112 protein-coding genes, 1 tRNA gene and 3 pseudogenes (2 of these 116 cut by a window edge) are annotated in these 111,096 nt (G+C 66.5%); 52 read left to right on the forward strand and 64 right to left on the reverse strand.

Going from position 1 to position 111,096, the window contains the following annotated elements; all coding sequences use genetic code 11:
• The 3 genes from atpA to CRO07_RS00765 form a co-directional block, all read right to left on the reverse strand.
• Positions 1-1,403 carry the 5' portion of a F0F1 ATP synthase subunit alpha gene (atpA, locus tag CRO07_RS00755; protein WP_097028777.1) on the reverse strand. It extends 136 nt beyond the left edge of the window, so the window shows 1,403 of its 1,539 coding nt (coding positions 1-1,403); it begins with the start codon at positions 1,401-1,403; the stop codon falls past the left edge of the window.
• Positions 1,404-1,964, reverse strand: coding sequence for a F0F1 ATP synthase subunit delta (locus CRO07_RS00760; protein ID WP_097029030.1), 561 nt, complete (start codon positions 1,962-1,964; stop codon positions 1,404-1,406). It abuts the gene before it with no gap.
• A gap of 327 nt (positions 1,965-2,291) precedes the next feature.
• On the reverse strand, positions 2,292-3,053 hold the full coding sequence (locus tag CRO07_RS00765) for a class I SAM-dependent methyltransferase (protein WP_097028778.1): 762 nt from the start codon (positions 3,051-3,053) through the stop codon (positions 2,292-2,294).
• A gap of 63 nt (positions 3,054-3,116) precedes the next feature.
• On the opposite strand from CRO07_RS00765, the gene gloB reads away from it, so the two are divergent.
• The 10 genes and pseudogenes from gloB (at position 3,117) to CRO07_RS18860 (ending at position 10,915) form a co-directional block, all read left to right on the forward strand.
• Complete coding sequence (gloB, locus tag CRO07_RS00770; protein WP_097028779.1) at positions 3,117-3,884, forward strand: hydroxyacylglutathione hydrolase; 768 nt, start codon at positions 3,117-3,119, stop codon at positions 3,882-3,884.
• Positions 3,885-4,051: 167 nt separating this feature from the next.
• Positions 4,052-6,367 (forward strand): ATP-dependent Clp protease ATP-binding subunit ClpA, encoded by a 2,316-nt coding sequence (gene clpA, locus CRO07_RS00775; protein WP_097028780.1) that lies wholly within the window; start codon positions 4,052-4,054, stop codon positions 6,365-6,367.
• Positions 6,368-7,142: 775 nt separating this feature from the next.
• Positions 7,143-7,277: an IS66 family transposase zinc-finger binding domain-containing protein gene (locus CRO07_RS19450; protein ID WP_407919612.1), complete on the forward strand. Its 135-nt coding sequence runs from the start codon at positions 7,143-7,145 to the stop codon at positions 7,275-7,277.
• Between the two features lie 27 nt (positions 7,278-7,304).
• Positions 7,305-7,490 carry a hypothetical protein gene (locus tag CRO07_RS19455; RefSeq protein ID WP_407919613.1) on the forward strand — a complete coding sequence of 62 codons (186 nt, stop codon included), beginning with the start codon at positions 7,305-7,307 and terminating at the stop codon, positions 7,488-7,490.
• Positions 7,491-7,525: 35 nt separating this feature from the next.
• Positions 7,526-7,579: pseudogene (locus CRO07_RS19460) on the forward strand (hypothetical protein); the annotation flags it as partial.
• A gap of 86 nt (positions 7,580-7,665) precedes the next feature.
• Positions 7,666-7,839 (forward strand): IS66 family transposase, encoded by a 174-nt coding sequence (locus CRO07_RS19465; protein ID WP_407919614.1) that lies wholly within the window; start codon positions 7,666-7,668, stop codon positions 7,837-7,839.
• 456 nt (positions 7,840-8,295) lie between these two features.
• Positions 8,296-9,313, forward strand: a pseudogene (locus CRO07_RS00785) (IS110 family RNA-guided transposase).
• Between the two features lie 198 nt (positions 9,314-9,511).
• Positions 9,512-9,769, forward strand: a complete 258-nt coding sequence (locus CRO07_RS19470) for a hypothetical protein (protein WP_141400033.1) — start codon at positions 9,512-9,514, stop codon at positions 9,767-9,769.
• 264 nt (positions 9,770-10,033) lie between these two features.
• A pseudogene (locus CRO07_RS19010) lies at positions 10,034-10,497 on the forward strand (transposase); the annotation flags it as partial.
• A 274-nt stretch (positions 10,498-10,771) separates the two neighbouring features.
• Positions 10,772-10,915 carry a hypothetical protein gene (locus CRO07_RS18860; protein WP_204839975.1) on the forward strand — a complete coding sequence of 48 codons (144 nt, stop codon included), beginning with the start codon at positions 10,772-10,774 and terminating at the stop codon, positions 10,913-10,915.
• Positions 10,916-11,134: 219 nt separating this feature from the next.
• Here the strand turns inward: CRO07_RS18860 and CRO07_RS00805 are convergent, their stop codons facing one another.
• From CRO07_RS00805 to CRO07_RS00835, 7 genes are all read right to left on the reverse strand, one after another.
• Complete coding sequence (locus CRO07_RS00805; RefSeq protein WP_097028784.1) at positions 11,135-12,313, reverse strand: peptidoglycan DD-metalloendopeptidase family protein; 1,179 nt, start codon at positions 12,311-12,313, stop codon at positions 11,135-11,137.
• A 43-nt stretch (positions 12,314-12,356) separates the two neighbouring features.
• Positions 12,357-13,016, reverse strand: coding sequence for a protein-L-isoaspartate(D-aspartate) O-methyltransferase (locus tag CRO07_RS00810; protein ID WP_097028785.1), 660 nt, complete (start codon positions 13,014-13,016; stop codon positions 12,357-12,359).
• The gene (gene surE, locus CRO07_RS00815) at positions 13,013-13,798 is read right to left on the reverse strand and encodes a 5'/3'-nucleotidase SurE (RefSeq protein WP_097028786.1); all 786 of its coding nucleotides are present in this window, start codon (positions 13,796-13,798) and stop codon (positions 13,013-13,015) included. Before surE ends, CRO07_RS00810 begins: the two co-directional genes overlap by 4 nt.
• 214 nt (positions 13,799-14,012) lie before the next feature.
• Positions 14,013-16,259, reverse strand: a complete 2,247-nt coding sequence (locus CRO07_RS19415) for a nucleotide-binding protein (RefSeq protein WP_097028787.1) — start codon at positions 16,257-16,259, stop codon at positions 14,013-14,015.
• A gap of 184 nt (positions 16,260-16,443) precedes the next feature.
• Complete coding sequence (locus CRO07_RS00825; protein ID WP_097028788.1) at positions 16,444-17,262, reverse strand: NAD-dependent epimerase/dehydratase family protein; 819 nt, start codon at positions 17,260-17,262, stop codon at positions 16,444-16,446.
• Complete coding sequence (locus tag CRO07_RS00830; RefSeq protein WP_097028789.1) at positions 17,247-18,083, reverse strand: glycosyltransferase; 837 nt, start codon at positions 18,081-18,083, stop codon at positions 17,247-17,249. The genes CRO07_RS00825 and CRO07_RS00830 overlap by 16 nt, the downstream gene beginning before the upstream one ends.
• A complete protein-coding gene (locus CRO07_RS00835; protein ID WP_097028790.1) occupies positions 18,084-19,298 on the reverse strand; it encodes an NAD-dependent epimerase/dehydratase family protein in 1,215 nt (404 codons plus the stop codon).
• A gap of 271 nt (positions 19,299-19,569) precedes the next feature.
• On the opposite strand from CRO07_RS00835, the gene CRO07_RS00840 reads away from it, so the two are divergent.
• The 3 genes from CRO07_RS00840 (at position 19,570) to CRO07_RS00850 (ending at position 22,464) form a co-directional block, all read left to right on the forward strand.
• Complete coding sequence (locus tag CRO07_RS00840; RefSeq protein WP_097028791.1) at positions 19,570-20,595, forward strand: LLM class flavin-dependent oxidoreductase; 1,026 nt, start codon at positions 19,570-19,572, stop codon at positions 20,593-20,595.
• Between the two features lie 177 nt (positions 20,596-20,772).
• Positions 20,773-21,534, forward strand: coding sequence for a Crp/Fnr family transcriptional regulator (locus tag CRO07_RS00845; RefSeq protein WP_235840897.1), 762 nt, complete (start codon positions 20,773-20,775; stop codon positions 21,532-21,534).
• A gap of 228 nt (positions 21,535-21,762) precedes the next feature.
• The gene (locus CRO07_RS00850) at positions 21,763-22,464 is read left to right on the forward strand and encodes a cyclic nucleotide-binding domain-containing protein (RefSeq protein ID WP_235840898.1); all 702 of its coding nucleotides are present in this window, start codon (positions 21,763-21,765) and stop codon (positions 22,462-22,464) included.
• 75 nt (positions 22,465-22,539) lie between these two features.
• Here the strand turns inward: CRO07_RS00850 and CRO07_RS00855 are convergent, their stop codons facing one another.
• The gene (locus CRO07_RS00855) at positions 22,540-23,031 is read right to left on the reverse strand and encodes a DUF3280 domain-containing protein (protein WP_097028794.1); all 492 of its coding nucleotides are present in this window, start codon (positions 23,029-23,031) and stop codon (positions 22,540-22,542) included.
• Positions 23,032-23,157: 126 nt separating this feature from the next.
• Here CRO07_RS00855 and gfa point away from each other — a divergent pair, with 126 nt between their 5' ends.
• From gfa to CRO07_RS00925, 14 genes are all read left to right on the forward strand, one after another.
• Entirely contained in the window at positions 23,158-23,751 is a 594-nt protein-coding gene (gfa, locus tag CRO07_RS00860; RefSeq protein WP_097028795.1) for an S-(hydroxymethyl)glutathione synthase, read from the forward strand.
• Positions 23,752-23,932: 181 nt separating this feature from the next.
• Positions 23,933-25,063: an S-(hydroxymethyl)glutathione dehydrogenase/class III alcohol dehydrogenase gene (locus CRO07_RS00865; protein ID WP_097028796.1), complete on the forward strand. Its 1,131-nt coding sequence runs from the start codon at positions 23,933-23,935 to the stop codon at positions 25,061-25,063.
• Between the two features lie 159 nt (positions 25,064-25,222).
• Positions 25,223-25,771 (forward strand): c-type cytochrome, encoded by a 549-nt coding sequence (locus CRO07_RS00870; protein WP_097028797.1) that lies wholly within the window; start codon positions 25,223-25,225, stop codon positions 25,769-25,771.
• Positions 25,772-25,871: 100 nt separating this feature from the next.
• Positions 25,872-27,674 carry a methanol/ethanol family PQQ-dependent dehydrogenase gene (locus CRO07_RS00875; protein ID WP_097028798.1) on the forward strand — a complete coding sequence of 601 codons (1,803 nt, stop codon included), beginning with the start codon at positions 25,872-25,874 and terminating at the stop codon, positions 27,672-27,674.
• 99 nt (positions 27,675-27,773) lie between these two features.
• The gene (locus CRO07_RS00880; RefSeq protein WP_097028799.1) at positions 27,774-28,304 is read left to right on the forward strand and encodes a c-type cytochrome, methanol metabolism-related; all 531 of its coding nucleotides are present in this window, start codon (positions 27,774-27,776) and stop codon (positions 28,302-28,304) included.
• Entirely contained in the window at positions 28,301-29,116 is an 816-nt protein-coding gene (locus tag CRO07_RS00885; RefSeq protein WP_176504455.1) for a substrate-binding domain-containing protein, read from the forward strand. Before CRO07_RS00880 ends, CRO07_RS00885 begins: the two co-directional genes overlap by 4 nt.
• A complete protein-coding gene (locus tag CRO07_RS00890) occupies positions 29,113-29,643 on the forward strand; it encodes a PQQ-dependent catabolism-associated CXXCW motif protein (RefSeq protein WP_097028801.1) in 531 nt (176 codons plus the stop codon). Before CRO07_RS00885 ends, CRO07_RS00890 begins: the two co-directional genes overlap by 4 nt.
• A 51-nt stretch (positions 29,644-29,694) precedes the next feature.
• Complete coding sequence (locus CRO07_RS00895) at positions 29,695-30,879, forward strand: ABC transporter substrate-binding protein (protein WP_097028802.1); 1,185 nt, start codon at positions 29,695-29,697, stop codon at positions 30,877-30,879.
• 5 nt (positions 30,880-30,884) lie between these two features.
• A complete protein-coding gene (locus CRO07_RS00900; RefSeq protein ID WP_097029031.1) occupies positions 30,885-31,847 on the forward strand; it encodes a YVTN family beta-propeller repeat protein in 963 nt (320 codons plus the stop codon).
• Between the two features lie 16 nt (positions 31,848-31,863).
• Positions 31,864-32,295: a cupredoxin domain-containing protein gene (locus CRO07_RS00905; protein ID WP_097028803.1), complete on the forward strand. Its 432-nt coding sequence runs from the start codon at positions 31,864-31,866 to the stop codon at positions 32,293-32,295.
• Positions 32,296-32,336: 41 nt separating this feature from the next.
• Entirely contained in the window at positions 32,337-32,552 is a 216-nt protein-coding gene (locus tag CRO07_RS00910) for a PepSY domain-containing protein (protein ID WP_407919615.1), read from the forward strand.
• On the forward strand, positions 32,549-33,277 hold the full coding sequence (locus tag CRO07_RS00915) for an ATP-binding cassette domain-containing protein (RefSeq protein ID WP_097028804.1): 729 nt from the start codon (positions 32,549-32,551) through the stop codon (positions 33,275-33,277). Before CRO07_RS00910 ends, CRO07_RS00915 begins: the two co-directional genes overlap by 4 nt.
• Positions 33,274-34,128, forward strand: coding sequence for an ABC transporter permease (locus CRO07_RS00920; RefSeq protein WP_097028805.1), 855 nt, complete (start codon positions 33,274-33,276; stop codon positions 34,126-34,128). Before CRO07_RS00915 ends, CRO07_RS00920 begins: the two co-directional genes overlap by 4 nt.
• A gap of 12 nt (positions 34,129-34,140) precedes the next feature.
• Positions 34,141-34,743 carry a hypothetical protein gene (locus tag CRO07_RS00925; protein WP_176504456.1) on the forward strand — a complete coding sequence of 201 codons (603 nt, stop codon included), beginning with the start codon at positions 34,141-34,143 and terminating at the stop codon, positions 34,741-34,743.
• A gap of 173 nt (positions 34,744-34,916) precedes the next feature.
• Here the strand turns inward: CRO07_RS00925 and CRO07_RS00930 are convergent, their stop codons facing one another.
• On the reverse strand, positions 34,917-35,954 hold the full coding sequence (locus tag CRO07_RS00930; protein WP_097028806.1) for a quinoprotein relay system zinc metallohydrolase 2: 1,038 nt from the start codon (positions 35,952-35,954) through the stop codon (positions 34,917-34,919).
• A 107-nt stretch (positions 35,955-36,061) separates the two neighbouring features.
• On the opposite strand from CRO07_RS00930, the gene CRO07_RS00935 reads away from it, so the two are divergent.
• From CRO07_RS00935 to CRO07_RS00960, 6 genes are all read left to right on the forward strand, one after another.
• Entirely contained in the window at positions 36,062-36,871 is an 810-nt protein-coding gene (locus CRO07_RS00935) for a quinoprotein dehydrogenase-associated SoxYZ-like carrier (RefSeq protein WP_097028807.1), read from the forward strand.
• A 168-nt stretch (positions 36,872-37,039) separates the two neighbouring features.
• Positions 37,040-37,747 (forward strand): response regulator, encoded by a 708-nt coding sequence (locus CRO07_RS00940; RefSeq protein ID WP_097028808.1) that lies wholly within the window; start codon positions 37,040-37,042, stop codon positions 37,745-37,747.
• A 24-nt stretch (positions 37,748-37,771) separates the two neighbouring features.
• Positions 37,772-38,920, forward strand: a complete 1,149-nt coding sequence (locus tag CRO07_RS00945; RefSeq protein WP_235840899.1) for an FIST N-terminal domain-containing protein — start codon at positions 37,772-37,774, stop codon at positions 38,918-38,920.
• Positions 38,910-40,340 (forward strand): ATP-binding response regulator, encoded by a 1,431-nt coding sequence (locus CRO07_RS00950; protein WP_097028810.1) that lies wholly within the window; start codon positions 38,910-38,912, stop codon positions 40,338-40,340. The genes CRO07_RS00945 and CRO07_RS00950 overlap by 11 nt, the downstream gene beginning before the upstream one ends.
• A gap of 11 nt (positions 40,341-40,351) precedes the next feature.
• Entirely contained in the window at positions 40,352-40,963 is a 612-nt protein-coding gene (locus CRO07_RS00955; protein ID WP_097028811.1) for a hypothetical protein, read from the forward strand.
• A gap of 107 nt (positions 40,964-41,070) precedes the next feature.
• A complete protein-coding gene (locus tag CRO07_RS00960) occupies positions 41,071-41,439 on the forward strand; it encodes a hypothetical protein (RefSeq protein ID WP_097029034.1) in 369 nt (122 codons plus the stop codon).
• A 131-nt stretch (positions 41,440-41,570) separates the two neighbouring features.
• On the opposite strand, the gene CRO07_RS00965 is transcribed toward CRO07_RS00960, so the two are convergent.
• The 19 genes from CRO07_RS00965 to CRO07_RS01055 all read right to left on the reverse strand — a co-directional run bounded on the left by CRO07_RS00965 (position 41,571) and on the right by CRO07_RS01055 (position 57,645).
• A complete protein-coding gene (locus CRO07_RS00965; RefSeq protein ID WP_235840900.1) occupies positions 41,571-42,365 on the reverse strand; it encodes an ABC transporter ATP-binding protein in 795 nt (264 codons plus the stop codon).
• Complete coding sequence (locus CRO07_RS00970) at positions 42,362-43,345, reverse strand: ABC transporter substrate-binding protein (RefSeq protein ID WP_097028813.1); 984 nt, start codon at positions 43,343-43,345, stop codon at positions 42,362-42,364. The genes CRO07_RS00965 and CRO07_RS00970 overlap by 4 nt, the downstream gene beginning before the upstream one ends.
• 35 nt (positions 43,346-43,380) lie before the next feature.
• Complete coding sequence (locus CRO07_RS00975; protein ID WP_097028814.1) at positions 43,381-44,184, reverse strand: ABC transporter permease; 804 nt, start codon at positions 44,182-44,184, stop codon at positions 43,381-43,383.
• A 271-nt stretch (positions 44,185-44,455) separates the two neighbouring features.
• Positions 44,456-45,148 (reverse strand): phosphate regulon transcriptional regulator PhoB, encoded by a 693-nt coding sequence (gene phoB, locus CRO07_RS00980; protein WP_097028815.1) that lies wholly within the window; start codon positions 45,146-45,148, stop codon positions 44,456-44,458.
• Positions 45,148-45,870, reverse strand: coding sequence for a phosphate signaling complex protein PhoU (gene phoU / locus CRO07_RS00985; RefSeq protein ID WP_097028816.1), 723 nt, complete (start codon positions 45,868-45,870; stop codon positions 45,148-45,150). The genes phoB and phoU overlap by 1 nt, the downstream gene beginning before the upstream one ends.
• A gap of 10 nt (positions 45,871-45,880) precedes the next feature.
• Positions 45,881-46,678 (reverse strand): phosphate ABC transporter ATP-binding protein PstB, encoded by a 798-nt coding sequence (gene pstB, locus CRO07_RS00990; RefSeq protein WP_097028817.1) that lies wholly within the window; start codon positions 46,676-46,678, stop codon positions 45,881-45,883.
• A gap of 13 nt (positions 46,679-46,691) precedes the next feature.
• Entirely contained in the window at positions 46,692-48,041 is a 1,350-nt protein-coding gene (gene pstA, locus CRO07_RS00995; RefSeq protein WP_097028818.1) for a phosphate ABC transporter permease PstA, read from the reverse strand.
• Positions 48,038-49,480, reverse strand: coding sequence for a phosphate ABC transporter permease subunit PstC (pstC, locus tag CRO07_RS01000; protein WP_097028819.1), 1,443 nt, complete (start codon positions 49,478-49,480; stop codon positions 48,038-48,040). The genes pstA and pstC overlap by 4 nt, the downstream gene beginning before the upstream one ends.
• A gap of 55 nt (positions 49,481-49,535) precedes the next feature.
• Positions 49,536-50,579 (reverse strand): substrate-binding domain-containing protein, encoded by a 1,044-nt coding sequence (locus tag CRO07_RS01005; protein WP_097028820.1) that lies wholly within the window; start codon positions 50,577-50,579, stop codon positions 49,536-49,538.
• Between the two features lie 361 nt (positions 50,580-50,940).
• Positions 50,941-51,288, reverse strand: a complete 348-nt coding sequence (locus CRO07_RS01010) for an ArsR/SmtB family transcription factor (RefSeq protein ID WP_097028821.1) — start codon at positions 51,286-51,288, stop codon at positions 50,941-50,943.
• Between the two features lie 75 nt (positions 51,289-51,363).
• Complete coding sequence (locus tag CRO07_RS01015; RefSeq protein WP_097028822.1) at positions 51,364-51,864, reverse strand: flavin reductase family protein; 501 nt, start codon at positions 51,862-51,864, stop codon at positions 51,364-51,366.
• Between the two features lie 92 nt (positions 51,865-51,956).
• Positions 51,957-53,036, reverse strand: coding sequence for a 2'-deoxycytidine 5'-triphosphate deaminase (locus CRO07_RS01020; protein WP_097028823.1), 1,080 nt, complete (start codon positions 53,034-53,036; stop codon positions 51,957-51,959).
• Positions 53,037-53,112: 76 nt separating this feature from the next.
• A tRNA-Pro gene (locus CRO07_RS01025) sits at positions 53,113-53,190 on the reverse strand.
• Positions 53,191-53,251: 61 nt separating this feature from the next.
• Positions 53,252-54,163, reverse strand: a complete 912-nt coding sequence (locus CRO07_RS01030) for a MerR family transcriptional regulator (RefSeq protein ID WP_097029035.1) — start codon at positions 54,161-54,163, stop codon at positions 53,252-53,254.
• 13 nt (positions 54,164-54,176) lie between these two features.
• Positions 54,177-54,479, reverse strand: a complete 303-nt coding sequence (gene ihfA / locus CRO07_RS01035) for an integration host factor subunit alpha (protein ID WP_097028824.1) — start codon at positions 54,477-54,479, stop codon at positions 54,177-54,179.
• 89 nt (positions 54,480-54,568) lie between these two features.
• The gene (locus CRO07_RS01040) at positions 54,569-55,540 is read right to left on the reverse strand and encodes a beta-ketoacyl-ACP synthase III (RefSeq protein ID WP_097028825.1); all 972 of its coding nucleotides are present in this window, start codon (positions 55,538-55,540) and stop codon (positions 54,569-54,571) included.
• A 6-nt stretch (positions 55,541-55,546) separates the two neighbouring features.
• Positions 55,547-56,662, reverse strand: a complete 1,116-nt coding sequence (gene plsX / locus CRO07_RS01045; RefSeq protein ID WP_097028826.1) for a phosphate acyltransferase PlsX — start codon at positions 56,660-56,662, stop codon at positions 55,547-55,549.
• Positions 56,663-56,686: 24 nt separating this feature from the next.
• A complete protein-coding gene (rpmF, locus tag CRO07_RS01050; RefSeq protein ID WP_097028827.1) occupies positions 56,687-56,893 on the reverse strand; it encodes a 50S ribosomal protein L32 in 207 nt (68 codons plus the stop codon).
• 167 nt (positions 56,894-57,060) lie between these two features.
• Positions 57,061-57,645 carry a YceD family protein gene (locus tag CRO07_RS01055; RefSeq protein ID WP_097028828.1) on the reverse strand — a complete coding sequence of 195 codons (585 nt, stop codon included), beginning with the start codon at positions 57,643-57,645 and terminating at the stop codon, positions 57,061-57,063.
• 219 nt (positions 57,646-57,864) lie between these two features.
• Between CRO07_RS01055 and CRO07_RS01060 the strand changes: the two genes are divergently transcribed.
• Complete coding sequence (locus CRO07_RS01060; RefSeq protein ID WP_097028829.1) at positions 57,865-58,347, forward strand: outer membrane protein assembly factor BamE; 483 nt, start codon at positions 57,865-57,867, stop codon at positions 58,345-58,347.
• Positions 58,348-58,464: 117 nt separating this feature from the next.
• On the opposite strand, the gene msrB is transcribed toward CRO07_RS01060, so the two are convergent.
• Positions 58,465-58,869: a peptide-methionine (R)-S-oxide reductase MsrB gene (gene msrB / locus CRO07_RS01065; protein WP_097028830.1), complete on the reverse strand. Its 405-nt coding sequence runs from the start codon at positions 58,867-58,869 to the stop codon at positions 58,465-58,467.
• 106 nt (positions 58,870-58,975) lie between these two features.
• On the opposite strand from msrB, the gene CRO07_RS01070 reads away from it, so the two are divergent.
• A complete protein-coding gene (locus tag CRO07_RS01070) occupies positions 58,976-59,722 on the forward strand; it encodes a GNAT family N-acetyltransferase (protein WP_097028831.1) in 747 nt (248 codons plus the stop codon).
• 98 nt (positions 59,723-59,820) lie between these two features.
• Here CRO07_RS01070 and mnmA read toward each other — a convergent pair whose 3' ends face one another.
• On the reverse strand, positions 59,821-60,957 hold the full coding sequence (gene mnmA, locus CRO07_RS01075; protein WP_097028832.1) for a tRNA 2-thiouridine(34) synthase MnmA: 1,137 nt from the start codon (positions 60,955-60,957) through the stop codon (positions 59,821-59,823).
• Between the two features lie 119 nt (positions 60,958-61,076).
• Between mnmA and sciP the strand changes: the two genes are divergently transcribed.
• The 5 genes from sciP to CRO07_RS19295 all read left to right on the forward strand — a co-directional run bounded on the left by sciP (position 61,077) and on the right by CRO07_RS19295 (position 66,663).
• Positions 61,077-61,355, forward strand: coding sequence for a CtrA inhibitor SciP (gene sciP, locus CRO07_RS01080; RefSeq protein WP_097028833.1), 279 nt, complete (start codon positions 61,077-61,079; stop codon positions 61,353-61,355).
• Between the two features lie 95 nt (positions 61,356-61,450).
• On the forward strand, positions 61,451-62,164 hold the full coding sequence (gene ctrA / locus CRO07_RS01085) for a response regulator transcription factor CtrA (RefSeq protein ID WP_097028834.1): 714 nt from the start codon (positions 61,451-61,453) through the stop codon (positions 62,162-62,164).
• Positions 62,165-62,236: 72 nt separating this feature from the next.
• Positions 62,237-64,351 carry an NAD-dependent DNA ligase LigA gene (gene ligA / locus CRO07_RS01090; RefSeq protein WP_097028835.1) on the forward strand — a complete coding sequence of 705 codons (2,115 nt, stop codon included), beginning with the start codon at positions 62,237-62,239 and terminating at the stop codon, positions 64,349-64,351.
• On the forward strand, positions 64,348-66,435 hold the full coding sequence (recG, locus tag CRO07_RS01095) for an ATP-dependent DNA helicase RecG (protein ID WP_097028836.1): 2,088 nt from the start codon (positions 64,348-64,350) through the stop codon (positions 66,433-66,435). The genes ligA and recG overlap by 4 nt, the downstream gene beginning before the upstream one ends.
• 105 nt (positions 66,436-66,540) lie before the next feature.
• Positions 66,541-66,663, forward strand: coding sequence for a hypothetical protein (locus CRO07_RS19295; RefSeq protein WP_097028837.1), 123 nt, complete (start codon positions 66,541-66,543; stop codon positions 66,661-66,663).
• Between the two features lie 82 nt (positions 66,664-66,745).
• On the opposite strand, the gene CRO07_RS01105 is transcribed toward CRO07_RS19295, so the two are convergent.
• Positions 66,746-67,189 (reverse strand): iron-sulfur cluster assembly scaffold protein, encoded by a 444-nt coding sequence (locus CRO07_RS01105; protein ID WP_097028838.1) that lies wholly within the window; start codon positions 67,187-67,189, stop codon positions 66,746-66,748.
• A 64-nt stretch (positions 67,190-67,253) separates the two neighbouring features.
• Here CRO07_RS01105 and hisI point away from each other — a divergent pair, with 64 nt between their 5' ends.
• The gene (gene hisI / locus CRO07_RS01110) at positions 67,254-67,613 is read left to right on the forward strand and encodes a phosphoribosyl-AMP cyclohydrolase (RefSeq protein WP_097028839.1); all 360 of its coding nucleotides are present in this window, start codon (positions 67,254-67,256) and stop codon (positions 67,611-67,613) included.
• Here hisI and gluQRS read toward each other — a convergent pair.
• From gluQRS to gyrA, 3 genes are read right to left on the reverse strand one after another with little or no spacing between them, the layout of a single operon-like run.
• Positions 67,594-68,439, reverse strand: coding sequence for a tRNA glutamyl-Q(34) synthetase GluQRS (gene gluQRS / locus CRO07_RS01115; RefSeq protein WP_097028840.1), 846 nt, complete (start codon positions 68,437-68,439; stop codon positions 67,594-67,596). The genes hisI and gluQRS overlap by 20 nt on opposite strands.
• Positions 68,424-69,758 carry a methylenetetrahydrofolate--tRNA-(uracil(54)-C(5))-methyltransferase (FADH(2)-oxidizing) TrmFO gene (trmFO, locus tag CRO07_RS01120; protein WP_097028841.1) on the reverse strand — a complete coding sequence of 445 codons (1,335 nt, stop codon included), beginning with the start codon at positions 69,756-69,758 and terminating at the stop codon, positions 68,424-68,426. The genes gluQRS and trmFO overlap by 16 nt, the downstream gene beginning before the upstream one ends.
• A 5-nt stretch (positions 69,759-69,763) precedes the next feature.
• Entirely contained in the window at positions 69,764-72,496 is a 2,733-nt protein-coding gene (gene gyrA / locus CRO07_RS01125; protein ID WP_176504458.1) for a DNA gyrase subunit A, read from the reverse strand.
• A gap of 203 nt (positions 72,497-72,699) precedes the next feature.
• Between gyrA and CRO07_RS01130 the strand changes: the two genes are divergently transcribed.
• Positions 72,700-72,963, forward strand: coding sequence for an usg protein (locus CRO07_RS01130; RefSeq protein ID WP_097028842.1), 264 nt, complete (start codon positions 72,700-72,702; stop codon positions 72,961-72,963).
• Between the two features lie 113 nt (positions 72,964-73,076).
• Here the strand turns inward: CRO07_RS01130 and rocF are convergent, their stop codons facing one another.
• Entirely contained in the window at positions 73,077-74,003 is a 927-nt protein-coding gene (gene rocF, locus CRO07_RS01135) for an arginase (RefSeq protein ID WP_097028843.1), read from the reverse strand.
• A 161-nt stretch (positions 74,004-74,164) separates the two neighbouring features.
• Between rocF and CRO07_RS01140 the strand changes: the two genes are divergently transcribed.
• The 3 genes from CRO07_RS01140 (at position 74,165) to CRO07_RS01150 (ending at position 77,429) form a co-directional block, all read left to right on the forward strand.
• On the forward strand, positions 74,165-76,138 hold the full coding sequence (locus CRO07_RS01140; protein WP_097028844.1) for a heme lyase CcmF/NrfE family subunit: 1,974 nt from the start codon (positions 74,165-74,167) through the stop codon (positions 76,136-76,138).
• Positions 76,135-76,590 carry a cytochrome c-type biogenesis protein gene (locus CRO07_RS01145; protein WP_097028845.1) on the forward strand — a complete coding sequence of 152 codons (456 nt, stop codon included), beginning with the start codon at positions 76,135-76,137 and terminating at the stop codon, positions 76,588-76,590. Before CRO07_RS01140 ends, CRO07_RS01145 begins: the two co-directional genes overlap by 4 nt.
• Before the next feature lie 62 nt (positions 76,591-76,652).
• Positions 76,653-77,429 (forward strand): enoyl-CoA hydratase-related protein, encoded by a 777-nt coding sequence (locus tag CRO07_RS01150; protein WP_097028846.1) that lies wholly within the window; start codon positions 76,653-76,655, stop codon positions 77,427-77,429.
• Here the strand turns inward: CRO07_RS01150 and ilvN are convergent, their stop codons facing one another.
• The 6 genes from ilvN to CRO07_RS01180 all read right to left on the reverse strand — a co-directional run bounded on the left by ilvN (position 77,430) and on the right by CRO07_RS01180 (position 83,248).
• The gene (gene ilvN, locus CRO07_RS01155; RefSeq protein WP_097028847.1) at positions 77,430-77,990 is read right to left on the reverse strand and encodes an acetolactate synthase small subunit; all 561 of its coding nucleotides are present in this window, start codon (positions 77,988-77,990) and stop codon (positions 77,430-77,432) included.
• 83 nt (positions 77,991-78,073) lie between these two features.
• Complete coding sequence (locus CRO07_RS01160; RefSeq protein WP_176504459.1) at positions 78,074-79,828, reverse strand: acetolactate synthase 3 large subunit; 1,755 nt, start codon at positions 79,826-79,828, stop codon at positions 78,074-78,076.
• A 302-nt stretch (positions 79,829-80,130) separates the two neighbouring features.
• The gene (locus CRO07_RS01165) at positions 80,131-81,048 is read right to left on the reverse strand and encodes a calcium/sodium antiporter (protein WP_097029037.1); all 918 of its coding nucleotides are present in this window, start codon (positions 81,046-81,048) and stop codon (positions 80,131-80,133) included.
• A gap of 344 nt (positions 81,049-81,392) precedes the next feature.
• Positions 81,393-82,229, reverse strand: a complete 837-nt coding sequence (locus CRO07_RS01170; protein ID WP_097028849.1) for an arginyltransferase — start codon at positions 82,227-82,229, stop codon at positions 81,393-81,395.
• A gap of 102 nt (positions 82,230-82,331) precedes the next feature.
• Positions 82,332-82,784: an RDD family protein gene (locus CRO07_RS01175; RefSeq protein ID WP_097028850.1), complete on the reverse strand. Its 453-nt coding sequence runs from the start codon at positions 82,782-82,784 to the stop codon at positions 82,332-82,334.
• A gap of 56 nt (positions 82,785-82,840) precedes the next feature.
• Positions 82,841-83,248: a DUF2852 domain-containing protein gene (locus CRO07_RS01180; protein ID WP_097028851.1), complete on the reverse strand. Its 408-nt coding sequence runs from the start codon at positions 83,246-83,248 to the stop codon at positions 82,841-82,843.
• Between the two features lie 411 nt (positions 83,249-83,659).
• On the opposite strand from CRO07_RS01180, the gene CRO07_RS01185 reads away from it, so the two are divergent.
• The gene (locus tag CRO07_RS01185; protein WP_097029038.1) at positions 83,660-86,473 is read left to right on the forward strand and encodes a [protein-PII] uridylyltransferase family protein; all 2,814 of its coding nucleotides are present in this window, start codon (positions 83,660-83,662) and stop codon (positions 86,471-86,473) included.
• Entirely contained in the window at positions 86,460-86,729 is a 270-nt protein-coding gene (locus tag CRO07_RS01190) for a hypothetical protein (protein ID WP_097029039.1), read from the forward strand. The genes CRO07_RS01185 and CRO07_RS01190 overlap by 14 nt, the downstream gene beginning before the upstream one ends.
• 165 nt (positions 86,730-86,894) lie before the next feature.
• Here the strand turns inward: CRO07_RS01190 and CRO07_RS01195 are convergent, their stop codons facing one another.
• On the reverse strand, positions 86,895-87,533 hold the full coding sequence (locus tag CRO07_RS01195; protein ID WP_097028852.1) for a bifunctional 4-hydroxy-2-oxoglutarate aldolase/2-dehydro-3-deoxy-phosphogluconate aldolase: 639 nt from the start codon (positions 87,531-87,533) through the stop codon (positions 86,895-86,897).
• Between the two features lie 283 nt (positions 87,534-87,816).
• Positions 87,817-89,625 (reverse strand): phosphogluconate dehydratase, encoded by a 1,809-nt coding sequence (edd, locus tag CRO07_RS01200; protein WP_097028853.1) that lies wholly within the window; start codon positions 89,623-89,625, stop codon positions 87,817-87,819.
• A gap of 565 nt (positions 89,626-90,190) precedes the next feature.
• Between edd and CRO07_RS01210 the strand changes: the two genes are divergently transcribed.
• Both CRO07_RS01210 and CRO07_RS01215 read left to right on the forward strand, forming a co-directional pair.
• Positions 90,191-91,381 (forward strand): RSP_2647 family RNA methyltransferase, encoded by a 1,191-nt coding sequence (locus tag CRO07_RS01210; RefSeq protein WP_097029040.1) that lies wholly within the window; start codon positions 90,191-90,193, stop codon positions 91,379-91,381.
• A complete protein-coding gene (locus tag CRO07_RS01215) occupies positions 91,381-91,923 on the forward strand; it encodes an RSP_2648 family PIN domain-containing protein (protein WP_097028855.1) in 543 nt (180 codons plus the stop codon). The genes CRO07_RS01210 and CRO07_RS01215 overlap by 1 nt, the downstream gene beginning before the upstream one ends.
• Here CRO07_RS01215 and CRO07_RS01220 read toward each other — a convergent pair.
• From CRO07_RS01220 to CRO07_RS01250, 7 genes are all read right to left on the reverse strand, one after another.
• Complete coding sequence (locus CRO07_RS01220; RefSeq protein ID WP_097029041.1) at positions 91,914-92,600, reverse strand: M48 family metallopeptidase; 687 nt, start codon at positions 92,598-92,600, stop codon at positions 91,914-91,916. The genes CRO07_RS01215 and CRO07_RS01220 overlap by 10 nt on opposite strands.
• Before the next feature lie 94 nt (positions 92,601-92,694).
• Positions 92,695-93,096, reverse strand: a complete 402-nt coding sequence (locus CRO07_RS01225; RefSeq protein WP_097028856.1) for a c-type cytochrome — start codon at positions 93,094-93,096, stop codon at positions 92,695-92,697.
• Positions 93,097-93,274: 178 nt separating this feature from the next.
• Positions 93,275-94,459, reverse strand: coding sequence for a vWA domain-containing protein (locus CRO07_RS01230; protein ID WP_097028857.1), 1,185 nt, complete (start codon positions 94,457-94,459; stop codon positions 93,275-93,277).
• Position 94,460: 1 nt separating this feature from the next.
• The gene (locus CRO07_RS01235) at positions 94,461-94,625 is read right to left on the reverse strand and encodes a hypothetical protein (protein ID WP_097028858.1); all 165 of its coding nucleotides are present in this window, start codon (positions 94,623-94,625) and stop codon (positions 94,461-94,463) included.
• On the reverse strand, positions 94,622-96,022 hold the full coding sequence (locus tag CRO07_RS01240) for a DUF2927 domain-containing protein (protein WP_097028859.1): 1,401 nt from the start codon (positions 96,020-96,022) through the stop codon (positions 94,622-94,624). The genes CRO07_RS01235 and CRO07_RS01240 overlap by 4 nt, the downstream gene beginning before the upstream one ends.
• On the reverse strand, positions 96,022-96,474 hold the full coding sequence (locus CRO07_RS01245; RefSeq protein ID WP_097029042.1) for a GNAT family N-acetyltransferase: 453 nt from the start codon (positions 96,472-96,474) through the stop codon (positions 96,022-96,024). The genes CRO07_RS01240 and CRO07_RS01245 overlap by 1 nt, the downstream gene beginning before the upstream one ends.
• A 68-nt stretch (positions 96,475-96,542) precedes the next feature.
• The gene (locus tag CRO07_RS01250; protein ID WP_097028860.1) at positions 96,543-97,382 is read right to left on the reverse strand and encodes an AAA family ATPase; all 840 of its coding nucleotides are present in this window, start codon (positions 97,380-97,382) and stop codon (positions 96,543-96,545) included.
• A 186-nt stretch (positions 97,383-97,568) separates the two neighbouring features.
• Here CRO07_RS01250 and dksA point away from each other — a divergent pair, with 186 nt between their 5' ends.
• Together dksA and CRO07_RS01260 are read left to right on the forward strand one after the other, a co-directional pair.
• Positions 97,569-97,991, forward strand: a complete 423-nt coding sequence (gene dksA / locus CRO07_RS01255; protein ID WP_097028861.1) for an RNA polymerase-binding protein DksA — start codon at positions 97,569-97,571, stop codon at positions 97,989-97,991.
• 210 nt (positions 97,992-98,201) lie between these two features.
• Positions 98,202-99,374: an FAD-dependent monooxygenase gene (locus CRO07_RS01260; protein ID WP_097028862.1), complete on the forward strand. Its 1,173-nt coding sequence runs from the start codon at positions 98,202-98,204 to the stop codon at positions 99,372-99,374.
• Between the two features lie 97 nt (positions 99,375-99,471).
• Here the strand turns inward: CRO07_RS01260 and CRO07_RS01265 are convergent, their stop codons facing one another.
• The 3 genes from CRO07_RS01265 to erpA all read right to left on the reverse strand — a co-directional run bounded on the left by CRO07_RS01265 (position 99,472) and on the right by erpA (position 101,218).
• Positions 99,472-99,849, reverse strand: a complete 378-nt coding sequence (locus CRO07_RS01265) for a PaaI family thioesterase (protein ID WP_097029043.1) — start codon at positions 99,847-99,849, stop codon at positions 99,472-99,474.
• 216 nt (positions 99,850-100,065) lie between these two features.
• Positions 100,066-100,845, reverse strand: coding sequence for an exodeoxyribonuclease III (gene xth / locus CRO07_RS01270; protein ID WP_097028863.1), 780 nt, complete (start codon positions 100,843-100,845; stop codon positions 100,066-100,068).
• Positions 100,846-100,891: 46 nt separating this feature from the next.
• Positions 100,892-101,218, reverse strand: a complete 327-nt coding sequence (gene erpA, locus CRO07_RS01275) for an iron-sulfur cluster insertion protein ErpA (RefSeq protein WP_097028864.1) — start codon at positions 101,216-101,218, stop codon at positions 100,892-100,894.
• 75 nt (positions 101,219-101,293) lie between these two features.
• On the opposite strand from erpA, the gene CRO07_RS01280 reads away from it, so the two are divergent.
• Positions 101,294-102,430 carry a deoxyguanosinetriphosphate triphosphohydrolase gene (locus CRO07_RS01280; RefSeq protein ID WP_097028865.1) on the forward strand — a complete coding sequence of 379 codons (1,137 nt, stop codon included), beginning with the start codon at positions 101,294-101,296 and terminating at the stop codon, positions 102,428-102,430.
• A 152-nt stretch (positions 102,431-102,582) separates the two neighbouring features.
• Here the strand turns inward: CRO07_RS01280 and CRO07_RS01285 are convergent, their stop codons facing one another.
• The 8 genes from CRO07_RS01285 to CRO07_RS01320 form a co-directional block, all read right to left on the reverse strand.
• Positions 102,583-103,725, reverse strand: a complete 1,143-nt coding sequence (locus CRO07_RS01285) for an iron-containing alcohol dehydrogenase (RefSeq protein ID WP_097028866.1) — start codon at positions 103,723-103,725, stop codon at positions 102,583-102,585.
• Positions 103,722-105,206, reverse strand: coding sequence for a glycerol kinase GlpK (glpK, locus tag CRO07_RS01290; protein WP_097028867.1), 1,485 nt, complete (start codon positions 105,204-105,206; stop codon positions 103,722-103,724). The genes CRO07_RS01285 and glpK overlap by 4 nt, the downstream gene beginning before the upstream one ends.
• A 98-nt stretch (positions 105,207-105,304) precedes the next feature.
• Positions 105,305-107,029: an ABC transporter substrate-binding protein gene (locus CRO07_RS01295; RefSeq protein ID WP_097028868.1), complete on the reverse strand. Its 1,725-nt coding sequence runs from the start codon at positions 107,027-107,029 to the stop codon at positions 105,305-105,307.
• A gap of 48 nt (positions 107,030-107,077) precedes the next feature.
• On the reverse strand, positions 107,078-107,350 hold the full coding sequence (locus CRO07_RS01300) for a DUF2160 domain-containing protein (protein ID WP_097028869.1): 273 nt from the start codon (positions 107,348-107,350) through the stop codon (positions 107,078-107,080).
• A gap of 3 nt (positions 107,351-107,353) precedes the next feature.
• Positions 107,354-108,157, reverse strand: coding sequence for a carbohydrate ABC transporter permease (locus tag CRO07_RS01305; RefSeq protein WP_097028870.1), 804 nt, complete (start codon positions 108,155-108,157; stop codon positions 107,354-107,356).
• A 28-nt stretch (positions 108,158-108,185) separates the two neighbouring features.
• Positions 108,186-109,055: a carbohydrate ABC transporter permease gene (locus CRO07_RS01310; protein ID WP_097028871.1), complete on the reverse strand. Its 870-nt coding sequence runs from the start codon at positions 109,053-109,055 to the stop codon at positions 108,186-108,188.
• A complete protein-coding gene (locus CRO07_RS01315; RefSeq protein ID WP_097028872.1) occupies positions 109,055-110,140 on the reverse strand; it encodes an ABC transporter ATP-binding protein in 1,086 nt (361 codons plus the stop codon). The genes CRO07_RS01310 and CRO07_RS01315 overlap by 1 nt, the downstream gene beginning before the upstream one ends.
• Before the next feature lie 10 nt (positions 110,141-110,150).
• Positions 110,151-111,096, reverse strand: the 3' portion of a protein-coding gene (locus tag CRO07_RS01320) for an ABC transporter ATP-binding protein (protein ID WP_097028873.1). 143 nt of this gene lie beyond the right edge of the window; only the last 946 of its 1,089 coding nucleotides appear in the window; its start codon lies off the right edge, out of view; its stop codon occupies positions 110,151-110,153.

Raw genomic sequence — 111,096 nt, forward strand, 5'->3', positions numbered from 1 at the left:
TGCTCCCACCGGCCCACGTCCTTCACCGGAACCTTGTCCAGATAGCCCTTGGTGCCGGCGAAGATCACGCAGACGATCTCGGCGTTGGTCAGGGGCGCGTATTGCGGCTGCTTCATCAGTTCCGTCAGACGGGCGCCGCGGTTCAGAAGCTGCTGGGTCGAGGCGTCGAGGTCCGAGCCAAACTGCGCGAAGGCCGCCATTTCGCGATACTGCGCCAGTTCCAGTTTCACCGGGCCGGCCACCGACTTCATGGCGTCGGTTTGCGCCGACGAACCCACGCGCGACACCGACAGACCGGTGTTCACGGCCGGGCGGATGCCCTGATAGAACAGTTCGGTTTCCAGGAAGATCTGGCCGTCGGTGATCGAGATCACGTTGGTCGGGATGAAGGCCGACACGTCGCCGCCCTGGGTTTCGATGATCGGCAGCGCGGTCAGCGAGCCCGAGCCGTGTTCCTTGTTCAGCTTGGCCGAACGTTCCAGAAGGCGCGAGTGCAGGTAGAACACGTCGCCCGGATAGGCTTCACGCCCCGGCGGACGGCGCAGCAGCAGCGACATCTGACGATAGGCCACGGCCTGTTTCGACAGGTCATCATAGATGATCAGCGCATGGCGGCCGTTGTCGCGGAAATATTCCGCCATGGCGGTCGCCGAATAGGGGGCAAGGAACTGCATCGGCGCAGGGTCCGATGCGGTGGCGGCCACGACGATCGTGTAGTCGATGGCGCCGGTTTCTTCCAGTTTCTTCACCAGCTGCGCTACGGTCGAACGCTTTTGCCCGATGGCGACATAGATGCAGTAAAGCTTCTTCGACTCGTCCGAACCGGCGGCTTCGTTATAGCTTTTCTGGTTCAGGATCGCGTCGAGCGCGATGGCGGTCTTGCCGGTCTGACGGTCACCGATGATCAGTTCGCGCTGGCCGCGGCCGATCGGGATCATGGCGTCGACCGACTTGAGGCCGGTGGCCATCGGTTCGTGAACCGACTGGCGCGGGATGATGCCGGGGGCCTTCACGTCGGCCACACGACGCTCGGTCGCGGCGATCGGGCCCTTGCCGTCGATCGGGTTGCCAAGGCCGTCGACCACGCGGCCGAGCAGCGCATTACCCGCCGGCACGTCCACGATGGACTTGGTGCGCTTGACGGTATCGCCTTCCTTGATCGAGCGGTCGTCGCCGAAGATCACGACGCCGACGTTGTCGACTTCAAGGTTCAGCGCCATGCCGCGGATGCCGCCGGGGAATTCCACCATCTCGCCGGCCTGAACGTTGTCAAGGCCGTGAACGCGGGCAATCCCGTCGCCCACCGAGAGAACGCGCCCCACTTCGGCGACTTCGGCAGCGGCGCCGAAGTTCTTGATCTGCTCCTTGAGGATCGCAGAGATCTCAGCAGCTTGGATACCCATTTATCCGACCTCTTTCATTGCATTCTGGAGTGCTGCGAGCCGTGCCTTGACCGACGTGTCGATCATGGAGGAGCCCAGCTTGACGACAAGACCACCGATGAGGCTTTCATCGACGGTGGTTTTCAGTTTCACGTCCTTGCCCGCGCGGGCCTTCAGCGTGGCGGCCAGACGGGCCGTCTGCTCGGCCGACAGCGGCGCGGCGGCGGTGACTTCGGCCGTGATCTCGCCCTTTTCGGCGGCGATGCGGGCGCGGATGTCGGCGACCAGTTGCGGCAGCGTGAACAGGCGGCGGTTCGCCGCCATCAGCGCCAGCAGGTTCACCGTCAGCGGCGAAAGACCCATCTTCGGGCCAAGCGACAGAATGGCCTTTTGCTGATCGTCGCGGCTGTAGACCGGCGAGGTCGCAAGCTCGCGCAGGTCGGCGCTGTCGGCATAGGCGGCGGCCAGCGCCTCAACGTCGTTTTCCAGCGCGGGAAGGGCACCTTCGTCCTTCGCCAGTTCGAAGATGGCGGCGGCGTAGCGCGCGGCAATGCCAGAGGAAATCGAAGCCGGTTCGGACACGTCAACCCTTTCGATATCATGGCCTCCGACACTGGCACGGGATTTGCAGGCCAGAGGCATTTCGTGGCGCACGGTGGTTCCGGGCGTCTTGACTTTCGGGGGCGGTGTAGCAGAGGAACGCCAGCCCCGCAACCACGAAGGTCTGCGTTTGCCAAAGCGGCGAAGCCTTTGTTTCTTTGATGATCCGGCGTGATCTGCCGCGTATCTGGGCAGTGATGAAACGGCCCGGCAAGAGCCTTTGGCGTCCTGCGGCGACATGACCGGGGATGCGGGCGGGGGGTGGCGGAATCGTGTTGCCGCTAACAGTGCGGGCAGGCGCCCGCCGGGTCAGTCGCAGGTGCGGTTGCTGGGCGCGGGCAGCGGCTGGGGCAGGCCCTCAAGTGCCCGCAGCGGGTTCGTCACCGCCGCCTTCAACCCCGAGCGTGTCGGCGCATAGACCTGTTTCGACGCCTCGACGATCAGCACGCCGCCGACCAGCCAGGGTGCAAAACGCCGACCGCCGGTTTCCCAGAACTCGGCGGTCTTCAGCCAGAACCGCTGGTGCAGCGGGGGCGCGAACAGCGCGGCCAGCGTCCGTTCGGGCGTGAAGTTGTGCCGTTTCAACTGGCTCTCAAGCTGGTTCAGCGAATAGGGCCGGCCAAAGCCGAACGGCGTCGCATCGCGCCGTGCCCACAGCCCCGACCGCGAGGGCACGACGAACACCGCCCGGCCGCCCGGGCCAAGCACGCGCCAGGCCTCGGCCAGCACTTCTGACGGATGCTCGGACGTCTCAAGTCCGTGCATCATCACCAGCTTGTCCACCATCCCGGTCGAAAGCGGCCAGGCGCCCTCGTCGCACAGAACCGAGACATTCTCCATTCCCGCAGGCCAGGGCATCACCCCCTGCGGTCCCGGCATCAGCGCGATCACCCGGCGCGCCTGATCCAGATAGGGCCGCAGCAACGGCACCGAAAAGCCAAAGCCCGCCACCGTCTGGCCCTTGGCATCGGGCCACAGCTTCTGCATCTGGTCGCGCACCGCGCGCTGCGCCACCCGGCCCAGTTGGGTCCGGTAATAGAAGTTCCGCAGGTCGAGCACGTCGAGATGCATTGCAGTCAGGCCTTGTCCGGGCAGTATTGCGCCCCACACTACAAAGGAAAGCCAGGAGAGACCATGCCGCTCGAACTGATAACCATCCCCTGTCTGAGCGACAATTATGCCTTCCTTGTGCATGATCGCGAAAGCGGCGCGACGGCGGCGGTGGATGTGCCTGAGGCCGGGCCGATCATGGCAGAGCTGTCACAGCGGGGCTGGCGGCTTTCCGACATCATCCTTACCCACCACCATTCCGACCATGTCGCCGGGGTCGAGGCGTTGCGCGACCAGACCGGCGCGCGGGTGCTGGGGGCTGCGGCCGACGCGCATCGTCTGCCCCGTCTGGACCTTGCCTTGTCCGAAGGCGCCAGCGTCCCCCTTGGCCCCGAGACCGCCCGCGTGATCGAGGTTCCGGGCCATACCATCGGCCATATCGCGATTCACTTTCCCGAAAGCGGCTATGTCTTTACCGGCGACAGCCTGATGGCGATGGGCTGCGGGCGGCTTTTCGAGGGCACGCCCGCGATGATGTGGGCCAGCCTGCGCAAACTTGCAGCGATGCCGCCCGCGACGCTGGTCTGTTCGGGCCATGAATATACCGCCGCGAACATGCGCTTCGCACAGGCCCTTGAACCGGAAAATCCTGCACTTATGTTGCGCGCCGATGCCATCCTTGCGGCCCGCTCGGCGGGCCTTCCCACCGTTCCTTCCCGACTTTCGGACGAAATCGCCACCAATCCGTTCCTTCGGGCCTCTGATCCGGTGCTGAAGGCGGTGGTTGGCATGGCGGATGCAGGCGATGCCGAGGTTTTCGCCGCAATCCGCGCCCGAAAGGACAAATTCTGACGTCTCGACGAACGGACGATCACTTTTTGCAAACGGGCTGCCGGAAAGCGAAGGAAACGGGAAATAACACTTGAAGGCCGGCAAAGAAAACCGAACTTTAATCCTTATGAGGCCATGGTTGGAGGAGCCATCCGCCCCTCCGGCCCGCAGGACAGGAGCACCAGATCGTGCCATCTTTTTCGACCACCCTCGAGCAAGCCATCCATGGCGCTCTGGCGCTTGCGAACGCCCGCCGTCATGAACTCGCCACGCTGGAACATCTGCTTCTTGCGCTGATCGACGAGCCCGACGCCTCGCGCGTGATGAAGGCCTGTTCGGTCGATCTGGACGAGTTGCGCAAGACGCTCGTCGATTTCATCGACGACGACCTGTCGACCCTTGTCACCACCGTCGAAGGGTCCGAAGCGGTGCCTACGGCCGCGTTCCAGCGCGTGATCCAGCGCGCGGCGATCCATGTCCAGTCCTCGGGCCGGACCGAGGTCACCGGCGCCAATGTGTTGGTGGCGATCTTTGCCGAACGCGAATCCAACGCGGCCTATTTCCTTCAGGAACAGGACATGACCCGCTATGATGCGGTCAATTTCATCGCGCATGGCGTGGCGAAAGACCCCTCCTATGGCGAGCCGCGTTCTGTCAGCGGTGCGGAAGAACATCACGAGACCCCGAAAGCCGAAGCCGGTGAAGCGAAGGAGTCCGCGTTGTCCAAGTATTGCGTCGATCTGAACGTGAAAGCCCGCAAGGGCGACGTGGACCCGCTGATCGGCCGCGAACAGGAAGTCGAACGCTGCATTCAGGTGCTGTGCCGTCGCCGCAAGAACAACCCGCTTCTGGTGGGCGATCCCGGCGTGGGCAAGACCGCCATCGCCGAAGGGCTGGCGCGCAAGATCGTGAACGGTGAGACGCCCGAGATTCTGGCCCACGCCACGATCTTCTCGCTCGACATGGGGGCGCTTCTGGCCGGCACGCGCTACCGCGGCGATTTCGAGGAACGCCTGAAGGCCGTGGTGAAAGAGATGGAGGATCATCCCGACGCGATCCTGTTCATCGACGAGATCCATACCGTGATCGGCGCTGGTGCCACCTCGGGCGGGGCGATGGATGCCTCGAACCTGCTGAAGCCTGCTTTGCAGGGTGGCAAGCTGCGCTGCATGGGCAGCACGACCTACAAGGAATACCGCCAGCACTTCGAGAAGGACCGCGCGCTGTCGCGCCGGTTCCAGAAGATCGATGTGAACGAGCCTTCGGTCGAAGACAGCGTGAAGATCCTGATGGGCCTGAAACCCTATTTCGAGGAACATCACGACCTGCGCTACACCCACGATGCAATCCGCTCGGCGGTGGAACTGTCGGCGCGCTACATCCATGACCGCAAGCTGCCCGACAAGGCGATCGACGTGATCGACGAGGCCGGGGCCGCCCAGCATCTGCTGGCCGACAGCAAGCGCCGCAAGACCATCGGCCCGAAAGAGATCGAGGCCGTGGTGGCCAAGATCGCCCGCATCCCCCCGAAAAGCGTCTCGAAAGACGATGCCGAGGTGTTGCGCGATCTGGAAAAGACGCTCAAGCGGGTGGTGTTCGGTCAGGACAAGGCGATCGAGGCGCTGTCCTCGGCGATCAAGCTGGCACGGGCGGGTCTGCGCGAGCCCGAAAAGCCGATCGGCAACTATCTCTTTGCCGGCCCCACCGGTGTCGGCAAGACCGAGGTGGCCAAGCAGCTGGCGTCCATCCTTGGCGTGGAACTGCTGCGTTTCGACATGTCGGAATACATGGAGAAACATGCCGTTTCGCGTCTGATCGGGGCGCCTCCGGGCTATGTCGGTTTCGATCAGGGCGGGATGCTGACCGATGGCGTCGACCAGCATCCGCATTGCGTGCTGCTGCTGGACGAAATGGAAAAGGCCCATCCGGATGTCTACAACATCCTGCTTCAAGTGATGGACCACGGCAAGCTGACCGATCACAACGGCCGAACGGTCGATTTCCGCAACGTGATCCTGATCATGACCTCGAACGCGGGGGCTGCGGAACTGGCTAAGTCGGCGATTGGCTTCGGCCGCGACCGCCGCACGGGTGAGGATACGGCTGCGATCGAGCGGACCTTCACCCCCGAATTCCGCAACCGTCTGGACGCAGTGATTTCCTTCGCGCCGCTGGGCAAAGAGATCATCCTTCAGGTGGTCGAAAAGTTCGTGCTGCAACTCGAAGCGCAGTTGATGGACCGCGGCGTGCATATCGAACTCTCGCCGGAAGCGGCGGCCTGGCTGGGCGACAAGGGCTATGACGACAAGATGGGTGCGCGTCCGCTGGGCCGCGTGATCCAGGAACACATCAAGAAGCCGCTGGCCGAGGAACTTCTGTTCGGCCGTCTGGTGAAGGGTGGGTTGGTGCAGGTCGGAGTGAAAGACGATGCGATCGATCTGCGCATCGAAGAGCCGAAGCCGAGACTGACCGGATCGAAGCCTCCGCTTCTGACAGCGGAATGACCTCCGCGCGGGGAACCCCTCCGGGCGTGCGCCGGAAACCCGCTTCTGAAGTCGTAAGGCATGTCGAGTGACAGGCTACGAACCAAACAAATCTGCCGGCCTTCGCGCCGGCAGATTTTTGATTCTGCACCGTGTCGCCGACGGAAGCTTCCGGCCCAAGGACAGCCACCGTGGTTCCGACTGAATTTTCCGGCTCATGCACAGGATCGGCGGGAAGGTCCGCTCTCGGGCGAAGGGTTCGTGTTTCTTATGAATGTTCCATTTGACCCAAGCATCCAGTGTCGGTAGCGGGTTCTGCTTTTGACCCAGCGAACGAAGGCGCAGAGCGCGTCGGCGCGCCTCTCCATCATGTGGCTTGCGACTGCGTATCCCGACTCGACCGCAAAAACCGAGATGAACGGCTGCGGCGACCGGGATGGTGGCAACGATGGTGTCGCTCTCAATGGTGCCCGGCACAAAGCGCAGGTCGCAAAGCCCCCCCGCGACGACTGGCAACTGCGGGCAGCCCCCCGCAAGTTTTGGCCGGGAGGGCGCTACAGGATGCTGCCGTTCAACCGTAAGGAACTGCATCCAAAACAGTATTCGCCGTCTCCGCCGCATTGAATTGAAGCGTTTCTGATGGGCGCGGTGCCTGCGACAAGGTTTGCAGCATCGGATCATCTGTCCACTCAACCTTTTTGTCTGACGAATGACATGACGGTTTCGACGGGTCGGCGCCCCATGTTGCGGTAGCCGAGATGCGGCCGTTCCCGAAAGCCTGCCGCGCGTCGAGCGCGTGCTTACGCCCGACAGCATCGCCTGCCCCTGCGGTTGTGGAGACATGATGCGGACCGGCGAAAACCGCACTGAACGGCTGGACTACATCCCGGCATCCCGGCGCGTTATCCGGTCATTGTCACGATACGCCTGAAATACGCCTTGCCCAAGGGGCGCGCTGATGGTGCAGGCCAAGGCACCCGCACGTCTGCTGGAAGGCAGTTGGCCGACCGCGGCGCTGCGGGTGCGGATCGCCGTCTCCGAGCATTCCGCGCACATGCCGCTGAACCGGCAGGCCGTTGCGATGGCGCGGCATGGGGGGCGATCAATGGGTCCGGCCTCTGGATGGTGCGCACCGGCGCGCTGATCGCCCCGGTGGTCGAGCACATGGCAATGCGGCTGATGGCGGACAGCTCTCGCCTTTCTGTGGATGAGACCACCGCCCCGCTGCCGGCCCCGGGGAAGATCAAGTCCAAGACCGGCTATCTCTGGGCCGTCTTGCGGGATGATCGGGCAGGGGCGGCGGCGCCCCGCCGGGCGTGGTGTTCCATTACCGGCCCGGGTGCAAAGGCGAATTTGCCGCTGAAATCCTCGACGGCGTTAATGGCACGATCCAGGTTGATGCCACTGGTGTCTATTCCCATCTGGCCACCCCCGAGCGGGTCGGAGGTGATCCGCTACAGTGCGCCTTCTGCTGGGCGGACCGCGCAAACTGATCACGGCCAAGCCCCAGAAGGGATGGCCCATCGTGAACGAGGCCCTTTTGCACATCGCGCCCGGCCCCCCTGTCAGGGAAGTTGTCGCCCGCTCTGATACCGAAAGTGTCTTGGTGAGGCGGGCGGGACAGGACAACGAGTTGGCGTATTCACCGGAACGAAAGGCGGCGGTTCTCGCAAAGATGCTGCCGCCGCACAGCATGCCCTTGGGCCAGTTGGCCAAGGAGGAAGGGATCAGTGTCGCGACGCTCGCCAAGTGGCGGGGGAGGCGCGAGCAAAGGGCCGGCTCCTTCCCGATGCGAATACCGGGCTCGAGGGCTGGACCTCCGAGGACAAGCTGGCGGCGGTGATCGGAGAGCCATGGTGCCGCCATTGATGGAGTGGATGGCTCCCGCTCCCGGCATCGCAATGTGCCAAATTGGGTGCTGTCAACCGAACCCATGAAGGGAGCCATCCATGCAGGAGATTACCACGGTCGGGCTCGATCTGGCCAAGAACGTGTTCCAGGTTCACGCCATTGATGCGGAGGGCGCGGTTGTGATCCGGCGCCAGATCCGACGGGCGCAACTGCTGCTGTTCTTCTCGCGCCTGGCCCCGTGTCTGATCGGCATCGAGGCCTGCGCCGGGGCGCATTATTGGGCGCGAGAGCTGACGAAGCTCGGCCATGAGGTGCGGCTGATCCCGCCCTCTTACGTCAAGCCCTTCGTCAAGCGGGGCAAGACCGACGCTGCCGACGCCGAGGCGATCTGCACGGTCGTGACCCAACCCACGATGAGGTTCGTGCCGATGAAAAGCGAGCTGCAGCAGGCGGTTTTGATGAGCCATCGAGCACGCGATTTCCTCGTCCGCCAGCTGACTCAGCTTGCCAACGCGATCCGCGCTCATCTGGGGGAATTCGGTTTGGTCGTGCCGAAAGGCGTCCACAACATGGGCCGTCTCCTTGCCGAGGCGGAGGCGGCGGATCTGCCGCCAGAGGCCCGAATGCCGCTTGATCTGCTGGTCGGGCCATTCAGCGACACGAAGACACGTATCGACGCGATCACCTCGACGCGATCACCGCCGATCTGCGCCGAGCCGCGGAGGAGGACGAGACGGCACGGCGGCTGCAAACGATGCCGGGCATTGGCCCGATCACCGCCAGCATTTTGGCCGCCACGCTGCCAGACGTGTCGGCTTTCCGCTCGGCCCGCGATCTGTCGGCTTGGCTGGGCCTGACGCCCAAACCACATTCGAGCGGAGGAAAAGAGCGGCTGGGGGCAATCTCCAAAATGGGCAACCGCTATATCCGGCGGTTGCTCTACCTTGGCGCCATGGGGTGATTGCCACCCGCAAACGCGCAGACCCAGGCGAGGACTGGCTGGGACGCATGCTGGGGAAGAAGCCGCTGAAGCTTGTGGCCATCGCGCTGGCCAACCGCATGGCGCGACAGATCTGGGCAATGCTGCGAACGGGCGAGTCTTGGCGAGCGGTGTAAGGACACAAATTCCGGGCTGCGCGCGGTCTGATCGAAATGGCGAGGGCAAAGTGAGATGATGGCAAACTGACGGACAAGAGACAGGGACACCCCGTTCGGACCAGAGCGCAATCAAGCGCGTGCCATTGATAGGGACCCGAGCCTCATGCGGACGGTCATCAGGGCGCGCGGGCACACCGCAGACGAGACGCCGAATACATGACCGCACCCGACCAGTTGCCGAAAATCACAGCCCCCCTTGTCACGCGGGAGCCATCCATACATGGGCCGAGGACAATGGCGAGCGGCGCGCTCAACGAGGCCGAACTGGGTGAATACTGCCGGCGCCGCGGCATCTACCGCGAGCAACTCGTCGTGTGGCGCGAGGTCTGCGCGCGGGCCAACGACTGGGAACGGGCGGCCAGCACCCGGATCGCACGCGAGACGCGCGACGACAAGAAGCCCATCCAGCAATGAGGCGGATCAGGCGGCCTTCCAGTGGAAGGACGCCCTGCCGAATGAGTGCGAACTGGCACGCAAGGAGTAGGCGCTTGCCGAAGCGGCCGCGCTGATGATCCTGCGAAAAAAGGCCGAAGCGATCCTGGGATGACGCGCGGTCCGGCACAGCCGGATCGGGCCGTCCGGTGGGCGGACCGAAGCACGTCATGCCCCGAGCCCCTGCGAGGGGCGGGGAGAGGGAGGCGTGCAGGAATGACGCCCGCCTCGGATCGCCGGCACATCGCCGCCCTCAAGCGTGCGGTCTGGTCCGAGAGGTGCCTGACCAGCCCGCTCGTGCTCCATGCGGACAACGGCAGCCCGATGAAGGGCGCCACCATGAAAGTGACGATGGAGCGGCTGGGCGTGATTGCCTCCTTCAGCCGACCGCGGGTGTCGAACGACAATCCGTTCTCCGAGGCGCTGTTCCGGACCTGCAAGTACACGCCGAATGGCCTTGTCACGGCTTCGCGATGATCGACGGGGCGCGGGCCTGGGTCCAGAGCTTCGTGCGCTGGTACAACACCGAGCATCGTCACAGCGCGATCCGCTTCGTGACGCCCGATCAGCGCCACCGCGGCGAGGACAAGGCGCTGCTCGCCGAGCGCGACCGTGTCTACCAGCAGGCCCGCGCCGCGCATCCGGAACGGTGGTCAGGAAAAACCCGCAACTGGCAACCCATCGGCGCGGTCTGGCTGAACCCCGAGCGGCCCGATGTCGGGCGCGGAGGCCATGGGTCCGCCGCCGCCAGCTTCATGGGGGAGCGCGTCGGCGGACCCATGGCCGGGTCGGCTGAACGAGCGGCATGAAAATAAGAGCAGGCGACAACTCCTTTGACAAACACCGCAGGCTACAAGGTCGCGCCTGCCATCAAAGGGGCCGACCCGGTATCACCACGAAAATCCTCGGGCTGATTGCAGCCCTTCCGCAACGCGTCCAGCAGTTCGTTGGAAATCGTCATCGTTCTGGCTCCTCTCTGGAAGCATGGATCAGATCACCGAGACACAGAAGGTCGGACGCGCGCGTGGCCACTTGCAGATCTGTCAGCACGTTCCGGGCCATGCCGACGGCTGGATCTGCTTCACCTCGCTGTCAAATAGCCCTCAATGGGTGAACGCGCGCGCCTGATGGCGATGGACGAAGTTCCGGAGGCGCCCGTAGTGCGGGGGCTGTGGAATGCGCCAACCGGCCCGCCCACGACGACGTCAGTGCCAGAGTCCCCTGCGAACCCCTTGGCGATCATCGCATCACGCAGCTCAATGGCCCGGTCAGCCCCCTTGCCAGCGGGTTCCGCGCAAAGCTTCATCCACTTTAGGAGCGAGTGCGAACTCACCCCGGGGGATGGCGCTATTGCAGGTAGGGCATCGGGTCGACGCTTTCGAACCCCTTGCGAACCTCGAAATGCACGAAGGCGGGGCTGGCTGCCCGCACCACCGCAATCTGCTGGCCGCGCTTGACCGAGGCGCCCTTGGCCACCTTGATGCCGTCGATATTGGCATAGACCGTCAACAGGTTGTCGGGGTGACGGATCACCAGAATCGGCACCTGATCGGTGTCCTGCGTGATCGCCGCCACCGTCCCGTCTGCCGCCGCACTGACCGGCGCACCCGCCGAGGCGGCGATGTCGATGCCGTCGTTCTTCTTCTTCACATAACCGCGGATGATCGAGCCCTGCACCGGGAACCCCAGCCGCGAGGCCGAGGCCGCCGTTCGCTGTGCGCCCAGATCGGGCGAAGCCGGTTGGCCCGCCGCGGGCGCCGAGGCGCGGGCGGTCTGTTCGGCGGGAAGCGGCTTGGCGGCCGAAGGCGGCGTGGGGGTGGGCGAGCCGGCCCCCGGCACCGTCACTGCCGTCCGGGTCTGGGGCGGCGCTTCGGCCGCGGTCGGGATGATCAGATACTGCCCCTCGCGCACCGCAAGATCGGTGCCCAGCCCGTTCCAGTCCGCCAGCGCCTTGGGCGAGACATTGTAGCTGCGCGCAATGGAATAGGCGGTCTCTCCGCGCACGACGCGGTGGCGCACAGGCTCGTCCGCGGTCCGGGCGGCTGCGGGCGCGGGCGCCGCGGGAACCGGCGCCGCGGCCGGTTCGGCGCGGTCCAGCGCCGTCGTTGCGATGGCCGTCACATCCAGCCCGCGCGCAGGCGCGGCCACCGTCGCGGCTGCCAGTGCCGGTTCGGCCGTCACCCGTTGCGGCAGCGCCACGATCTCGCCCTGACGCAGCGGTGCCTGTGGATTCAAGGCGTTATAACGCGCGACCGCCACCGGATCGAGTCCCACCCGCGACGACAGCGAGGCCACCGTGTCGCCCCGCTGGGCCACGGCCACCTGATAGTTGGGATAGGAAATGACGCCGCGCGCATCGGGGCGCGGGCGCGGTGCGGTCGCCCTTTGCGCAGCCGCCGCGGTGTTCAGCGCCCCGGGCCGGGTCCGAAGATCCCAATCCATCGACTGCATGCCGGTGCAAGAGGCCAGAACGGTCAGTGATGCCGTCAGGCACAACGCTCGTGCGAGCGGGGGACGATGGAACATGCTCTGCCTCTCGTCTTGCGCCCGGGTTGGTCCCGGGGCTGGTTCAGTCGGCGCCGATCCCCTCGACCAGCGGCACGAAGCGCACGGGGCGAAGTTCCTCGTAGTCGTAACCCTGTTCCAGCCGGGTGACCTTGATCAGGTTCTGCACCGCATCGGTCTGGCCGACAGGAACCACCATGATACCGCCGATCTTCAGTTGCGCCAATAGGGGGCCGGGGGGGTCTTCGGCCGCAGCCGTCACAAGGATGCGGTCGAAGGGCGCCTGTTCCGGCAGGCCGAAACTGCCGTCGGCGGCGAGTGCGGTGATGTTGGTCAGACCCAGCGCGCGGAACAGTTCGGTTGCCTCGCGCACCAGCCGGCGGTGGCGGTCCACGGTATAGACGCGGCGCGCAAGCTGGCTGAGGATCGCCGCCTGATAGCCAGAGCCTGTCCCCACCTCCAGCACCTTGTCGCGCGGGCTGATGTTCAGCGCCTGCGTCATCAGCCCCACGACCGAAGGCTGGCTGATGGTCTGGCCACAGGCGATGGGCAGCGGCATGTCCTCATAGGCGCGTTCGGCAAACAGGCCCTTGACGAAGGCGCCTCGGTCGATCCGTTCCATCGCGTTCAGCACGCGCGCATCCGTCACCCCGCGCGAACGCACCGCGAAAAGGAACCGCATCTTGCGTTCGGCGGGGTCCTTTTCGTCGGGCGTCTCGGTCATGCGATCGCCGCTTCCAGATCGGCCAGCCGGTCATGGGCGGTCAGGTCGGCGCGCATCGGCGTGACCGAGATGTAGCCGTCAAGGTTCACCGCAGCGTCGGTTCCCGGCAGGGTAGGGCTTTGCTGTGCGCCGCCGCGGATCCACAGGAACCGCCGCCCCGAGGGCGAGATATGCGGCTCGACCCCGAACGAGGTGTCGCGCCGGAAGCCCTGCGCCGCCACCTTGTGGCCCTTCACCGAAGCGGCCGGAACGGGGGGGAAGTTGATGTTGTAAAACAGCCGGTAATCCTCGCCGTCCCAAAGCCCGCGTTCCAGCAGGCGGCGGACCACGGCCGCGCCATGGGTGCGGGCGGCCTCGAACGGATCGGCCAGCCCGTCGGTTTCGGGGCCAAGGAACTGCGACAGCGCAATGGCCGGCAGGCCCTGAAGTGCGGCCTCCATCGCGCCGCCCAAGGTGCCGGAATACAGCGCATTTTCGGCCGAGTTGTTGCCCCGGTTCACCCCCGATAGCACCAGATCGGGCTTGGCGCCCTGCAACACGTCGTAAAGGGCTGCCAGCACGCAGTCGGCCGGGCTGCCTTCCGCGGCAAAGCGGCGGGGGCCCAGTTTGGCGATCATCATCGGGTGGGTATAGCTGATCGCATGGGCGACGCCCGACTGCTCGAACGCGGGCGCCACGGTCCAGACCTCGCCTTCGGGGCCGGCGAGTTCGGCTGCGATTTCAGCCACTACCTCAAGCCCAGGGGCGTTGATGCCGTCGTCGTTCGTGATCAGGATGCGCATGGGGCTCTCTCGGTTTCGCTTGCCTGCTTAGACGAGGGCGCCTGCCGGGTAAAGCGGCCGGGCCGGATCTGCGGCCGGTTGCGGGAGACCTGTGGCATCGCCGCCGCCGATCCGCTGTGGTAAAAAGGTGGCGCAGCCTCAACCAAGGCAGCGCCCGACCAGATGAAGGTTCGGCCAAGGCCGCGCGGCGGTCGGGATGTCACTGGCACGCCTGTCAGCTGTCGGTGGCGCCAGCGGGGGTGTCGCCCTGCGGCTTGCCTTCGTCTTCGCGCCCCGAGGCCATGTCGACCTTGTTCAGCACCACACCCAGCGTCTTTTCGATCAGTGTCGGATCGTCTGCCAGCACCTCGCGCAGAAGCGCCTTGGGTGTCTTGCCCCATTCGGCCACCAGAACCGTCTGATCCGCCATCCGCACCATCACCCGCGCATCCACCACCGGCCCCAGTGGCGCCAGATCCAGCACCACATGGCTGTAGCGCGCCCGGGCCGAGGCCAGAAGCTGACGCATCCCCTTGGATGCAAGCAGTTCGGCGGAATGGCTGGTCAGTCCCGGCGTCACGCAGGGCAGCAGATGCACGCCGCTGTCGCCAAGGACACGCAGGGTCTTTGTCCAGTCGGCACGGCCAAGGGCGGCCTCGATCAGCCCGTCGCCTGCGGTGATGCCCAACCGCCGGCTGAGGCCGGGGTTGCGCGGGTCGCAATCGATCAGCAGCACCGAATGGCCCGCGGCCGCCAGCACCCCGGCAAGGTTCAGCGCCACCGTCGACTTGCCCTCGCCCGGCAGGACCGAGGTGACGCCGATCACGATCTGCGACTTGCCGGCAAGGCTGAGTTCGGATGCAAAGCGGATGGCGCGCAGCGTCTCGGCATAGGCCGAGGCCGGATGGCGCAGTGCATGGATCGGTGTCGCCACCACCGGCATTCCCGTCCCCGGTGCGACCGTGGCGGCCGGCGGGATGTCGGGCTCGGTCCCCGTGCGGGGCAGAAAGCCAAGGAACGGCAGACCCATATCGGCCTGAACATCCTGCGCGGTGCGCAGGAAACGGTGGCGCCATTCGCGCAGCACGCCCAGTGCTGCGCCCGCCAGCCCCCCCAGCGCCAGCATGGCCAAAAGCCCCGCCAGCGCGCCGGGCGGGGCCGATGTTTGTGAAACCTCGGCGGTGGACAGGATGCGGACATTCGCGACCGGCAGCGCCCCCTGCCGGTCAACCTCCTGCAACCGGGCCAGCACGGTCTGATACTGCGCCTGAAGCGAGGCGGCCCGCTGTTCCAGCGCCATCAGGTCCGTCTGCTGGCGACCGGCCGAAGGTGTCGTGTCGACCGCAAGGCCCGGACGGTCGCGCAGCGCCTGCACCTCGGCGGTGGCGGCAGACAGGGCGTCGCGCGCATCGTGATGCAGGCGGCGGATCTCGGCGAACAGCCGGTCCGCCTGGGCCGTGACCTGTTCGGACATGCGCAGCGCCTGCGGGTGGGTCTTGCCGAAGTCGCGCTCGATCCGGGCAAGGCGCGCCGTCAGCACCGCCAGTTCACCCTGCATCGCGGCCAGACGCGGGTCGTCCAAGCCAGTTCCAGGGTCGGACCGCAGCGCCGCGGGGCCGCGCGCAAGGATGCTGTCCAGCGTCGTTGTCAGCGCCTCGGCCCGCGCGGCTTTGGCCGCGGCCAGCGCAAGATCGACGGTCAGCCTGGCGTCGCGGGGCGGCAGGGCGCCATGTTCGGCCCGGACCATCCCCGCCGCGATCGCGGTCTCGTCGGCCGCGGTTTGCAGTGCCGCAAGCCGGTCCTGAAGCCAGCGCCTTGTGCGTTCGGTCGTGTCGACATGCGCGTTCAGGATGTCGGCGGCGCTGGCCTCGGCATAGGCATTGGCGACCGCGGCGGACAGGGCGCGATCATGCGAGGCATAGGCAATCGACAGCACACTTGACTGGCCCAGACGCGAAACGCGGATGTCGCGGGCAAGGCTTCGGGCTGCGGCCAGACGCAGGCCATGGCTGTCGGGCGTGGCGGCATCGTCGGCCGGCGCGGGCGTCATCAGCCGCAGCGGCGCGCCGAGGATCTGTTTCGCGCCCTCGATCACGGGGGCCAGCGGTGCCACCGGCCGGTTCAGGAACGCCGCGGTGGTGGTCGGATCCAGCCTGTCCACCACCGCCAGCGCCACCGTCTGCGATCGGATCACCTCGGCGGCGGTCTCAAGTGCGGCTTCGGTCGCGGTGCTGTCCATGGCGGGGACATCCCGGGGCTGGGATGCCAGCAGAATGGTGGCGCTGCCCACGAAGGTTCCGGGTGTGGTGGCCAGATGGACCAGCCCAAGGCCAAGCCCGGCCGCGGCCGACAGCATCATCACCTGCCGTTGCCGCCGTGCGGCGGCCATCAGGCGCGACAGATCCACCCTTGCAGCGGGCGGTGTGGAGGGCGCGTCAACGCGGGGATCGTTTTCGACAATGCGGAAACCCAACTGCTTCAAGGGCTGCTCCTTGGAACGGATGAACCATAGGTCTTGATGTCAAAGGTATCGATGGCGGACGGGGTGGGCCCTGATCGGGTTTGGTCCGGCGCCTGAAGAACATGGCGCAAGTGTGCCCAGATGCAGCGCCCCGCGCAACTGTGCGCGGCAGGGTTGGCGGCGAAGCGCCCGGCAGGCCGCCGTTTCAGGTTTGGCCGAGCATCGCGGGCAGGTCGGCGCACAGCCGATCCCAGCCGCCGGGGCGCCAGCCCAGATCGCGCAGTCGGCGACAGTCAAGCAGGCTGACCGGCGCCGTGGCGCGGGCAGGCAGCGGATGGCGACAGCCGGTCAGGCGGGCCACCTGGGCCAGAAGGTCGTGCCGGTCAAGCAGCAGGTCCGAGACATGGAACACCCCCGCGCCCCCATTCAGAAGCAGCATCGCCGCCGCGGCCAGATCGGCCCCATGCACCTCGGATGCGGCGTGGGGCGCAACCGTGCGGCCCGCGCAAAAATCCGCAAACAGAGAAAGCCATTTGTGATCCGGCCCGGGGCCGTAGACGCCGGTGGCGCGCAGGCTGGCGCCGCCATGGTCGGCAACGGCTGCCTCGGCCAACAGCTTTGCTTCGGCGTAAAGGCTGGTGGGGCGGGGGGGCAGATCCTCGGCCAGTTGCGTGCCGGGGGGATAGCCGTCAAACACCGCACGCGAGGAGAGAAACAGGATGCGCCGACCGGCCGCGGCCTCGAACAGGCGCAGCGTGCCGTCACGGTTGGCGCGCAGAAAATCCGCGGGGTCAGCGCCCTCGCCGCCGCGATAACGGCCCGGAACATGCTGGAACGCCGCGTGAATCACCGCGTCCACATCCCCCAGCGGCGGCGGGTCCGCCAGCAGGTCAAAGCGGCGATGCTCGCCCGGCAGGGGCAGCGGACGGCGCGACAACAGCACCAGATCATGCCCCGCCGCCAGCGCCGCCTGCGCGATGAAGCGGCCGACAAGGCCGCTCGCCCCGGTCAGCGCGATCCGCATGGCGGGGGCAGCGAGGCAAGGTCGGGCACGGGGCCGCCCTCGGCATGGGCGTGCCACAGGTCGATGAGCGGGCGCAGCCGGTCGGCCTTGTCGTGGGTCTGCCAGGGTTTCTCATACTGGAAATGCAGGACGCGGATCTGATCCCAGTTCCACAATTCGGGCAGGGCGAACCAGACATATTGCAGCATGTTGAAGACCACCGGCAGCCCGTGCCAGTCGGGGAAGAACGCCTGAAGGAAACTTTGATCGGTGCGGCGCCAGAACGCGCCCGGTTGGTCCAGCCGCGCCAGCATCGCCTGAAACGTCGCCTGCGACGGCCGCGCGGTGAACACACCCGAGTTCATCCGGTGAAAGTCGGTCAGGCTTTCATAGACATTGGGCGCGGCGCAGAATTCCGGATAATCGAACAATCGATCGATATTGCGCAGCACCAGCGTATCGGCATCCAGAAACACCACCGCGCGATAGTCGACCAACTGCCACAGCCGCAGCTTGGCGAAATTATCAAGCGGAGTATGAAAGGGCGGCTTGCCCCCCTTGGTGAAGGCCGCCCGCGCGTGGATCGCGTCGCGCGCATGGGCAGCGTTGAACGCGTCCGAGGTCGGCAGCAGCCCCACCGCCACCAGCCGCGCCCCCAGTGCCCGAAGCGGCGCAAGCGCGGCCTCGGGCACATCGGTATGCAGAACCACCAGATCGGCCTTGGTGCCCGACAGGACCAAAGATCGCAGCAACGCCTTGGCCCCCAACGCATAATCGGCGTTGGTGACAAGGGTCACATAGGCGCGGTCGGCCCGCGCCGGGCCTTCGGGCCGCAGATCCACCTAAGAGACCGAGCGCAGGCGCCGGCCTTCGGGGTCGTGCTCGACCCGCTGGGCGATGTCCTTTGTCCAGGCCGAGACGCAGGGCACCCGGCTGCGGTCGATCCGGTGGGCGAATTTCTTTGCGACATCCACCACCTCGGCCAGCAACCCCTCGGCCAGCGTGATCGGCTTCAACCCCAGCGACAGGAACTGGTCGTTCCGCACCATCAGTTCGTTTTCATCGGCCTCTTTGCGCGGGTTGGGCAGATAGGCCACGCGCGCGCCCGTCATCTTCGCCACCATCTCGGCCAGATCGCGGACCCTGTGGGTTTCGGTCATCTGGTTGAAGATCTTGACCCTTTCACCGGCCCTCGGCGCATCCGACAGCGCCAGTTCCACACAGCGCACCGAATCCTGCAAATGGATGAAGGCGCGGGTCTGCCCGCCGGTGCCATGCACCGTCAGCGGATAGCCGATGGCGGCCTGCACCAGAAAGCGGTTCAGCACCGTGCCATAATCGCCGTCATAATCGAAGCGGTTCACAAGCTGCGGGTGGCGGCGGGTCTGGTCGGTGTGGGTGCCCCAGACGATGCCCTGATGCAGGTCGGTGATCCGCAGCCCGTCGTTCTGGGCATAGAACTGGAACAGGATCTGATCGAGACTTTTCGTCATGTGATAGATCGATCCCGGCCGCGTCGGATACAGGATCTGCAAGTCGCGCGGGCCGGTGGGGGTGTCGACCGTGACATCCAGATAGCCCTCGGGGATCGGCGCGCCGACGGTGGAATAGCCATAGACCCCCATCGTGCCCAGATGAACCAGATGCGCATCCACCCCGGTTTCCACCATGGCCGCCAGCAGGTTGTGCGTGGCGTTGACGTTGTTCGAAACGGTATAGACCTTGTGGCGGTCCGATTTCATCGAATAGGGCGCGGCGCGCTGTTCAGCGAAATGGATGATCGCTTCGGGGCGATGCTCGGCCAGCCAGACGCGCAGCCGGTCATATTCGCGCAGGTCGAGGAAATGAAACTGAAGCCGGTGGCCGGTTTCCAGATGCCAGATCCGGCAGCGTTCCTGAATCGAATCCATCGGCGTCAGCGACTGGACGCCCAGTTCGGTGTCGATCCATCGGCGCGACAGGTTGTCGACGATGTGGATCTCGTGCCCGAGTGCGGAGAGATGCAGGGCGGTGGGCCATCCGACGAAGCCGTCTCCACCCAGAACTGCGATGCGCATGGCGCCTCCTTGGCTTTTGCAAGACGCGCGCCGTGGCACACGTCTGCGTGATAGTGTGTGGTCTGTGCGGCAGTTCGCCAACGGTGGAATGAAGGTTTCACGACGCTCGGCGCGCGGTTGCCGATGGCGGCGGCCATGGGGCGGAACGCGGCGCACCGGGGGACGTTCCGTTCGCGCCTCTGTGCGCCGGGGCAGGGGCGCTGTGCCCCAGCGGCGGGGGACGCCGTGGGTGGCTGTGGTAAAAGGCCGAACGCTTCGACAGGAGGATGCGATGACGCTGGATTTCGGCCTTGATACCTTTGGCGATGTGACATGGGGGGCCACGGGCCGCCTGCTGTCGCAGCCCGAGGTTCTGCGCAATGTCATCGACGAGGCGGTGCTGGCCGATGCGGTGGGCGTCGATGTCATCGGTCTGGGCGAACATCACCGCGACGATTTCGCGATTTCCTCGCCCGAGGTGATGCTGGCCGTGATCGGGGCGCGGACCACGCGGATCCGGCTGGGCACGGCGGTCACGGTGCTGGGCTCGGACGATCCGGTGCGGCTGTTCCAGCGGTTCTCGACGCTGGATGCGATCTCGGGCGGGCGGGCCGAGGTGACGCTGGGGCGCGGGTCGTTCACCGAATCCTTTCCGCTGTTCGGTCACGACCTGTCGGATTACGCGACGCTGTTTCAGGAAAAGCTGGACCTGTTCGCCCGCCTTGTCCGTGACCCCGAAGTGACATGGAGCGGCACGACCCGCGCGCCGCTGGTCCGTCAACGGGTCTGGCCGCCGCTGGGCCCCGAAGGTCTGCGGGTGTGGATCGGTGTGGGCGGCAGCCCCGAGTCGGTGGTGCGCGCCGTGCGCTTCCGGATGCCGATGATCCTGGCCATCATCGGCGGCCCGGCCCGGCGTTTTCTGCCCTTCGTTGAGCTTTACCGCCGCGCCTCGGAACAGGCGGGGCTGGGGGCGATGCCTTTGGGCGTCCATTCGCCGGGCCATATCGCCGAGACCGACGAACAGGCGCAGGCCGAAGCCTTTCCCGCCTACAAGGCGCTGCACGACCGGCTGGGCGCCGAGCGCGGCTGGCCCAGCCTGTCGCGCGAGGACTTCCTGCGCGAGATCACTCATGGCTCGATGTATGTCGGCTCGCCTTCGACGGTGGCGCGCAAGATCGCCGATACCGCGGGCGCGCTTGGCCTTGCGCGGTTTCAGTTGAAATATTCGATGGGGCCCTTGTCGCACGAGGCGCTGATGCGTTCGGTCGAGCTTTATGGAACGCGGGTGATCCCGATGGTGCGCGACCTTCTGGGATGAGGCGCAGCACCCGTGGGTTGTGGTCGATTTTTTGCCTTAGCCGCTTCTGATTGATGCAGGTCAAGGGCATCCGGCGTCCGCTTCTGCATCCATCTGTTATCGTTGGGGTTGGATCTGCGCCTTGTCAGGGCGGGGATGTGGCATTTCAGGATCGGGGCAGATGGGATGGAGCGGTCTTTGGCGCGCAATGAGGTGACACGGATCGGTCTGGATGCCAAGTTCAACCATGCCGGTCTGCGTCAGGGGCTGACACCTGCCACGCTGCGCAAGCTGGATGCGATTTCCCGGCTGCGGGTGTTTCCGCGCGATGCGGTGGTGGTGCCGCAGGGGGCGGCGCTGGAATATGTCGGAAACGTGGTGCGCGGCGTCTTGCGGATGGACCGCCTGCTGTCGGACGGGCGGTCGCAGATCGTGGGCCTTCTGGTGCCGTCGGACATGTTCGGCCGGGTGTTTTCCGAACGGTCGGACTATTCGATCGAGGCCGCGACCGAGGTCACCTTGTGCTGTTTCGAACGCCACGCCTTCGAAACGCTTGTTCGCACCTGTCCGGATCTGGAACATGCGGTGCTGCTGGCGGTGCTGGATGAACTGGACGCGGCGCGCGAATGGATCACGCTGCGCGCAGGGGCCACGGTGGCGGCGCGGCTGGCCACGTATCTGCTGATGCTGTGCCGGCGCTGGCCGCACCAGACCAGCGAACTGACCCATGATGCGCAGCGAATCATCGTCAATGTGCCGATCGCGCGCAACGATCTTGCCCATTATCTGGGCACGACGGTCGAATCGATCTCGCGCACGGTTCAGGCTTTTTCCCGTGACGGGATGATCTCGATTCTGACCCCTCTGCGCTTTGAAATTCTGGATCTTCCCGGCCTTATCGTGATGTCGGACAACGACGAATTCGATGCCGCCTCGCTTCTGGCGGGGCTGCGCGGCTGATGGGGTGAGGCGATCTAACTCGGCAGTCCAATTGACGCAGGTCAAAGCCGGCGTGCTTTCCTTCGCATAGGCAGACCGAACGCCCCGATCCGGCGGCGGTGGACGTTCATCAGTATTTCGGTTGTCGACATGAAACGCGTGCCTCAATGGCGAGGCTTCGGGAGGACTGAAGACATGGCCTGCGGATCGACCCCTTGCTGCAACGACTGCACCCTTCGCAGGGGGACATTGTGTTCCGCGATCCGGGCGCGCGATGCCTCGGTCTGGCCGCTGATCCCGGAATCCGAGGGGCTTCAGCCGGGCGCGGCGCCGACCGATGTCAGCCTGAAGGGCGGGCGCTTCGGTATCCTTCATTCCGGGCTGCTGCTGCGCTGCGGTGCGGAAACCGGCATGGATCTTGTGTCCACCGGCGAGCCTTTGGGCGAAGCCTTCCGTGGCAACCGCGAGATGCGGGTGTCGGCGGTGGTGCCGTCTGTGGTCTGCTGGTTCGACGTCCACGAGGTCGAGGCCGCGGCCCTGCGCGATGCCGGTCTTTATGCGGCACTGTCCGCGGCGACGGCGCAGACCGCAGATCTGCGGCGGATCTTTACCCGGATGCGCTCGGTTCTGCCGCCGGTCGAGCGTCTGGCCGGTCTGCTTGCAATCTGTGTCCATCGTCTGGCCGAGCGTGACAGCATGGGCGTGTTCCGGCTGTCGCTTCAATGCCGGCATGACGATCTGGCGACGCTGCTTGCGCTGTCGGGGATGCAACTGGACGAGGCGCGCAACGAACTGATGCGGCGGGGCCTTGTGATCCTGCATACCGATGGCACGGTTGAAATTCCGCGTCTGACGGCGCTTGAGGATCTGGCCGGGCTGGACCTGTCGCCCGCGCATCGCAACCCGATGGTGGGCATTCTGTCCGCTCTGGCCGCGCGTCAGCGCGCCTGACCCGCTCCTCCGGCCGGGCGCGCGCCTTGGCCGGCCCGCAGCACCCCTTGTCATTCGCGCTTCGTGAATGACAGCCTACCTGAACAGGTTCCGTTCAAGGATGTAACGCATCCCGCGCTGCCAGCTTTCATCCGTGTTTCCGCGGATATCCACCGCTAGGCCGCGCAGCTGCGCCCCGGTGGTGGCATCCCTGACGTAAAGGTTCATCGACAGGATCAGGTTCGAAACCTTCTGCACCTCGGCCACCACGGCGTAATCGGCCCCCAGCCGGCGTGCCATCCGCAATTCGCATCCATTGCAGGCGGCGGGGTTCCGTGTCCGGGCCAGTTCCCCGGTCACCGGCGCCAGATCCACCAGCCGCAGCCCATGCGCCCGCAGGGCGCGGGCGGCCTGCGCCTCGACCATCTCGATCCGGGCGGTCTCATCCAGACGGGGGCCGTTCATTTCGCCCTCGGCCGAGGTGTCGATCAGCGTGACGCCGAAGAAGGCGGCGCTGCGGCCCTGCCACAGGTCATCGGCAATGGCGGGCGAGGCGAGCAGGGCAAGAAGGCTGGCGGTGCGTATCATGGCCCCAGCCTGTCGCGCCCTATGCCGCGCGGCAACCCGGTCTTAGGTCGGGGTCTCCCCCCAATGGCTGACTCGCGGGACTCGGGCGGTCTTGCGACACTCGGGGCGCATTTCAGGGAGGATGCAATGACCGACATGACAGAGGGAAGTGACGTGAAGATCCACCCGTCGGTTGATGAGGGGGTCAAGCCGGGCCGCGAGGATTTTCAGGGCGGGACGCTGCGCTGCAAATGCACCGACCGCCCGGTCGAGGTCCGCATCACCGCGCAGGCGGCACATAACCACGTCTGTGGCTGCACCAAATGCTGGAAACCTGATGGTGCGATCTTCAGCATGGTGGCGGTGGTGCCGCGGGGCGCGGTCGAGGTGGTGGCCAACGGCGACAAGCTGAAGGTCGTGGATCCGAACACGGCGATCCAACGCTATGCCTGCACCGGCTGCGGCACCCACATGTATGGCCGGATCGAGGACAAGAACCATCCGTTCTACGGGCTGGATTTCATCCATACCGAGCTGTCCACCGATGAGGGCTGGGCCGCGCCCGGCTTTGCCGCCTTCGTGTCGTCGGTGATCGAAAGCGGGGTGTCGCCGGACCGGATGGATGGCATCCGGGCGCGGCTGCGCGACCTGGGGCTGGAACCTTACGATGCGCTGTCGCCGCCCTTGATGGATGCAATCGCCACCCATCTGGCGAAACGCTCGGGCAAGCTGGTCGCATAGGCCGCGCCTGCTTTGGCCGGGGGCGCTTCGGCTGCCCCCGGCCGGTCCGGGGGGTGCCTTTTTTGGCGCAACCTTTGGTCACTCATCCTTTTTTCCGATCTGGCTCTGGCCGGATTTCCTCGTAAGCTGGATCAATGACAGGCCCGCGGCGGTGCCACGGGTTCAAGAGAAGGAGAGTATCATGCGCACCCGTGCCGCCGTTGCGGTCGAAGCCGGCAAACCGCTGGAGATCATGGAGGTCAACCTTGAAGGCCCGAAGGCCGGCGAGGTGATGGTCGAGATCAAGGCCACCGGCATCTGCCACACCGACGAATTCACCCTGTCGGGTGCCGACCCCGAGGGGATGTTCCCGGCGATCCTTGGCCATGAAGGCGCGGGCGTGGTGGTCGAGGTCGGCCCCGGCGTCACCAGCGTGAAGCCCGGCGATCATGTCATCCCGCTTTACACGCCCGAATGCCGGCAGTGCCCAAGCTGCCTTAGCCAGAAGACCAATCTTTGCACCTCGATCCGTTCGACGCAGGGGCAGGGGCTGATGCCGGACGGCACCAGCCGCTTTTCCATGCTCGATGGCACGCCGATCCTGCATTACATGGGCTGTTCCACCTTCTCGAATTACACCGTCCTGCCCGAGATCGCGGTGGCCAAGGTGCGCGAGGATGCACCCTTCGACAAGATCTGCTACATCGGCTGCGGCGTGACCACCGGCATCGGGGCCGTGGTCAACACCGCCAAGGTCGAAATCGGCGCCAAGGCCATCGTCTTCGGTCTGGGCGGCATCGGGCTGAACGTGATTCAGGGCCTGCGGCTGGCGGGCGCCGACATGATCATCGGCGTCGATCTGAACAACGCCAAGAAGGAATGGGGCGAGCGGTTCGGGATGACGCATTTCGTCAACCCCGCCGAGATCGACGGCGACATCGTGGCCCATCTTGTCAATATGACCAAGACGCCCTTCGATCAGATCGGCGGCGCCGACTACACCTTCGATTGCACCGGCAACGTCAAGGTGATGCGGCAGGCGCTTGAGGCCTGCCATCGCGGCTGGGGCCAGTCGATCGTGATCGGCGTGGCGCCTGCCGGGGCCGAGATCCAGACCCGGCCGTTCCAGCTGGTGACGGGACGGGTGTGGAAGGGCTCGGCCTTTGGCGGTGCGCGGGGGCGGACGGATGTGCCGAAGATCGTCGACTGGTACATGGACGGCAAGATCCAGATCGACCCGATGATTACCCACCTTTTGACGCTGGACGAGATCAACAAGGGGTTCGATCTGATGAAGGCGGGCGAAAGCATCCGCTCGGTCGTGGTGTATTAAGCGGGCCGGTCTGCCCGTCCCGGCCCGGTCGCTGTGACCGGGCCGGTTGAAAAGTGCCCCTTTTTCCCAAGTGCCGGTACGAGTGTGCCCCGGGTCGTGTGGGGCAGGGCGGCTGTCGCAAGACGGAACGCCCGCTGCGATCCGCCAAGGGAGAAGACCATGAGACTGACAGACATCCGTGCCGCGACAGTGCGTGTCGCGGCAGCCGGGAATGACTTGGCGCCGGCCCCCGCCTTTGCAAGCGAAGGCGATCCGCAGACAGGCGAGAATGTCTTTCGCAAATGTTCGGTCTGCCATCAGATCGGCGAGGGGGCCGCCCACAAGACCGGGCCGATCCTGACCGGCATCGTCGGCCGGCCCGCGGCCAGTCTGGAGGGGGGCGACTATTCCCCCGGCCCGACCGGCGCGGCCGAAACGGGTCTGGTCCGGGATCATGTGACGCTGGCCGATTTCCTGGCCAATCCGCGCAAGGCCATGCCCGGCATCCGCACCCCTGACGAGCTGGCCGACCTGATCGCCTGTCTTGGCAGCGTATCTGCCAGCCCCGTGCAGGAAGCCGGCGATCCCGCCATGAGCGCCGAGGTGGAAGGGGTGAAAACCATGGCGCGGAATGGCGTTTTCCACCTCGATCGCGTCCTGAGGGGGCGGTCATACTTTGGGCTTACAGCGCCAAGGGCCTCGTTGACGCGTCGTTTCGCCGCCCCTTAGCATCATCGCAGGACTGGAGGACGCCAAGGGGGAAGGCGGCCGGGCCTGCGATTTGAAGATCAAGTGATCGCCAAAAGAATTCAACATCGGGAGGAGCCAGATGAGAATGCTGAAGACGGGTCTTTGTGCGACCCTCATGCTTTCGGCCGCACCAGTCCTTGCCAACGACTCGGTGATCCAGGCCACCGGCGACGCCAAGCAATGGGCCATCCAGACCGGGGATTATGCCAACACCCGTTACTCGGAACTGAGCCAGATCACGCGCGAGAATGTGGGCAACCTTCAGGTTGCCTGGACCTTCTCGACCGGGGTGCTGCGCGGGCACGAAGGCTCGCCGCTGGTGATCGACGGGATCATGTATGTCCATACCCCGTTCCCGAACAACGTCTATGCTCTGGACCTGAATCAGGACGGCAAGATCATCTGGCGGTATGAACCGAAGCAGAACCCGGACGTGATCGGCGTCATGTGCTGCGACACCGTCAACCGCGGCGTGGCCTATGCCGACGGCATGATCTTCCTGCATCAGGCCGATACCACGGTGGTGGCGCTGGATGCCAAGACCGGCGAAGTGAAATGGAGCGTTCAGAACGGCGATCCGGCGGCAGGCCAGACCAACACCGCGACCGTGCTGCCGGTGAAGGACAAGGTGCTTGTCGGCATCTCGGGCGGCGAATTCGGCGTGCGGGGCCATGTGACCGCCTATGACATGAAGACGGGCGCGCAGGTCTGGCGGGCTTTCTCGACCGGGCCGGATGCCGAGATGCTGGTCGACCCGGAAAAGACCATGGTGCTGGGCAAGCCGGTGGGCAAGGATTCCTCGCTGCAAAGCTGGGAGGGCGATCAGTGGCAGATCGGTGGTGGCACCACCTGGGGCTGGTATTCCTATGACCCGGAACTGGATCTGGTCTATTACGGCACCGGCAACCCTTCGACCTGGAACCCGTCGCAGCGCCCGGGGGACAACAAGTGGTCGATGACCATCATGGCCCGCGATCCCGATACCGGCATGGCCAAGTGGATGTATCAGAAAACCCCGCATGACGAGTGGGACTATGACGGGGTGAACGAGAACATCCTTGTCGATCAGGAGATCGACGGCCAGATGCGCAAGCTTCTGGTGAACTTCGACCGCAACGGCTTTGCCTACACCATGGACCGCGAGTCCGGTGAACTTCTCGTGGCGAAAAAGTATGATCCGGCGGTGAACTGGGCCTCCGAGGTCAACATGGACAAGGATTCGGACCAGTATGGCCGTCCGCAGGTGGTGGCGCAGTATTCCACCGCCCAGAACGGCGAGGACACCAACACCACCGGCGTCTGCCCGGCGGCGCTGGGGTCCAAGGACCAGCAGCCGGGCTCTTTCTCGCCCCGGACCGGGCTGTTCTATGTGCCGACGAACCACGTCTGCATGGATTACGAACCCTATCGCGTCAGCTATTCCGCCGGTCAGCCCTATGTCGGCGCTACGCTGTCGATGTATCCCGCGCCGAACAGCCATGGCGGCATGGGCAACTTCATCGCCTGGGACGCGACCAAGGGCGAGATCAAATGGTCGCTGCCCGAGCAGTTCTCGGTCTGGTCGGGGGCCTTGGCCACGGCGGGCGATGTGGTGTTCTACGGCACGCTGGAAGGCTATCTGAAGGCGGTGGATGCCGAAAGCGGCAAGGAGCTGTTCCGCTTCAAGACGCCCTCGGGCGTGATCGGCAACGTGATGACCTACGAGCATAACGGCAAGCAATATGTCGGCGTGCTGTCGGGGGTCGGCGGTTGGGCGGGGATCGGCCTTGCCGCGGGTCTGACCAACCCGAACGAGGGTCTGGGCGCGGTGGGCGGCTATGCCGCGCTTAGCGACTACACCCGTCTGGGCGGTCAGTTGACCGTGTTCGCTCTGCCGAACTGACGGCCGGACCATCCGGGGGCCGGGGTCGCAAGGCCCCGGCCTGCCGCAGCCGCAGCCGCCCCGCGCGGGTGGCATTCCACCGCAAGGAGAAGAACCGAAATGAAGACCACTGTGTCCCTGGGGGCGGTGGCGGCCCTTGTCCTGATGGCCGGCGTCTCGCCTCTGGCCTCGGCCGAGGCGGCGGCGCAAGGCGTGGATGTCGCGGTCGCATCGACGGACGGCATCCGGTCCTACAACGCCGACGAGGTGCCGACCTTCAACATCGCCGAGGATGGCACGGTGGACTGGCCCACCTTCTCGGGATACCGCCGCTATCAGTCGGAATGTCACGTCTGCCACGGGCCGGACGGCATGGGCTCGACCTATGCGCCGCCGTTGAAGGACAGCGTGATGCGGCTGGATTATTATGATTTTCTGGCGACGATCGCCAACGGCAAGCAAGAGGTCGGCGCCGCCATGAACCTTGTGATGCCGGCCTTCGGTACCAATCCGAACGTGATGTGCTATGTCGACGACATCTGGACCTATCTGCGCGCCCGCGGATCGGGGGCGCTGGATCGCGGCCGGCCGGCCAAGCGCGCCGACAAGACCCCGGAATATGCCGAGGTGGAAAAGACGTGCATGGAATGACCCGGTTTGCGCTGCTGGCCGCGGGCCTTCTGGCCGCGGCACCGGCGGCGGCGCAGGTGGCCGATCTGGTCTCGGATCAGGCGTTCCGTGTCTGTGCCGACCCTGCCAACGCCCCGATGTCCAGCCAGGACGGAACGGGATTCGAGAACCGCATCGCCGAGCATCTGGCGAAGGTTCTGGGCAAGCCGCTGGATTATACCTGGTTCCCGATGGTGACGGGCTTTGCGCGCAACACGCTGTTTGCCGGCAAGTGTGACGTGGTGATCGGCTATGCGCAGGGCGACGAACTGGTTCTGAACACCAACCATTATTACACCTCAACCCATGTTCTGGTGGTTCGGGCCGACGGGCCGCTGGCGGGGGTGACCTCGCTGGCCGATCCCGCCTTGCAGGGGCGGCGGGTCGGCGTGGTGGCGGGCTCGCCGCCCGCGTCGCATCTGGTGCGCCACGGGCTGATGGCCAAGGCCCGTCCCTACAATCTGATGGTGGATCGCCGGGTCGAGAATCCGGCGGGCGACATGCTGGACGATCTGGAAACGGGCGCCACCGATGCGGCGGTGCTGTGGGGGCCGGTGGGCGGTCCGCTGGCCAAGGGGCGCCCGGCACTGAAGGTGGTGCCGCTGCTGGCCGAAGAAGGTGCGCCGCGGCTTTACTATCGCATCACCATGGGCGTGCGGCAGGGCGAGGATGTCTGGAAGCGCGCGTTGAACTCGGTTCTGCGGCGTGAACAGGCGGCGCTGGATGCGATCCTGCGCGATGCGGGCGTGCCGCTGCTGGACGATTACGGCCGCGGGCTGAAGGCTGCGGAATGAGGGCGCTGGCGGCCTTGTTCCTTGCCGCGGCACTGCCGGCGGCGGCCGAGGTTCCCGAACCGTCGGGCTTTCGCGCCGAGCCCTATCGCGCGCCGGTTCCCGCCACGGTCGAGGGTCGGCCCGGCCTGACCGCGGCCGAGGCCGCGCGTCTTCATGCGCAGGGTGTGCCCTTTGTCGATGTGCTGCCGCGCCAGAAGCGGCCAGAAGGTCTGCCACAGGGCACGATCTGGCATGTGCCCGCGCATCGCACCATTCCCGGCGCGGTCTGGCTGCCCGATACCGGCTATGATCGCCTTGCCCCGGACGAGGAACGCTATCTGCGCGACGGGCTGGCGCGCGTGACCGGCGGCCAGCCCGCCGCCCCGCTGGTGATCTTTTGCAAGCGCGACTGCTGGATGTCGTGGAACGCGGCCAAGCGGGCGCTGGGCTGGGGGTTTGCCGGGGTGCAATGGTTCCCCGGCGGGGTCGAGGATTGGCAGGCCGAAGGCGGCACATTGCAGGAGGCAGTTCCCGCGCCGGGGCCATGATCGGCCCATGCTTTTGCCCATGGCTTTGGAATGTGTCAGGAGGTTTGCGTCATGCGACATCTGAAGGCCGCGGTTCTGGCGGCGCTTGTGTGGCCCGCGACCGTCGCGGCCCAGACCGAGATCCGCGCTGCGGTGCTGCGGGTGGATGTGCAGGGCCGGCCCCCGGTCTCGCGGCTGGATCTGCCACCCGACGATCTGGGTCTGGCCGGCGCGCGGCTGGGGACGGCCGACAATGCCACCACCGGCCGTTTCATGGGCCAGACCTTCATCACCGAGGAAGTGACCGCCACCCCCGAGACCGCGGTTCAGGCGATCGAGGCGCTGGTCGCCCGCGGCACGCGGATGGTGGTGACGCTGGCGGATGAGGCGACGACGCTGGCGCTGGCCGATGCGGCGGGCGAGGGGGTGTTGCTGTTCAACGCCCGCGCCCGTGGCGACGAATTGCGCAACGATCAGTGCCGGGCGAACCTGCTGCATGTGGCGCCCTCGCGTGCGATGGTGGCCGATGGGCTGGCGCAGTTCCTGATGTGGAAACGCTGGGACGAGTGGTTCCTGATTTCGGGCAGCCACCCTGCTGACCGCGCGCTGGCCGATGCGCTGCGCCGCGCCGCGACCAAGTTTGGCGCCCGCATCGTCGAGGAACGCACCTTCGAAGATACCGGCGGCGCCCGGGCGACCGACAGCGGCCTTGTGCAGATACAGGCGCAGATCCCTGCTTTCACCCAGCGCGCGGCCGACCATGACGTGGTGGTGGCCGCCGATGAGACCGGCCTTTTTGCAGCCTATCTGCCCTTTCACACATGGGAGCCGCGCCCGGTGGCGGGGTCGGCCGGCCTGCGTCCCGTCACATGGCATCCCGCGATGGAGATGTGGGGCGGCACCCAGTTTCAGACCCGGTTCGAAAAGCAGTCCGCCCGGCCCGCGCGCGAAGAGGATTATCAGGTCTGGCTGGCGCTGCGCGCCATCGGAGAGGCGGCGACCCGCACCGGATCGGGCGACATGGCGGTGCTGCGCGACTACATGCTGGGCGATCAGTTCCAACTTGGGGCCTTCAAGGGGCAGGCGCTGACCTTCCGCGACTGGGATGGCCAGCTTCGCCAGCCGATCCTGCTGGGGTCGGGGCCGATCGTGGCTTCGGTCTCGCCGCAGTCGGAATATCTGCATCAGGTCTCGCAGCTTGACACGCTGGGGACCGACCGGCCCGAATCCGGTTGCCGGATCGACAGAAAGGAATGAACGCGATGCTGACACGATCCACCGCGCTTGCCGCCTGCCTGCTTGCGGCCAGTCCCGCCTTCGCGGGCAAGATCTTCGTCTCGAACGAAAAGGGCAACGACATCACCGTTCTGGATGGCACCAGCTTCGAGGTCATCGCCACTTTCCCGGGCGGTCAGCGCCCGCGCGGCATCACCGCCTCGCCCGATGGCAAGCGACTTTATGTCTGCGCATCGGACGACAATCTGGTGCGGGTGTTCGATACCGACAGCTATCAGGAACTGCCCAGCCTGCCTTCCGGACCCGACCCTGAACTGTTCGTGCTGCATCCGTCAGGCAACCCGCTCTACATCGCGAACGAGGACGACAACATCGTGACCGTGGTCGATGTGGAAACCCGCACCGTGCTGGCCGAAGTGCCGGTGGGGGTCGAACCAGAGGGGATGGGTGTTTCGCCAGATGGCGGCATTGTCGTCAACACATCCGAAACGACGAACATGGCCCATTTCATCGACACCACCAGTTTCGAGATCGTGCAGAACGTGCTGGTCGATCAGCGCCCGCGCTTTGCCCAGTTCACCGCCGACGGCAAGTCGCTGCTGGTCTCGTCCGAGATCGGCGGCACGGTGTCGGTGATCGATCCGGCAACCGGCGAGATCCGCACCAAGATCAGCTTTGCGGTGCCGGGCGTCCTGCCCGAGGCGCTTCAGCCGGTGGGCGTGCGGGTGACGCGGGACGGATCGAAAGCCTATGTCGCGCTGGGGCCGGCCAACCGCGTGGCCGTGATCGATGGCACGACATGGGAGGTGACGGATTACCTGCTGGTTGGCCAGCGGGTCTGGCAGCTCGCCTTTTCGCCGGATGAGAAATATCTTTTCACGACCAACGGCAACTCGAATGACATCTCGATCATCGACGTCGCCTCGGATGAGGTGATCCGCTCGGTTCAGGTGGGCGAACAGCCGTGGGGCGTGGTGGCGGTGCAATGACAGGGAGGATGCAGGGATGATCACGCGGGCATTGGCCTTCGCACTGGGAATGGCGCTGGCGGCGCCGGTCATGGCGCATGACTTCGGCTTTGCCGGACTCATGTCGGCGTCGAACCGGCAGGATCTGGCGGATCTGACGCTGGCTTCGGGCAAACCCGTGGCCGCGGCACCCTATGAGCTGAAGTCGGGCACCTATTACCGGATGAAGATCGTGGCCGACGGATCGGCCGAACTTGCGCTGTCGGGGGGCGATTTCTTCCGCGCGATCTGGATCAACGAGATCGTCATCAACGGCATCGAGATCCGCCCGATGGGGGTTCATTCGCTGGAATTCGACGAGGCGGGCGAGGCGCGGATCAGCTTTGTGGCGGTCGTGCCGGGGACGTTCACGCTGTCGATCCCCGGCTCGTCCGGCGAAAGCCAGCGCGCCACCTTCACCATCCGCTGACACGAGGGGACATGATGAAAAGAATTTTCGCAATTGGCGCCGTGTTGGCAGCGACCCCCGTCATTGCACAGGAAACCGATCAGGCGACACTCGACCGGATCAATGCGCTTCTTGCCGGGATGCAGTGCGAGGTCGATCCCGCGAACATCGAACCCGAAGATGCCGGCTGGGAACTGGATGACGTTTTCTGCGCCGACGGGCAGTATGACATCAAGCTTGATGCCGATCTGAACGTGACGGAGCGCCGCAAGGAATGATCCACGAAGGTCCGCCCGCGCTGGATATCGCAGACCTCAGCCATGCCTTCGGGCCGGTTCAGGCGCTGCGCGATGTCAGTTTCACCGTCCCGCGCGGCGCGTTCGTGGCGCTTCTGGGGGTGAATGGCGCGGGCAAGACCACGCTGGTTTCGCTGATCACCCGGCTTTACGACAGCACCAGCGGCACGATCCGGGTGGCGGGCTTTGACGCCCGCCGCCAGCCCGGCGAGGCGCTGGCGCGGCTGGGTGTGGTGTTTCAAAGCCGCGCGCTGGATGCCGATCTGACGCTGCGGCAGAACCTGCGCTATCACGCGGCGCTGCACGGCATCGGCCGACGAGAGGCGGCGGCGCGGATCGACGAGGTTCTGGCCCTTGTCCGGCTTGGCGACAAGGCCGGCGCCCGGGTGTCCACGCTATCGGGCGGTCAGCAGCGCCGGGCCGAGATCGCCCGCGCGCTGCTGCACCGGCCTGAACTTCTGCTGCTGGACGAGGCGACGGCCGGGCTTGACCTGCGCTCGCGCGCCGAGGTGGGGGCGGTGGTGCGCGACCTGATCGCGACGCAGGGTGTTTCCGCGCTGTGGGCCACGCATATGATGGAAGAGGTCGCCCCCGAGGATCGGGTGGTGGTGCTGCACCGGGGCGAGGTGCGGCTTTCGGGGCGCGCCTCTGATCTGGGGGGCAGCCTGTCGCAAGGCTTCCTTGCGCTGACGGGGGAACAGGCATGACCGCACCACAGCGCCCGCCCTTGCGACCGGCATCGCGCCCCGGCCATGGGCTGGGTCTGGCCGGCTATCTGACCGCCTTTGCCGGCATTACCGCGCGGGAAGTCCTGCGTTTTGCCCACCAGCGCGAGCGGTTCCTTGCCGCCCTTGTTCGCCCGCTGGTCTGGCTGTTCATCTTTGCTGCGGGCTTTCGCGCCGTTCTTGGCCTGTCGATCACTGAACCCTATCAGACCTATGTGCTCTACGAGGTCTACGTCACCCCCGGCCTGTGCGCGATGATCCAGCTTTTCAACGGGATGCAGTCATCGCTGTCGATGGTCTACGACCGTGAGACGGGGGCGATGCGCACGCTTCTGGTCAGCCCGTTTCCGCGCTGGTTCCTGTTGGGATCGAAACTGGTGGCGGGGGTGCTGGTCTCGATCCTTCAGGTTTATGCCTTTTTGCTGATCGCGTGGTTCTGGGGCATCCGGCCGCCGCCTCTGGGCTATCTGGCGGTGCTGCCGGCGCTGTTTCTGTCGGGGATCATGCTGGGGGCGCTGGGGCTGTTCATTTCCTCGGCCATCCGTCAGCTTGAGAATTTCGCCGGGGTGATGAATTTCGTGATCTTCCCGATGTTCTTCGCCTCGACCGCGCTTTACCCGTTGTGGCGGCTGCGCGATTCCAGCCCGCTTCTGGCCGACATCGCCTTCGCCAATCCGTTCACCCATTCGGTCGAACTGATCCGGTTCGCGCTTTATCTGCGGTTCGATCCGGTGGCCTTCGCCGTGGTGTCGGGGGCCGCGATCCTGTTCTTTGGCGCGGCGGTCTTCATGTATGATCCGTCCAAGGGGCTGTGGGCCAGCCGCAAGCGATAGGGGGTCTTTCAGATGTTGCCACGGAGTCTTGCCGCCCTGTTTGTTGCCCTGATCGCCCCGATGGCGGGCGCGGCCGATTTCTCGGACCCAGACTGGCCCTGTATCCAGCGCAAGCAGCCGCATCTGTCGCTGGCGCAGGTCTGGTCGGGTCCGGTGCCGGATGCGGCGGCCGAGGATCTGGCGCGCTCGGCCGCGATTCAGGCCCTGGCCGAGGTTCTGGAACAGCGCCGTCTGCCCATCGAGGACGCCGAAGCCCGGATCGCGGCCTTTGCCGAAGGTCGCAGCCCGGCCGAGATGACCGCACTGTTTCTGGCAACCTTTCAACGGATCGAGGCGGTGCGCACCCGCGTCATCGCTGGCATTGCGCGTTACGCCCACAAACAGGCCGCGCTGGACGATCAGATCGACGCCCGCCGTGCCGAACTGGCGGTGCTGATGGCGGCCGAGGTCAAGGACTTTGACCGGATCGACGCGGTCGAGGCCCAGCTTGACTGGGACACCCGGATCTTTCGCGACCGGCAGCAGTCGCTGACCCATGTCTGCGAGACGCCGGTGATCCTGGAACGCCGCGCCTTTGCGCTGGGCCGTGCGGTGATGACGCATATGCCGAAATAGCCTGTGCATGGGGCCGAGAGATGGCCGGTGGCCCTGCGCCACCGGCCGCCGGCCGCCGGGCCGGACTCCGGGGATCTGGCGGCTGATGAAACAGCTTCGACCCGGTGGCCCCGCCTGCGGGTCAGCGGTGGCCGGTCATGCATCGGCGGTTCAGGCCACCGTCCGGCTGCGGCCTATTCCCACTCCAGTTCGGCATAGGCGGCCGAGGCATTGCGCGGGTGGCTGATGGCATAGCCCTGCCAGCGGGCGGCGTCCTCGGGGTGGGTGTGCCGGATCGCCTCGCTCATGGGTCGGCCTGCGGCGATGGCTGTGCGGATGTCGTCGGCCAGTCGTGTCAGATAGGTCCGTGTCGGCTTGGCCCCCTCGGGCCATGGCAGCGGCGCCGGGCCATGGCCGGGCACGATCTGGCGCAGCTCGGGCCGGGGGTGGTCCAGCCAGTCCAGCCAGCCCGTCACCGATCCGTCCAGCGTCGGCAGCAGATCGTTGAACACCAGATCGCCGGTGAACAGCGTGCCGGATGCGGCATGAAACACCGTCAGGTCGTTGTCGGTATGGGCGGTTGGCTCGGCTGTCAGGTCCAGCACCAGCCCGCCCAGATCCAGCGTTCCGATCGCCACGCCGCGGTCGGGCAGGGCGATCCTTGTGCCGATCAGCGCGCCATGACCGACCTGCGCGGGATAGCTGTCCATCCAGGCTTCGGCCCGCGCCTCGATTCCCGCCGCCAGTTTCGGCGCGCCAAGGATCTCGGCCCCCGCCTCGCGGAACAGATCGGCGCCGAAGCTGTGGTCGGGGTGCATGTGGGTCAGGATCAGCGCCCGGATCGGCAGGTCGCTTCGGGCGCGGATCGCGGCATAGAGCGCCTCGGCCTCGGCCCGGCTGGCGCCGGCGTCGATCACCGCGATGGCGTCCTGTCCGATGGCCACACCCAGATTGGCGATGCGGCCAAGGTTCTTCTGATCGGGCAGGGCGGCGATGCCGTGATGGACGAACAGGCCCGGCGCGACCCTTGTCAGCGTCAGCGCGGGCAGATCGGCCAGCGGCGCGCAGCGGTGGCCGTGCAGGGTCAGCCCCGGATGATCGGCCAGCCATGCCGCGGCCCGCGCCCCGGCCTCGGCCGTGCAGGCAGCCGGTGTCAGCGGCGTGGGCAGCAGCCGGTCGGCACAGGTGCCGGGTTCGGCCGCAAGGCACAGGGTCAGCACAAGATGCAGCATGGCCCTGATTAGCGCCTTTCCGCCGGTTCGCGCACTCCACCGAAAGTCTGATAGGCGGCGCGGTCCGCGCATGGTTTCATGCAGGCCATTCCGCACAGGAGATCGCCATGCAGATCGTCCGGCCATTTGTCATTTGTGCAACCCTTGCCGCAGGTCCGCTTTGGGCCGATGAGAAGCCCTCGCCGATGGAACCCGGCGAGGCGTGGCAAAGTCTGCGTCTGGATGTGTTCGGCACCGATGCGATTGCCGAGACCCCCGGCGCGCTGATGCTGGATGCGCCGTTCCGGGCCCATGATCCGGCACTGGTGCCGGTCCGGCTGACGCAACCCGCCGATGGTGCCCCCCTGTCCGAGATCACGCTGATGATCGACGAAAACCCGGCGCCGGTTGCTGCCACCTTCACGCTGGGGCCGGCGATGCATCCGCTGGATCTTGAGGTTCGGGTGCGGGTGAACGCCTATTCCAACGTCCGCGCGGTGGCGAAGGCGGCCAATGGCGGCGACTGGCTGATGGCGGGCCGCTTCGTCCGCGCCACCGGCGGTTGCGCCGCCCCCGCCGGCAAGGATGCCGAAGCGGCGCTGGCCCATCTGGGCGAGATGCGCGTTCAGCCCCTTGCCGCGGAACAGACCCCCGATGGTCTGCGCCGCACGGCCAAGCTGATGATCCGTCATCCGAACTATTCCGGGCTTCAGCGCGATCAGGTCACGCTGATGACCATCCCCGCGCGGTTCATTCATCTGCTCGAGGTCCGGCAGGGGGACGAGCTTTTGTTCACCATGTCCGGCGGCATTTCGATTTCAGAAGATCCGGTGTTCACTTTCCGCTATCGTGACAGCGGCGCGGGGGAAATCCGTGTCCGGGCCGTGGATACCGAAGGCGTCGAGTTTGGCGGATCCTTCGCGATATCCGCAGGTTGAAAAAAGTCACTTTCAGCGGGAACCCGCGGCAGGCACTGCGCGTTGATCGGCTCGGGCCGGGATTTGTGCCGCGGATGTGCGAATAAAAGGGGCGGCGCACAGGATCGCCCCGACAGAACAGCAGCCGCGCCGGGAGGAGGAAGCCCGCGCGGAAACGGGAGGAAGACCATGGGACATGTTCCAAGCTGGAGCCTTGGCTGCGCCGGCGCCCAGCGTGTGGCGGGCCGTCGCGTCAGCGATGTGCTGATCGTCGACGATCATCCGCTGATGTGTGATGCGCTGGCGATGACGCTGACCCACGCCTTCGGGCTGAAACGGGTGCGCAGCGCCGCAAGTCTTGCCGCCGCCGAGAAATCCCTGCGCGAGGGGCCTTTGCCGGATGCGATCGTGCTGGATCTGAACCTGCCCGACGTGTGCGGCATCGAAGGCGTGATGGCGTTGCGAAAACTTGCGCGCAACGTGCCGCTGACGGTGATCTCGGCCGAGGTGGATTCGGATATGGTGACGGCGGTGATGGCCGCCGGTGCGCTGGGGTATGTCTCGAAAAGTCTGCCGCGGCCGCAGATGGTCGATGCGTTCGAACGGATGTGGGCAGGCGAGCAGGTGACGCCGCGCGAATACGATGCCGATGGCGCGGCCGAGGATGGCGCCGATGTCCGCGATCTGGCGCGCAGTTTCGCCACGCTGACGCCGCAGCAGATGAACATTTTGCGGCTGATCTGTCAGGGCCGGCCCAACAAGCTGATTTCCTATGAACTTTCCATCGCCGAGGCGACGGTCAAGACCCATATCGCCGCCATCATGTCGAAGATCAACGTCAGGAATCGCACGCAGGCCGCACTGTTGGCCAGCAAGGCCCGGATCTTCGCGCGCTAGGGGGAACGGGTGGCGGAAGGGCTGTTGGCCGACTGCGCCGTGCCGGACCTTGGGTCCGGTCTGCCGGTTGTGCTGTCCGAACCGGGCGATGCGCCCGATCTTGTGGCGCGGCTGCTGGCGGGGCTTGGCCCCGCGGCGCCGGCGGCGGTGTTGCTGTTTGCCTCGCCCGCGACGGATCTGCCGGGCCTTGCGGCCGGTTTGCACGCGGGGCTGGGCGGTGCCACCGTTATCGGCTGTTCCTCGGCCGGCGAGTTCGCCTGCGATGGCTATGGCACCGGCCGGGTGGTTGCGGTGGGCCTGCCCGCATCGCATTTCCGCACCGAAGCGATCTGGCTGAAACCGCTTTCCGGCCTTGCGGTATCGGACTGGATGGCCGATCTGCGCGCCCTTCTGACGCGGTTCGAAGGCCAGCCGCACCGCCACCGATTTGGCCTGCTGCTGATCGACGGGCTGAGCCGGCAAGAGGAACTGGTCGCGGCCACCGTGGATGCGGTGGCGCATCGTCTGCCCGTCCTTGGCGGCTCGGCTGGCGACGGGCTGCGCTTTGCCGAAACCTGTCTTGTGCTGGACCGTGACAGCCATCCCGACAGCGCGATCTTCGCCGTGGTCGAGACGGATTTTGCGCTGGAACAGGTGGTGTTCGACCATTTTTCGCCCTCGGGCGAGCGGATGGTGGTGACCGCGGCGGTGCCCGAGGAACGGCTGATCCTTGAGATCAACGCCGAACCCGCGGCCGAGGAATATGCCCGCCTGATCGGCCTGCCGGTGCAGGCGCTGAACCCGCGCAGCTTTGCCGAAAACCCGCTGCTGGTGCGGATGGGCGGCCAGTATCACGTCCGCGCCATCCGCGAGGTGACCCCCGAGGGCGGGTTGACGCTGATGTCCTCGATCGAGACCGGCGTTTTGCTGGCACTGGGTCGCGCCGACGATCTGACCCACGGGTTCGAGGCCCGGCTTCAGGCGCTGGGCCGCCGCCCGGTGCTGATCCTTGCCTTCGATTGCATCCTGCGCCGTCTGGCGCTGGAACAGGCGGGGTTGGAGCCGGCGGTGGCCCGCATCTTTGCAGATTGGCGCATCGCGGGCTTCAACACCTATGGCGAGCAGCATGGCGGGGTGCATGTGAACCAGACCTTCGTGGGCCTTGCCCTGATGAGGCCCGACCATGCTGCGTGACGAAGACAGCCCCGAGCGTCAGATCGAAAAGCTGAAGCGGATCAATGCCGCGCTGATCGACCGGCTGGACCGTGCCGATGCCTCGCGCGGGTCGCACTGGATGCTGTTCCAGACCGCCGCGGTGCTGGAACAGGAACTGCTGGCGCGCAATCGCGATCTGGAACAGGCGCTGGCGCATCTTGGGGCGGTAAACCGCGAACTGGCCGAGGCGCGCGAAACCGCCGACGAGGCCAACCGCTCCAAGTCGCGCTTTCTGCGTGCGGCCAGCCATGACCTCTTGCAGCCGTTAAGCGCGGCCAAGCTGTTCCTGTCGCATCTGGCCGAAATCGCCACCGATCCGCTTCAGGCCGATCTGGTGGGCCGGATCGGTCATGCCTTCGATTCGACCGAGGAACTGATCCGGGCGCTTCTGGAAATCTCGCGCCTTGATTCCGTTCGGCTGGACGTCAGCTGCGAGCGCGTCTCGCTTGGTCGGTTGTTCCGGCGGTTGTCGGTGGATTTTCAGGGCGCGGCCGAGGCGAAGGGGCTGGATCTGCGCTTTGTGATCTCGTCGGCCACGGTGATGTCGAACCCGGTGTTCCTGCGCCGGATCGCGCAGAATCTGGTCTCGAATGCGATCAAATATACCCGTGCGGGGCGGGTGGTGGTGGGCGCGCGACGCGAAGGCGCGGATGTCTGGCTCGAGGTGCATGACACCGGCCCCGGCATCCCCCCCGAGGACCGCGAGCGGATCTTCAACGAATTTGAACGCCTTGCGCCCGATGGCGACGAGGCCGGCACCGGGCTTGGCCTGTCGATCGTGCGCCGGGCCTGCCTGCGGCTGGGCCACGAGGTCGACCTGCGCGGTGCGCCCGGCCGCGGCTCGGTGTTCCGGGTCCGTCTGCCGCGGGCGCTTGATGCGCCGGGGGCGCTTCAGCCTGCGCCGGCCACGGCGGCCACCACCGGCGCGGTGCAGCGCATCGCCGGCAGCCCACCCGCGCCCGCGCCGCTGGCCGAGGTTGCAGCCGTTCCCGCACCCGCGCCCTTGCGGGGCCGCCGCGCGCTGGTGGTCGAGAACGATGCCGCGATGCGCGATGCCTATGCGCTGCTGCTGCGCCGATGGGAGATGGAGGTGGCAACCGCCGATGGCACCGCGACGGCGCTGGCGGCACTGGCGGGCCTGTCGCCCGAGGTGATCGTGTCCGACTATCGGCTTGATGGCGGCGAGACCGGGATTCAGGCGGTGGCGGCGCTTCGGCGCCGGTTGGGACGGCGGGTGCCGGCGTTGCTGGTCACGGCCGAAACCGATGCGGGGCTTGGCGCGCAGGCTGCCCGTCTGGGCGCCGCGCTGCTGCAAAAGCCCGTGACCGAGGCCGACCTGCGCGAGACGGTCTCGGCTTTGTTGGAGGGGCGGCGGCGCGGGGCGGCCGCCGCGGAATAGGGGGAACGGGAATGGGATTTGTCAGGGGATGGCTGGTGGCGGTGGCGGTTGTCGTCGGGGCGGGGCCGGTGGCGGCGGGCCAGTTGGCGGATGTGATCTTTCGCCCCGGCGCCTTCGCGGAAACCACGGATCAGACACGTTACAGCCATGCGCGCAGCGGCCCCGAAATTGCGGGTCTGCGCCTGGTTACCGGCGGCGAACTGGTGGTCAGCCCGCATGACGCCCCGGCGGGAACCCAGCTTGGTCTGACGCATCGGGTGGATGGCAAGGATCTGCCGGTGGCCGATTTTCCGGCCACGGGGGGCGATCCGGTGCTGCTGTGGTTTCTGGAAAACACCGTTCGCAGCATGGCGCTGATCACGCAGGGCAGCCCGTTCTACATCCGCAACCGCCTGCGCGAGGCGCTGGGCGCCGCGGGGCTGGAGCGCGCCGAAGGTCCGGTGACGGCCGAACTGCGCCCCTTCGCCGCCGATCCCCGGCGCGAACAGATGGGCGCTTTTGCCGATATGGTGCTGCGGATCACCGTCGATCCGGGTCAGCCGGTGCCGCTGCGTGCGCTGTCGGCCGATACCACCGCGGCGGGCGGCAGCTACCGCGAAACCCTGACGCTGGAGTCGCGGTGATGGCGGCGGCAGGCATGTCAAGCGCGCGGGCGTCAGTCCGGCGCAGGGGGCGCCGGGGGGCGGCTGCACTTGTCTCCGGCCTGCTGGCGCTGGCGCCGGCCGTGCTGATGGCAGAGGTCGCGCCCGGCGCCGCGTCGGTCACAGCGGCGGGGCCGGATGCGGGCGCGGTTGCGGCCGCACCCGCTGTCGGGTCGGGGCAACAGTGGAACGACTATCCGACGCTGGCGCGGGCCGACTACATCTTCGGCTGCCTGGCCGCCAACGGCCAGGACCGCGAGACGATGCGGCGCTGCGCCTGTTCCATCGATGTGATCGCCTCGATCCTGCCCTATGAGGCCTATGTCAGCGCCGAAACCGTGCTGTCGATGCGGCTGGCGGTGGGCGAACGCGCGGCGCTGTTCCGCGTGCCCGCGACCGATGCGCAGGTGGCAGAGCTGCGCCGCGCGCAGGCCGAGGCCGAGATGGTCTGTTTCTGATCCTTCGCGCGCCCTGTGCAGGACGCGCAAGACGCCGGCAGCCCATTGCCTGCGTCCCACGTCTCGAACCTGACCGTATCGCCTGGGTCCGGCCACCCTCCGGGTGCCCGTTGGCTGCCCGCTGCCCTGCGTCAGCCCCGGCCGTGAAAGTCGGATGCCGGGTCGTTCAGCACCATGTCGCGCAGTCTTTCCCACAGGTGCCGGCGTAGCAGGGCGTAATCGGGCAGGGCGCGGGTGTCGTGATTCCAGCGCGGGCGGGGGAAGGGCACAGCGATTTCCTCTGCAATCCGCCCCGGCCGGGGCGACATCAGCACGATCCTGTCGGCCAGGATCAGCGCCTCATCCACCGAATGGGTGACGAACAGCACCGTTGCCGGGCGGGCCGCCATCAGGCGCATCAACTCGATCTGCATCAGTTCGCGCGACTGGGCGTCAAGGCTGGCGAAGGGTTCGTCCATCAGCAGAAGGGTGGGCTCTGCCGCCAGCGCGCGGGCCAGGGCAAGCCGTTGGCGCATCCCGCCCGAAAGCTGCGCCGGCCAGCTTTTCGCGAAGCGTGAAAGACCGACCAGCGACAGGTAGTGCTCGGCCCGTTCCCGCGCTTCGGCCCGGCCCAGTCGGGGCAGCGCGAAGGCCACATTGTCGCGCGCGGTTTTCCACGGGATCAGCCGGAACGACTGGAACACCATCGCCGTGCCATCGCCGGGCTGCGGCGGCTGGCCGTCCACCGTGACGCCGCCGGCATCGGGCCGGATCAGCCCGGCCACCAGCCGCAAAAGCGTGGTCTTGCCGCAGCCCGATGGCCCCAGAAGCACAACGACCTCGCCCCGTGCGACCGCAAGCGAGACCTGCGACAGCGCAAGTGTCGGCGCTTTCGCGGTGCCGAACCCGCGCGAGACGCCACTGAGAAGGACATGGGCCGGGATCACCCCTCGGCCGGGCCGATCTTGTTCAGAACGGCCTCCAACGGGCCGAAATCGGTCCATTCCGTCAGGCTGACCGGGCGAAGGCCCTGAAAATCCTCGGTGCCATACATCCATTCGACCGTCCCTTCCAGTTCCGCGCGGTCGAGCCCGCCGTTCACACTCCAGCTTTGACGATAGGCTTCGGCCAGGGTTTCCAGATCGGCGCGGGCGACATCGGGGCGGGCGAGGGCCATCCGCTCGACCCAGGTCGCGGGGGTCTGGAAGTCGCGGGCGGCCAGAACCAGCGCCTCGATCACCGCCTCGACCTCGGGCCGGCGGGTTTCCAGCACCTTGGTGGTGACGATATTGACCTTGGTGGTGACGGGGGCGGCGGCAAAGTAATCGTCCATGCCGATCAGGATGTTGACGCTGTCGCGGTCAGGCATCGCGGTCCAGACGCCCACCGACATGGTGGTGGCATCGATCTGCCCGGCCAGCAGCGCCTGCGCCCGCACCGCGGGCTGGCCCAGTGGCACAAGCGACAGCTTTTCGGTGTCGACACCCTTGGTTGTCAACACCTTGGTGCTGAGCGAATGGTCAAGGCTGCCCAGCCGACCGATGCCGAAACTGCGCCCTTCAAGCTGGGCGGGTTCGGTGATGTCGGGCCGGCTGGCGATCAGATAGGGCAGGGCCTTGTTGGGCGACATGACCGCGCGCAGATCGTCCGTGCCCCGCGCCACCATCTGCAACAGCGCATCGGTCGAGACATTGGCCATCTCGCCCTCGCCGGCCTGAAGTGCGGCCATCGCCATCGGCGTCTGCTGAACGCGCACCAGTTCGACCTCGACCCCGGCGCGGTCGAAATAGCCGTTGGCCAGCGCCAGATCCATCACCGAATTCGGCACCAACGGGGTTTCGAGATCGCTGACGATCAGGCGGAACGGCTCGGCCGTGGCGGGCAGTGCCAGGCCAAGTGACAGGGCAAGGGCGAGAAGTCTGGTCATGGAGCCTCCGGTTACGGGTTACGGACAGGAACGGGTCAAGGTCTTTCGGCGGTCTGCCAGCGCGACAGCCGGGCCTCGATCAGGCGAAGGCCCTCGGTCACGATCACGCCGATCATGGCCAGCGCCAGAACGATGACGAAATATTCCGCCATGCGGAAGGTGTTGCCATAAAGCGCCAGAAGTCCGCCGAGGCCGGTGACGGCGGTATAAAGTTCGGCCACCACCGTGTTGATCAGCCCGATGGTGGCGCCCAGCCGCAGCCCCACCACAAGGAAGGGCAGAGCGCCCGGCAGGACGATGTGAATCGCTATCCGCACGGGCGAGGCGCCGGTGGAGCGTGCCATCTCGATCAGGTCGGCGTCGCGGGCAAGAACGCCGGCATAGGTGTTGAGGATGATGGGCATCACCGCGCCAAGAAACACGATCACCGCCTTCGCCTCGATCCCCAGACCGAGCAGAAGGATGATCAGCGGAATGAAGGCCACCCGCGGCGTGGCGGCGAGGGCAAAGACGAAAAGATCGACAGTGCGCCCGAAGATGCGGACTGCCCCCATCAGCGCGCCCAGCGGGATGCCCACGGCGATCGCGGCCAGAAGCCCGGTGCCATAGACCGCGAGGCTTTGGCCGAGTGCGGTTTGCAGGCGGCCCTCGGACCAGAGCTGGGCCGCTGCCATGGTGGTTGCCGCGGGCGAGGGGATGATCCCCCGCGGCACATTGGCCGAGGCGAGCCACCAGAGCAGGATCAGAAGCGCAAGGAACCCCAGACGCAGGACGGTCAGGGTAGCGGCACCCCCTGGCGGGCGCCGGCCGCGGCCGGGCGCTGTGTCGGATCTGGCCAAGTTGTCCCCTTCGCTGGGTGGTGTCTGCCGAAGGTTGCAGCATCGCGGCCGGGCGGCAATCCAACTTTAGGGGGAGGTTTGGGTGTTGGCGCCGGGGGCGCTGCCCCCGGACCCCCGGGATATTTGGGCCAGAATGAAGGGGACGGGGGGCTTTGGGGTGGGGGGTTGCGTTGGGGGGGCGGCACCGCGGGACGGCCCACGACGGGTGGGAAGGAGGGGGGCGGCTGGGGGCGGCGACGAGGTGGGGGCGGGGATGAGGTGGTGGCAGGGGTCAGCCGAGCGCGTAGCCTGCGCCGCGCACGGTGCGGACCGGGTCTTCGCCGCCGTGGGCGCAGAGCGCCTTGCGCAGGCGGCCGACATGGACGTCGACGGTGCGGCTGTCGACATAGATGTCGCGGCCCCAGACGCGGTCGAGGAGTTGTTCGCGACTCCAGACCCGGCCGGGTTTGTCCATGAAGGTGGACAGCAGGCGGAATTCGGTCGGGCCGAGTTTCAGCAGGTGTGGGCCGCGGTGGACCTTGTGGGTTTCGGGGTCGAGGCGGATATCCTCGAATTCGAGCGCCACGCCGACGCTGGAGGGGCGGGCGCGGCGCAGCTGGCTGCGCACGCGCGCCATCAGTTCGATGACGGAATAGGGTTTGACCACATAATCGTCGGCGCCGGTTTCGAGGCCGCGGACGCGGTCGACTTCCTCGGATCGGGCCGAGAGCATGATGATCGGCACCTTGCGGGTGGCCGGGCGGGTCTTGAGCTGGCGGCAGACCTCGATGCCCGAGACCGAGGGCAGCATCCAGTCCAGAACGATCACGTCGGGGCCGGTCTCGTCGACCAGCATCAGCGCCTCTTCGCCATTGCCGGCCTGCACGACGCGGAAGCCTTCGGCCTCGAGATTGTAGGACAGCACCTCGCGTTGGGCGGGTTCATCCTCGACCAGCAGCACGACCGGCTGATCCGCGGGCGACATCAGCGGCCCCCCTTGGCCGATAGCGGGCCGGTCGCCAGATCCTCTTTCGGGCGCGGATCGCCCGGCAGGGCGCCGGTCACCAGATAGATCACCTGTTCGGCGATGGCGGTGGAATGGTCGCCCATGCGTTCGATGTTCTTGGCGATGAAATGCAGATGCATGCAGGCGGTGATGTTGCGCGGATCTTCCATCATATGGGTCAGGAACTCGCGGAAGAGGGCGTTATACATCTGGTCCACTTCGCGGTCGCGCTGGCGGACTTCGGCGGCAAGGTGGGCATCGCGCTGGATGTAACTGTCGAGCGCGTCTTTCAGCAGCAGTTCCACCGTCTTGGCCATCCGCCGGATCGATCCGGCCGAGTCGCCCACGGTCGGCATCTGTCCCAGCGCCAGCGAGCGTTTGGCGAGGTTCTTGGCATAATCGCCGCAGCGTTCCAGCGCGGCGGCGATCTTCATCACCGTCAGCACCGTGCGCAGGTCTGTCGCCGTGGGCGAGCGCAGCGCGATCAGGCGGGCGGCCTCGGCATGGATGCGCTCTTCCAGCGCGTCGATGGCGGCATCGCCGCGGCGGACCTGTTCGGCCAGTTCCTCGTCGCGGGTTTCCAATGCCTGGGCCGCATCGAGGATGGCGGCCTCGACCATGCCGCCCATCTTCATGATAAGCGCCTGCACCGCTTCGAGGTCGCGGTCGAAGGCGCTGGAGATGTGGGGGTCGGTGATCATGCGGTCCTCCTCAGCCGATCCGGCCGGAAATGTAGCTTTCGGTGCGCGGGTCGTGCGGGTTGGTGAAGATCTGGCCGGTCTCGCCGTATTCCACAAGGCGGCCGAGGTGGAAGAAGGCGGTGCGCTGGCTGACGCGGGCGGCCTGCTGCATCGAATGGGTCACGATCACCACCGAGAACTGGGCCCGCAATTCGTCGATCAGTTCCTCGATCTGGGCCGTTGCGATCGGGTCAAGCGCCGAGCAGGGTTCGTCCATCAGCAACACCTCGGGTGAGGTGGCGATGGCGCGGGCGATGCACAGCCGTTGCTGCTGGCCGCCCGAAAGGCCGGTGCCCGGCGAGGCGAGGCGGTCTTTCGCCTCTTCCCAAAGGGCCGCGCGGCGCAGCGACTTTTCCACGATCTCGTCCAGTTCGGCCTTGTTGCGGGTCAGGCCATGGATGCGGGGCCCATAGGCCACGTTGTCATAGATCGATTTCGGAAACGGGTTCGGCTTCTGGAACACCATGCCGACCTTGGCGCGCAATTGCACCGGATCGACGCGCGGATCGTAGATGTCCTGTCCGTCGAGTGTCAGCCGCCCCTCGATCCGGCAGCCGGGGATAGTGTCGTTCATCCGGTTCAGGCAGCGCAGGAAGGTGGATTTCCCGCAGCCCGAGGGGCCGATGAAGGCGGTGACGGTCTGTTCCAGAATGTCAACGTTCACGTCCTTCAGGGCGTGGTTGGTGCCGTAATGCACCTGAACATCGCGGGCGGCGATCTTGGCTTCGGTCACGCACAGGTCGCGTTCGGCAAATCGGATATCGTCCATGTCAACGGTTCCCTTACCAGCGCCGTTCAAAGCGGCGGCGGAGGATGATGGCGGCTGCGTTCATGCAGATCAGGAACACAAGCAGCACGATGATCGCACCCGAGGCGCGTTCCACGAAGGCGGGGTCGGCGCGCTGGGTGAAGTTGTAGACCTGCACTGGCAGCGCCGAGGCGGGACTGAAGAAGCCTTCCGGCGGTGCGGCCGGAAACTCTCGCACAAAGGCCACCATGCCGATCAGGAGCAGGGGCGCCGTCTCGCCCAATGCGCGGGCCATGCCGATGATGGTGCCGGTCAGGATGCCGGGCAGGGCCAGCGGCAGGACATGGTGGAACACCGCCTGCATCCGCGAAGCCCCCACCCCCAGCGCCGCATCGCGTATCGAGGGCGGAACGGCGGCAAGGCTGACCCGCGTCGCAATGATGATGGTGGGCAGCGTCATCAGCGTCAGGATCAGGCCGCCGACGATGGGTGCCGATTGCGGCAACCCAAGCGTGTTGATGAAGATCGCAAGGCCGAGGATGCCGTAGACGATCGAGGGCACGGCGGCGAGGTTGGCGATGTTCACCTCGATCAGGTCGGTCCAGCGGTTCTTTGGTGCGAATTCCTCCAGATAGATCGACGCGGCAACGCCCAAGGGCAGCGCCAGAACCAGCACGATGATCATCATATAGGCCGAGCCGAGGATCGCCACGCCAAGGCCCGCGGCCTCGGGGCGGACTTCGGACGCGTCTGCCCCCAGCAGGAACTGCGGGTTGAAGGCCACGGTCACAAGGCCCGCGTCGCGCAGCCGTTCGGCCAGCACCAGTTGCGCGGGCGAGATGTTGCTGTCCAGCTTGGCGCTGTCCATCGAGACGCGGCCCTTGAAATAGCCGTCGATGCGACCGTTGGCCAGCGCGCGGAAGGTGATGGTGCGGCCGATCAGGTCAGGATTTTCCAGCACCATGCCGCGCAGGCCGGCGGCGGCCTCTTTCGACAGCAGGCCCGCGATGTCCTTGCGCGACAGGCCGTCGGTGGCGACGCCCGCTGCGGCGACGGCGGCCAGCATCGACGCCTCAAGCTGCTTGCCGTAGCCGATGGTGGTGACCTTTTTCATCTCGTCGAGGGCGCGGTTGCCCTTCGGGTCGACGATCTTTGCATCGATCGTCACCGGGATCTGGATGAAGGTCTGCCGGAACGCGCCGGCGCCGTTGCCCAGCACCGAAACCAGCAGCACGATCAGCGCAAGGATCGACAGTGCGACAGCGGTTATGCCATAGGCGCGGAACCGGCGCTCGGCTGCGTTGCGGCGGCGGGTGTGGGCGTCGGGCGCAAACAGCGAGCCGTCGCGGATCGCCGGAGAAGCGGGGGCGGCGGCGTCGGTCATTCGTATTGTTCCCGGTATTTGCGCACGATGTACAGCGCGAGGACGTTCAGCACGAGGGTCATCACGAAAAGCGTCAGGCCAAGGGCAAAGGCCACCAGCGTCTCGGGCGAGGCGAATTCGGTGTCGCCGGTCAACTGGCTGACGATCTTGACCGTCACCGTTGTCATCGCCTCGAACGGGTTCAGCGACAGCTTTGCCGCGGCGCCCGCGCCAAGAACCACGATCATCGTCTCGCCAATGGCGCGACTGGCGGCCAGCAGCACCGCGCCCACGATGCCGGGCAGGGCGGCAGGCAGGATCACCAGCTTCACCGTTTCGGATTGCGTGGCGCCCAGCCCGTAAGATCCGTCGCGCAGCGATTGCGGCACTGCGTTGATGATGTCGTCAGACAGCGACGAGACGAACGGGATCAGCATGATCCCCATCACAAGACCTGCGGTCATCACCGACGAGGAACTGGCCCCCAGACCCAGCGGCTGGGCAAACCAGTCACGCAGCGCCGGACCCACGGTAATCAGCGCGAACAGGCCGTAGACGATGGTCGGGATACCGGCAAGGATCTCGATGGCGGGCTTGGCCCAGCCGCGGGTGCGCCGTGACGCGTATTCCGACAGATAGACCGCGGTCAGAAGCCCGATCGGCACCGCCACGATCAGCGCGATGATCGAGATGTAGACCGTCCCCCACAGCAGCGGCCAGATGCCCAGATCCGAGCCGCCACGGAACTGCGGGTTCCACGTCAGGCTAAGAAAGAACTCGCGCGCGGGGTAGATGCGGAAGAAATGCAGCGTCTCGGACACCAGCGACAGCACGATGCCCGCCGTTGTCGCCACCGCGACCAGCGAGGCCGCGATCAGCAGCCACATCACGAACCGCTCGGACACGTTGCGGGCGCGGAAATCGGGCCGGATGCGCAGCAGCGCGAACACAAAGCATGTCGCCGCGGTCAGGCCGACCGCCGCCGTCATCCAGATCTGAAGCGTGTGGCGCATCGTCCGGTGGGCCTTGGCCGCGGAAAGCGCCTCGGGGGTGACCTGGGTCACGGCGGTGCCCACCTGCCGCAACCGTGGCGCCAGCGTCTCGGATGACAGCGACGCCACCGCATCTTCGGACAGCCGGTCCGACACGGCCAGCAGGTCAAGCCCGATCGAGATGCGCCGAACATCGGCCATCGCCAGCGAGCGGTCTGCCGGGCTGTCGGCCGTCAGCATCGGCGCGATTCGGCTTTCGATCGCCAGCGGCTGCGCCAGCAGCCAGATGGCCAGCAGCACAAGCGCCGGCACCGCCGCAAGGATTGCGGTGAACTGGCCGTAATGGCCGGGAAGCGAATGAAGCCGCCGCGGGTCGCCGCCCGCCGTGGCAAGCGCACGCTGCCGCCCAAGCACGAAGCCCGCGGCGGCAAGGATCAGGACGGCGAGGACGAGGATGCCGATGCTCATGAAAGGTCCGGTTGGGATGGGGGCGGCGCGAAGGGGTCCGCGCCGCCCGAAGGGGTCAGTTGCTCAGCGGGCCCATGGCCACGCGGTTCGCCACCATGGCTTGCGTCTTGGCCAGTTCCGGGTCGGACACAAGGCCATAGGACGCCAGCGGGCCATCGGGGCCGGCCATCTCGTCCGAGACGAAGAACTCGACATAGTCCTGAAGGCCCGGGATCACGTCGAGATGCGCCATCTTGACGTAGAAATACAGCGGCCGCGACACCGGATAGTCGCCCGAGGCGATGGTTTCGACCGAAGGCACCACGCCCGACATGGTGGCGACCTTCAGCTTGTCGGTGTTGTTCTGGTAGAACGACAGGCCGAACACGCCGATGGCATCGCCGTTGGCCGCGATGCGCGACAGCGTTTCGGTGTAGTCGCCGTCGATGTCGACCGACAGGCCGTCGGTGCGCAGCGCCATGCACATCTCTTCGGCCTTGTCCTCATCGCCGCCATTGGCCGCGGCAAAGGCCGCCATGGCGCCGGTTTCCTCGCAGCCGGCAAGGATCACCTTTTCGTCGAACACTTCACGGGTGCCGTGCTTGGTGCCGGGGATGAAGGCCAGGATCGGCTTGTCTTTCAGGGCCGGGTTCACCTGCGCCCACGACTTGTTCGGGTTGGCCACGATCTGGCCATCCACCACCACCTGCGCGGCCAGCGCCTTGAACCAGTCGGCCGGGGTGAAGGCATAGTCGGGGCCGGCGATGTCCGAGGCGAACACGATCCCGTCATAGCCGATGCGGACTTCCAGGATGTCGGTCACGCCATTGGCGGCGCACAGGTCGATATCCGACTGCTTGATCCGCGAGGACGAGTTGGCGATGTCGATGGTGTTTTCGCCCACGCCTTCGCACAGCTTCTTGCGCCCGGCCCCCGAGCCACCCGATTCGACCACCGGGGTCGGGAAGTCGAAGTTCTCGCCGAAGGCTTCGGCCACGATGGTGGCATAGGGCAGCACGGTCGACGAGCCGGCCGTCTGGATGTTGTCGCGCGCGGCGGCGATGCCGGCCGACGTGGCGACGATGGCCAGCGACGAGACCGAAAGCTTCAGAAGGGACATGGGATACTCCTTGTCGATTGGCGGCCGCAGCGGGCGACCTCGGTGCCGTCACTAGACCCGTTGCGAGACGGGTTTATTGCAGTTGAGTGACGGTTTTGTAACAAGGCGCCCGTCCGTGCAGAATTCACTGGCCGGAAAGGGGGGCAAGGTGCAGGGCCGGTTCTGCCCCGCGGAAGGCTGCCCGCGTGCCGCAAAGACGCGCCCGTTGGGCGGGGCCAGCGCGCCGGCGTGCAAGGGGAATTTGCGCGACATCGCCCGCGCATGGGGCAGGGGGCCGCGTGTCACGGGGGCTTATGCGCAGTATTGCCACCGCATGGCAGGGCGGCGTCCCGGCCCGGCAACGAGGCTGCGGAAACCTCGGTCAGCCGCGGCAGAACATGTCGTAAAGCATCGCCACCGCGCGCCCCACCTTGGGATCGGCGATTGAATACCAGATCATCTTGCCGTCGCGGCGGGCGGTCACCAGCCCCTCTTGCCGCAGCCGGGCAAGCTGTTGGCTGACGGCGGCCTGCCGGCTGTCCAGCAGCGTCTCAAGTTCGGTGACCGAGCGTTCGCCGTTGGACAGATGGCACAGGATCATCAGCCGCCCTTCGTGCGACAGCGCCTTCAGGAACCCGGCCGCAGCGCGGGCCTGTGTGAGCATGCGCTCAGGCGGGACGGCAGCCGTCGGCGGCGCCGGTTTGTCGGTGTCGGGCAGATCGAGAGACATTCTTCGGGCGGCTCCTCTATCCGCGCAGATCTAGCATGCCGGCCGGTCCGTGGCGAGATGTCGCATGCGGCCTGCTCAGGGCGCTGGCTGGAACCGTCCGAAGCGGCCCTGCGCGAACAGCAGCGGATCGCCCTGCCGCATCGTGGCGCGCAGCACACGGCCCACCACGATGGCATGGTCGCCGCCGTCATGGATCGCATGGCGGCTACAGTCGAACCGGGCAAGCGGCGTGGGCAGAAGCGGCACCCCTTCGGGGTTTGCTCGGTAGGCCAGCCCGTCGAACCCCGCCCCGCCACGGGTGAAGCGGGCCGCCAGATCCTGCTGATCGGCATCCAGCACATGGATGGTGAAATGGGCTGCCCCCGCGAACCAGTCGAACCGGCTGGACGATCGCGCCGGCGACCACAGCACCAGCGGCGGGTCAAGCGAGACCGAGGCGAAACTGTTGGCCGTCATCCCGGCCGGGCCATCGTCGGTCAGCACCGTGACCACGGTGACGCCGGTGGCAAAGCGGCCCAGCGCCTCGCGGAAGGCGCGGGAATCGGCATCGGGGGCGAAGGCGGCCTCATCGGGCATGTCGGTCTCCTTTTCGCAGGTCGCAGCGGCGCGTCCGCACCTGTCACGATCCCGGCGCCGGGGCAATGCGGCCCAAGGCGCGCAGGCCCCCGTCAGCCATTCATCCGGAAATGTTTGGCCAGTTTCAGCCCCTGCCCCTGATAGTTCGAGGCGATCCCCGCGCCGTAAAGCCGGTCGGGACGTTCGTCCATCCGCTCGTAGACCAGCCGGCCGACGATCTGGCCATGTTCCAGCACAAAGGGCGCCTCGTGGCAGCGCACCTCAAGCACCCCGCGCGAGCCCGCGCCACCGGCCGTGGAATGGCCGAAGCCCGGATCGAAGAAGCCCGCGTAATGCACGCGGAACTCACCCACCATCGCCAGATAGGGCGCCATCTCGGCGGCATGGTCGGGCGGGATCGTCACCGCTTCGCGGCTGACAAGGATATAGAAAGCGCCGGGGTCAAGGATGATGCGGCCGTCGCTGGCGCGGATCTCCTCCCAATAGTCGGCGGCGGGATAGTGGCCGATCCGGTCAAGGTCGATCAGTCCGGTATGAGGCTTCGCACGATAGCCCACCAGATCGCCCGATGCAGGCCGCAGATCGACCGAAAATCCCAGCCCCCCCGAGATCACCGGATCGCCATCCACCAGCGGTTCGCGCGCGTGAAGGGCGGCCAGATCGGCATCCGACAGCGTGGCCTGACCGGAGCGGAAACGGATCTGGTTCAGCCGCATCCCCGGACGCACCAGAACCGAGAAACTGCGCGGGCAGACCTCTGCATAAAGCGGGCCGTCATAGCCGTCGCGGATGCGGTCGAACTCGGTCCCGCCGTCGGCAATGGTGCGCGTCAGCAGATCCAGCCGCCCGGTCGAGCTTTTGGCATTGGCCACCGCCGAAACGCCTGCGGGCAGCGAAACCCGCTCCATCAGCGGGATGACATAGACGCAGCCCTTTTCCAGCACCGCGCCCGCGGTCAGGTCCATGCGGTGCATCTCGAATTCGGCCAGCCGTTCGGCCACGCTGCGGCCGGCGCCGGCAAGGAACGAGGCGCGGACACGATAGGCAACGGTGCCCAGACGCAGATCCAGACTGGCGGGCTGAACCTGTTCGGGCAGCACGGCCGGCGTTGCCGCGATTTCGCCGGCGGCGATCATCGACCGTATCCGCTGTGCGGCCAGAACGCCTGTCATCCTGCCGGTCCCCCGTCGCCTGTTGCGATCCTGAAAACGGAACCGCCCGCCTCTGACAGAGGCGGGCGGTTTCGGTTGGTCGGGCCGGCGAGATTCGAACTCGCGACCTTCCGCCCCCCAGACGGACGCGCTAACCAGGCTGCGCCACGGCCCGACAGGCGGGATACATAACGAGATTCGCCGCAGGAGCAAGCGGGAAAGCGCACGAAAATCGCCTATCCGCGAAGCTCGGTGCCGGCGGCGGACAGCCGGTCACGCAGATCGCGCAGCAACTCGCGCAGCGCGACAAGGTCTTCCTGCCGGTGGGCCAGCGAACGGTGCGGCAGCGCCCGCAGCAGGGCCGGGGTCCAGATCACGGGATCAAGATCGAACGATTCGGGCACCGAAGGCGACTCGAGCCCGGCGGGCCGGGTCTCGTGATCGTCGGTTGTTTGCATATCCGCGGGCGGAAGATCGCCCGACGATTCGGCCGTGGGGTCACGCGCCGCCATCCGCGCCTGTGCGGCAGCCGGCATCGGGGCCGCCCCCTGTGTCGCAGGCCCGCTTACCTGTGTCGTGGGATCGCTGGCAGCCAATGCCGCGGGCAGATCCGTCGGGGGGGGTGTTGCCCCGTCTGCCGGTTCGGTGGCTGCCGGTTCGGTGGCTACGGGTGCGCTGGCCGAGGCGTGCGTCGGCCGCAGGGCTGCGGGCGGATCGAACATCACGGGGGCGGGCGGGCGCGGGGCCTCGCGGGTGAAGGGCACCACTTCGCCGCGCGGCGGTTCGGGCACCTCTTCATAGGTGAACCCGGCCTGAAAATCCCCTTCGCCCGGATTGGCGCCCGGATCAGGAAACGAGTCGGGGTCCGGCCCGGGGTCGGTGCCGGACAGGGATGCCACATGCCGCACGCCTTGTTCGCGCAGGATCTTCTGCACGCCGCGGATGGTCATGCCTTCGTCATGCAGAAGCCGGCGGATGCCCGCCAAAAGCGCCACATCGGCCGGGCGGTAATAGCGCCGCCCGCCGGCCCGTTTCACCGGGCGGATCTGCGGGAACCGGCTTTCCCAGAAGCGCAGGACATGCGCGGGCGTGTCCAGAATCTCGGCAACTTCGCTGATGGTGCGGAAGGCCTCAGCCGATTTTTCCATCCGCATATCCCGATCAGCCCTTGCCGCCGGCGGCGACACGCTCCTTCATCAGATGCGAGGGGCGGAAGGTCAGCACGCGACGCGGCGAAATCGGAACTTCGTCCCCGGTCTTGGGATTGCGCCCGATCCGGGCCGATTTGTCGCGCACGGTAAAGGTGCCGAAGGACGAGATCTTCACCGTCTCGCCCGAGGCAAGCGCATCCGAGACGTGCTGAAGCACTGACTCGACCAGTTGCGCGGATTCATTGCGCGACAGACCCACCTCGCGGAACACCGCTTCGCTCAAGTCCATGCGCGTCAAGGTCTTGTCGCCCATCCCGTCCCCCATCATGCTTCGGCCACAGGATGGGGTAACAAGGATTCCGAGTCAATATCAACGGCTTGCGGCAGCCCTTTGATACGCGACTACCAGCGCAGCACCACCGAGCCCCAGGCAAGCCCGCCGCCGATCGCTTCGGTCACCACAAGATCGCCCGGTTTGATCTGTCCGCGCGCCTTTCCGACCGACAAAGCCAGCGGAATCGAGGCCGCCGAGGTGTTGCCGTGATCCTGAACCGTCAGCACGACGCGATCCATCGGCACCTGCATCCGCTGCGCCGTGGCCGTGATGATGCGCAGATTGGCCTGATGCGGCACGATCCAGTCAACATCGGCAGAGGTCAGCCCAGCCTTGTCCAACGCGGCATGGGCGGTCTGGGCCAGCTTTTCCACGGCATGGCGGAACACTTCCTTGCCCTGCATCCGCAGGTGGCCGGTGGTTCCGGTCGAGGCCCCGCCATCGACATACAGCAGGTCGCGGTAGCGCCCGTCCGAGTTCAGATCGGTCGCAAGGATGCCGCGGTCGGCACTGGTGCCCGCGCCTTCGGCGGCCTCCAGCACCACGGCGCCGGCGCCGTCGCCAAACAGCACGCAGGTCGTCCGGTCGGACCAGTCCATCAGGCGGCTGAAGGTCTCGGCGCCGATCACCAGCACCCGACGCGCCTGACCCGAGCGGATCAGCGCATCCGCATTGGCCAGCGCGAAGACGAAGCCGGCGCAGACCGCCTGCACGTCGAAGGCAAAGCCCCGCGTCATGCCCAGCGCGGCCTGCACCATGGTGGCTGCGGAAGGAAAGGTCAGATCGGCGGTCGAGGTCGCCAGAATGATCGCGTCGATGTCGTCGGGTGCCAGCCCCGCATCCGCCAGCGCCGCCCGCGCCGCGCGGGTTGCCAGATCCGAAGTGGTCTGACCTTCGGCCGCGAAATGCCGCCGTTCGATCCCGGAACGGGTGCGGATCCACTCGTCTGTGGTCTCGACCGTCGCCTCAAGTTCCGAGTTCGGCACCACACGGTCAGGCAGATAGTGCCCGACGCCCCTAACCACGGCGCGTATTGTCATTCAGGTCTACCGTTTCTCAGCTGCGCCGGGCGTGGCGTCCTCGTCCTGCGGGGCATCCTGCCCCGCCCGTCCGGCGGATGCAAGCCGCGCGGCCAGACGCTCGTGGAAGCCCGACTGGGCAAGGCGCGCCGCCAGCCCGATCGCCGCGGCGACCCCGGTTGCGTCGGCCGAGCCGTGCGATTTCACCACCGTGCCGTTCAGCCCGAGGAAGACCCCGCCATTCACCCGCCGCGGATCGATACGCTTCTGCAACCGCTTCAGCGACCCCAGCGCCAGCACGGCGGCCATCTTGGACAGCAGGTTGGCCCCGAACGCTTCCTTCAGGAAATCCGCGATCAGCTTGGCGGTTCCCTCGCCGGTTTTCAGCGCGATATTGCCGGTGAAGCCATCGGTCACGATCACGTCGCACCGCCGGCCGGGAATGTCGCTGCCTTCGATGAAGCCGACATATTCGTAGCCGCCGGCTTCGGCACGGGCTGCGATCAGATCCTGCGCGGCCTTCAGTTCGGCCCGGCCCTTGTGTTCTTCGGTGCCGACATTGAGCAGGCCGACCCGCGGCCGTTCAAGGCTCAGGCCATTGCGGGCGTAGGATGCCCCCATCATCGCATATTGCAGCAGATCCTCGGCGTCGGCCTTCACATCGGCGCCCACGTCAAGCATGACGCTGAATCCACCGGAATTGCGCGACGGCCACAGGCAGGCGATCGCCGGGCGGTTCACCCCCGGCAGCTTGCGCAGGCGGATCATCGACACCGCCATCAGCGCGCCGGTATTGCCGCAGGACACCGCGACCGTCGCCTCGCCGGCGCGGACGCTTTCGATGCAGGACCACATCGACGTGCCTTCGCCATGGCGCATCACCTGGCTGGGCTTGTCGTTCATGGTCACCACGCGCGGCGCGTGGCGGATCTGGCAGCGGCCAGCGAGTGCTTTCTTGCGGGCGATCATCGGCCCGATCTGCGATTCATCGCCGTGGACGATGAACGACGCGTCGGGATTCGCGGTGGCGGACTCGGCGATACCGGCCACGACGGCGGCCGGACCTCGGTCACCGCCCATCGCATCGACAGATATGACGATTCGCCCTGCGCCCGATATCCGGGCTGGGGTTGGCCTTGCCATCAGGGTCGGTGCGATGGCCGCGGCTTACGCCGCGTCCTCGTCCAGATCGGTTTCCGCCGTCGTCGCGACGACTTCGCGCGAGTCGTAGTGACCGCAGGCGCCGCAGACGTGGTGCGGGCGCTTCAGCTCGCCGCAGTTCGGGCATTCGGCCGGGTTACCGGCGACAAGGGCGTCATGCGAACGGCGCATGTTGCGGCGCGAACGGGTGACTCGGTTCTGAGGGACAGCCATGTCTCAACCTCGTGTTACGGAGGGGCCAGGCCCCTGTTTTTCCTTCGGGATCCGGCCTTTGCCCGAAGGGGCGGGAGCGTGCGATCCACATCTTGAACGAGGCGCGGAACATAGTGGGATTCCGGCCCGGCGCAAGCCCCATTTTTCGGGCCGGGCGGGGCGCCGCCTCAGTCCCTGTCGTCGGGGTCGGTGCCGCCCGTCATCTTCCGCTGAAGGGCGGCCAATGTGGCGAAGGGGCGGGCGGCCTCGTCGGTCAGGGGCGCACTTCCGGGCGGGCCAAAGGTCGCCCCGGACAGTTCGGCACCTTCGGCGCGGGGATAAAGCGGCAGTGCCAGCGCCAGCGCCTCGACCGCGACGGCGCCGGCGTCGATCACCTCGGGCAGCGGTTCACTGTCATCCTCGGGCACCTCGATCTCTTCGGCGTCGGGCATGGCGTAGTCGGCAAGGTAGCGCCGGGTCACCTTTTCGTCGATGCGGGTGGTGACAGGGGCCAGCGTGATCGCGCAGGGCTGCACCACGGTGGCGGACAGCGCGCCTTCCAGTTCGAAGTCGCGCTTGCCGGTGGGGCGGATCTCGCCCTTGAAGCGCAGACCCTTGACTGTGGTGATGCCCAGCAGCGCCGCCACCAGCGCCTGTGTCGCGGCGTCGGGCGCCACGTCGAAGCGGGTGGGGCGGCGTGCGGCAAGGGTCGCCACGCGGAAGGGGCAGCTGACCGGCAGGTCGGCGTTCGAGACGTGCACGGGATCGGGCATGACGCGGTTTCTTTCCGGATTCGGGCGGTTGCGGCCAGCGCGGGCCGGGGCGCAGCCGCCGGTTGGGTCGCTCGGCCGTCGCGCCACTGCGGCGGATCCCGGCCCCTCGTTCCTTCCTTGAACAGAGGCCGGACCTTCTGTAAGCCCTAGGCGAGCCGCGGACGGTCCATCGTCGGGTTTCGGGATACGGGGCTTCGTCCCCCAAGGCAAGGGGTTGTCATGGTGCGGGAAGGCGGGATGGGAGCGGCGGACCGGGGGCGGTGGCTGCGCAGGGCGGCGCTGGTTGTCGCGCTGTCCGCAGGCGTTGCCGCCTGTCAGCCGATTTACCGCAACCACGGCTATGTGCCGACCGATCAGGATCTGGCGCAGGTGCAGGTGGGCCGCGACACGCGCGAAACCGTGGCCACGGCGGTGGGTCGTCCCACGGCGGCCGGGCTTCTGAACGACGAGGGCTGGTATTACGTTCAGAGTCGCGTCCGCCACTATGGCGCCAAGGAGCCGCAAGAGGTCGAGCGTCAGGTGGTGGCGATCAGCTTTGACCAGAACGGTGTGGTGCGCAATGTCGAGCGGTTCGGTCTGGAACAGGGCCGCATCGTGCCGCTGTCGCGCCGCGTGACCGAATCGAACATCCGCGGCACCAGTTTCCTGCGGCAACTGTTCGGCAATATCGGCTTGTTCCGCGCCGAGGATGTGATCGAATAGCACGCTTGCGCCCCGCAAGGGGGCGGTGACGCGGGCTTGGTCGTTTGCGCGGCGCTTGGGGCGGATCGGGCGGGACGGGCAGGGCGCTTTGCCCGCCGGCGCGATGGCCCGACGAGATCAGCCCTTTGGCGTGAAGGTCATCGCCACACCGTTCATGCAGTAGCGCAGGCCGGTCGGCCGGGGGCCATCGGGAAAGACATGGCCCAGATGCGCCTCGCAGCGGGCGCAATGCACCTCGGTCCGGCGGGTAAAGAAGCTGCGGTCTTCCGAGGTTTCGACCGCTTCGGGGGCGATCGGGGCCCAGAAGCTGGGCCAGCCGGTGCCGCTTTCGTATTTCTGCGCCTGATCGAACAGCGGCGCGCCGCAGCAGATGCAATGGAAGGTGCCCGGCACCGCCGGAAAATGGTCATGGGTGCCGGCCCGTTCCGTCCCGTGCCTGCGGGTGACCTTGTAGGCCAGGTCGGACAGCTCTGTCCGCCATTCCGCATCCGTTTTCATCACCTTCTCGCGGCTTTCCGTCATCGTCTTCTCCCTCTCTCCGCGGCTGCTTGACCGCTTGCGCCGCGTTGCGGCGCGACCCATATCTAGTCCGCCTTTCCGCTTCGCCAAGACACACAAGGAGGTGTCCATGCTCGGGCTTACCAGGGGCCGCTATGCCGCCCGCATAGGCGCCGGAGCCGAGGATGTGCTGCGGGCACAGCGGCTGCGCGGGCTGGCCTTCCGCGCCGGGCAGGGCGACGGCGAGGGGCTGGACGCCGATGACTTCGATGCGATCTGCACCCATGTTCTGGTCGAGGAGGTGGCGACCGGCGATCTGGTCTGCTGTTTCCGCTTCCTTCCGCTGAATGGCGGCGGCGAGATCGGCCGCAGCTATTCGGCGCAGTTCTATGAACTGTCTGCACTGGAAAGCTTCGAAGGCCGCATGGTCGAGATGGGGCGATTCTGCATCCATCCCGACCGCCGCGATCCCGACATCCTGCGCGTGGCCTGGGGGGCGATGACGCGCTATGTCGATGACGAGGGGGTGGAACTCTTGTTCGGCTGTTCCTCGTTTCACGGCACCGAGGCCGAGACCTATGCCGATGCCTTCGCCATGCTGAAAGACCGCCATCTTGCGCCCTCGCGGTGGTTGCCGCGGGTGAAGGCGCCGACCGTGTTCCGCTTTGCTCAGGCGCTGGCGCGGTTCAAGCCGGATGCGAAACGGGCGCAGAGCCTGATGCCGCCGCTGTTGCGGACCTATTTGCTGATGGGGGGCTGGGTGTCGGATCATGCGGTGGTCGACCGCGATCTGAACACGCTTCACGTCTTTACCGGGCTGGAAATCCGCGCGATCCCGCCCGGCCGCGCCCGCGCGTTGCGCGCGGTGGCCGGCTGACAGGTGTCGCACCGGATGCGGTCCGTCTGGCGGTGGCTGGGCCGCGGCCGGTCTGATGCGGGATGGCGGTCGCGCCCATCCCGCGCGCCGGCCGGGTCTCAGCGCCCGCGCCAGATCCAGCCGCCGCCAAGGATGCGGCTGCCTTCGGGGGCGTGGAACACGCAGGCCTGCCCCGGCGAGACACCATCTTCGGGCGCGATCAGTTCCACCTCGGCTTCGGTGTCCGAGATCGGCCGGATCACCGCCTCGCGCGGGGCGCGGGTGGATCGCACCTTGGCCAGCACCTGCCATTCCGCACGGCTGGTCAGCGGCTGATCCCCCAGCCAGTTGATTTCCCGCACCGGGACGATCCGGGTCGAAAGCGCCTCTTTCGGCCCCACCACCACCTGCCGCGCGTCAGGGTCAAGCCGCACGACATAGAGCGGATCGCCCAGACCGCCGATCCCCAGCCCGCGGCGCTGACCGATGGTGTAGTGGATCACGCCGCGATGCCGGCCCAGAACCCGTCCCGTCAGGTCCACGATCTCGCCCGGGTCGGCGGCGCCGGGGCGCAGCTTCTCGATCACGGCGGCATAGTTGCCGTCGGGGACAAAGCAGATGTCCTGACTGTCGGGCTTGTCGGCCACCGGCAGCCCATGCTTGACCGCCAACGCCCGCGTCTCGGCCTTGGATGCCAGATGGCCCAGCGGAAAGCGCAGATAGTCAAGCTGCTCACGCGTGGTCGAGAACAGGAAATAGCTCTGGTCGCGGGCCGGATCGGCGGCCGAGTGCAGTTCCGGCCCGGCCGCGCCCATCTTGCGCTGGATGTAGTGGCCGGTCGCCATGCAGTCGGCATCCAGATCCTTCGCGGTCTGAAGCAGATCCTTGAACTTCACCCGTTCGTTGCAGCGGATGCAGGGCACCGGCGTCGCGCCCGCCAGATAGGCGTCGGCGAATTCCTCGATCACCGCCTCGCGGAAGGTGTTCTCATAGTCCAGAACGTAGTGGGGAAAGCCCATCGCCTCGGCCACGCGGCGCGCGTCGTGGATGTCGCGGCCCGCACAGCAGGCGCCCTTTTTCGCCAGCGCCGCGCCATGGTCGTAAAGCTGAAGCGTGACGCCGACCACGTCATAGCCCTCGGCTGCCAGTTCCGCGGCGACCACCGAACTGTCGACGCCCCCCGACATCGCCACCACGACCCGCGTGGCCGACGGCGGCTTGGCAAAACCGAGCGAGTTGAGCGGATGGTCAAGCATGGCGGCGCCTTTCGGGGTGAAGCGCGCAATATAGGAAAATGCTCTGCACTCTCAACCCCGCGTTTCACCGATGCTTAAGCGTGCTGGGGCAGCCTGTCGCCGTTGGAGAGGGAAGAGTGATGTATCTCAAGCGAGTCGATGGTCCGCGTCAGGTGATGCTGCCTGATGGCACGGTTCTTAGCCGTGCTGATCTGCCCCCGCCCGATACGCGGCGCTGGGTGGCCAGCCGCAAGGCGGCCGTGGTCAAGGCCGTGCTGCACGGCCTGATGTCCGAGCGCGAGGCGCTGGAACGGTACGCGCTGTCGGAAGAAGAGTTCGCCCTATGGCGCGCTGCTGTGGCCCAGCATGGCGAGAAGGCCCTGAAGGTCACGATGATTCAGAAATATCGACAACTTTAGATTGTTTTCCGTTCCGCTTATGCGAGAGTAACCCCTGATTAACCATTGGGCTGCATTGTAGTTAATACCCATGGTGGCGATGCGGAGCGTTGACGATGAGAATACTGCTGGTTGAGGATGATCCGACCACATCCCGTAGCATCGAGTTGATGCTGACCCACGCAAACCTGAACGTCTATTGCACCGATCTGGGCGAAGACGGGATCGATCTGGCGAAACTTTATGATTATGATCTTATCCTGCTGGATCTGAATCTTCCCGATATGAGCGGGCATGAAGTTTTGCGCCAGCTTCGGCTGGCCAGGATCGAGACACCGATCCTGATTCTCTCGGGGGCCGACGATACCGAAAGCAAGATCAAGGGCTTCGGCTTCGGCGCTGATGATTACCTGACCAAACCCTTCCACCGTGAAGAACTGGTCGCGCGTATCCATGCGATCATCCGCCGCTCGAAGGGTCATGCGCAATCGGTGATCCGGACCGGAAAGATCGTGGTCAATCTGGATGCAAAGACGGTCGAGGTGGATAGCAAGCCCGTGCATCTGACCGGCAAGGAATACCAGATGCTTGAACTTCTCTCGCTGAGAAAGGGCACAACCCTTACCAAAGAGATGTTCCTGAATCATCTCTACGGCGGCATGGATGAGCCAGAGCTGAAGATCATCGACGTTTTCATCTGCAAGTTGCGCAAGAAACTGGCAGAGGCGACGGGTGGGGAAAGCTATATCGAAACCGTCTGGGGCCGCGGCTATGTCCTTCGCGATCCCGTCCCGACCGAGTCGGACCGCCGCTTCGCCATCGGGGCCTAGGGCGTTCCTGCTCGCTCTGGACTGGGTCTCTCCCGTTCCCTAAATCGACAGTATGGGGAACGGGGAAGGCTTATGCAGGACGCGCAGCGGGTAGAAGAACTGACCGAGGCCGAGGCCGCAGCCGAACTTGCCCGGTTGGCGCAGGCCATCGCTGCCGCCGACAGCGCCTATCACACCCATGACGCGCCGCAGATCAGCGATGCCGACTACGACGCGCTGAAGCGGCGCAACTGCGAGATCGAGGCGCGATTCCCTGCGCTGCGCCGCGCTGACAGCCCAAGCGACCGGGTCGGCGGGGCATTGGCCGAGGGATTCGCCAAGGTCCGCCATGATGTGCGGATGCTCAGCCTTGAAAACGCATTCGAGCAGTCCGAGGTCGACGACTGGGTGGAACGAATCCGCCGCTATCTCGGCCATGTCGGCGACATCGCCTTCACCGCCGAGCCGAAGATCGACGGGTTGTCGCTGTCGATTCGCTACGAACAGGGGCGGCTTGTGCAGGCCGCGACCCGAGGCGATGGGGAAACCGGCGAAAACGTGACCGACAATGCCCGGACCATCGCAGATCTGCCCCAGCACATCGATGGTGCACCCGACGTGCTGGAAGTCCGTGGCGAGGTCTACATGACCCACGCCGATTTTGCCGCGCTGAACCACCGGCAGGCGGCCGAGGGCGGGCGACTGTTTGCCAATCCGCGCAACGCGGCCGCGGGGTCTTTGCGCCAGCTTGACCCGACGATCACCGCGCGGCGGCCGCTGCACTTCTTTGCCTATGGCTGGGGCGCGCTGTCAGATCCGCTGTCGGACAGCCAGAAGGGCGCCCTTGCGCGCCTTGCCGCCATGGGCTTTCGCACCAACCCGCTGACCCGACTTTGCACCGGCCCCGGCGAACTGGTCGCCCACCATGCCGAGATCGAGCGTCAGCGCGCCACTCTGGGCTATGACATCGATGGCGTGGTCTACAAGGTTGACGATCTAGCGTTGCAGCGCCGTCTGGGGTTTCGCGCCGCGACCCCGCGCTGGGCCATCGCGCATAAATTCGCTGCCGAACTGGCTTGGACGGTTCTGGAAGGGATCGACATTCAGGTTGGCCGCACCGGCGCGCTTTCGCCAGTGGCCCGGCTGCGGCCGGTCACGGTGGGCGGTGTCGTCGTCTCGAACGCAACGCTTCATAATGAGGATTATATCGCCGGGCGCGACTCGAAAGGGCAAGAGATCCGCGGCGGCAAGGATATCCGCGTGGGCGACTGGGTGCAGGTCTATCGCGCGGGCGATGTGATCCCCAAGGTGGCCGATGTCGATCTGTCGCGCCGCCCGGCCGAGGCACGGCCCTATGACTTTCCCGAAACCTGTCCCGATTGCGGATCCGAGGCGATCCGAGAGCCGGGCGATTCGGTCCGTCGTTGCACCGGCGGCCTGATCTGCCCCGCCCAGCAGGTCGAGCGGCTGAAGCATTTCGTTTCACGCGCGGCCTTCGACATCGAGGGGCTGGGCGCCAAGCAGGTCGAGGCGCTGTATCGCGACGGCTGGATCCGCCAGCCCGCCGACATTTTCGACCTGCGCACCCGCTACGGCGCCGGTCTGCAACGGCTGGAGAACCGCGAGGGGTGGGGGGCGAAATCGGCGGAAAATCTTTTCGTAGCTATCGAAGCCCGCCGCCGTATCCCGCTGCATCGGCTGATCTTCGCGCTTGGCATCCGCCATGTCGGCGAGACGACGGCCAGCCTTCTGGCCACGCATTACACCTCGTGGATGGCATTCGAACAGGCGATGACGGCGGCCAAGGTCGGTAATGGCACGGAATGGCAGGATCTTCTGGCGATCGACGGGGTGGGGGCGGTTCTGGCGACCTCGCTGGTGACGGCGTTCCACCAGGATGCCGAACGTGCGGCGATGGATGCGCTGGTCCGCCACCTGACGGTGGAGGACGCGGCCCCCCGCATGCCTGTCGAAAGCCCCGTCGCCGGCAAGATCGTGGTTTTCACCGGAACTCTTGAAAAAATGTCCCGCTCCGAGGCGAAGGCCCGGGCCGAGGCGCTGGGGGCGAAGGTTGCGGGTTCGGTTTCGGCCAGGACCGATCTGGTGGTGGCCGGGCCCGGGGCCGGGTCAAAGGCGAAACAGGCCGAGGCGCTTGGCGTCGAGATGATCGACGAGGATGCCTGGCTGCGGCTGATCGGCGACGCATGAGCCGACCTGAAATCCTTTTTCCCCTGTTCGCCGGGCTGGAAACCCTGGACGGGGTTGGTCCCAAGACCGCCAAGGCTTTTGCCGGCCTGGGCGTGACGCGCCCCAGGGATCTGCTGTTTCTGCTGCCCCATTCGGTGGTGGACCGGACCCGGCGCGACTCCATCCACCATGTGGTGCCGCCGGCGACGGTCACGGTCGAGGTGACGGTCGGCGCGCATTATCCGCCCCGTCGCAAGGGCGGCCCCTATCGGATCGCGGTCCGCGATGCTGAAACCGATTTTCAGTTGGTGTTCTTCCACGCCCGCGGCGACTGGCTGACAAAACAGTTGCCCGAGGGCGAGCGGCGTCTGATCTCGGGCCGGATCGAGGCCTTTGATGGCATGGCGCAGATGGTTCATCCCGACCACATCCTGCCCCCCGATGAGACCGCAGACCTGCCCCTGCACGAGCCGGTCTATCCGCTGACCGCGGGCGTCACCCAGAAACTGGTGGCCAAGGCCGTGGTTGCGGCGCTGGCCCGGGCGCCCGATCTGCCGGAATGGATCGACCCTGCACTGTGCCGCCGCGAGGGCTGGCCCGACTGGCATCAGGCGGTGGTGCAGGTCCATGCCCCTGATGGGCTGGCCAGTATCGCGCCAACCGCGCCTGCGCGCCAACGCCTTGCCTATGATGAACTTTTTGCCCACCAGGTCACACTTTCGCTGGCCCGCGCCTCGCGTCGCAGGGGGAAGGGGGTGGCCTCGGTCGGCACGGGCCTGATGCAGCGGCGGGCGCTGGACAGTCTGCCTTATGCGCCCACCGCCGCGCAGACCCGGGCTGCCGCCGAGATCGCCGCCGACATGGCCAGCCCGCAACGGATGAACCGGCTGCTTCAGGGCGATGTGGGCGCGGGCAAGACGCTGGTGGCCTTTCTGGCGCTGTGCGTCGCGGTCGAGGCGGGCGGGCAGGGCGTGATGATGGCGCCCACCGAAATCCTTGCGCGCCAGCATCTTGCCAGTCTTGCGCCGCTGGCCTGCGTCGCCGGCATCCGGCTGGAGATCCTGACCGGCCGCGACAAGGGCGCCGAGCGGGCGGCAAAGCTTGCCGCGCTTGCCGCGGGCGAGATCGGCATCCTTGTTGGCACCCATGCGGTGTTTCAGAAAGACGTGGCCTTTTGCGACCTCCGCCTTGCAGTGATCGACGAACAGCACCGATTCGGCGTGGCGCAGCGGATGGAACTGGGCGCCAAGGGGCAGGCGGCCGATGTGCTGGTGATGACCGCAACGCCGATTCCGCGCAGCCTTGCGTTGGCCAGCTATGGCGACATGGATGTGTCGGTTCTGGACGAAAAGCCGCCGGGCCGGACGCCGGTCCGCACCGCGCTGGTGTCCTCGGATCGCTTGGACGAGGTGGTGGATCACCTGCGCACCGCGGTGGCCGAGGGCCGGCAGGCCTATTGGGTCTGTCCGCTGGTCGAGGACAGCGAGCTTGTCGATTACGCCTCGGCCGAGGCGCGGTTCCTGCATCTGCGCGCGGCCTTGGGCGAGGGGGTGGTGGGCCTTGTCCATGGCCAGATGCCGCCCGCCGAAAAGGATGCCGCCATGGCGCGGTTCACCGCGGGCGAAACGCGGGTGTTGGTGGCGACCACCGTGATCGAGGTGGGGGTGAACGTGCCCAACGCTTCGATCATGGTGATCGAGCGCGCCGATATCTTCGGTCTGGCCCAGCTTCACCAGCTGCGCGGGCGCGTGGGACGGGGGGCGGCGCAATCGACCTGTCTTCTGATGTATCAGCCGCCGCTGGCCGAAAGCGGGCAGCGCCGTCTGACCATCCTGCGCGAGACCGAGGATGGCTTTCGCATCGCCGAAGAGGATCTGTCGATCCGCGGCGCGGGCGATCTGATCGGCACCGCGCAATCGGGTCTGCCGAAGTTCCGCGTTGCCGATCTGGAACGGCAGTCGGCGCTGATGGCGGTGGCGCAATCCGACGCGCGCAAACTGCTGACCGACGATCCGGGCCTTGTCTCGGCGCGCGGGAAGGCGGTTCGGCTGCTGCTGTGGCTGTTGGATCAGGACCGGGCGATCCGCTTGATCTCGGTCGGGTAGGGGGTGACGGTTTCTGTCGCCTGCGCGGCGCATGTTCTTAAAAAGTTCTTGCCAGACTCTCGGGTCCGTGAGAACAATTAAAGAACATTAACCGCGGAGGCCGCCATGCTGACCGAGTTGAAGGACATTCTGATCCGTTGTTCCGACACCCTGATCGAGGATGCGTTGGGGGTGACGGCACTGTTTTTGTTATTGGGCGCAGCACTTTATCTGCCGCATCTTGTCTGATCCTGCCTGCGGCCCCTTGGGCGGTTCTCTGCCCCGCCGACCCGGGGACGCACCTGCCGCCGCCTGCATGGGCGGCGGCCTTTTAATCAGCGGCTTCGGCGGCGGCGATCGCCTCGGCCGCGGCTTCCAGCGCCAGCAGTATCGAGGCATGGCGGTTGCGATAGTCGCGCGCCGGAACCAGCACCTGATAGCCGTCGAAGGGTGCGGCCGGAACCGCGCCGCCTTCCGACAGCATCGCGCGCAGCGCGTCGCGTGCGGTTTCGACCTCGGCACGGGTTCGCCCCGCCAGCGCCCGCCCCATGATCGAGGCCGAGGCCTGCCCCAGTGCGCAGGCCTTCACATCCTGCGCGAACGCGGCCACCTTCCCGTCTTTCAGCGTCACATCCACCGTCACCGTCGATCCGCAAACCGGCGAGCGGCGCCGCGCGCTGCCCTGCGGTGCGTCCAGCCGCCCGATATGCGGAATGTCCGCCGCCAGTTCGAGGATGCGCCCGGAATAAAGGCTGAGAAGGTCGCTGTCGCTCATGGGTTTCCTCTGGCTGATCGACGTTCTAGATAGGCCCCCGCGCGCCTGTTGGAAAGGAATCCCGATGGCCTTCGATCCCGCCACGCTGAAGTTCGACATGAACGGCCTGATTCCCGCCATCGCGCAGGACGCCGCCAGTGGCGAGGTCTTGATGATGGCCTGGATGAACGCCGAGGCCGTGGCGCGCACGCTGGCCACGGGGCGCGTCACCTACTGGTCACGCTCGCGTCAGGCGTTCTGGGTGAAGGGCGAAAGCTCGGGTCATGTCCAGCGGCTGGTCGAGATGCGGGTGGATTGCGACCGCGATTGCCTTCTGCTGTTGATCGAACAACAGGGGCCCGCCTGCCACACCAACCGCCGGTCCTGTTTCTACACCGCGGTCCGCGACGGGGCCGAGGTCGAGATCATGGCGCCGATGGTGTAAAGCCGACCATCGCCCGGATATCGGCGGGCGACAGCCCCTCGGCCCGGTAGTTCGCCAGCGCGCGGGCATCGTCGCGCTTGGCCAGCCGCTTGCCGGCCGGGTCGCGGATCAGCCGGTGGTGGTGATAGGCCGGCTGCGGCAGGTCAAGCAGCGATTGCAGCAGAACATGGATGGCCGTCGCCTGAAACAGATCGGCGCCGCGCACGACCTCGGTCACGCCCTGCGCGGCATCGTCGACCACGACGGCCAGATGATAGGAGGTGCCAAAGCCTCGCCGCGCCAGCACCACATCGCCGGCGCTCCGGTCAAGCGGGCCAAGCTCGTGCCAGCCCTCATGCTCTCCGGTTTCGAAGAAGCGGCGGGCGCCGGCGCGGGTCAGCGCCCGTTTCATGTCCAGCCGGATGGCGTCGCCCGGTCCGGCCTCGGACATGCTGCGGCCGCGGCAGGTGCCGGGATAGATCAGGCCATCGGGGCCGGTGGCGGCGCCCTCTTGCGGAGCCGACATCGCGGCACGGATGTCGGCGCGGGTGCAGCGGCAGGGATAGGTCAGCCCCATCGCGGCCAGCCGGTCCAGCGCGCCGCGATAGGCATTGGCGCGGGTCGACTGGCGCATCACGGGTTCGGGCCAGTTCAGCCCCAGCCAATGCAGGTCGTCGAAGATCTGCGCCTCCCATTCGGGGCGGCAACGGCTTTGGTCGATATCCTCGATCCGCAGCAGGGCGGCGCCGCCGCGGGCGCGGTCCCAGACCGTCAGCGCCGAAAAGGCGTGCCCCAGATGCAGCGGCCCCGTTGGCGAGGGGGCAAAGCGGGTTACGCGCCCAGCCATTCCGCAAAGGCCGCCTTGGCCCGGTCGGTATAGGCCTTGTAGCGGTCCTTGCGGCCCCGCCGTCCGCCCTTGGCATCGATGGGCGGGAACAGGCCGAAGTTCACATTCATCGGCTGGAAGGTCTTCGCCTCGGCGCCGCCGGTGATGTGGGTGACCAGCGCGCCCATGGCGGTCTCGGGCGGCGGAGGCGGCAGTTCGCGGCCAAGGATCTCGGCCGCGGCCATCCGGCCCGCCAGAAGCCCCATGGCCGCGCTTTCGACATATCCTTCAACGCCAGTGACTTGGCCGGCAAAGCGGATGTTCGGTCGCAGCTTCAGCCGCATCTGCGCATCCAGCAGCGTGGGCGAGTTCAGGAAGGTGTTGCGATGGATGCCGCCCAGCCGGGCAAAGCTGGCATTCTGTAAGCCCGGAATCGTCCGGAAAACAGCGGTTTGCGCGCCATACTTCATCTTGGTCTGAAAGCCCACGATGTTGTAAAGCGTCCCCAGCTTGTTGTCGCGGCGCAGTTGCACGACCGCGTAGGCCTTTTCCTGCGGATCATGCGCATTGGTCAGGCCCACGGGCTTCATCGGGCCGTGGCGCAGGGTTTCGCGGCCGCGTTCGGCCATGACTTCGATCGGCAGGCAGCCGTCGAAGTAACCGGCGGTTTCCCCTTCATGGAACACGGTTTTTTCCGCGGCCAGCAGGGCGTCGATGAAGGCTTCATACTGCGCGCGATTCATCGGGCAGTTGATATAGGCGGTGCGTTCGTCCTCGGTCTCGCCCTTGTCATAGCGTGACTGCCGCCATGCCACCGACATGTCGATGCTGTCGGCATGGACGATGGGGGCAATGGCGTCGAAAAAGGCCAGCGATGCGGCCCCCGTCACGGCGCGGATGCTTTCAGCCAAGGCCGATGAGGTCAGCGGGCCGGTCGCCACGATCCAGTCGCCGTCCGAAGGAAGCGTGGTAACTTCTTCTTCCGAAACGGAAACCAGCGGATGTTCCCGCAGCCGGGCCGTCACGCTTTCGGCAAAGGCGTCGCGGTCCACCGCCAGCGCGCCCCCGGCTGGCAGCCGATGGGCAGCGGCCATCTCCATCAGCAGGCCGCCCGCGGCGCGCATTTCCCAATGCAGCAGCCCCACGGCGTTGCGTTCATCGTCGTCGGACCGGAACGAGTTCGAACAGACCATTTCGGCAAACAGGCCGGTGCGGTGGGCGAAGGTTTCCACCCGCGGCCGCATTTCGTGCAGCACCACCGGCACGCCCATTTCGGCCGCCTGCCAAGCCGCTTCCGATCCGGCCATGCCGGCGCCGACGATATGCAGAACCCGGGCCATGAGGCTTATGCCTCCTCCTCGTCGCCCTGTTCGGCGATGCGCGCGACCGAGACGACCTCTTCCGTGCCGCCAGTGTCGAACACCCGCACCCCGCCCGCCGAGCGCGAGCGGAAGCTGATCTGTTCCACCGGCACCCGGATCGACTGCCCGCCCGAGGTGGCGAGCATCACCTGGTCGCTGGTCTCGACGGGGAAGCAGGATACAAGCGGACTCGTCGGCTGTCTGGTCTTCTTGTCCATCACGAAGGCGTTCACGCCCTGGCCACCGCGGCCGCGAACCGGATAGTCGTGGCTCGACGAGATCTTGCCTTGTCCGGCGGCCGTGATGGTCAGGATCAGATCCTCCGCAGCCGACATTTCGGCGTAACGGGCGGGCGAAAGCTGCCCCGCGTCGACGCTTTCCTCGTCCTCGTCCGCCTCGGCTTCCTCGGTGACACCGGCCATCAGCCGGCGCTGCTTCAGATAGGCCACCCGTTCGGCCGGTTCGGCCTCGAAGTGGCGGATCACCGACATCGACACCACGCGATCGCCCTCGGCCAGCCGCACTCCGCGCACGCCGGTCGAATCGCGGCCCGAGAACACCCGGACGTCGGTGGTCGGGAAGCGGATCGCGCGCCCCATCGCCGTCACCAGCATCACGTCATCCTGCTCGTCGCAGATCGAGACATTCACCAGACTGACGCCTTCGGGCAGTTTCATCGCGATCTTGCCGTTGCGCTTCACATTGGTGAAATCCGACAGCCGGTTGCGGCGAACATCGCCGTCCGAGGTGGCAAAGACCACTTGCAGCCGGTCCCATTCGGTTTCGGGCTCGTCGATCTTCATCAGCGCGGCGATGGTGATGCCCGGCGCAATGGGCAGGATGTTGACGATCGCCTTGCCCTTCGCGGTGCGTCCGCCCAAGGGCAGGCGCCAGCATTTCAGATCATAGACCATGCCATCGGTGGTGAAGAACAGGATCTGGGTGTGGGTGTTGGCGACGAACAGCGTCGTCACCACATCGTCTTCCTTGGTCGCCATCGACGACAGGCCCTTGCCGCCGCGGCGCTGGCTGCGGAATTCCGCCAAGGGCGTGCGCTTGATGTAGCCGGCCGAGGTGATGGTCACCACCATGTCCTCGCGCTCGATCAGGTCTTCGTCTTCCAGATCGCCGGCCCATTCGGCGATCGCGGTCCGGCGCGGGATCGCAAACAGGGCGCGCACCTCGCGCAATTCGTCCGAGATGATCGCCATGATCCGGTCGCGGCTGCCAAGAATGTCAAGGTAATCGCGGATCTTCGCGGCAAGGTCGGCCAGTTCGTCGGTGACTTCCTTCACCCCCATCGCGGTCAGGCGCTGAAGCCGCAGATCAAGGATCGCGCGGGCCTGAATTTCCGACAGGTTGTAGGTGCCGTCTTCGTTGATCTTGTGGCCGGGGTCGTCGATCAGCCGGATATAGTCGGCGATGTCGGCAGCGGGCCAGCGGCGCGTCATCAGCCGTTCGCGCGCCTCGGCCGGGTCGGCGGAACTGCGGATGGTGGCCACCACCTCGTCCACGTTCGACACGGCAACGGCAAGGCCGCACAGCACATGGCTGCGCTCGCGCGCCTTTCGCAGTTCAAAGGCGGTGCGGCGGGCGACCACTTCCTCGCGGAAGGTCAGGAAATGCACAAGGAAATCGCGCAGCGTCAGTTGCTCGGGGCGGCCGCCGTTCAGCGCCAGCATGTTGCAGCCGAAGGTGGTCTGCATCGGCGTGAAACGCCAAAGCTGGTTCAGCACCACTTCGGGCGTGGCATCGCGTTTCAACTCGATCACCACGCGGACGCCGACGCGGTCGGATTCGTCCTGCACATGGGCGATGCCTTCGATCTTCTTTTCGCGCACCATGTCGGCGATCTTCTCGATCATGGTGGCCTTGTTGACTTGATAGGGGATCTCGTCCAGCACGATGGCGAAGCGGCCCGCGCGGATTTCCTCGACCCGGGTCTTGGCACGCATGATGACCGAGCCGCGCCCCTCCAGATAGGCCTTGCGGGCGCCGGATCGGCCAAGGATCACGCCGCCGGTCGGGAAGTCGGGGCCGGGGATGATCTCCATCAGGCGTTCGGTCGAGATGTCGGGCGATTCGATCATTGCCAGCGTGGCGTCGATCACCTCGCCCAGGTTGTGCGGCGGGATGTTCGTGGCCATGCCGACCGCGATGCCGCCCGCGCCATTGACCAGCATGTTCGGGAAGCGCGCCGGCAGAACCGTGGGTTCGCGGTCCTTGCCGTCGTAGTTGTCCTGAAAATCGACGGTGTCCTTGTCGATATCGGCCAGCAGGAAGGCCGCGGGCTTGTCCATCCGCACTTCGGTGTAGCGCATGGCCGCCGCGCCGTCGCCATCCATCGAGCCGAAGTTGCCCTGACCGTCGAGCAGTTTCAGCCCCATCGAGAACGGCTGCGCCATCCTGACCAGCGCGTCATAGATCGCGGCATCGCCGTGGGGGTGATATTTCCCCATCGTGTCGCCGACGGGGCGGGCCGACTTGCGGTAGGGCTTGTCGTGGGTGTTGCCGGTTTCGTGCATCGCAAACAGGATGCGCCGATGCACCGGCTTCAGCCCGTCGCGCAGATCGGGGATCGCGCGCGAGACGATGACGCTCATGGCGTAGTCGAGATAGGCGGTCTTCATTTCCTCGGCGATGGAGACCTGCGGCAGACCGGGATGCGGCCTGCCCATTTCTTCATCATCGCCGGGCTGTTCGGGACGGTCGGTCACGGGGAGGCTCTCTCTCGCGGGGGGACTATATCTCGTTGGCCGGGACTATAGACCATCGCGGATATGGGGTGCAATGCCGCGGGGATGCCTGCGGACCGAAGGAAGACAGCAGCCACCCGAGCAGAGTGCCAACATGCTGATTCTGTTGAAAATCCGCGACGATGCATCATCATTTTCCCTGTTGGACAACACGGAGGGCGTCGATGCGCGAGACGGAACTGATGCTGAATGGCTATGGGCTGACCACCGCCGAGATCTTCTATCGCATGCCGGATCATCGCAATGTTCTGAACACGTTCGTCTGGCAGGATTATGACCTGGCCCCGGACTATCCGGCGCTGTTCCGCTTCATCGAGTTCTGGCAGCAGAAAATCGAGGGGCCGCTGCATTCCATCCGCTTCACCCATCGCAAGCTGATCGGGCCGGGCGACTGGAGGCATGTGGTCGGCGAGTTCCGGCTGAACTAGGGGTTGCGCTTTGGTCTGCCCCGGATGCGGGGCGCCGGGCGGCCGGCGTCGATGGATATTTGGGCCAGAATGAAAGCCCCCGCGGCGCGGGTCCGTCAGCCGGTGCGGGTCCGTCAGCCGAAGCCTCGGGTCGGGCGGTCGAAGACCTTGCGCCCCATCAGCGAGGCGGCAAGGTCCACCATCAGCCGCGTGGTGCGGCCGCGCTCATCCAGGAAGGGGTTCAGTTCGACCAGATCCAGTGAGGTGACAAGGCCGCTGTCGTGCAAAAGCTCCATGACGAGGTGGGCCTCGCGGATGGTGGTGCCGCCGGGCACCGTGGTGCCGACCGCGGGCGCGTGAGCGGGGTCGATGAAATCGACATCCAGCGAGACATGCAGCATCCCGTCCGCCGCGCGCACCTTGTCAAGAAAGCCGCGCAACGGGGCGCAGATGCCGAATTCGTCGATCACCCGCATGTCGATGATCGAGATGTCGTAGCGCAGCAGGGCCTCGTGTTCCTCGGGGTCGACCGAGCGGATGCCGAAGAGGCAGATCCGTTCGGGTGGCAGGTGGGCGGGGAAGGGTGGAAAGCCGTCGAAGCCCGTGCGCCCCGCGGCATAGGCCACGGGGATGCCATGGAGGTTGCCCGATGTGGTGGTGTCCAGCGTGTGGAAATCGGAATGGGCATCGAGCCACAGCAGGAACAGCGGCCGGCCTGCGGCCGCGGCATGCGCGGCGGCCCCGGCCACGCTGCCCATGGCGAGCGAGTGATCGCCCCCCAGCACGATCGGAAATCCGTCGTCCAGGGCGCGGTCCACGGCCTCGGTCAGGGCCAGGGTCCAGCCGATGGTTTCGGACAGGCCATGGATCGCGGGATTGGAGCAGGGCACCGGCGGCACCGGGCAGGGGATGAGGTCGCCGCGGTCGATGACGGTGAACCCAAGGTCGCAGAGGCTGCGCGCAAGGCCTGCCACGCGGTAGGCCGCGGGCCCCATCAGGCAGCCGGCGCGGCGTTGGCCGCTGTCGATGGGCGCGCCGATCAGGATGCAGGTCTTGGCCATGGGATCTCCGGTGTCGGGCTGGGTCGGGGTATCATGGCGGGTGGCACGCGCGCTGGCCAGTGCGGTGTGTTCTTCATCAAAATCCCGGGAGGCGGCGGTCGGGCATGGAACCTGTCTGCCGATCCCGGTAGAGTCGCCCCCGATTGCGGGAGGAAGCGTGCATGATCGTCGAACTCGGCCATTTCGCACTGGTGCTGGCGCTGGCGGTGGCGCTGGTCCAGTCGGTGGCGCCTCTGGTGGGGGCGCAGAAGCGTTGGGCGGGCTGGATGGCGGTGGCCGAGCCGGCCGCGATGGCACAGCTGCTGCTGGTGGGGTTTGCGTTCGCCGCGCTGACCTGGGCCTTCGTGACCTCGGATTTCTCGGTGCGGCTGGTGGTGCTGAACTCGCACACGCTGAAGCCGATGATCTACAAGATCAGCGGGGTCTGGGGCAATCATGAGGGCTCGCTGCTGTTGTGGGTGCTGATCCTGGCGCTGTTTGGTGCCTGTGCTGCGGCCTTCGGGCAGAACCTGCCGCCGACCTTGAAGGCGCGGGTGCTGGCGGTGCAGGGGATGATCGGCGCGGCTTTCCTGGCTTTCCTGCTTTACACCTCGAACCCGTTCCTGCGGGTGGGCGAGCCGCCCTTTGACGGGCAGGATCTGAATCCGCTGTTGCAGGATCCCGGCCTCGCCTTCCATCCGCCCTTCCTGTATCTGGGCTATGTCGGGCTATCGATGGCGTTTTCCTTTGCGGTTGCGGCGCTGATCGAGGGGCGGGTCGATGCGGCCTGGGGCCGCTGGGTGCGGCCCTGGACCTTGGCCGCCTGGGTGTTTCTGACCATCGGCATCGCTTTGGGATCGTGGTGGGCCTATTACGAACTGGGCTGGGGCGGGTTCTGGTTCTGGGATCCGGTCGAGAACGCCTCGTTCATGCCCTGGCTGATCGCCGCGGCGCTGTTGCATTCCGCGATCGTGGTGGAAAAGCGCGAGGCGCTGAAAAGCTGGACGATCCTGCTGGCCATTCTCGCCTTCGGCTTTTCGCTGATCGGGACGTTCATCGTGCGTTCGGGCGTCATCACCAGCGTTCACGCCTTCGCCAACGACCCCGAGCGGGGGGTGTTCATCCTGCTGATCCTGGCGGTCTTCATGGGCGGCGCACTGACCCTGTTCGCCGCCCGCGCCAGCGCGATGGAGGCAAAGGGCGTCTTCTCGACCGTCAGCCGCGAGTCGGGGCTGGTGCTGAACAACGTGCTGCTGACGGTGGCCTGTTTCGTGGTGTTCATCGGCACGATCTGGCCTCTGGTGGCGGAACTGCTGTGGGGGCGCAAACTCTCGGTCGGTGCGCCGTTCTTCAATGCGGCCTTCACCCCGTTCGTGGTGGCGATTGCGGCGGTTCTGCCGCTGGGGGCGCTGTTGCCGTGGAAACGGGCGCAGGCCGGGCGCGCGATGCGGCCATTGTGGGGGGCGCTGGCGCTGTCGGTGGCGCTGGGGGCACTGGCCTTTGCGATGCAGACCGGACGTTCGGCGCTTGGGCCGGTCGGGCTGGCGCTGGGGGCGTGGCTGGTCTTCGGCGCATTGATCGACCTGTGGGGGCGCACCGGACGCGGCACGGCGCTTGGCCGGTTGGCGCGCATTGGCCGGCTGCCGCGGGCCGACTGGGGTCGCGGCACGGCCCATGCGGGGCTGGGCGTGACGATCTTCGCCATCGCCGGCATCACCGCCTGGCAGCAGGAAGACATCCGCGTGATGCGCGAGGGCGAAAGCTTCATGCTGGGGCGCTATCAGATCACGCTTAAGGGCGTGCGCGAGGTCGAGGGCCCGAACTTCCGCGCGACCACCGCCGATTTCCGCGTGACCCGCGGCGGGCAACAGGTGGCGATGCTGCATCCCGAAAAGCGGGTCTACCCGGTTGCGGCCATGCCCACGACCGAGGCCGCGATCGATTACGGGCTGACGCGGGATCTTTATCTGGTGATCGGCGACCCGCAGGACGGCGGCGGCTATGCCGTGCGCAGTTACATCAAGCCCTTCGCGAACTGGATCTGGGGCGGCACGCTGCTGATGGCACTGGGCGGCACGCTCAGCCTGACCGATCGCCGCTACCGCATCGCCGCCGGCGCCCGCCGAGCCCCTGCCGCGGCGGTGCCTGCCGAATGAACCGCTTGGCCCTTCTGATCCTTGCCCTGACGCTTGCTGCGCCCGCCTTTGCCGTCCAGCCTGACGAGATCCTGCCCGATCCGGCGCTGGAAACCCGTGCGCGAGAGATTTCGAAGGATCTTCGCTGTCTGGTCTGCCGCAACGAAAGCATCGACGATTCGAACGCCCAGCTTGCCCGCGACCTGCGGCTTCTGGTGCGCGAGCGGCTGGTTGAAGGCGACAGCGATGCCGAGGTGATGGCCTTCGTGGTGGACCGATACGGCGAATATGTGCTGCTGAACCCGACGACGGGCGGTGCGAACCTGATCCTGTGGATCGCGGGGCCGGCCATGCTGGCGGCGGGCCTTGGGACTGCCGCGCTCTACCTCCGCCGCAGGCGTTCCGCGCCCGAGCCGCAGCCCGCCCTGTCAGAATCCGAGCGCGCCCGCCTGACCGAAATCCTCAAGGACTGACGCGCCGTCGCGCTTTCGCAGCCCTGCCAGACGGCTATTCTGTCCCAAACAGGGGGGGGCAGATGGGCTATCGCACGATCAGGATCGAAGAACAGGATGGCGTGGCGCTTGTGACGCTCTGCCGTCCCGAGGTGATGAATGCGCTGTCCAGCCTGATGCGGGCCGAACTGCTTCAGGCGGTGACCCAGGCCGCGCAAGCCGCACGCGTGATCGTGCTGACCGGCGAGGGGCGCGGCTTCTGTTCAGGCCAGGATCTGGGCGATGCGCAGGGGCTGGAAACACCGGACTTCGGCCGAATCCTGCGCGAGGAATACGAACCCCTGCTGCGCGCCATCGCCACCTGCCCGATCCCGACGCTTGCCGCGGTGAACGGACCCGCCGCCGGCGCCGGTGCCAATCTGGCCCTCGCCTGCGATGTGGTGATCGCGGCCCAAAGCGCCAGCTTCATCCAGGCCTTCACCCGGATCGGGCTGATCCCCGACGCCGGTGGTACCTGGACGCTGCCGCGCCAGATCGGGCTTGCCCGCGCCATGGGGGCGACACTGTTCGCCGACAGGATCGGCGCGCAACATGCCGCCGACTGGGGCATGATCTATGAGGCGGTGCCCGACGAGGCGTTTCCTGCCCGCTGGCGCGACCGCGCAGCCCAGCTCGCCACCGGCCCCACCACCGCCTACCGGGCCTTGAAACAGGCACTCCGCGCCAGCTCTGGCAATGACTTCAACCAGCAACTGGCACTCGAGGCCGACCTGCAAGCCTCCTGCGGCACCAGCGCGGATTTTCGCGAAGGGGTGGCCGCCTTCCTTGAAAAGCGGCCCCCCCGATTCACCGGACGCTGATCACACCCCCCGCGACAGCGCCGCCACCCCGGTCCGGGCCATCTCGCTCAACCCCAGCGGACGCATCAACTCGGCCAGCGCGTCGATCTTCTCCGGCGTGCCGGTGATTTCGAACACGAAACTCTCCAGCGTCGAATCGACCACCTTGGCGCGGAAGATCTCGGCCAGTCGCAACGCCTCGATCCGCGACTCGCCCTTGCCGGAAACCTTGAACAGCGCCAGTTCGCGCTGCACCGAGGGGCCTTCCACCGTCAGATCATGCACCTCATGCACCGGCACCAGCCGCGCCAGCTGCGCCTTGATCTGGTCGATCACCTGCGGCGTGCCGCGGGTCACGATGGTGATCCGGCTGCGGTGCCCGGTGTGATCCACCTCGGCCACCGTCAGACTGTCGATGTTGTATCCGCGCCCGGAAAACAGCCCGATGACCCGGGCCAGAACCCCGCTTTCGTTATCCACGACCAGCGCAAGCGTATGCTGCTCGATGATTTCGACATTCGGATCGCGAAGATCATAGGCCGAAAACCGCGTCGATCCCTGCTTGATGTTGAGCGGCGCCATGCGTCCCCTCCCGTTTTTCAGTTTCATTCTGGCACAAATATCCTCGGGGGGTGCGGGGGGCAGACAGCCCCCCGCTTCCGCCGTCAGACCAGCACCGCGCCCCGCGCCCCGATCGCGCCCTCGGTTTCCGCATCGCCCAGAAGCATCTCGTTATGCGGCCGCCCCGAGGGGATCATCGGGAAGCAGTTCTCGTGCTTCTCGACCAGACAATCGAACACCACCGGCCCGTCGTAGCGGATCATCTCCATGATCGCGTCATCCAGATCCGCCGGGTCCGAACACTGGATGCCCTTGGCACCAAAGGCTTCCGCCAGTTTCACGAAATCGGGCAGGCTTTCCGACCAGCTTTGCGAATAGCGTTCGCCATGCAGCAGCTGCTGCCACTGGCGCACCATGCCCAGCCGTTCGTTGTTCAGGATGAACTGCTTGACCGGCGCGCGGAACTGCATCGCGGTCCCCAGTTCCTGCATGTTCATCAGGAAGGACGCATCTCCCGCGATGTTGATGACCAGCGCCTCGGGATGCGCCACCTGCACCCCGATCGAGGCCGGCAGCCCATAGCCCATCGTGCCAAGGCCCCCGCTCGTCATCCAGCGGTTCGGCGCCTCGAAGCCCAGGAACTGCGCCGCCCACATCTGATGCTGGCCCACTTCGGTCGTCACATAGCGGTCCATGCCGCGGGTCAGCGCCTCAAGCCGTTGCAGCGCGTGCTGCGGCTTGATCAGCTTGTCCGAGTTCTGGAAGTCGAGGCAGTTCACCGCCTTCCATTCCGCAATCTGTGCCCACCAGGCGGCCAGCGCCTCCTTGTTGACCTTGCGACCGCGCGACTTCCACAGCCGCAGCGCATCTTCCAGCACATGGCCCACGTCGCCGACGATCGGCACATCCACCCGGATCACCTTGTTGATCGACGAGGGGTCGATGTCGATATGGACCTTCTTCGATCCGGGGCTGAAGTCCTTGACGCGGCCGGTGATCCGGTCGTCGAACCGCGCGCCCACGTTGATCATCAGGTCGCAGCCGTGCATGGCCAGGTTGGCCTCATACAGGCCGTGCATCCCCAGCATCCCCAGCCAGCCCTTGCCCGAAGCGGGGTAGGCGCCAAGGCCCATCAGCGTCGAGGTGATCGGGAACCCGGTCGCATCCACGAACTCGCGCAGCAGCTGGCTGGCCGCGGTGCCAGAGTTGATGACCCCGCCGCCGGTATAGAAGATCGGCCGTTCCGCGGTCTCGATCATCTCGACCATGCGGGTGATCGCCTCGATGTCGCCCTTCACCTTCGGCTGATAGTGGCTGATGCGCGCCTTCTGCGGCGGCGAGTATTCGGCGGTGGCGAACTGGACATCCTTCGGAATGTCGATCAGCACCGGGCCGGGGCGGCCGTGGGTGGCGACATGGAAGGCCTGATGCAGCGTTTCGGCCAGTTTCGCCGTGTCCTTCACCAGCCAGTTGTGCTTGGTGCAGGGGCGGGTGATGCCGACGGTGTCGGCCTCCTGGAAGCCATCGGTGCCGATCATGAAGGTCGGCACCTGACCCGAGATCACCACCAGCGGGATCGAATCCATCAGCGCATCGACCAGACCCGTCACCGCATTGGTGGCGCCGGGGCCTGAGGTCACGAGCACCACCCCCGGCTTGCCGGTCGAGCGGGCATAGCCTTCGGCCATATGGACTGCGCCCTGTTCGTGCCGCACGAGGATGTGGCGGATGTCGTTCTGCTGGAAGATCTCGTCATAGATCGGCAGCACCGCGCCGCCCGGATAGCCGAACACGGTATCCACACCCTGATCCTTCAGGGCTTGCACGACCATCCGCGCGCCGCTCATCACCTCGGTCATCTCTCTCTCCATCCTTCGGCGGCCCAGGGCCGCGCCGCGCGCAACAAAAAGCCCCCGAAGGTCACTCGGGGGCGCATGGGAACCTGAATGGCTAACCGTTACCGGCCCATGCGCACCTTTCCACCAAGAAGTACGACGCCAGACATCCCGGGCCCCCTGCTGCGGTCGGCCCGGACACTAGGCGGTGGCGCGGGGGGCGTCAATGGCAAATCCGCGAAGAAAGTGTCGCAGCAGGGCGCCTTGCCGCACATTTGTTTCACGACCGCGGCCGGGTGGGCAACAACCGCAAAAACCGGGCCTGGCTAAAGCATCAGCGCGACATAGCCGCCATAGGCAGCCAGCAAAAGCCCGCCCGCCCAGCGCGGCACGCCCGCCAGCAGTGCCGCCAGCGCCACCGTCGTCAGCGCCACGCCCAGGACCATCGGCATGTCCACCAACAGAAACCGCGGGTCCAGCCCGTTGATCGGCAAGACCAGCGCCGTCACCCCCGGGATGCCCAGCGCGTTGAAGATGTTCGATCCGATGACATTGCCGATGGCGATTTCGGAATGTTTGCGCCATGCCGCGATCAGCGAGGTCGCCAGTTCCGGCAGCGAGGTGCCGACCGCCACCACCGTCAGCCCGATCACCGCTTCGGAGATGCCGAAGGCGCGCGCGATCTCGGTGGCGCTGTCAACCAGAAGCCGCGCGCCCACCATCAGCACGACAAGCCCCGCCAGCGTCAGCAGCACCGATTTCCAGACCGGCGGGATTGCGGGGCCCTCACTCTCCTCGGCCTCGACCCGTGCGGTCAGGAACGACATCGCCAGAAAACCTGCCAGCCCCGCCAGCAGCAGCGCGCCCTCGGCCCGGTCCAGCCTGCCATCCAGCAGCATCAGCCACAGCAGCGCCGCCGCCCCGACCATCACCGCCAGATCGCGCCAGCTTTGCCGAATATCCATCACGATGGGCGAAATCAGCGCGGCCAGCCCGACGATCAGCAGCACATTGGCGATATTTGATCCAAGGACATTGCCGATCGCGAGCGCCGATGAGCCATTAAGCGCCGCATTGATCGACACCAGCAGTTCGGGCGTCGAGGTGCCGAAGCCGACGATGGTCAGCCCGATCACCATCGGGCTGATGCGCCAGGCGCGGGCCACGTTGCTTGCCCCCCTGACCAGAAACTCGCCACCGAAAAACAGGCCCAGAAGGCCAATCGTGAAAAGAAGATAGACCAAGGACATCTCCGTTCAGGGTCGGGGAAGGGCAGGGATCGCTTGTTCCCAGATGTCGCTTTTCGGTGCCATGACAAGATGCTGCCGCGCGAAAGCCGCCGCTGACGTGGCGGCGCCGTCACATCGGCACAAGAAAGCCGAGGTGGGCAAAGTGGGGGTGCCGCCGACAGGGGCGGCGCAACACCGGCCAGCGGGCAGGGGGGTAACACAAGGGACGCGAGGACAGGGGGCAAGGCAAAGGACAGGGGGGGCAAGGCAACCGCGGACCCGCGGACAGGGCCGGTGGTTGCTTTGCCCCGTGTCGGCGGGTCTGCGGTTGCTTTGCCGGGTGCCGGGTGCGACAGGCGTCAGTCGCGGATGTTGGGCCGCGCTTCGGGCAGGCTGATCCGCGCCACCTGTTCGGCAATCGGATCGACGCTCAGGGGGTGCAGTTCCGCCCGGTGATCCGAGGGCAGGCCGATATCCTGCCACCGCCCGCCCTTGTAGATTTCCAGCGACGAGAAATTGGCCTTGTAGCCCATCTTGCGGCTGCCGGGCACCCAGTATCCCAGATAGACGTAAGGCAGTCCGGCCTCGCGCGCGATCTCGATATGGTCAAGGATCACATGCGTCCCCAGCGAGCGCGCCGCAAGGTCGGGGTCATAGAACGAATAGACCATGCTCAGCCCGTCATCGAAGATGTCGGTCAGGCAGACGGCGGCCAGCGGGCGGGGGCCGCCATTCTCGGCCGAGAGGGAATATTCGATCACCCGCGACCGGATCGGGGTTTCCTCGATCATGGCGGCGAATTCGAAGATGTCCATGTCGGCCATGCCACCATCGGCGTGGCGGTCATCAAGATAGCGGCGGAACAGCGTATACTGATCCTCGGTCGCCCATGGGCTGGTGGCGTTGCGGCGCAGGTCGGCATTGCGGCGCTGGATGCGGCGCTGGGTGCGGGTGGGCTGGAAATCGGCCACGCGGATGCGCGCCGAAAGACAGGCCGAACATTCCGCACAAGAGGGGCGGTAAAGCACGTTCTGCGACCGCCGGAAGCCCTGCTTCGACAGCGTGTCATTCAGCTTCTGGGCGTGTTCGCCTTGCAGCGCAGTGAACAGCTTACGCTCCAGCCGCCCGTCCAGATAGGGGCAGGACTGCGGGGCCGTCACATAGAACTGCGGGGCGATGGGAAGCGTGTGACGCATCAGGGGCTCGTCGGTGAACTGCCGGTTACGTTAGCAAGGCCGGGCACCCACGCCAAGCGCCCTGTTGTGGTGGCAGGGCGGCAAAATCGCACGATTTCACGATCATTCCCCGGCCGCGCGGTTCAGTGCGACAGTGCCCAGAACATGGTCGGTCAAACCCTGTGCCCGCGCCGAGGTCAGCATCAGCACCACCGAAACCACCTGCGGCAGCACCATCCCGATCGAGACCGTATAGCCCAGCGTATGCAGGAATGCCTCGGGCAGGGTAAACCTTTCGCCGCGGGCGTTGCGCATCCCGATCGCCATCAGCCGCATCCCCGGCGTGGCCGACTGGCGCGCAAGACTGACGGTGCGATAGGCAACACCCACGCAGAGGTAAAGAAACGGCAGGAAAAACAGCGCGGTAAAGGCGGTGAACGGCACGATCAGCGCCGTCAGAAGCGCAATCAGGATCGTGTCCACGATCCAGGCCAGCCCGCGCTTCGTCGGCACGTCGGCATAAAATTCGGCGTGCCGCACGGGATCAGGCAGCGGATCGGTCCAGGCGTCGGTCATCGGGCAGGGCTCCTTGGGCCGTGGGTGCGCGGCCCTTGCGGGCCGCGCCGGTCGTGTCAGGTTTCGGCCGGTTCGCGCGGGGTGGCGGCGGTGCGGGCGCGCTCGTCCATGAAGGCATCGAACTCTTGCTTGTCCTTGGCTTCGCGCAGGCGCTGAAGGAAGGATTCGAACGCGGTCTGTTCTTCTTCAAGACGACGAAGGGTCTCGGCCTTGTAGGCGTCGAACGCGGTATTGCCGGACGAGTTCCAGGCAAAGGGCGCGGCACGGCGGGCGGTGCGGCAGGAACGGCTGAACATGCGCTTGCTCCAGATCATATAGCCAAGAAGGGCGAGGCCGGCGGGCCAGAAGACGATGAACCCGGCAACGGTCGCGGCAATCCACGCGGGGCGCCCGCGCTCGTCAAGCCAGGCTTCGGCGCGGGCGGGCCACGAGGCGGCACCGGCGCGGGCAGTGGCAGATATCATGGGCTTGCTCCGTCAGTTGATGTGAATGGTTTTCACATGCATCCAGATGGGGGCTGCGACCCAGCCCGCAAGGGGCAATGTTAAGGAAATTTACATCCCGGGGCAAAAGACCATCCTGTTGGCCCGGCAGGTGCCGGACCGACACCACCTGTCACAGTGGCGCAGGCAACCATTTCCCCACCCGCGCGCAAAGCGAGGGATGAGGAATGACCACCCGCCGCGTTGTCCATTCCCCCGCGCGCGCAAAGCTGTGCCATAGGCTGCCAGCCCTGCGGTCCTTCACCTACCATCGCCCTGCGCATGCAAGAGCTGCGGCGACGGGTGGCCTATTATCCGTTTGACCTGCGCCATCGCCCTGCGCGCGCAAGAGCTGCCGTTGACCGCCCCGCGGCGCGCGGCCATTGTGGCGCCATGACAGATTTCGCCTCGCGTATCACCCGCCAGCCGCTGCCCTACGATCCGGCCCCCGCCGCCGAGATCGCCGCCGCCTTCCGTGACCTTCCCCCCGAGGTGTCCGGCCTTCTGGCCGCCACCGCCGGATGCAGCCCGTTCCTGCGTGGCCTGATGCTGCGCGAACCCGATTGGCTGCGGGCAGCCCTGTCGGTCGCCCCCGAGGCGGCGGTTGCTGCGGTGCTGGACCCGCTGGACCAGGTGCCGCTGGCCGATCTGGGCGCGGGGCTGCGCATCGCCAAGCGGCGCGTGGCGCTGTTCACCGCGCTGGCCGATCTGGGCGGGGTCTGGCCGCTGGAGATGGTGACCGGCGCGCTGACGCGGCTGGCCGACCGGGCGGTGGATCTGTCGATGAAGCGCCTTGTCGCGGATGAGATCCGCCGCGGCAAGCTGCCCGGCGCCCGCGCCGAGGATGCCGAGACCGCGGGCGGCATGGTGGCGTTGGCCATGGGCAAGATGGGCGCGGGCGAGTTGAACTATTCGTCCGACATCGATCTGGTCTGCCTGTTCGACGAAACCCGCTACCCCGGCGAGGAACACGAGGCCCGCGCCGCCTTCATCCGCGTCACGCGCCGGATGACTGCGATGCTGTCGGACCTGACGGCCGAAGGCTATGTCTTTCGCACCGACCTGCGGCTGCGCCCCGACGCGGCGGTGACGCCGGTCTGCCTGTCGATGGCCGCCGCCGAAAGCTATTACGAAAGCGTAGGCCGGACATGGGAACGCGCGGCCTATATCAAGGCCCGCCCCTGCGGTGGCGATCTTGCCGCGGGCGCGCGGTTCCTTCAGACGCTGACCCCCTTTGTCTGGCGCAAGCATCTGGATTTCGTGGCCATTCAGGACGCCCATGACATGCGGCTGCGCATCCGCGATCACCGCGGCCTGCATGGCCCGGTGGTGATCGAGGGCCACGACATGAAGCTGGGGGTCGGGGGGATCCGCGAGATCGAGTTCTTCACCCAGACCCGGCAACTGATCGCCGGTGGCCGCGACCCCAGCCTTCGCGATCGCACGACCGTGGGCGGGCTGCGCGCTCTGGCGGCCTCGGGCTGGGTGCCGCCCGAGGTCAGCGATGAACTGATCGACCATTACCGCGCCCACCGCGAGGTCGAACACCGGCTTCAGATGGTGCAGGATGCGCAAACCCACGAGATGCCGGCCTCGGCCGCGGCGGTGGACCGGATCGCCAGCTTCTGCGGCCTGACCCCCGAGGCGTTCCGCGCCACGCTGCACGACCGGCTGGCGCGGGTGGACCGGCTGACCGAAGGCTTCTTTGCCCCCGGCGCGGCCGAAACCGGGCCGGACTTGTCCGACCACGCGCGCGCCATCGTCGATGGCTGGGCCAGCTATCCCGCGCTGCGCTCGCAGCGCGCGGTGACGATCTTCAACCGGCTGCGGCCGCAGATCCTGAAAAGCCTGGCGCGTGCCGGCAATGCCGACGAGGCGCTGGCCGCGTTCGACGGCTTTCTGGCCGGGCTGCCCTCCGGCGTGCAGATCTTTGCGCTGTTCGATGCGAACCCGCCGCTGGTGGACCTGATCGCCGACATCTGCGCCACCTCGCCCAAGCTGGCGCTGTATCTGTCGCGCAATTCGGGGGTGCTGGATGCGGTGATCGGCGGCTTTTTCTTCGCACCCTGGCCGGGGGTGGGCGCACTTTCGGCGGAACTTGCCGCGCGGCTGACCGAGATCGGCGATTATGAACGCAGGCTGGATGGCGCGCGGCGCTGGATGAAGGAATGGCATTTCCGCATCGGTGTCCACCATCTGCGCGGCCTGATCGACGCGTTCGAGGCGTCGAAACAATACGCCGATCTGGCCGAGGCGGTGGTGGTGGCGCTGTGGCCTGTGGTGTCCGAGGAATTTGCCCGCAAGCACGGCCCCGCGCCGGGTCGCGGCGCGGTGGTGCTGGGGATGGGCAGCCTTGGCGCGGGGCGGCTGAACGCGGGCTCCGACCTTGATCTGATCGTGATCCACGACGCGCAGGGACAAGAGGCCAGCGACGGTCCCCGCCCGCTGGCCGCGCGGCCCTATTTCGCCCGTGTGACACAGGCGCTGGTCACGGCGCTGACCGCACCGATGGCCGAGGGCCGCCTTTATGAGGTCGACATGCGCCTTCGCCCCTCGGGGCGGCAGGGGCCGGTGGCCACGGCACTGGAATCCTTCGAAAGCTATCAGCGCGACGAGGCCTGGACATGGGAGCATCTGGCCCTGACCCGGGCGCGGCCGCTGGTGGGCGACCCCTCGCTGGCAGCCGAGATCGAGACGCTGCGCCGGCTGATCCTGACCGACAAGGCCGTGCCCGCGCGGGTGCTGCCCGATGTGGCCGACATGCGCCGAAGGCTGGCCGAAGCCAAGCCCGCCACCGGCGAATGGGAGGCCAAGAATGGCCCCGGCCGGCTGATGGATATCGAACTTCTGGCCCAGACCGCAGCACTTCTGGCCGGAGATCCGGCCCGGCGGGTGGAACAGCAATTGCGCGCGGGGGTGAAAAGCGGCTTCCTGTCGGCCGCCGACGAAACCGCGCTGCTGGCGGCCTATCGGCTGTGCTGGCGCCTTCAGGCAGGCTCGCGCCTGTTGTCCGAAGGCCAGGTCGATCCATCCCGACTGGGCGAGGGCGGCTGCGCCTTCCTTCTGCGCGAAGTCGAGGCACCCTCGCCCGAGGCGCTCTCGACCCGGCTTGCGGCAGTGGTGGCCGAGGCCGAAACAAGGATCTCCGCGCGACTTGGCGCGGCAAGCGACACAGTGACAAAGGAGAGCGGCCGTGCGGCTGAATGAGGCGGACCCGAAAGGGCTTGTGCGCGAAAGCTATGCGATTGAGGGCATCAGCATCTATGAATGCCGCTCGATCTTCGTCGATTGGGCGTTAAGCATTCCAACGACAGATGCGGCCGAGGCACTGCGCGTGCTGATCGCCGCCTATGCGGCCGAGCGGCCCGACCACCCGATGAGCACGGTGCTGAACGACGGCCTTGCCGCGCCCTCTGCCCCGCGCCGCCGCGGCGGCCGGGCGGCACGCGTGGGCGAGAACTGACCCTCACCCCCTGACGGCGAGGCCCCGAAACGGGCGTGACACCGAATGAATGCCCGAGGGCGCCATCGCCGCCAGCCTGCCCCGATCCCGTCCAAACAACATCCCGAACAGCGGCAGAGGCACGCCAACGGCAAACTCCGCGGGGCCATGCGCGACAAAACTGCCTTAGCGCAGGGCCGCAGCCTCGCGGGCCAGCCGGGTGATGCCTGCCCAGTCCCCCGCCTGCATCATCGCCTTCGGCGCGACCCAGCTTCCCCCGACACAGACGACATTTCCCAGCGAGAGATAGTCGCGCGCATTGCCAAGCCCGATCCCGCCGGTGGGGCAGAACTGAACCTGCGGCAACGGCCCCGACAACGCCTTCACCGCCGGCGCCCCTCCCGCACTTTCTGCCGGAAAGAACTTCTGCATGCTGTAGCCACGCTCAAGCAGCGCCATGACCTCGGTTGCTGTCGCAGCCCCTGGCAGAAACGCCAACCCCTCATTCTCGCAGGCATCCAGCAAGCGATCCGTCGCGCCGGGCGATACCCCGAAGCGCGCCCCGGCCTGCTTTGCGGCCACCACATCCGCAGGCGTCAGCAGGGTTCCGGCCCCGACGATCCCGCCCTCGACCTCGGCCATCACGCGGATCGCATCCAGTGCCACGGGGGTGCGCAGCGTCACCTCAAGCGCCGGAAGACCGCCCGCCACCAGCGCCTCGGCCAACGGGCGGGCATGGGCGAGGTCGTCGATCACCAGAACCGGCACAACGGCTGCTCTGCGGCATATTTCGAGAGCGATGCGGCTTTGTTCGGTGGCAAGCATGGAAAGTCCTTCTGGCCGAGGCTCGGCTGGCTGATGGCGGAGCCTCCGGCGGGGATATTTGAGCCAGAATGAAAGGGCAAGGCAGAGCCGGGAGAGGGCGGCGCGGCGCCGCGTGGGGCGCCCCGTCTCGGGCCGCCGTGGCGGGGGAGACAGGGCGCTTTCACTCTGGGCGGTCATCGGCGTCCCCGCCTGTACCGCTTGTGCATCTTGCCGGACTTCCCTTTCATTCTGGTTAAAATATCCCCGCCGGAGGCACTGACGGTGGATCCGGGAATTTGCGATGTCAGATCACGACTGCGGCGCCCTCGGTTGCCGGGCCGACTGCGCTGCGGAAGGGTTCGAACAGTTCGCGGCCCAGCCCGTGCATGTTTCCGGACAGGTCGGCCGTGATCGCTTCCCGGGTTTCGAAGCCGCTTGTCAGTACATCGAGCCGGCCGGCCGTTGCGTCCACCCGGATCAGGTCGCCGTCGCGCAATCGTGCGAGCGGGCCGCCCATTGCCGCTTCGGGTGTGACATGGATTGCCGACGGCACCTTGCCCGAGGCGCCCGACATCCGTCCGTCGGTCACCAGTGCCACGCGCAGGCCGCGATCCTGAAGAACCGAAAGGACCGGGGTCAGCGAATGCAGTTCCGGCATTCCGTTCGCGCGCGGACCCTGAAAACGCACCACAACCACCGTGTCCGTGGTGAACTCGTCAGCCTTGAACGCACGCTTGACCGAGTCCTGATCGTGGAAAATCCGTGCGGGGGCCTCGATCACATGACGGTCGGGTGTCACGGCCGAGACCTTCATCACCCCGCGCCCCAGCGTTCCGGCAAGTTGGCGCAGGCCGCCTGTGGGTTGGAACGGGTCTGACGCCGGGCGCAGGATCCGGTCGTTGAGAGAGGTGCCAGCGCCGGGGCGCCATGTCGGGCGACCGTCGGCAGCGAGTGTCGGTTCTTGTCGGTAGTGGGCAAGGCCATCACCGGCAACGGTTTTGACGTCGCCATGCAGCAGCCCCGCGTCGAGCAACTGGCCGATCATGAAGCCGAGGCCGCCGGCCGCGTGGAAATGGTTCACGTCTGCCATGCCGTTGGGATAGACCTTGGCCATCAGCGGCACCGCTTCGGAAATATCCGCGAAATCCTGAAGGTCCAGGATCACTCCGGCGGCCCGTGCCATGGCCGGCAGATGCAGCACAAGGTTGGTCGAGCCGCCTGTTGCCATCAGCCCCACAAGGCCGTTCACGAAGGCGCGTTCGTCGAGGATCTGCGCAATCGGACAAAAATCGTTGCCCAGTGCGGTGATTGCGGCCGCGCGTTCCACCGCGGCGACTGTCAGCGCCTTGCGCAGCGGCGTTTCCGGGTTCACGAAGCTTGCGCCCGGCAGATGCAGGCCCATGAACTCCATCAGCATCTGGTTGGTGTTCGCCGTGCCGTAGAAGGTGCAGGTGCCGGGTCCGTGATAGGAGGCCATCTCGGCCGCCATCAGCGCCTCTCGGCCCACTTCTCCGGTGGCGAACTGGGTCCGCACGCGGGCCTTTTCGTCATTGGGCAGACCCGAGGTCATCGGCCCGCCCGGAACAAAGATTGCCGGGATATGGCCGAAGGTCGCCGCCGCGATCACAAGGCCCGGCACGATCTTGTCGCAGATCCCCAGAAAAAGCGCGGCATCATAGCAATTGTGCGACAGCGACACCCCCGCCGCCAGCGCGATCACATCGCGCGAGAACAGCGACAGCTCCATCCCTGGTTGGCCCTGGGTGACGCCATCGCACATCGCCGGCACGCCGCCTGCCACCTGTGCCGTGGCGCCGACCCGGCGGGCGGCGGCGCGGATCAGGCGGGGATAATCCTCGTAGGGCTGGTGTGCCGACAGCATGTCGTTGTAAGCCGTCACGATCCCCAGGTTCGGGGCCCGGCCCTCGGCCAGTGCGGCCTTGTCCTCGGTCATCGCGGCATAGGCATGGGCCTGGTTTCCGCAGCTCAGATGCGCGCGCACGGGCCCGGCTGCGGCTGCCTGCGCCATCCGGTCCAGGTAGCTGCGGCGTGTGGGTTCGGACCGGGCACGGATCCGGTCGGTCACGCGGGCGATGGTGTCGTTCAGGGTCATGCGGGCCTCGACTGCTTGCGCGGGATGCCCGCGCCGGACGGCATCGGTCTTTGTTAGCGCTAACTAGCGCAAAGGGGCCGCAAGGGCAAGCAAGCTGCCGTGCCCATTCGCGCGCCAAGCCGTGCAATCATGGGTCAATAAAGCTGCCCTACCTTGAATGGAGTGCAGCGCGGGATTGTCTCAAGTCAAGGATGTGGCGGCGGCGGGGGGGGCATAAATGGCATCGCAGGGAAGAACATCGGTCAAGAGACGGATCATCACCCTTGCCTGTCTTGGCCAGAACGGCCGCATCGAAATGAACCACGACGATATCAAGTGTGTGGCCCGCCGGTTGCGGGCGGAAGCCATCCGCGACACCTTTGGCGATCTGCGCGATGGTCTGCGGCGTCGGCTGGCCCGGGCTTGCCGGCAGGTCCATCAGACGGCAGGCCCATCAGACAGCATCGCGCCCTGCGCGACCGACCCCCGGGCTGCAATCGGGGGGTTTCCTGCCCGGCGTCACAGGCTTTCCGTCCGGTTCCGAACAGGATAAGGGGAAATGACACCCTTTCCGGAAGATCCCGCGATGACTTACCCCACCGTCCGCCTGCGCCCCAAGGCCGAGGCCCGCGCCATCCGGCATGGCTTTCCCTGGGTCTATGCCGACGAGCTTGTGACCGACCGGCGCACGCAGGCGCTGGCGCCCGGCGCGCTGGCCGTTCTTGAGGATGCCGAGCGGCGGTCCCTGGGCCTTGTCACTGTCAACACCGGATCGAAGATCATCGCGCGGATGCTGGATCGCGATCCGGACGCCGTGATCGACGAGACATGGTTCGCTGTCCGCCTGACCCGGGCGCTGGCCCTGCGCGAGCGGCTGTTCGACCGGCCGTTCTACCGCCTTGTCCATGCCGAAGCCGATGGTCTGCCCGGCATCGTCATCGACCGTTTCGGCGCGGCGGCGGTGATCCAGCCCAACGCCGCCTGGGCCGAACAGCATCTGCCGGCGCTGGCCGCTGCACTGGCCGAGGTCACGGGCGTCTCTGTCATCGTCAAGAACGGCACCGGCCGCTCGCGCGGGCTTGAGGGGCTGGCCGAAGAAACGCTGGTGCTGCGGGGCGCGCTGGACGGCCCGGTGACGGTCGAGATGAACGGCGCCTGCTATATGGCCGACCTGACGGGCGGGCAGAAGACGGGGCTGTTCTATGACCAGCGGCCGAACCATGCCTTTGCCGCCCGGCTGGCACGGGGGGCGCGGGTTCTGGATGTGTTCAGCCATGTCGGCGGCTTTGCGCTGGCGGCGCTGGCGGGGGGGGCGGCTTCGGCGCTGGCGGTCGATGCCTCGGCCCCGGCGCTGGCTTTGGCCGAACGCGGGGCCGAAGCGGGCGGCATGGCCGACCGTTTCCAGACCCGGCAGGGCGACGCTTTCGCCACGCTGGAAGCCCTTGGGGCCGAAGGCGCGCAGTTCGATCTGGTGATCTGCGACCCTCCGGCCTTTGCGCCCAGCAAACCCGCGCTTGAGGCCGGCCTGCGTGCCTATGAACGCATTGCCCGGCTGGCGGCGCCGCTGGTCTCGCCGGGGGGCTTTCTGGGGCTGTGTTCCTGTTCCCATGCCGCCGATCTGGCGGCGTTCCGCAACGCTTCGGCCCGCGGGATCGGCCGGGGCGGGCGGCGCGGGCAACTGATCCACACCGGCTTTGCCGGGCCGGACCATCCGATCCTGCCGCAACTGGCGGAATCGGGTTACCTCAAGGCGCTGTTCTTCCGGCTGGATGGCTGATGAAGGTCGTCCTCGACGCCTGCGTGTTGTTCCCGACCGTCCTGCGCGAAATCCTGCTGGGGGTGGCCGCGCGCGGGCTTTATACGCCGCTCTGGTCGGACCGCATCCTTGAGGAATGGGCGCGCGCGACACGCCGGCTGGGTCCGCTGGCCGAAGCGCAGGCCCGGGCCGAGGGCGCGGCCGCGCGCGATGCCTTTCCGCAGGCGATGGTGCCGCCGCAGCCCGGCCTGCAATCGCGGCTGCATCTGCCGGACGAGGATGACATCCATGTGCTGGCCACCGCCATCGCCGGCCATGCCGATGCCATCGTGACCTTCAACGCCGCCGATTTCCCGCGTGGCGTGCTGGCGGCCGAGGGCGTAGCGCGGCGCGATCCCGACGGCTTCCTGTGGGAGGTGTGGTCGTTCCATCCCGACACGGTCGAGGCCGCCGTGGCCGAGGTTCACGCCCGGGCCGAGTCGATCGCAGGCCAGCCATTGGTGCGACGCGCGCTGTTGAAGCGGGCCGGGCTGCCGCGGCTGGCCAAGGCGCTTCAGGGCTGAACCCAGCGCGCCTCGCGCGCTTCGATCAGGCGGATGCGCTCTTCGATCTTCGGGTGGCTCATCAGCCAGGCCGGCATTTCAGCACCCCGGGCCGCGGCCCAGACGCCCAGCTTGCGGAACATCGACTTCTGCGGTTCGGTGCCGATCCCGGCCTTGACCAGCAGCGCCGAGGCATAGGCATCGGCCTCGTGTTCGTCGCGCCGCGACAGCCGCGCGGCCAGCGCCGAGGTCAGCAGGTTCGCCAGCCAGATCCCGAAAAACGGGATGAAACGGTTCAGCACCGCGCCCAGCACCATGAACACCGCATTCTGCCCGGTGAAATCGATCATCCGCCGCCGCGAATGGCCAAGGGCGACATGGCCCAGCTCATGCGCGATGACCGAGGCGAGTTCCTCGGCCGTCACCTCGCCCGCCTTGAACTTGCGCAGGAATCCCCGGGTGATGAAGATCCGCCCGTCCGGCGCGGCAAGGCCGTTGATCGGGTCGATCTCGAACACCTGCACCCGGATTTCGGGCAGATCCAGCGCCGCGGCCATCCGGCGGGCCAGCGCCACCACCTGCGGCTCGTCCAGCGGGCGCGACCGCGCATCCAGCATCCGCTTCGTCCGCCAGGCGGAGAACTGGTACATCAGGAAGCCGTAGGCGATGGCGAGCAGGATCGGTGTGAGTTTCAGCATGATCCCTATATGGCGCGGCCGGGCCACCACAGGAAGGGCAGGGCCGCCCTTTCGCTGCGGTGGCGCGGCCTTCCGGGATCGGCCGGGCGGGCGGCTATTCCTGGATCGATTCGAGATAAAGCACGAGCGACAGGATGCGGCCCCGGACGATCAGCTCGCTGCCATAGGGGCCGGTGATCGGCTCGGCGGTGGCCTTGTAGCGTTCGCCCCAGATCGGCATCGGCCCGCCGTGGCCGCGCACTCCGGTGCGGCCGTCCACGATCATGAAGACTTCCTGGAACGGGAACTTGCCGTCATGGGCCTTGGAGAGGCCGGTCAGGCTTGGGGTTTCGATGCTCAGCACCTCGGCCATCGGGCCCTGGCCCTTGCCGGATTCGCCGTGGCACGAGGCGCAGGCCACCATGTATTCGGTCTTGCCGGCATCCATCGTCTGGGCCGTGGCCCAAGGCGCGGCGAACAGGGCCAGCGCCAGACCGCCGAGGATCGTGCGTATCATCTCGTCTCCCTCCCGCGGCCTGTTGCCCGAGGCGGGGGCATCGGGCCGCTGGCGGCTGCCCCCGCGGGACGCGATGCCGCAAAAATGCTCTGTCCTTTCCAGGATACGGCAACGGCAGCACGCGGGCCAAGCCTCGCATCGGCCGATTCCGCTGTCATTGATGGCGGTCAGCCGATTCTCAGCGTGAGAGATGTCGCACGCCGGCGGCGATGCCTTCCAGCGTCATTGGCGCCATCCGGCCGTCAAAGATCTCGCGGATCATCCGGATCGACTGGGTATAGCCCCACAGCCGTTCGGGGACCGGGTTGATCCACAGGTTCGCCGGCCATTGTGCGCGGGCGCGGCGCAGCCAGACCTCGCCGGCTTCGGCATTCCAGTGTTCGTTCGCGCCGCCGGGATGCAGGATCTCGTAGGGGCTCATCGAGGCATCGCCCACGAAGATGCATTTGTAATCCGGCCCATAGGTGCGCAGCACCTGATCGGTGGGCGTCTGGTCGTCCCAGCGGCGGCGGTTGTCGCGCCAGACGCCTTCGTAAAGGCAGTTGTGGAAATAGAAATGTTCGAAATGCTTGAACTCGGCGCGGGCGGCCGAGAACAGTTCCTCGACGACGCGAACGTGATCGTCCATCGATCCGCCGATATCCAGAAACAGCAGCACCTTCACCGCGTTGTGGCGTTCGGGCCGGGTCTTTACGTCCAGCCAGCCATGTTCGGCGGTGGCGCGGATCGTGCCGTCAAGATCGAACTCTTGCGCGGCCCCCTCGCGCGCCCATTTCCGCAGGCGCCGCAGCGCCACCTTGATGTTGCGCGTGCCCAGTTCCACGCTGTCGTCCAGATTGCGGAACTCGCGCCGGTCCCAGACCTTGACCGCGCGGCGGTGGCGGCTTTCGTCCTGCCCGATGCGCACGCCTTCGGGGTTGTAGCCATAGGCGCCGAAGGGCGAGGTGCCGGCCGTGCCGATCCACTTGTTGCCGCCCTGATGCCTGCCCTGCTGGTCGCGCAGACGTTGCTTCAATGTCTCCATCAGCTTGTCGAACCCGCCGAGGGCCTCGATCTCGGCGCGTTCCGCCGGGGTCAGGTGCTTTTCGGCCAGCTTTTCCAGCCAGTCGCGGGGCAGGTCGACCGCTTCCAGAACCTGTTCGGCGGTGATCGCCTCGAGCCCCTTGAAGCTTTCCGCGAAGGCCCGGTCAAAGCGATCCAGATGCCGTTCGTCCTTGACCATCGCAGTCCGGGCAAGGTGATAGAAGCCTTCCAGATCAAAGCTGACCAGCCCCGCCGACATGCCTTCCAGAAAGGCCAGATATTCGCGCAGCGACACCGGAACCCCGGTCCGGCGCAGGGTCTGGAAGAAGGGCAGGAACATGTCAGGCCAACCGCTCGATCAGGATGGTCAGGAACAGGCCCGCGATGGCGCAGGCGATGGCGAAACCCGCCGCGTATTGCGCCATGTCCAGCCGGTTGCCGCGACGACGGCGCGCCGTCAGCGCCCCCAGCGCCGCACCGATCAGCATTCCAGCCAGAACGATCATCCGTTGTCTCCGATCCCGTTCCGGGGCGCCTCGGCCAGCCGGCCCGGCGTCAGTGCGGCGATCTCGGACATCCGCGCACGCACCTCGGCTTCGGTGCCGAAACCGTAGCGCGCCCAGCCAAGACTGTCGAGCCGCGCCGCCCGCGCCTCGGCCGCGTGCCCCAGAAGGCGCAGCGATTCCGACCGGATCATCAGCAGCGTCGCCAGCAGGGCTGCATTTTCGGCCCGCTGCACCACCGGCACCGCCCGTTCGGTCAGCGCGATGGCGGCCCGCGGTTGGCCTGCCGACAATGCGAAGGCCGCCATCTGCATGTCAATATGGGCGGCGTGGATCTCGCCGCCGGGCAGGCTGCGGTAGATCCGTGCCGCCTCGATGAAGGCATCCACCGACTGGGCGATCTCGTCCGCCAGCCCCATGCGGGCGGCTGCAAACAGGCTGAAGCCCATGCGCGCGTCGCGCCAGCCCATCGCCTCGGCGATGGCCAGGGCGCGGGTCGCCGCCTCGCGCCGTTTGTGGATCGAGCCGTCGGCGCCAAGTGCGCGTTCGATCGCCGCGATCCAGTCCCGTGGCGTCGGATCGGGCAGGGCGGGCGCATCGCGGCGCCCCGCGGGATTGATCCGCGCCAGCAGCCCGGGCAGCACCGCCGCAACCTCGGCCCGGGTCATCCCCGAATGCAGGTCCGGCGCATAGGTCGTGCGCAGGATCAGCATGTCGAAGCCGGTCAGGATGGTGTGGAAATTATCGTCGTTGAACACCGAATCCGACAGCCGATACAGGTCGTTCAGCGGCCCGATCGCCTGCGCCAGTTCCTCGTGCAGGCAGTCGCGCACCTCCTGCGGGCTGGTGTCCGAGGGGATGAAGATCGCCACCCTCTCACGGGTTTCAAGCGTCGCCCAATCCACCACCGCACGGCGCCGCACGCCGCGATATTCCGCGAACGAGGACACCCGCGGCACCACGAAGCAGGCCGCCGTCGGCACCAGCGACTGCATCCGCCGACGCTCGACAAATTCGATGGTGACCGAGGCCGGGGCCGGGGCGGCGATCGTGCGGATGTCGATGCCGGCTTCGCGGCGCATCCGGCCCAGCAGCCGCGCCAGATCGTGGGGTGCGGTGGCCGGAACCACGCCGGTCATGGCCACGGTGATCGGCCCCTCGAACCGGGTCAGCCGGTCCAGCGCGCGGCCGCTTTCCATCCCGAAACTGAGGTCCAGAAAGTCCCGCGCGATTTCCGGGTTCGGGCGCCGGGTGCCGGCAGGATCTGATTCGGAAAACATTTTCATCATCGGTAGCGGGTCGATGACCCGGACGCCCGGGCTGTTCATCGAGACCTCTGACCCGGGCCCGGAACCGCAGGCGGCCAGCAGCAGGGCAAGGCCGGCAAGGGCCGTTCGCATCACAGCACCCGGTTGTAGCGGATGAAGGGCGACTTGCGCCCGATCCGGTCATAAAGCGCACGGGCACGGGCGTTGTTTTCCGCCGTCAGCCAGTAGACCGCCGGCGCGCCCGCGGCATCGGCGGCGTCATAGACCGCCGCGATCAGCGCGCGGCCGGCGCCATGGCCACGGGCCTCGGGCGCGGTGAACAGATCCTGAAGATAGCAGACATCCTCGACCCGCCAGCAGTGGCGGTGAAACAGGTAATGCACCAGCCCCACAGCCTTTTCGCCGCGAAAGGCCAGAAAGCCGCGCGGCTCGGCCGCAGCACCCGAGATCAGCCGCGCGAAGGTGTTGGCGATCACGGATTCCGGCAGGTCGGTGTCGTAAAAGCGCAGATACGCCAGCCACAGCGCGCGCCATGCGGCTTCGTCCGGGGCGGTGATCGGGCGGATGGAAAGGCTGTCGGTCATCGGACCCTCGGACATGGGGCGGGGGCGCCCGTCGGCGCCCGGAAAAAGGTTTCAGAGCGGATGCGGCCTTAGCCCGGTCGTCGCGCCATGAAGGCCAGACGCTCGAACAGATGCACGTCCTGTTCGTTCTTCAACAGCGCGCCATGCAACCGCGGCAACAGGTGGCGGCCGTCGCGTTTCAGATCCTCGGGCGACAGATCCTCGGCCAGAAGCAGCTTCAGCCAGTCCAGAACCTCGGAGGTCGAGGGCTTTTTCTTCAGCCCCGGAACCTCGCGCAATTCGTAGAACTGCGACAGCGCGGCGGTCAGCAGCGCAGGCTTCAGCCCGGGGAAATGCACCTCGACGATGGCGCGCATCGTGTCGATGTCGGGAAACCGGATGTAATGAAAGAAGCAGCGCCGCAGGAAGGCGTCGGGCAGATCCTTTTCATTGTTCGAGGTGATGATGACCACCGGGCGATGCTGCGCCCGCACGGTTTCCGCCGTCTCGTAGACGTGGAACTCCATCCGGTCGAGTTCCTGAAGCAGGTCGTTCGGAAACTCGATATCGGCCTTGTCGATCTCGTCGATCAGCAGCACGACCCGGCCCGGCGCCTCGAACGCCTGCCACAGCTTTCCCTTTCGGATATAGTTTTTCACGTCATGCACGCGCGCATCGCCCAGCTGGCTGTCGCGCAGGCGGCTGACGGCATCGTATTCGTAAAGCCCCTGCTGCGCCTTGGTCGTGCTTTTCACATGCCATTCGATCAGCGGCATCCCCAGCGACTGCGCCACCTGACGGGCAAGCTCGGTCTTGCCGGTGCCGGGTTCGCCCTTGACCAGCAGCGGGCGCTGCAACGTGACCGCGGCATTGACGGCAACCGCCAGATCCTCTGTCGTGACATAGGACGAGGTTGAGGAAAATTTCATTTACGATGCGTAACCTTGGGGGAAGATGCTGAGGCAGGATAGCACAGGCTGAATCTGCCGCAAGCGCGGCGACGCCGCTAGTGACAATCAGCCAGCCATGCGCTAGATGAGCCGCATTGAAGGGAGCGCCGGATGACCGTGAACCACATTTCGGAGCCTGCCGGCCTGCAAGAGAGAGCAGACGCCATGAAAGCAGAGATCTTTCTGCCTGACGATTATCGCCCCGCTGAAAACGAACCTTTCATGAACGAGCGGCAACTGGAATATTTCCGCCGCAAGCTGATCAACTGGAAGCAGGAACTTCTCGACCAGAGCGCCGAGACGATTGAGGGCCTTCAGGAATCCGGCCGCAACGTCCCCGACATTGCGGACCGCGCCAGCGAGGAAACCGACCGCGCGCTGGAACTGCGCACCCGCGACCGCCAGCGCAAGCTGGTGGCCAAGATCGACGCCGCGCTGCGGCGCATCGAGAATGGCGAATACGGCTATTGCGAGGTCTCGGGCGAGCCGATCTCTCTCCGGCGGCTGGATGCCCGGCCGATCGCGACCATGACGCTGGAAGCGCAGGAACGCCACGAACGTCGCGAACGGGTGCATCGCGACGAATGATCCCCGCGCGGCGGCATCTTTTGCCGCCGCCATCGGCTGAAACAGGTGCTGTCGGGGCGGTGTTTGCGCCCGGCCGTGCCGAACCCGAACCGGCTGCTGCCGCGACGAGGTAGCGCAGCCTGTCCCTCGTGGCTTGCCCTCCGGCCGCGCGGGCGCAAAAACTGACGCCGGGCCGTGTGCTGGTCCGGCGTTCGCATGTGGAGGAACCCGATGAGCCTGAAGGATGCCGAGGTCACCGTGCTGGGGGCCGGCGTGGCCGGGCTTGCGGTGGCCAGGGCGCTCGCGCTCCGCGGGGCGCAGGTGACGGTGCTGGAACAGGCCGAGGCGATCCGCGAGGTTGGCGCCGGCTTGCAGATTTCCCCCAACGGCGCCGCGGTGCTGCGGGCGCTGGGGCTGGGCGAGGAACTGGAAGCCTCGTCGATGCGGGCGCAGGCAGTGGAATTGCGCAATGGCGTTGGCGGCGATCTGGTGTTGAAGCTGGATCTGGCGCGGCTGCGTCCGGGGCAGGGGTATCACCTGTTTCACCGCGCCGATCTGATCGATCTGCTGGCCCATGGCGCACGGGATGCGGGCGTGCAGATTCGCCTGCTTCAGAAGATCGAGCATGTCGATCTGACCGGCCCGCGGCCGCGGCTGGTGACGGCGCAGGGCGCGGAATACATGCCGAATCTTCTGGTCGGCGCCGATGGGCTTCATTCGCTGGTGCGGGCCGAGTTGAATGGCCCGGCGCAGCCGTTCTTCACCAATCAGGTGGCATGGCGCGCGGTGATCCCCGCCACCCCCGGAGAGCCCGTCGTGGCCGAGGTCCATATGGGCGAGGGCCGCCATCTGGTCAGCTATCCGCTGCGTGGCGGCACGCAGCGCAACATCGTCGCGGTCGAGGAACGCAAACGCTGGGTGCAGGAAGGCTGGAACCTGCGCGACGATCCGGTGGATCTGCAGCTGGCCTTTGCGAATTTCAACGGCCGGGTGCGGCACTGGCTGGAACAGGTGCCCGATGTCTGGCTGTGGGGGCTGTTCCGCCATCCGGTCGCGCGCACCTGGTTCCGGGGCCATGCGGCGATTCTGGGCGATGCCGCCCATCCGACGCTGCCGTTTCTGGCGCAGGGCGCCAACATGGCGCTGGAAGACGCCTGGGTGCTGGCCGAATGTCTGGCGCGCCATTCCAACCTGAAGGGGGGCCTTGCCGAATATCAGGCCCGCCGGGTGCCGCGTTGCTGCCGGGTGGTGCAGGCGGCCAACAACAACGCCTGGGCCTATCACCTGCGCAGCCCGCTGCGCGAGGTGGCGCATCTGGGGCTGAAACTCGGATCGCGGCTTTTGCCGGGCCCGACGCTGCGCCGGTTCGACTGGCTTTACGGCTACGATGTGACCAAGAGCTGACGGTCATCAGGTTCCTGTGCCCGCCTGCCCGTGCCGCCTGCCCGTGCCGCTGGCGGCGGGCAGGGCCGGTGGCGCCGTCAGCCCGGCGCGGGGGGGATCATTTTTCGGCGCGGCCCGGCATGACCATGATGGTCTGCTGCATCAGCGCGCAGGACACCTCGCGCCCGTCCTTGATCGCCACCACCTCGGCGCGGGTCACGATCAGGGTCCGGCCGGGGCGGACCACCTCGCCACGGGCGATCAGCGCGGTGCCATCGGCGGGCGCCATCAGGTTCAGCTTGTATTCCACCGTCAGAACCGAGGCGCCTTCGGGTACAAGGGTCATGGCGGCATAGCCCGCGGCCGAATCCGCAATCATCCCCACCACGCCGCCATGGATGAAGCCGTGCTGCTGCTCGATCCCGTCCCAGTGCGGCAGATGGATCTCGGCCCGGCCCCGTTCGACCGCGGACAGGCTGGCGCGGATGAGCACCATGGCGTTCTGGCGGGCGAAACTGGCGCGGATGCGCGCGAAAGGATCTGGTTCGAGGCTCATGCACAAAGGCTAGGCGGTGCGGGCAACGCCCGTCAACGCACAGCCAGCCCGACGTTGCGTCAAGCGCCGCGGCGCTGGCCCTTAGCGGTAAGGTGCCGCGTATCAAGGCCCATCCCGGGCCGCGCTGGCCGCAGGCCCTTCATTCCGGGGGCAGGCTCAGGCCGCAAGCTCGATCCAGACCGGCACATGGTCCGAGGGCTTGTCGCCGGCCCGCACCTCGCGGTCGATGCCGGCATCGGTCATCAGGTCGGCCGCCTGCGGCGACAGCAGCAGATGGTCGATGCGGATGCCGTTGTTCTTTTCCCAGGCGCCGGCCTGATAATCCCAGAACGAATACAGCCCCGGCACGGGGGTCCGGGCGCGGATCGCCTCGGTATAGCCAAGGTTCAGGATGCGCCGGAACGCGGCCCGGCTTTCGGGCAGGAACAGCGCATCCGTCACCCAGGCTTCGGGGCGGGCCGCATCCTCGGGCTGGGGGATCACGTTGTAATCGCCGGCAAGAACCACCGCTTCTTCGGTGGTCAGCAGATCCGCGGCCCGGGCACGCATCCGCGCCATCCACGCCAGCTTGTAGTCGTATTTCGGCCCCGGCGCCGGGTTGCCGTTCGGCAGATACAGCCCGCACAGCCGCACCGCGCGGCTTCCCACCACCGTCGCCTCGATCCAGCGCGCCTGGGCATCCTCGGGGTCGCCCGGCAGGCCGCGGGTCACATCCTCCAGCGGCAGGCGCGACAGGATGCCCACGCCGTTGAAGCCCTTCTGGCCATGGGTTTCGACCTGCCAGCCCAGATCCTCGAAATGGCTGCGGGGAAAGCCTTCGTCGACCGACTTGATCTCTTGCAACAGCACGACGTCGGGCCGGGCGGCCTCAAGCCAGGCTGTCAGCGCCTCGATCCGGGCTTTGATGCCGTTGATGTTGAAGGTTGCGATTTTCATGGGCGCGCTCTCCTTGTCGCGTCGAAGGGGGATGCGCGCCCCGGTCTCAGATCGAAAACGACGTGCCGCAGCCGCAGGAACTGCTGGCGTTGGGATTGTTGATGACAAAGCGCGAGCCGATCAGTTCTTCGGCATAGTCGATTTCCGCGTTTTGCAGGAACGGAAGCGAGACCTGATCGACCAGAACCTTCTGGCCGTCCTTCTCGATCACCAGATCGTCGGCGGCCGGATCGTCCAGCTTGATGTCATACTGAAACCCGGAACAGCCGCCGCCTTCGACCGCGATCCGCAGGGCGCGCGTTTCGCCTGCGGCTTCGGCGATCTCGGCAAGGCGGGCGAAGGCCCGGTCGGTCACGCGCGGCGGAAGGATCATGCGAATACCCCGTGTCAAATCGCTGTGGTGTTCATATAGAATGGGACAAAACAGGTCACAAGAACAGGCAGATTCATGCTCGCGCCCTATGCCTGCCAGCCCGGTGAAAGCCGCGGACGGCTTAATCCCGAGCGGATGTCCACCTTTCGCTCGCCGTTTCAGCGCGATCGGGACCGGATCATCCATTCCTCGGCCTTCCGGCGGCTGAAGCACAAGACACAGGTCTTCGTGGAACATGAAGGCGATTACTACCGCACTCGCCTGACCCATTCGATCGAGGTGGCGCAGGTGGCGCGCACGATTTCCGGCGTGTTGGGGCTGAACACCGATCTGGCCGAATGTATCGCGCTGGCGCATGATCTGGGCCACACCCCCTTCGGCCACACCGGCGAGGACGCGCTGGCGAAACTGATGGAGCCTTTTGGCGGCTTCGATCACAACGCGCAGGCCATTCGCATCGTCACCCGGCTGGAACGGCATTACGCCGAATTCGACGGGCTGAACCTGACATGGGAATCGCTGGAAGGCATTGCCAAGCACAATGGCCCGGTCGAGGGGCCGCTGCCCTATGCGCTGGCCGAGGCCAATGCCCAGTGGGATCTGGAACTGCACACCTATGCCTCGGCCGAGGCGCAGGTGGCGGCGATTGCCGATGACGTGGCCTATTCGCACCACGACCTGCATGACGGTCTGCGCTCGGGCCTGTTCACCGAGGCCGACCTGATGGAATTGCCCGTCACCGCGCCGGCCTTTGACGAGGTGGACACGCTTTATCCGGGGCTGGAGCCGATGCGGCGCCGGCACGAGGCGCTGCGCCGGGTCTTCGGTCGCATGGTCGAGGATGTGATCGCGGTGGCGCAGGGCCGGCTGGATGCCGCACAGCCGAAATCGGTGGACGAGATCCGCAACATGGGTGCGACCGTGATCCGGTTTTCCAAGCCACTCTATCAGGAATTGAAGGCGATCCGCGGCTTCCTGTTTCACCGCATGTATCGCGCGCCGCCGGTGATGAAGGAACGCGCCAAGGTGACGGCGGTGGTGAACGACCTGTTCCCGCTGTTCATGGCCGATCCGGGCCTGCTGCCCCCGGAATGGCGCCTTGATGTCGAGGCCGCGCGCGATGAAACCACGCTGGCCCGCATTGTCGCCGATTACGTCGCCGGCATGACCGACCGCTTCGCCTTGCAGGAACACGCCCGCCTGTGCGGCTGAACGGCGGCCGGCCGGGTCGATTGTGTCGGCCCGGCTGGCAGGTGTCTGGCGGTGCCGAAAGATTGGCTCGGCTGGCAGTCGTCTGGCGGTGCCGAAAGATCGGCCCGGCCCGGCAGGTGTCGGGCGGGGCGCTGGCAGGCGGGGCAGTCCGGTCAGGCCAGCCGCATCGCCTGCACCAGCGCCGCAGGCGCCAGCCCGACCGGATTGCCCTTCATCGAGGATGAGGCCAGCGCCGCCTCGGCCACGGCGGCATGGTCGGCAGGGTCAAGGCCCATCGCTTCCAGCCCGGGCAGGCCCGCCTGCCTTGCCCAGTCGGCCAGCGCCTCGGGGGCGTCCGCGGCGGGGGCGCCCAGCACGGTGCCAAGGATCTGGCAGACCTCGGCCAGACGGGCGCGGGCGGTGCTGCCGGGGGCGGCCGCCTGAAGGTTCGCGCGCAGGATCGGCGCCAGCAACGTGCCGCAGATTGCCCCGTGGGCGGCGGCGGTCATGCCGCCGATCACCCCCGCCAGCCCATGCACCGCGCCCAGCCCGCCATTGGCCAGCGCCAGACCGCCCGACAGGCTGACCCATGCAAGGGCATCGCGGGCGGGGGCGTCCTCGGCGCGCATCAGTTGCACCAGTGCCGCCATGCCCTCGCTGATCGCCGGCCGCGAGATCGCATCGGTGAAAGGCGTGGCGCGGGCCGAGACAAAGGGCTCGATCACCTGCGTCACCGCATCCAGCCCCGAGGCGAGCGTCACCCCCCGCGGGCAATGATCGGTCAGCGCCGGATCGACCAGCGCCACCCGCGCCAGCATCCGGTCATCGCGCAGGCTGACCTTGCGGCGATGGTCCGGCACACCGATCACCGCGTTCTTGGTGGCTTCGGCGCCGGTGCCGGCGGTGGTGGGCAGCGCCACGAAGGGCAGGGGCGGTGCCACCAGAGGCCGGCCCCGGCCCACCACTTCCAGATGTTCCATCGGCCCGTCGGGCGCAGGCCCCAGCGCGGCCAGGGCCTTGGCCAGATCCAGCGCCGCGCCGCCACCCAGCCCCGCCACCACCTGCGGCTGAAAGGGCCGGGCGGTGGCCAGCGCCTCGTCCAGCGTCGGCAGATCGGGCTCGCCCGCGCAGCCCAGCGAAAGCACCTCGACGCCCGCATCTGTCAGCGCCGTGATCAGCCAGCCGGCCCGCGCGGGGCTTGCGCCATGCACCAGCAGCACACGCGCGCCAAAGCCCGCGATCAGCCCGGCCGCGCGGGCGGCCTCGCCCCGGCCGAAAAGGATGCGGCCCGGGGCCGCGATGCCAAAAGGGGTCATACCGCCATCACCGCCTGCACCGCACGCCCCCAGCGGGCGTATTTCGTTGACCGTGTCGCTTCATCCATCCGCGGCTCGAACCGGCGATCCAGCGCCCAGTTGGCGGCGAATTCGTCCGGGCCGGGGTAAAGCCCGGCCTGCATCCCCGCCAGCCACGCCGCCCCCAGTGCTGTCGTCTCGCGCATCACGGGCCGGTCGACCGGGGCGCCGATGATGTCGGCCAGAAACTGCATCGTCCAGTCAGAGGCACTCATTCCGCCATCGACCCGCAGCACGCCTTCGGCCCCCGCGCCCCAGTCCGCGCGCATCGCTTCCAGCAGGTCGCGGGTCTGATAGCCCACGCTTTCCAGCGCGGCGCGGGCGAAATCCGCGGGCCCCGAATTGCGCGTCAGACCAAAGACCGCCCCGCGCGCCTCTGGCTTCCACCAGGGCGCCCCAAGGCCGGTGAAGGCCGGCACGATCATCAGATCCTGCCCCGGATCGGTCGACAGCGCCAGCGCGTGTGTCTCGCCCGCCTCGCGGATCAGTTTCAGCCCGTCGCGCAGCCATTGCACCACCGCCCCCGCAATGAAGATCGAGCCTTCCAGCGCATAGGTCCGCTGGCCCCCCAGCTGATAGGCGATGGTGGTCAGCAGGCGGTTGCGGCTGGTCACCTGTTCGGCCCCGGTGTTCAGCAGCGCAAAGCAGCCGGTGCCATAGGTCGATTTCATCATGCCGGGGCGGAAACAGGCCTGCCCGCAGGTGGCGGCCTGCTGATCGCCCGCGACGCCCAGAATGGGGATCTCATGGCCGAACAGGTCGGCGCGGGTCATGCCGAAGGGGGCGGCGCAATCCTTCACCTCTGGCAGCATTGCCATCGGCACGCCCAGAAGGCCGCAGATCTCGGCGTCCCAGACCCCGCGGCCGATGTCGAACAGCATCGTCCGCGCGGCATTGGTGGCATCGGTCACATGCGCCCGACCGCCGGTCAGCTTCCAGATCAGGAAGGTGTCGACGGTGCCGAACAGCAATTCGCCGGCTTCGGCCTTCGCCCGCGCGCCTTCGACATGGTCCAGCAGCCACTTGACCTTGGTGGCCGAGAAATAGGGGTCCAGCAGCAACCCCGTCCGCGCGGTGATCGTGGTCTCGTGTCCCGCAGTCACCAGATCGCGGCACAGATCTGCCGTCCGCCGATCCTGCCATACGATGGCGTTGTGGATCGGCTGGCCGGTGGCGCGATCCCAGATCAGCGCGGTTTCGCGCTGGTTGGTGATGCCGATGGCCGCGATCTCTCGGGCGTCGATGCCGGCGCGGTCCACCGCCGCCCGCGCCACCGTCGCAACCGAGGACCACAGATCCCGGGGATCATGTTCGACCCAGCCCGGCGCGGGATAGATCTGGGGAAATTCTTCCTGTGCCTGCGCCACCAGTCGCAGCGCGCCGTCGAACAGGATGGCGCGCGACGAGGTGGTGCCCTGGTCGATGGCAAGGATGTAGCTCATGGATCACCGTCCGCAGCTTCTTCTTGGCGAAGCGTCCCGCAAGGGCGGCTTCGCGAAAAGGAAGCAGGGGGCGGGCCGCGTGCCCGCCCCCTTCCGGGTCACTTCTGCCAGGACTTGATCAGCTCGTCATAGTTGATGGTTTCCGGCGTGGGATCTTCGTTGTCCAGCTTGGCCACCGGCGAGCCGGGCTGATCCAGCCAGTATTGCGCGTCCTGAACCTCGTTCATCTTCGGGCCAAGGTCGCCCTGGACGCCGGCGCGTTCCAGCCGTTCCAGCACCCGTTCCTGCTGTTCGCACAGCGCATCCATCGCCTCTTGCGGCGACTTGGCCCCCGAGGACGCATCGCCGATATTCTGCCACCAAAGCTGTGCCAGCTTCGGATAATCGGGGATGTTGGTGCCGGTGGGCGACCATTGCACCCGGGCGGGCGAGCGATAGAACTCGACCAGACCGCCCAGCTTCGGCGCGCGTTCGGTGAAGCTGTCGTGCTGCACGGTGGATTCGCGGATGAAGGTCAGGCCGGTGTGCGATTTCTTCACATCGACCGTCTTCGAGGTCACGAACTGCGCGTAAAGCCAGGCGGCCTTGGCGCGGTCCACCGGGGTGGATTCCATCAGCGTCCAGGAACCGGCATCCTGATAGCCCACCTTCATCCCGTCTTCCCAATAGGCGCCGTGGGGGCTGGGGGCCATGCGCCATTTGGGGGTGCCGTCCTCGTTCAGCACGGCCTTGGCATTGTCGCCCACCATGTCGGCGGTAAAGGCGGTATACCAGAACATCTGCTGCGCGATGTCGCCCTGTGCGGGCACCGGACCCGCCTCCGAGAAGGTCATGCCGGCAGCCGCGGGGGGCGTATATTTCTGCAACCACTCGATATATTTGGTGATCGCATAGACCGCCGCCGCGTCATTGGTGGCGCCGCCGCGCGTCACGCAAGAGCCCACCGGCTGCGAGTTCTCGTTGACGCGGATGCCCCATTCATCGACCGGCAGGCCGTTCGGTTCGCCCTTGTCGCCCATGCCCGCCATCGACAACCAGGCATCGGTGAAGCGCCAGCCAAGGCTGGGGTCTTTCTTGCCGTAATCCATGTTGCCATAGGCGCTTTTCGGCCCGCCCAGATAAGACATGTCGCGGCCGGTGAAGAACTCGGCGATATCCTCGTATGCCGACCAGTTCAGCGGAACGCCAAGGTCATAGCCGTATTTCGCCTTGAAATCGGCCTTGGTCTTTTCGTCGTTGAACCAGTCGTAGCGGAACCAGTAAAGGTTGGCGAATTGCTGGTCGGGAAGCTGGTAAAGCTCGCCATCCGGGCCGGTGGTGAATTTCAGCCCGATGAAATCGTTCAGGTCAAGGTTGGGGTTGGTGACGTCCTTGCCCTCGCCGGCCATCCATTCGGTCAGGCTGCGCGCCTGTTTATAGCGCCAGTGGGTGCCGATCAGGTCGCTGTCATTGATATAGGCGTCATAGATGTTTTCGCCCGATTGCATCTGCGTTTGCAGCTTTTCCACCACATCGCCTTCACCGATCAGGTCATGGGTGACCTTGATCCCGGTGATGGCGGTGAAAGCCGGGGCAAGCACCTTGGATTCGTATTCGTGGGTGGTGATGGTTTCCGACACCACCTTGATTTCCATTCCGGCCATCGGCGCCGCGGCATCGATGAACCATTGCATTTCGGCTTCCTGTTCCGCGCGCGAAAGTGCGGACATGTCCCCGATTTCGGCGTCAAGGAAGGCTTTCGCCGCATCCATGTCGGCCCATGCCGGGGCGCCAAGCGCCATCAGCGCCAACGCCATGGCGGTGGATGTGTGTTGAAGTCTCATTGTCGTCTCCTCCCAAAGACTGTCGGACCAGTTAGGTGATTTCCCGGCCTAGACCCAGCGGAACACCGCCGCGGCATAGATCAGGCAGCAGATCAGTGCCCCCCAAAGAGGGGCGCCGAAGAAAAAGAGCCAGCCAAGGCAGATGAAGGCAGACCCCAGAAGCGTGATGAACAGCCGGTCGCCACGCGTCGTCTCGATCGTCAGTATCCCGCGCCGGGGCACCTCTGGCCGGAAGATCGCAAGCAGCGTCATCACCAGCAAAAGCGCGGCGATTGTGCCGAAAAAGGCCGCCGTGGGCATGGTCCAGGCCATCCATTCCATGTCTCATACCCTCCCCAGGGCAAAGCCCTTGGCGATGTAATTGCGCACGAACCAGATCACCAGCCCGCCCGGAATCAGCGTCAGAACCCCCGCCGCCGCCAGAACCCCCCAATCCAGCCCCGAGGCCGAAACCGTCCGCGTCATCGTGGCGGCAATCGGCTTGGCATTGACCGAGGTCAGCGTTCGCGACAACAGCAGTTCCACCCAGCTGAACATGAAGCAGAAAAAGGCCGCCACCCCCACACCGCTTGCGATCAGTGGCATGAAGATCCGCACGAAGAAGCGGGGAAAGGAATAGCCGTCGATATAGGCGGTTTCGTCGATTTCCCTGGGCACGCCGCGCATGAACCCTTCCAGAATCCAGACCGCCAGCGGCACGTTGAACAGACAATGCGCCAGTGCCACCGCGATATGGGTGTCAAACAGACCCACCGACGAATAAAGCTGGAAGAACGGCAGCGCAAAAACCGCGGGCGGCGCCATTCGGTTGGTCAGCAGCCAGAAGAACAGATGCTTGTCGCCCAGAAACCTGTAGCGCGAAAACGCATAGGCCGCGGGCAGGGCGACGGTGATTGAAATCACCGTGTTCATCGCCACATAGGTCAGCGAATTGACATAGCCCATATACCACGAGGGATCCGTCAGGATCGTCACATAGTTCTGGAACGTCAGATCCTGCGGCCAGAGCGTGAACGTGCGGGTGATCTCGGCATTGGTCTTCAGGCTCATGTTGACCAGCCAGTAGACCGGGACCATCAGGAACAGAAGATAAAGCGTCATCACGATGGCAGAGCCGGGCCGCTTCATGTCCGGGTCTCCTGCATGGGGGCGCGCATCATTTCGTCTCTCGGTCGAGGTTGGTCATCACGGTGTAGAACACCCATGAAATCAGAAGGATGACAAGGAAGTAGATGATCGAGAACGCCGCCGCCGGGCCAAGGTCGAACTGGCCGATCGCCATTTTCACCAGATCGATGGACAGGAAGGTGGTGGCATTGCCCGGGCCGCCGCCGGTGACCACGAAGGGTTCGGTATAGATCATGAAACTGTCCATGAACCGCAGCAGAACCGCAATCAGCAGGACGCCCCGCATCTTGGGCAATTCGATATGGCGAAACACCGCCCAACGGCTTGCCTGATCGATCTTGGCGGCCTGATAATAAGCCTCGGGGATGGATTGCAGGCCCGCGTAGCACAAAAGCGCCACCAGCGAGGTCCAGTGCCAGACATCCATCACGATCACCGTGGCCCAGGCATCCAGCCAGTCGCTGGTGTAATTATAGTCAAAGCCCAGCGCCGTCAGCACCCGCCCCAGAAGGCCGATGTCCACCCGGCCGAAGATCTGCCAGATCGTGCCCACCACGTTGAACGGGATCAGCAGCGGCATCGCCATCAGGATCAGGCACAGGCTGGCCCAGAAGCCCTTTTTCGGCATGTGAAGCGCCACAAAGATGCCCAGCGGCACCTGGATCGCCAGAATGATCGCGGTGAACAGCACCTGCCGGCCAAGGGCGGCGTGGATACGCTCCGAGGTGATGATTTCCTCGAACCATTCCAGCCCCGCCCAGAAGAAGGCGTTGTTGCCGAAGGTGTCCTGCACAGAATAGTTGACCACCGTCATCAGCGGGATCACCGCCGAAAAGGCCACAAGGACCAGCACCGGCAGCACCAGAAACCACGCGCGGTTGTTCTGCGACTTGTCCATCAGGCGCCCCTCTGCTGGCCGAGAGGCTTCACCCGCCAGTCGTCGGCATAGACGTTGATCTTTTCCGGTGCCAGCCGCAGCCGCGTCTGCCCCGTGGCGGCGGCCTCGCCTTCGGGCAGCAGCAGGTTCACCGGCCGCCCGAACGCCTCGGCGCGCAGGATGCGGTGGCGGCCCACGTCTTCGACCCGGGTGACGGTGACGGGCAGGCCCTCTGCCGCCAAAGAGACGAACTCGGGGCGGATGCCGATCTGCACCCGGCCGCGCAGCGCGGGATAGGCGGCGCCCAGGGGCACGTCGATCCCGTTCACCCGTGCGGTTTCGCCCTGAACCTCGGCGTCGAACAGGTTCATCCCCGGCGAGCCGATGAAGTAGCCCACAAAGGTGTGTTCCGGCGTTTCGAACAGCTCTTCGGGGGTGCCGGTCTGGACCACGCGGCCCTCGTGCATCACCACGACCTTGTCCGCGAAGGTCAGCGCCTCGGTCTGGTCATGGGTGACATAGATCATCGTATGGCCGAATTCGCGGTGCAACTGCTTCAACTGGGTGCGCAATTCCCATTTCATGTGGGGGTCGATCACGGTCAGCGGCTCGTCGAACAGGATCGCGTTCACATCCTCGCGCACCATGCCGCGGCCAAGGCTGATCTTCTGCTTGGCATCGGCGGTCAGACCCTGCGCGCGGCGATCCAGCGCAGACTCCATCCCGATCATCTTTGCGATCTGATCCACCCGCCGCGCGACATAGGCCGCGTCGCGCCCGCGGTTCTTCAGCGGAAAGGCCAGGTTCTCGCGCACGGTCATCGTGTCGTAGACCACGGGAAACTGGAACACCTGCGCGATGTTCCGCTCGGCCGTGGGGGCGCGGGTCACGTCGCGGCCGCCAAACAGCACGCGGCCCTGCGACGGCGTGACCAGCCCCGAGATGATGTTCAGAAGCGTGGTCTTGCCACAGCCCGAGGCGCCCAGCAGCGCATAGGCGCCGCCGTCCTGCCAGACGTGATCCATTTCCTTCAGCGCAAAGTCGGCCTCGCCCCGGGGTTTCGCGAAGTAGCTGTGGGCGAGCTTGGAAAGCGTGATCTCGGCCATCTGCCCCTCCTCAGGCCGCGGCGGCATAGGCGGCGGGCGCCACCAGCGCCCCCGCCTCGTCGAACAGATAGACATGCGCGGGATCAAGCCATACCGAGACTTCGGTTCCCGGCGCGATGTCATGCACGCCCCCCACCAGACCCACCCAAAGATCCGGCCCATGTGCCAGATGCAGGAAACTTTCCGATCCGGTGATCTCGGTGGCCGAGATCCGGCAGGCAAATTCCACCGCGCGGCCGGAATGGCGTTTCAAGGCCAGATGGTTGGCGCGGAACCCCGCCAGATAGCGGCCATCGGGCAGGGCCGCGAAGGCGCCCTCGGCCGGGGCACTGGCCAGATGACCAAGGTTCAGCCGATGGCCGGTCTTGGTGACGGGCACGAAATTCATCGGCGGATCGCTGAACACCCGCGCGGTGATGGCGCAGGCGGGCTGGCGATAGACCTGAGGTGTCGGCCCGAACTGGGTCACGCGCCCTTCCCACAGCGTTGCGGTGTTGCCGCCCAGCAGAAGGGCCTCTTCGGGTTCGGTGGTGGCATAGACGAAGATCGCGCCGGAAGCCTCGAAGATGCGGGGGATTTCCAGCCGCAACTCCTCGCGCAGCTTGTAGTCGAGGTTGGCCAGCGGTTCGTCCAGCAGCACCAGACCCGCGCCTTTCACCAGCGCGCGGGCCAGCGCGCAGCGTTGCTGCTGACCGCCCGACAGTTGCAGCGGCTTGCGGTCCAGCATCGGGGTCAGCTTCAGCATCTCGGCCACGGCGCGCACGTCGCGGTCGATCTCGGCCTTTTTGCGACCCTGAAGCCGCAGCGGCGAGGCGATGTTGTCGTAAACCGTCATCGAAGGGTAGTTGATGAACTGCTGATAGACCATCGCCACGCGGCGGTCCTGCACGCGCTGGCCCGTCACATCCTGCCCGTTCCAGAAGATCTGCCCCGCGCTGGGCACATCCAGCCCGGCC

The sequence above is a fragment of the Cereibacter ovatus genome (assembly GCF_900207575.1).
Taxonomy (GTDB): domain Bacteria; phylum Pseudomonadota; class Alphaproteobacteria; order Rhodobacterales; family Rhodobacteraceae; genus Cereibacter_A; species Cereibacter_A ovatus.

What these genes read in the sequence shown, in the direction of transcription:
- CRO07_RS00765 (WP_097028778.1), bottom strand. Translation starts at nt 3,053, where the DNA reads ATGCATCTCGACGTGCTCGACCTGCGGAACTTCTATTACCGGACCCAA.
- gloB (WP_097028779.1), top strand. Translation starts at nt 3,117, where the DNA reads ATGCCGCTCGAACTGATAACCATCCCCTGTCTGAGCGACAATTATGCC.
- CRO07_RS19455 (WP_407919613.1), top strand. Translation starts at nt 7,305, where the DNA reads ATGGTGCAGGCCAAGGCACCCGCACGTCTGCTGGAAGGCAGTTGGCCG.
- CRO07_RS19470 (WP_141400033.1), top strand. Translation starts at nt 9,512, where the DNA reads ATGACCGCACCCGACCAGTTGCCGAAAATCACAGCCCCCCTTGTCACG.
- CRO07_RS18860 (WP_204839975.1), top strand. Translation starts at nt 10,772, where the DNA reads ATGGATCAGATCACCGAGACACAGAAGGTCGGACGCGCGCGTGGCCAC.
- CRO07_RS00805 (WP_097028784.1), bottom strand. Translation starts at nt 12,313, where the DNA reads ATGTTCCATCGTCCCCCGCTCGCACGAGCGTTGTGCCTGACGGCATCA.
- CRO07_RS00810 (WP_097028785.1), bottom strand. Translation starts at nt 13,016, where the DNA reads ATGACCGAGACGCCCGACGAAAAGGACCCCGCCGAACGCAAGATGCGG.
- surE (WP_097028786.1), bottom strand. Translation starts at nt 13,798, where the DNA reads ATGCGCATCCTGATCACGAACGACGACGGCATCAACGCCCCTGGGCTT.
- CRO07_RS00825 (WP_097028788.1), bottom strand. Translation starts at nt 17,262, where the DNA reads ATGCGGATCGCGCTGACCGGGGCGAGCGGCCTTGTCGGCCGCTTCATC.
- CRO07_RS00835 (WP_097028790.1), bottom strand. Translation starts at nt 19,298, where the DNA reads ATGCGCATCGCAGTTCTGGGTGGAGACGGCTTCGTCGGATGGCCCACC.
- CRO07_RS00840 (WP_097028791.1), top strand. Translation starts at nt 19,570, where the DNA reads ATGACGCTGGATTTCGGCCTTGATACCTTTGGCGATGTGACATGGGGG.
- CRO07_RS00855 (WP_097028794.1), bottom strand. Translation starts at nt 23,031, where the DNA reads ATGATACGCACCGCCAGCCTTCTTGCCCTGCTCGCCTCGCCCGCCATT.
- gfa (WP_097028795.1), top strand. Translation starts at nt 23,158, where the DNA reads ATGACCGACATGACAGAGGGAAGTGACGTGAAGATCCACCCGTCGGTT.
- CRO07_RS00865 (WP_097028796.1), top strand. Translation starts at nt 23,933, where the DNA reads ATGCGCACCCGTGCCGCCGTTGCGGTCGAAGCCGGCAAACCGCTGGAG.
- CRO07_RS00870 (WP_097028797.1), top strand. Translation starts at nt 25,223, where the DNA reads ATGAGACTGACAGACATCCGTGCCGCGACAGTGCGTGTCGCGGCAGCC.
- CRO07_RS00875 (WP_097028798.1), top strand. Translation starts at nt 25,872, where the DNA reads ATGAGAATGCTGAAGACGGGTCTTTGTGCGACCCTCATGCTTTCGGCC.
- CRO07_RS00880 (WP_097028799.1), top strand. Translation starts at nt 27,774, where the DNA reads ATGAAGACCACTGTGTCCCTGGGGGCGGTGGCGGCCCTTGTCCTGATG.
- CRO07_RS00885 (WP_176504455.1), top strand. Translation starts at nt 28,301, where the DNA reads ATGACCCGGTTTGCGCTGCTGGCCGCGGGCCTTCTGGCCGCGGCACCG.
- CRO07_RS00890 (WP_097028801.1), top strand. Translation starts at nt 29,113, where the DNA reads ATGAGGGCGCTGGCGGCCTTGTTCCTTGCCGCGGCACTGCCGGCGGCG.
- CRO07_RS00895 (WP_097028802.1), top strand. Translation starts at nt 29,695, where the DNA reads ATGCGACATCTGAAGGCCGCGGTTCTGGCGGCGCTTGTGTGGCCCGCG.
- CRO07_RS00900 (WP_097029031.1), top strand. Translation starts at nt 30,885, where the DNA reads ATGCTGACACGATCCACCGCGCTTGCCGCCTGCCTGCTTGCGGCCAGT.
- CRO07_RS00905 (WP_097028803.1), top strand. Translation starts at nt 31,864, where the DNA reads ATGATCACGCGGGCATTGGCCTTCGCACTGGGAATGGCGCTGGCGGCG.
- CRO07_RS00915 (WP_097028804.1), top strand. Translation starts at nt 32,549, where the DNA reads ATGATCCACGAAGGTCCGCCCGCGCTGGATATCGCAGACCTCAGCCAT.
- CRO07_RS00920 (WP_097028805.1), top strand. Translation starts at nt 33,274, where the DNA reads ATGACCGCACCACAGCGCCCGCCCTTGCGACCGGCATCGCGCCCCGGC.
- CRO07_RS00925 (WP_176504456.1), top strand. Translation starts at nt 34,141, where the DNA reads ATGTTGCCACGGAGTCTTGCCGCCCTGTTTGTTGCCCTGATCGCCCCG.
- CRO07_RS00930 (WP_097028806.1), bottom strand. Translation starts at nt 35,954, where the DNA reads ATGCTGCATCTTGTGCTGACCCTGTGCCTTGCGGCCGAACCCGGCACC.
- CRO07_RS00935 (WP_097028807.1), top strand. Translation starts at nt 36,062, where the DNA reads ATGCAGATCGTCCGGCCATTTGTCATTTGTGCAACCCTTGCCGCAGGT.
- CRO07_RS00940 (WP_097028808.1), top strand. Translation starts at nt 37,040, where the DNA reads ATGGGACATGTTCCAAGCTGGAGCCTTGGCTGCGCCGGCGCCCAGCGT.
- CRO07_RS00950 (WP_097028810.1), top strand. Translation starts at nt 38,910, where the DNA reads ATGCTGCGTGACGAAGACAGCCCCGAGCGTCAGATCGAAAAGCTGAAG.
- CRO07_RS00955 (WP_097028811.1), top strand. Translation starts at nt 40,352, where the DNA reads ATGGGATTTGTCAGGGGATGGCTGGTGGCGGTGGCGGTTGTCGTCGGG.
- CRO07_RS00960 (WP_097029034.1), top strand. Translation starts at nt 41,071, where the DNA reads ATGGCAGAGGTCGCGCCCGGCGCCGCGTCGGTCACAGCGGCGGGGCCG.
- CRO07_RS00970 (WP_097028813.1), bottom strand. Translation starts at nt 43,345, where the DNA reads ATGACCAGACTTCTCGCCCTTGCCCTGTCACTTGGCCTGGCACTGCCC.
- phoB (WP_097028815.1), bottom strand. Translation starts at nt 45,148, where the DNA reads ATGTCGCCCGCGGATCAGCCGGTCGTGCTGCTGGTCGAGGATGAACCC.
- phoU (WP_097028816.1), bottom strand. Translation starts at nt 45,870, where the DNA reads ATGATCACCGACCCCCACATCTCCAGCGCCTTCGACCGCGACCTCGAA.
- pstB (WP_097028817.1), bottom strand. Translation starts at nt 46,678, where the DNA reads ATGGACGATATCCGATTTGCCGAACGCGACCTGTGCGTGACCGAAGCC.
- pstA (WP_097028818.1), bottom strand. Translation starts at nt 48,041, where the DNA reads ATGACCGACGCCGCCGCCCCCGCTTCTCCGGCGATCCGCGACGGCTCG.
- pstC (WP_097028819.1), bottom strand. Translation starts at nt 49,480, where the DNA reads ATGAGCATCGGCATCCTCGTCCTCGCCGTCCTGATCCTTGCCGCCGCG.
- CRO07_RS01005 (WP_097028820.1), bottom strand. Translation starts at nt 50,579, where the DNA reads ATGTCCCTTCTGAAGCTTTCGGTCTCGTCGCTGGCCATCGTCGCCACG.
- CRO07_RS01010 (WP_097028821.1), bottom strand. Translation starts at nt 51,288, where the DNA reads ATGTCTCTCGATCTGCCCGACACCGACAAACCGGCGCCGCCGACGGCT.
- CRO07_RS01015 (WP_097028822.1), bottom strand. Translation starts at nt 51,864, where the DNA reads ATGCCCGATGAGGCCGCCTTCGCCCCCGATGCCGATTCCCGCGCCTTC.
- CRO07_RS01020 (WP_097028823.1), bottom strand. Translation starts at nt 53,036, where the DNA reads ATGACAGGCGTTCTGGCCGCACAGCGGATACGGTCGATGATCGCCGCC.
- CRO07_RS01030 (WP_097029035.1), bottom strand. Translation starts at nt 54,163, where the DNA reads ATGGAAAAATCGGCTGAGGCCTTCCGCACCATCAGCGAAGTTGCCGAG.
- ihfA (WP_097028824.1), bottom strand. Translation starts at nt 54,479, where the DNA reads ATGGGCGACAAGACCTTGACGCGCATGGACTTGAGCGAAGCGGTGTTC.
- CRO07_RS01040 (WP_097028825.1), bottom strand. Translation starts at nt 55,540, where the DNA reads ATGACAATACGCGCCGTGGTTAGGGGCGTCGGGCACTATCTGCCTGAC.
- plsX (WP_097028826.1), bottom strand. Translation starts at nt 56,662, where the DNA reads ATGGCAAGGCCAACCCCAGCCCGGATATCGGGCGCAGGGCGAATCGTC.
- rpmF (WP_097028827.1), bottom strand. Translation starts at nt 56,893, where the DNA reads ATGGCTGTCCCTCAGAACCGAGTCACCCGTTCGCGCCGCAACATGCGC.
- CRO07_RS01055 (WP_097028828.1), bottom strand. Translation starts at nt 57,645, where the DNA reads ATGCCCGATCCCGTGCACGTCTCGAACGCCGACCTGCCGGTCAGCTGC.
- CRO07_RS01060 (WP_097028829.1), top strand. Translation starts at nt 57,865, where the DNA reads ATGGTGCGGGAAGGCGGGATGGGAGCGGCGGACCGGGGGCGGTGGCTG.
- msrB (WP_097028830.1), bottom strand. Translation starts at nt 58,869, where the DNA reads ATGACGGAAAGCCGCGAGAAGGTGATGAAAACGGATGCGGAATGGCGG.
- CRO07_RS01070 (WP_097028831.1), top strand. Translation starts at nt 58,976, where the DNA reads ATGCTCGGGCTTACCAGGGGCCGCTATGCCGCCCGCATAGGCGCCGGA.
- mnmA (WP_097028832.1), bottom strand. Translation starts at nt 60,957, where the DNA reads ATGCTTGACCATCCGCTCAACTCGCTCGGTTTTGCCAAGCCGCCGTCG.
- sciP (WP_097028833.1), top strand. Translation starts at nt 61,077, where the DNA reads ATGTATCTCAAGCGAGTCGATGGTCCGCGTCAGGTGATGCTGCCTGAT.
- ctrA (WP_097028834.1), top strand. Translation starts at nt 61,451, where the DNA reads ATGAGAATACTGCTGGTTGAGGATGATCCGACCACATCCCGTAGCATC.
- ligA (WP_097028835.1), top strand. Translation starts at nt 62,237, where the DNA reads ATGCAGGACGCGCAGCGGGTAGAAGAACTGACCGAGGCCGAGGCCGCA.
- recG (WP_097028836.1), top strand. Translation starts at nt 64,348, where the DNA reads ATGAGCCGACCTGAAATCCTTTTTCCCCTGTTCGCCGGGCTGGAAACC.
- CRO07_RS19295 (WP_097028837.1), top strand. Translation starts at nt 66,541, where the DNA reads ATGCTGACCGAGTTGAAGGACATTCTGATCCGTTGTTCCGACACCCTG.
- CRO07_RS01105 (WP_097028838.1), bottom strand. Translation starts at nt 67,189, where the DNA reads ATGAGCGACAGCGACCTTCTCAGCCTTTATTCCGGGCGCATCCTCGAA.
- hisI (WP_097028839.1), top strand. Translation starts at nt 67,254, where the DNA reads ATGGCCTTCGATCCCGCCACGCTGAAGTTCGACATGAACGGCCTGATT.
- gluQRS (WP_097028840.1), bottom strand. Translation starts at nt 68,439, where the DNA reads ATGGCTGGGCGCGTAACCCGCTTTGCCCCCTCGCCAACGGGGCCGCTG.
- trmFO (WP_097028841.1), bottom strand. Translation starts at nt 69,758, where the DNA reads ATGGCCCGGGTTCTGCATATCGTCGGCGCCGGCATGGCCGGATCGGAA.
- CRO07_RS01130 (WP_097028842.1), top strand. Translation starts at nt 72,700, where the DNA reads ATGCGCGAGACGGAACTGATGCTGAATGGCTATGGGCTGACCACCGCC.
- rocF (WP_097028843.1), bottom strand. Translation starts at nt 74,003, where the DNA reads ATGGCCAAGACCTGCATCCTGATCGGCGCGCCCATCGACAGCGGCCAA.
- CRO07_RS01140 (WP_097028844.1), top strand. Translation starts at nt 74,165, where the DNA reads ATGATCGTCGAACTCGGCCATTTCGCACTGGTGCTGGCGCTGGCGGTG.
- CRO07_RS01145 (WP_097028845.1), top strand. Translation starts at nt 76,135, where the DNA reads ATGAACCGCTTGGCCCTTCTGATCCTTGCCCTGACGCTTGCTGCGCCC.
- CRO07_RS01150 (WP_097028846.1), top strand. Translation starts at nt 76,653, where the DNA reads ATGGGCTATCGCACGATCAGGATCGAAGAACAGGATGGCGTGGCGCTT.
- ilvN (WP_097028847.1), bottom strand. Translation starts at nt 77,990, where the DNA reads ATGGCGCCGCTCAACATCAAGCAGGGATCGACGCGGTTTTCGGCCTAT.
- CRO07_RS01160 (WP_176504459.1), bottom strand. Translation starts at nt 79,828, where the DNA reads ATGACCGAGGTGATGAGCGGCGCGCGGATGGTCGTGCAAGCCCTGAAG.
- CRO07_RS01170 (WP_097028849.1), bottom strand. Translation starts at nt 82,229, where the DNA reads ATGCGTCACACGCTTCCCATCGCCCCGCAGTTCTATGTGACGGCCCCG.
- CRO07_RS01175 (WP_097028850.1), bottom strand. Translation starts at nt 82,784, where the DNA reads ATGACCGACGCCTGGACCGATCCGCTGCCTGATCCCGTGCGGCACGCC.
- CRO07_RS01180 (WP_097028851.1), bottom strand. Translation starts at nt 83,248, where the DNA reads ATGATATCTGCCACTGCCCGCGCCGGTGCCGCCTCGTGGCCCGCCCGC.
- CRO07_RS01185 (WP_097029038.1), top strand. Translation starts at nt 83,660, where the DNA reads ATGACAGATTTCGCCTCGCGTATCACCCGCCAGCCGCTGCCCTACGAT.
- CRO07_RS01195 (WP_097028852.1), bottom strand. Translation starts at nt 87,533, where the DNA reads ATGCTTGCCACCGAACAAAGCCGCATCGCTCTCGAAATATGCCGCAGA.
- edd (WP_097028853.1), bottom strand. Translation starts at nt 89,625, where the DNA reads ATGACCCTGAACGACACCATCGCCCGCGTGACCGACCGGATCCGTGCC.
- CRO07_RS01210 (WP_097029040.1), top strand. Translation starts at nt 90,191, where the DNA reads ATGACTTACCCCACCGTCCGCCTGCGCCCCAAGGCCGAGGCCCGCGCC.
- CRO07_RS01215 (WP_097028855.1), top strand. Translation starts at nt 91,381, where the DNA reads ATGAAGGTCGTCCTCGACGCCTGCGTGTTGTTCCCGACCGTCCTGCGC.
- CRO07_RS01220 (WP_097029041.1), bottom strand. Translation starts at nt 92,600, where the DNA reads ATGCTGAAACTCACACCGATCCTGCTCGCCATCGCCTACGGCTTCCTG.
- CRO07_RS01225 (WP_097028856.1), bottom strand. Translation starts at nt 93,096, where the DNA reads ATGATACGCACGATCCTCGGCGGTCTGGCGCTGGCCCTGTTCGCCGCG.
- CRO07_RS01230 (WP_097028857.1), bottom strand. Translation starts at nt 94,459, where the DNA reads ATGTTCCTGCCCTTCTTCCAGACCCTGCGCCGGACCGGGGTTCCGGTG.
- CRO07_RS01235 (WP_097028858.1), bottom strand. Translation starts at nt 94,625, where the DNA reads ATGATCGTTCTGGCTGGAATGCTGATCGGTGCGGCGCTGGGGGCGCTG.
- CRO07_RS01240 (WP_097028859.1), bottom strand. Translation starts at nt 96,022, where the DNA reads ATGCGAACGGCCCTTGCCGGCCTTGCCCTGCTGCTGGCCGCCTGCGGT.
- CRO07_RS01245 (WP_097029042.1), bottom strand. Translation starts at nt 96,474, where the DNA reads ATGACCGACAGCCTTTCCATCCGCCCGATCACCGCCCCGGACGAAGCC.
- CRO07_RS01250 (WP_097028860.1), bottom strand. Translation starts at nt 97,382, where the DNA reads ATGAAATTTTCCTCAACCTCGTCCTATGTCACGACAGAGGATCTGGCG.
- dksA (WP_097028861.1), top strand. Translation starts at nt 97,569, where the DNA reads ATGAAAGCAGAGATCTTTCTGCCTGACGATTATCGCCCCGCTGAAAAC.
- CRO07_RS01260 (WP_097028862.1), top strand. Translation starts at nt 98,202, where the DNA reads ATGAGCCTGAAGGATGCCGAGGTCACCGTGCTGGGGGCCGGCGTGGCC.
- CRO07_RS01265 (WP_097029043.1), bottom strand. Translation starts at nt 99,849, where the DNA reads ATGGTGCTCATCCGCGCCAGCCTGTCCGCGGTCGAACGGGGCCGGGCC.
- xth (WP_097028863.1), bottom strand. Translation starts at nt 100,845, where the DNA reads ATGAAAATCGCAACCTTCAACATCAACGGCATCAAAGCCCGGATCGAG.
- erpA (WP_097028864.1), bottom strand. Translation starts at nt 101,218, where the DNA reads ATGATCCTTCCGCCGCGCGTGACCGACCGGGCCTTCGCCCGCCTTGCC.
- CRO07_RS01280 (WP_097028865.1), top strand. Translation starts at nt 101,294, where the DNA reads ATGCTCGCGCCCTATGCCTGCCAGCCCGGTGAAAGCCGCGGACGGCTT.
- CRO07_RS01285 (WP_097028866.1), bottom strand. Translation starts at nt 103,725, where the DNA reads ATGACCCCTTTTGGCATCGCGGCCCCGGGCCGCATCCTTTTCGGCCGG.
- glpK (WP_097028867.1), bottom strand. Translation starts at nt 105,206, where the DNA reads ATGAGCTACATCCTTGCCATCGACCAGGGCACCACCTCGTCGCGCGCC.
- CRO07_RS01295 (WP_097028868.1), bottom strand. Translation starts at nt 107,029, where the DNA reads ATGAGACTTCAACACACATCCACCGCCATGGCGTTGGCGCTGATGGCG.
- CRO07_RS01300 (WP_097028869.1), bottom strand. Translation starts at nt 107,350, where the DNA reads ATGGAATGGATGGCCTGGACCATGCCCACGGCGGCCTTTTTCGGCACA.
- CRO07_RS01305 (WP_097028870.1), bottom strand. Translation starts at nt 108,157, where the DNA reads ATGAAGCGGCCCGGCTCTGCCATCGTGATGACGCTTTATCTTCTGTTC.
- CRO07_RS01310 (WP_097028871.1), bottom strand. Translation starts at nt 109,055, where the DNA reads ATGGACAAGTCGCAGAACAACCGCGCGTGGTTTCTGGTGCTGCCGGTG.
- CRO07_RS01315 (WP_097028872.1), bottom strand. Translation starts at nt 110,140, where the DNA reads ATGGCCGAGATCACGCTTTCCAAGCTCGCCCACAGCTACTTCGCGAAA.